Genomic DNA, 115,343 nt, shown 5'->3' on the forward strand with positions numbered 1-115,343 from the left:
GGGTCAAAAATTATGCCTTACGCCAAATCCAATCGAACGTCCATTGTCACCGCTGTTGGCGTCGATTGGAATCAGGTTGATGGAACTGGAACCACCCGCCGGATTATTTACATACAGCGCACGGGTATAAAGAACTGTGCGCTTGGATAAAGCGTAATCCCACCCCAGTGCCAGTGCATACGGATCCAGGGGACTATTGTCGACTGCACGTTTTACCACTTGCGCTCGAAGCGTATTGGTTGCATTGGCGTTCCAGACGACGGAGGCAAGATAGTGGCGTGCGTCACTAGTTCCAGGTGCGTTGCTTGAATCAGTCTCGATTGTCAAACCTAGTTGCACAGGACCGATTTTGTAGGTGCCACCGGCAAGATGAAAGGTGGTACGAGTCGGGGCGGCGACCGGTGCTGCTGCCGTACCCGCGTTTTGCACCTGGTAAGCATAATAAAGATACAACGGGCCGTTGGCATACATTAGGTTGGCGCCTAGATTTCTTCCGCTAGAAGAACCAGGAGCTTCACCGAGCCCGTAGGCAACCGTGCCGGAAAACCCGCCGATCGAGGGCGAACGATAAGCAACCATGTTATCAAATCGGCTGAGATATATTGCCTTAGCAGTACCTTGCCCTTCCCGAAGACCCATAAGATTCATCGGGGACACGTTCGAGTTGAGATTGAACGCGTCAGCCTTGACGAGGCCGTCAAAGCTAGGTGTATATTGCCGACCTAGCCGAATCGTGCCCCATCCTCCGCCAAGTTCTACCCATGCCGCTCGCCCAAACAAGCGATTGTTGCCGAAAAACTCGGTTCCGGTGTCCGCCGAGAAGCCGTTTTCGAGAAGGAATCCGGCATGATTGCCACTGCCCAGGTCTTCGGCGCCTTTAAATATCAGGCGCGAAGCCGCCATGTCGCCGTCACGTAAGCGTGTCTGGCTCTGTGAACCTTTTGCATAGTCGATTCCCAGATCGATGATCCCTGTTATCTGTACTGAACTTTGTGCATTCGCGATACCGGCGATCATGCTGCAGGCTAAGGTAAGGGCAAGTTTCTTCACTACTGTCTCCTTAAAACGCTTATGTAATTTTTGCTTGTTAATGGCTCTTTTGCCTTTAGTTGACTTGACCGGAATCATTTATCTCAGCAGCCAAGTACCGCATTCAGCATTCCATTCGAAGAAGAGTGTATTTTGATCTATGATTGGTGCATATTCATCTTTGCGAATCACCTGATAATGTCAGCTTATATAGAAACCAGTGACCTTTCTCGGTTTGACCATCTCAAGATCAGGCATTTGAAATTACTTGAACTGCTGCAAGAAACGGGTTCGTTCCGCCGTGCAGCCACATTGCTGTGTGTAACCCAGCCTGCGGTCACAACAATGGTGAGGGATCTTGAAAGGATGTTTGGCGCCCCGTTGGTTACACGCAGCCGTAGCGGAGCCATACTCACGGCTGCCGGGATTGAAGTACGTGAACGGCTGCGCGTTGCCATGAACGAAATCGACGCTGCACGACGCGCCGCCATAAATTCGGACAAGCCTCAAATTTTGCGCATCGGGGCACTGCCCGCTGCTCTGGTCGAACTTATTCCCGCTGCAATCCGTCGTCTCGATTTGGCGGGTAATTTACCCAGAATTTCCATTCACGAAGCCACCGTGGAAACGCTTTTGAATATGTTGGCGCGAGGAGAGCTTGATTGTGTTGTAGCGCGAATAGGAAGTGGCAATCTGTACGACAGGCATCTTTATCGATTTCATCATGATCTTATGGGAGAGGAATCCCTACATGTCATTTGCTGCATTAACCATCCCATCGCAAAAAAGAAGAAAGTGTCATTAAAGGACATTTCCCTGCTGCCTTGGGTGCTTCCACCAGTTGGATCGCTTACACGCGATACATTCGATGACATATTCATTCGTGCAGGATTACGTCCGCCATCTCCAATTATCGAATCGCATTTTTTCTACACTAATATCAATATTATTATGCGCACCAATATGCTTGCGGTGGCGCCTACGTCAGCAATTGAAAAATTTGGTCATATGATCCATGTATTGCCGGTGCGTTTTACCTATACGCCAGCGCCGATCGCATTAATCTATCGTCAAGAGAATGAACATCTGCCTACGGTACACGCCTTTCGAGACGCCATGAGGAAAAGCTAAACATGGCGACAAAAGGAACTTGACCTATACTGAACGAAAGGCTTGTTCTGCCCCACCGTGCAGTTTGGCAGCGGAAGTAAGGATATGGAGTGGTGATATTAGGTTGTGCCCAATTAATCGAAATAGGCTCAGGTCTGAGGTAGAGTGACGCTTTTGGATGTGGATCGAACCGCCATGTTGAACACCTAGGGAATGCGATTTCCGATCGATGTTATTCTGGTGTGCATTCGCTGGTATGCAGCTTACCCATCGATTTGCCAGCATCTGGAAGAGATGATGCAGGTGCGCGGCGTGCTGGTTAACCACTCATCGATCAACCGCTGGGCGTTTCGGTTCCTGCCATTCCTGGATGAGGTCTTCCGACAGCACGCGCAACCGGTTAGTCGAAGCTGGCGAATGGATGAGACGGCAATGTCACGTTAACGATGGATGCGGGTAAAGTCGGGCAATGAAGATATCCCAAGCCCTTTACCATCGCCATCGCTTCCCCGGTGCGGTCATCAGTTGCGCGGTGCGCTGGTATTTCCGTTTCCAGCTCAGCCTGCGGGATATCGAAGAGCTGCTGCTGGAGCGTGGCGTGATAGTCAGCTATGAGACGATCCGCCGGTGGTGCGACAAATTCGGCCAGCAGTTTGTCCATCGCGTCAAGCAGGTGCGCCCAGCACCTGGCTCGACCTGGCATTTGGATGAAGTCTTCGTCAAGATCGACGGGGAACCGTATTTGCTATGGCGTGCTGTCGATCAGCATGGGGCCGAGCTCGACATCCTGCTTCAGAAACGCCGCGACACCGCGGCCGCCAAACGCTTCTTCCAGCGGTTGCTGGCCCATTATCCGAATGGTCCACGCAAGATCATCACTGACCAGTTGCGCAGTTATCCCGCTGCGAAAGCAGACCTGCCCGCGCTTGCCGGCGTCAAGCATGTCTTTGTCAAAGCAGCAGCGCGGGTCAACAACCGTGCCGAGAACAGTCATCAGCCGACACGGGAACGCGAGCGGCGCATGAAGGGGTTCCGTTCACCGCAGCGCACCCAACGCTTTTTGTCGAGCTTTGGACCGATCCGACAATATTTCGCTCTCCATCGTCAACAACTCGGTGTCGCTCGTCATCGAAGTGAGCTCACCAGACGCTTCGCTGTCTGGCATGACCTCACCGGCGTCACCCGAAATCCGTCTACTCCGTTCTGAGTAGGGGTCGACCAGCTCTCTCCTCGCTTCCGCTACGTTAAGTTGACAGTGCCGTTTGAACATTACAATGATCGGCATCCTCACAGTGCACTGAAGTATCGTTCACCACGAGAACTTCACCGCAATACTCACTCATCGACCATAGTGTGAAGCGGTGTCCGGTAGTGCGGGGTCAAATCCACCGCTTCGACCTTGAACCCTTCCGTGTACTGCCGTCTCGGTACCGACTTCTCGTCCGTCAATTCCTTCATGCGAACAGACAATAACCAAACTTCCTGCCGTACGTGAGATCGGGGCAAAGCCAGTTCGGCATTGTTGATTATTTACCGTCGCCAAGCCCGGCATCGGGACCAGCATGTGCAATGGAAGCAGGCCAATTGCACATGCAAGTTTTCCGTCCTTAAGGTTTTCAGCAAGTTGCCGGAAAAGGCAGCACAACCCGGCACATTGGAATTGAATTCGGATGGCATTCAACGTGGTTTATCCCGCACTTATCTAAAAATCAAATAGTGGATTTGCCATTGGCGAGGAATGACGGTGATAAGCTCATCGTCATGACCAGCCCTCCTAGCTTAAAACAGTGGATGTTTTCCCTGACAGCCATTTCCGCCATATTCGCGGCCGGTTATGGCTTGGGCAGAAACACTCCGAACCTCGCAGCCGATGCGGCTCCTGCGGCCTGTCCGTCGACGGCACAGGCGGGAACGATGTATTCCAATCCATGGTCCGGAGGATTGCCAGATCCGGTTGCTTCAGCACCAGCGCCCGTGGCGAGCCCGCCCGTGCCTGCGGCGGCCGCCGACCCGCTTGCCGCGCTCATTGCCCTGCCCGCCGATACGGATGCATCCGAACGGGAGCGTCTGCTCTCACGCCTGGGCAGCGCCATGGCGAGCGATGCCGGGCTGCGGCGACGTGCTGTCGCCGCTTATCTGAAGGGAGTTGCAGGCCCGGCTGCCGAGATGCTGGAAATGGCGCTGAGTGCGGCTGGCACCCCTGAACTCGAGAAAGAGCTTGTTGACTCCACGCGTGCGAATCATCCCGTGCCCGAGCGCCTGGCCAGCTTGCGGCTGCTGGGAGCCGTTGGCCTGAAGTCGCAGGAAGATCGTTCCATGCTGCTGGAGTCGCTGCGGAACGGCTCGGCAAGCGAGCCGCAGCTGGTTGCCGCCACCTTGTCCGCCTTGTCGCCGCACGGCCCTATCTCCACATCGGAGCAGGCCACCGTGACAGCGACGCTGTCCACCTATCTGCAATCGCCGGACGCCATCGTGCGCCAGCAGGCGATCGATGCGTACGTAGCCTGGGCGCCAAGGGAAGCGGGTACCGTGCAGCTGTTGAAAAACGCCGCACTGGATCCCGATCCCGAAGTCCGCTCGGCCGCCGTCTCCGCCATGGCGGTGGCCGCCGGCAACAGCGCCGATGTGCAGCCGGTCTTGATGGCGCGCATGCTCGACGAGCGGGAAGCGATTGCGGTGCGCAAGGCAGCGGCCTCCACGCTCGGCACCTTCCCCATGGATTCGGCGGCGATGTCGGCCTATGCCGCCTTCAGCGCGGCTCACATGCGAGAACCTTAACGAACATTAACGAACCTTAAGAGAAAGCCCAACGACGTACCGGCGTTGGGTAGAGTAGGCAGGGGCTGATTACGTAGCGCCCTGCCTTTTACAATCTTGACTATCTGTTATAAATCGTGGGGCTTTTAAGAATGAAGCGTTCACCCGAGTATAGGGCGGCATAGTAGTATCTATAACGTCTCGCAGGTTTGGTGACGGAAATCATTTCACCGGAGTGCAGCACCTTGTCCCTGGCACTTCTTCCGATCTCCTTATAGCAACGAACGTATGAGGTACATTCATAAATGCGAAGCGTCGCATTCGGTAGACCATTGCCAAGATTGTTTTTATCGCGTGACGCAACAGCTGCAGCCGAAGTAATCGGGATGCCAAGGCATACTTTGTACGGACTCACCTTATCACTGCACCTTGTGGGCGCGACCGCAAATGCCGCCGATGCGGCCGAAATTAATCCCAGTGTCAACACTACATTGAAACACCTCATTATATGACTCCTTCACAGTAACTTAATGAATGCTTCCGTCTTTCATCTTTCGAATGTCAGTCAATATTTGATCTTCGTGCTCCGTCACCTCCTTTACAGGTCTTGCTCGTCATGAGCTTTTTAAACGAACGGGCAGCGCGCGAACGGGCAGCGCCGGTCGCCGTACGAGCACAGCTTGCGAACAGGTGGCAAGAACGCAAAGACACGCACTACCAATGACAAAGGGCTCGCCGCAACTTGCCGCCATGTACGGCCCGTCCACTCACCCCGTCCACTCACACCGCCGTCCAGCCGCCATCTACCTTCAACGTCGTCCCGGTAATCAATGATGCCGCTCCGGAAGCAAGGAACAACACCGGCCAGGATATTTCGGTGGTGTTGCCCACCCTGCCCAGCGGAATGCGCTTGATGACACTGTCCAGGAACTCCGGATCATCCAGCCATTTGCGCGTGCCATCGGTGCTGACGAACGTCGGCGCGACCGCATTGACGCGGATGTTGGCGGGAGCCCATTCCACCGCGAGACAGCGCGTCATGTGCACCATGGCGGCCTTCGTCATACAATAAACGGATTCATCACGCAGCGCGACTAGTCCGGCCTGAGACGCGATGTTGACGATCGCACCCGGCCGCATCTCCGCGATCAACCGGCGGGCGACTGCCTGCGCAGTAAAGAAGGCGGCTTTCACGTTCAATTCGAACATGCTGTCAAACGCCTCGGGCGAGACCTCCAGCGCGGCGGCGGGCAAGCTGTGGCCGGCATTGTTGACCAGCACCGTCACCAGACCCAGTTCGGCTTCCACCTCCGCAACGGCATTTTCAATGGAAGCTGTATCCTGCATGTCCATCGCGACCGCCATTGCTTTCATTCCCTGCTCGCGCAAGCCTGTTGCAACTTCCTTTCCCGCCTCCAGGTTGCGGCAGCCGATCGCCACGGAAGCGCCGGCGGCGGCCAGCGCCTGGACGCATTCGTGTCCAATCCCGCGCGTGGCCGCGGTCACCAGCGCTACCTCGCCATGCAGCGAAATTCTCGTCCCTTCGGGTTTCAACATCGCTCCCTCCTAACGGTATCCATCAACAGGCTGATATGCCCGCACATAGTCCACCACGAAGTTCTTCGGGTAAGGCGAGGCTTCTCCTGCGGCCTGGCGCAGGGTTTCCTTCGGCCTTTCATAGATTCCCAGCATGAACTGCATCGGATAGTCCGGCGATTGATGCACCGTGCGAATCAACTGGTTGTCGACGAAAAAATCAATGTGCGTCGGCGTCCATTCGGCGGCGTAGACATGGAATTCGGAGATATCGATGGGCAGCTCGACTTCGCGGAAGTCGTCCTTGATCCGCAGATCGCCGAAGGGATGCACGCCGACGCCGATCTTCGATGATTCCGCTGTCACATGCTTGCCGAAGATTTCGCAGATGCAGATCTCCGAGGAATTTTCAGGCGCATCCTCGTAACCGATCATCCAGAGCGCCACATGGTTGCCAGGCGTCTTGACGCCCTTGAGCCTGGTTTCAAAATAGCCGTAGGTCGGCGTGTAGATGGCGCGATTTTCCTGCACCTCGCGCACGATGCTCTCCCGGTTGAACCGGTGCTGTCCCCGGGTGCTGCCCAGCGGCCCCGAGAACACACCTGTCTGCAGGGAAGATACGCGCACATCGCCGTCATATTCCGGGCACCAGGCTTGCTGATCCGCTTCGATGCTCAGTACCAGATGCCCGCTCTCGAAACGGGCGTTCGCGGCAGCCTGGCGCGCGGAGGACCATTGCGGCAGATGGCTGCAAATCCATTTGCTCTCGTCTACCGACTCGCCGTCGAATTCATCATGGAACTCCAGCCGGTAACCTGGTTTTTCGAGGGGGTTTGCGGGAAACGCTTTATGCATGAAGGTGTTCTCTCCTTTCGTGTTTCATTGATGAGCTTATCCGCGGCCTTTCGGCGCGCGATACGGATGTCAGCGTTCTGTCTGCAGCGGCACCGGCGGCTTGTAGGATGCATGTCCGAAAAGGATGGCCGGCCAGTAGCGCAGCTTGTTTGAACCAAGTTCTTTCAACATCAGAATCCATGGGCGGAAAAGAAACCGCAACGGCGTGCGGCAGTAGTCCGCCGTGTCGCTGAAGAGGCCGGTCCGCGGCAACACTTGCGGCGGTTCGACATAGGTGCCGAACAGGCGGTCCCAGAGCGTGGTCCTCGCGCCAAAGTTGCATCCGTCCGAAATGTTGTGGCGCTCTTCCCGGGAATGATGCGTGTAATGCACCGCAGGTGTCACAAGCACCTTGCGGAAGTGCCTGAGAAATGGAAGCTTCGTCTCCAGGTAGTAGAGCGCTACCGAGTGGGAAGGATCGGTCCAGGTATCAAAGACGATGATGGCAATCAGCGCCCAGCCGCTGTCGCGAATATCCAGCGAAAACAGCTTGGTCACGAGCGGCAGGAAAAGCAGAACGAAGACCTTGCCGCCGGCAGTATCGAGAATGAGGGACTGGGGATCGACCGCCTGCGTGAGTTGGCAAAGTTCGCGATTGCGATGATGGTTGATGTGCCCCAGATACCAGAAGAACCGGATCTTGTGGCTGAAACGGTGAGACCAGTAGAAGCAGAAATCGCCCAGAAGACAGGCAAGTATCAGCGCCACCGCACCGTCGAAATGAACCAGGGTAGGAACATGATCGAGCAGCGCCATGTACCCTTCCAGCCATGAAGCGACAAGAGGATTCGTGAATGTGAAGACGACCGTCAGCAGGAATACGCCGTTGACGGCCGCCGTATTGATCATTCCCTCCCAGTCAAACGGGCGGCCCGTGATCTTGCGGTACATCGCGAGATCGAGAAGTGCAATCACCAGGCCGAAGAGGGTGCGGCAGATTGCCGCCGTGATCAGGATCGATGCGATGGACGGTCCCAGGTCCGCCAGCACGACCGCCTTGACGTTGTAGAACACGACCAGTGACTTTTGCGCGAGGGCATCGCGCAAACCGAGGCCGCCGTGGTGATAAGCCAGTTCCAGAAGTAACGCCGCTGTTGAAATGAGACACAAGGCAAGGATTTGCAACCTGCCGCCATGTAGCGATATTTCTTTATCCCAGAACCATCGCTTGAGCCAGAACAGGGAGCGTAGCGGATTATAAAGCAGTGCCTCACTACCGGCAGTCTTGTCGGTCATGATGAATTCCCCTTATAAAGTGCGAAAGGCTCCTCCGACTGCCTTGATGACGGTTCTAATGACCGCCGCTTCGGATCACGGCAATGTTGAGAGGATCTTAAACCACAGCGAAGATTTTTAATATAGTTACTGTAGTTTTATTACTTTTATTTTTCGATCGGTTGGGGTGTTGGGTAAATCATTTTGTCGAAACCTTCTTGGGATTCCAAACGACAAGCTGATTTCAAAGCGGGCACGCCGCTCGGACTTTGCTGTCTACCTTCGTGTTGTTCAACGGAAGATTCGCCATGGCACGTATCGGATATCACTGCTCGCACGAGCAATACCCTCCCTCGCAACTGCTGCGCAATGCAAAGCTCGCCGCGCAGGCGGGCTTTCGAACGGCAATGTGCTCCGATCATTTCCATCCCTGGAGCGAACAGCAGGGACAGAGCGGATTCACCTGGTCGTGGCTTGGCGCGGCGCTGGAAGGCACGCCGATGTCGTTCGGCACCGTATGTGCGCCGGGCCAGCGCTATCATCCCGCAATCATTGCGCAGGCCGCCGCTACCCTGGCCGAGATGCATGCGGACCGCTTCTGGGTGGCGGTCGGCAGCGGCGAGGCGCTCAATGAAAGCATCACCGGAGAGCCCTGGATATCCAAGCCGCAGCGGCGCGAGCGCATGAGGGAATGCATCGACATCATGCGCTCGCTATGGGCCGGCGAAACGGTGACCCACAGCGGACAGGTGTCGGTGCGCAATGCCCGGCTCTATTCACGTCCTGCGCATCCGCCGCTGATTCATGCGGCCTGCCTGACGCCAGAAACGGCGGAATGGGCAGGCAGCTGGGCTGATGGCATGATCACCGTCTCGCAGGAGCATGCGCAGATGCAGGAAGTGGTGAGCGCGTTCCGGAGCGGCGGCGGGGCCGGCAAGCCGGTGTATCTGCAGGTGGTGCTGAGCCATGCTGCCAGCGATGAGGAAGCGCTGCACGCTGCGACGACGCAATGGCGGCAGGCGGCGCTCGACAAGACGCTGCTGGCCGATCTCGACACGCCGGCCGCGTTCGATCGTGCGACCGCGCAACTGACGCCGCAGGATATCGCAGGCAGCGTGCGTATTTCCGCGAGCGCGGAACAGCATCTGGACTGGCTGATGAAGGATGCGGAGCTTGGCTTCGACACCCTGTTCGTTCACAACGTGCATCGGGATCAGGAAGCCTTCGTTGCGGCTTTCGCGGAAAAGGTGCTTCCGCATTTTGAACGGTAGAGCGGGGCGGGCTTGGAGGCACCACGGTAGGCCTGAGGTTCAACCATCGTTATACGGGAAACGGTTTTCCCCTAGCTTGTCTTGCGGAGGGAAGGCTGAAGCTCGCAAGTCCGGTCATGCAGGAGGAGTAAGCGCGAGGCGCAAGCGGGATTGTCAAGGCCGCAGGAGCTCTTGCGGCCGCCCTCATCCCCGGCCCTTCTCCCGCTTGCGGGAGAAGGGGGTTTATGGCGAGTGCAAGGGAAATCGGGAAGACGATCTGGAGTGAAAGGCTCCCCTCTCCTGCAAGCGGGAGAGGGGTTGGGGTGAGGGATGCAGTCGGGACAGCGGTGTATATGGCAGGTCTCTCATCCATCCCCGTTCAGTTCACCATAAGCCGGCAAGCGCGAACGTAGTGGTGTGAGTTAAAAATTTGTTGGTCAAATGATGGACGAGAATCACGCCGATACTGCGTCAACAATGCGCGCAACGATTGGCAAAGGCGCGGCCTTGCTGTGCTTGTTTCCTTGTCTCGCCATGATTTCGCCACATTTGCCTTCACCGAATTTCCAACTCACACTACCAGAGCGGATTGCAGGTGAGTGTGCAGTCGCCTGCACTCCGCTCTAAGGTTCACGATTACCGCCCGCGGATCATGCGCCGGCAAAGAGTCCTCATACCAATTCCGCATCTCTCCATGCCATGAGACCGAGCCTTTTCAGCATGGCTGCGCGACGCTCGTCATCCATTGTTCATAGCGCCGCCCTGGATTGCTCGCATCCGTTGCCTGCCGAAGAAAATCTATCGATCTCGCTCGGCATGCGATGACGCAGGATTGGTATGTGGGAAAAGGAAATTCAGCAGGCGCCGGGAGAAAATCGGCGCCGCGGTAGGGAAAGAGGTTGCAGTGCACGGCACCGGACGATGCCGTGCATCAGCGCGGCAAGCCTGGACGATCCAGGGCTTGCCTGTCCACAGCTCAGGGCGCGTACGACATCGCGACGTTCTCTGCCGTGGCCAGCACGCCGACCGGCGCATTGATGTCCTCGATGTCTTCGTCGCTGTCCTTCGTGCGGCGAGCAAGCCTGCGGTCGCGCGCATTGTTGAGGCCGGCGTCTTCATTGTCGGACAGACGCATCATGTTGCCCTTGCGGTCGACGCTGTAGTCGCCGCAGACAATCACTTCTTCCAGTTCGGTGCCCGGCAGTACGCGGGTGTATTCGAACAGGATGCTGCGCACCACTTCGGCGCCTGCGCAGACATGGCTGCCGTGGCCGATCCATGTCGGTCCGATGATGGTGCTGCCCGCCTCGATATGGCAGCCGGCGCCGATATAGACCGGACCTTCGATGGTGGTGCCTTCCCATTCGATACGGGTATTGAGGCCGACCCAGATGCCGTCACGAATTTGGGCTCCGGGCACTTCCAGTTGCGGGACATCGCCGGTGAGGAGGCTTTGCAGCACACCCCAGTAGTCGGTGACGCTGCCGATGTCGAGCCATTCGAATTCCTGCTTCTGGGCAAAGAAAGGCAAGCCCTTCTCCGCCATCAGCGGGAACAGTTGCGAACCGATGTCGAAATTCTCGCCGGAAGGAATCAGGTCGATGGCTTCCGGCTCGAAAATATAGATGCCGGTGCTGGCCAGGTTGGAGAGCGCATCCTCGCGCTTCGGCTTTTCCTGGAACTTGATGATGCGGCCGTCGTCGTCGCTGACGACAACGCCATAGTCGGAAACCTTGTCCCAGGGCACTTCGCGCGTGATGACGCTGGCCATCGCGCCCTTGCGCTTGTGTTCCGCGACCGCCGCCTGGATATCGAGGTCGATCAAGGCATCGCCGCACAGCACGATGGTGGTGTCGTCAAAGAATCTGCCGAACTCCTGTATTTTTTTCATGCCGCCGGCGGAGCCGAGCGCCTCGGGAACGACTTCGCCGTTCCCGTCGACATAGCCTTCGAACGAATAGCCAATACGTACGCCGAAGCGGCTGCCTTCACCGAAATAACTCTCGATTTTTTCATGCAGGTAACTGACGTTGACCATGATGTCCTTGACGCCGCACTTTGCAAGGTGCTCCACGATGTAGGCCATGACCGGCTTGCCCAGGATAGGGATCATCGGCTTGGGCAGGTCGTATGTGAGAGGACGTACGCGAGTGCCTTTGCCGGCAGCGAGAATCATTGCTTTCATATGTATTTAGCCTTGAATAATTGTCCGGATACGCAATGAATGCGCAGGACTTAAGGAGAACACGTGTCGCCTTCGAAGAGCTTGAACAATCTCAAGCTATGATGCGTTAAGGCAACCTTAAATCACTGCAGTTTCATTCCATTCAGGCGCATAGAGAATGAAGCGTCTCTTAGCGTTTCGTATAGACGCAAGATTAATGCCCAGACCACAATCAGGGACGGTAGTTCCCTTGCGACATCAGATCGCATTGTCCATCCTTCCCGCGCAGGGACTGCTTGAACTGGGTTCGGAGCAGCAGCTTGCAACAATATCGATTATTTAGAACATGCGTATGCGATTGCATCATGTTTTGCGTTGACAGCCATCAAACCAATCAGCAGGCGAGTTAATCCTCAAGCTGCAGGACGACGGTCGCCAGCGGCGGCAAGGTCAGCACGAGAGAGGAAGGAAAGCCGTGGCTGAGATGGTCCCCTGCAACGGCACTGCCGAAATTGCCGGTGTTGCTGCCGCCATAGCAGTGCGCGTCCGTATTGAGAACCTCGCGCCAGCGTAGACCTGCCCGGTCACCGGGAACGCCAATCCTATAGGCATGCCGCGGCAGCGGTGTGAAATTGCACACGACCAGCAAAGGCGGGACATCGCTCCCCACGCTGTGCCGCAGGTAGGCAAATACGCTGTTGTCGGCATCGTCGCCGACGACCCATTGAAAGCCTTGCGCATGAGCATCGCTATCGTGCAGCGGCGGTGCGCTGCGGTAGAGACGGTTGAGATCGCCGACCAGGTCGCGAATGCCGCTGTGCGCAGGGTCATTGAGCAATGCCCATTGCAGCTCGGCGTCGTGATTCCATTCGTGCCGCTGACCGAACTCGCTGCCCATGAACAGCAGCTTCTTGCCGGGATGGGTCCACATGAATCCAAGGAAGGCACGCAGGTTAGCGCGCTGCTGCCATGCGTCGCCCGGCATCTTGCCGAGCAGCGAGCCCTTGCCGTGCACGACTTCATCATGCGAGATCGCCAGCACGAAGCGTTCGCTGAATGCATAGCAGAGCCCGAAGCTCAGATCACCATGATGGTAGCGCCGGTGAACTGGTTCGCGCTGCATGTATTGCAGGCAGTCATGCATCCAGCCCATGTTCCACTTGAAGGAGAATCCGAGACCGCCCTCCTCCTCCGGCGCGCTGACACCCGGCCATGCGGTGGACTCTTCGGCAATAACCATCGCTCCAGGGCAACGCTCGGCCACCACCCGGTTCAGCAGGCGCAGGAAGGCGATAGCCTCCAGATTTTCCCGTCCGCCATGGCGATTGGGAATCCATTCGCCTTGCTTGCGGCTGTAATCACGGTAGAGCATCGATGACACCGCATCAACCCGCAAGCCGTCGATGTGATATCGCTCCAGCCATTCCAGCGCGCTGGCGATGAGGAAACCGGACACTTCATTGCGGCCGAGGTTGTAGATCAGCGTGTTCCAGTCCTGATGAAAGCCTTCACGCGGATCGGCATGCTCGTACAGGGTGCCGCCGTCAAAGCAGGCGAGCCCGTGCGCATCCGCCGGGAAATGCGCCGGCACCCAGTCGAGAATCACCCCAAGTCCCGCCTGATGGCAGCGGTCCACGAAGGCCGCGAAGGCCTGCGGCGAACCGAAGCGTGCGCTGGGCGCGAATTGCGACAGCGGCTGGTATCCCCATGATCCGCCGAACGGATGCTCCATGATGGGCAGCAGCTCGATATGCGTGAAGCCGCATTCCAGCACATACGGAATCAGGCGCTCGCCCAGTTCCTGCCAATCGACGGTGCCATGCGGGTTCCCGGCGGAGCTGTTCACGGACTCCGCCTGCGGCGGACCGTTCCAGCCATCCGGCCGCCGCCACGAAGCGGCATGCACTTCATAGATCGAGATCGGCGCGTTCGCGGATTGGCGGGCGGCACGCTCGCGCATCCAGGCGGCATCATTCCAGCAGTGATCGAGAGGCGCGCAGATCATCGATGCGGAGTCCGGCGGCAGGCTGGTCGCACGGGCTGCCGGATCGGCCTTTTGCGGCAGCAGCCTGCCGTCGGCCGCCAGAATTTCATAACGGTAGCGTTCCCCTGCGCCAAGCCGGGGAATGAAGATTTCCCATATGCCGGCTTCATGTCTGAAGCGCATGGGATGACGGCGCCCGTCCCAGTGATTGAAGTCGCCCGCGACCGACACCCGGGATGCATTCGGGGCCCACACCGCAAAGCGCGTTCCCTCGATGCCGTCCACCGTCGTCGGCAAGGCGCCGAGGCAATCGGGGGCCTGCCAATGCAGGCCCTGCGCGACGAGCTGCAGTTCGGCGTTGCTCAACAGCAGGCCGAAGGCATAGGGGTCTTCCGTGATCTGGATGATCGTGCCGCCCGAACCGTCAGGCCAGATGATCCGCAGACGGTATTTCGGCGGCCCGCCGCGATTGCGCTCATCTCCGCTGCGCAGGTCGAGGATGCCCGAGAACAGTCCGCCACCGCTCAGCGGCGCCAGCGTGGCCAGCACCTGCGCGGCACCGTCGCCTGCCGCGGCTTCGAGCACATCCACCCTGAGCGCGCCGGGCTGAAACGTCCTGACGACGAACACGCCCTCCTGCGGGAGCGCATGAAGACCGTAAAGAGAAAACGCATCGTCCAGACTGCCGCGGTGAGCGGCATCGATCGCCTGCGGATCGAAGACCAATGGATCGATCCATCCGGCAGGCGGCCGGATGGCGAGGTTTTCCGTGGAGCCTGAAAGGCTGGCGGAGGCGGTGCCTGTTGCTGCGTGGTCGTCGTCCGGCGAATGAGATTGTCGTCTTGCTGCCTGTCCCATGCGTTATGCCGTCATGTATTCCGGCATGGCTGCGACTTCGGCGGCTTCTTCGTTTTCAGGCAGCGTGACGGCGGTATTGCGCTTGTCGAACAGCGTCCGCGCCTCGGCCGGGGCGATGTCGCGATAAACGCCGATGTACTGCTCCGCCGGTCCCGACCAGGAAAAATCGGCCGACATCGCATTGCGCTGCATGAGATGCCATTCGTTCGGACGCGCGTACAGCTCGAAGGCGCGGCTGATCGCGGCCACCATGTCCTGCGCCTCTTCGCCGTCGAACAGGATGCCGCTGGCATCTTCCGGCACGGCACCTTCGAGGCCGGCGTCGACGATCGAATCGATCATGCCGCCGACGCGGGAGGCGATCGGCAATGTGCCGTAGCGCATCGAATACAGCGGCGTCAGGCCGAAGGGCTCGAAACGGGTGCCGTGCAGCAGCATGTCGGCGCCCGCGTGCAGAGCATGGGCGCGGCGTTCGTCATAGCCGATATGAACGGCGACGCGTCCCGGGAAACGCTCTGTCATTTCCAAGAAGGCCTGTTCATAGGCATGATCGCCGCGGCCAAGCACGATCAGCTGCGCGCGCGGGAAATCTTCCAGCACCTGGGGCAACGCCTCGACGGCGACATCCGCCATCTTCTGATGAGTAATGCGGCTGCCGACCGCCAGCACGGGCGCAAACGGATCGATCGGCAGGCCGAACAGCTGCTGCAGATCGCGCTTGCAGCCGCTCTTGCCGCGCATGTCGTTCAGCGAGAAATGACGCACCGTCAGCGGGTCACGCGCAGGGTCCCAGGCGCCGGTATCGACGCCGTTGGGTATCGCCACCAGTATGTCCCTGCGCGCATTGAGCAGGCCGTCGAATCCATGGCCGAAGCGCGGCGTCAGGATTTCGTTCGCATAGGAGCGGCTTACCGTGGAAATGCGGTCGGCATGCAGGATGCCGGCCTTGAGAAAACTTATCTTGCCCCAGAACTCGAACTGTTCCGGTGTCAGCATGGCATCGGGGATACGCAATTCGGTAGCGGCGCTCATTGCAAAGTTGCCCTGGAAGGCAAGATTGTGAATGGTCAGCAGCGTTCCCACGTCGGAGATGCCTCTCATGCGCAGCAATGCGGGTATCAACCCGGCATGCCAGTCATTGGCATGCACCACATGCGGCAACGGCACGTCGGTTTCGCCTGCGCAGATGCTGACCGCCGCATGCGCCAGCGATCCGAAGCACAGCGCATTGTCATCGAATTCCGCGCCGTTTTCATCAACATAGGGATTGGCGGTGCGCCGGTCGAAACGTTCACTTTTCAGCAGTACGACAGGAACATCGCTTCCGGGCATGGTGCCCTGGAGAATGATACCTGGGCCTCCCGGCAATTGCGGTAACGTTCCCGCCTGTTTCAGATTGCAGGCATGTTCGATCGCGGCCGGATACCCGGGCATCATGACCGCAGCATCGACCCCCTGCTGGCGCAACGCTTGCGCCAATGCCGTAATGACGTCGGCGAGTCCGCCGGTTTTGACGAGAGGTACGGCTTCCGATGTCACAAGTAGGACGCGTGCGGTCAAAGTGAATGCTCCTGGGATTGTTTTGATGTTGATGCCGGTAAATGCATCAAGCCTCGGTATTCGACTATGAAGCGTTACATCTTGTTGCATGACGCAACGCAAAAATATTCGCGTTCGCACCCGAATTTTTGTTCTTGATTAAGAACAGTGCGACAGCGGTGAAACAATAAATCCACCACACGCTTTTACTATTGCGTAAAGTCAACTTTGTTGCGTTGCTACATGAGCTCGATGCATCAAAGGTGAATTGTTAAAGATGTTTAATAATTCTAAGAGATACCGAATTGCATCACTTCGACTGCACTTATCAAGTCGGCAACGCGACAGTGTAAGACGGAGAGAAGAGGCGCGGAAGGTAGGAGAAGGCGGGCAGACCGGGCAAATGTGAAAGCCGATGCGGAGTGTAACAGGGAGACAGGAAATCGATAAGGAGTGCAGCGTTTTCGAACAAGTCTACAAGGCTACTACAAGGCCACAAACTGGCTGTCGTGAGGGGAGCACGCTGCGCACTCCCTGTCACGGCACGAGGATCAAACCACAAGCGTGGCGCGGTCAGGCAGTACATGCAGCAGCTTGTCGACGCTCGCCTGCATTTCCATTTTGTATTCCACGCGTGCCATGCGGACGAGATTGAGCAGCGACTGGCGCAGCATATATTTCTCGCGTTCCGACGCGTCTGCGCCGAGGGTGACATCTACCAGGTTTTCAATAGTTGCTGCAGTATTAAGGACGGTTTGCATGTGAGCCCGAACAAATGAAGTGAACTAAGGAGACCTCAGTATGGCGGCTTCCAGACCGGCATACTTGATCATGCGCAAGATTTAATCGGAATCGTCCTACATGCAACAAGGACAATGCTTACGCCCGGATTTCTTGCATATCCCATAAATGTTCGATACCAGAACAATAATGCGGCGCACCATTTTCCTCATCGGGATTGTCATTAAGACAATTTACGAGATCAGATGTCTGCGAGGGGTCTTTTCATACCCATGCCTGTAGGACAAACTCCTTCCCATGAATATGGCTTCTCCCGTACCGGAAAAATGGATTTAATGCATAAAAGAAATCATGCAGAGAGGAATCGGCGCAGCCCATGAAAGACAAGCATATCGTCGCCGTCGCAGAAGCGATCCGCTACCATCTTTATCGCTGGCCCGATGCAAGCGGCACTTCTGCGGAAATCGGCCGGACATGGCTGCCTGCGGCCGGCGTGGTGGAACATGAAATCCTACTTGCCGCGCTCGCCCAGCTTGAGGCGCAAGGCTTCATCGAGCGCCATCTTTCCAACAATGAATTCGTCTGGCAACTGCGCCGCGGCGGCGGCGACGGAAGCCCGGCCTGATGCAACTCAGCGGCGGAAGCGCCCGCCGCCATGCCCATGCCTCCACCCATGATGGTGGTGACGGCCGCCGCGGCCACCCCAATAATTGAATCCGAAACTGAATCGTACGGGCGGACCGATATACACCGGCGGAGCTGCATAGACAGGCGCGACAGGCACCGCGTAGCCGGTTGCCGGAGCCGAGTATAGTGGCGTGCCGCCGTAGCCATCATAATAGCTTCCTTGCACGCCGTCGTAGGCCGGCACGGCCACGCATCCCGACAGCGTGGCGGCCAGCAGAAGCAAAGAGTATCGAATCATGTTTTCCTCCGGAAGCGGCGGACTTCCATCAAAGCACATCGCTTCATTGCGGCAGCGCTGCCATCGCGCTGCTGATCGACCATGCCGTCAGGCGCACGCGCCACATACGCATGCGGCACGCGCTGCTCTTGATTCAGACCATTTCCCTGCGGCGAATGTTCCGTGTCCCTCGGCGGCCGGCACTTGTGCCGTGCCCTGCGATCCAACACGGATCATGCCCATCGCTTGTGCAGGGTCAAACACCACGGCATGAGGCGTCTTAATGTATGGATGAATACGAATTGCAGGTCGCACCTCCGCCGAGCCCATTCGAATGCATCTCGCGCGCATGGGGGGTGCATTGCACCTCCATGTCATTGCAGCGGTCACTGTTTATGCCAACTATCAATCAGCCGAAGGATGCCAAGGAAAAGGTCAGGGAATACCTTGAGCGGCGCCATGCCGAGCGACGTATCAATGAACGCACGCCGCTGCATGGGCCAGAAGAAATTCGGAAGGAAATCGGCTGGGATCAGGTTGAGCGCCGCAAGAACGACAGACGGGAACGTTGATTGCCGCAATGGACATGCGGGCAGCATTCCGCAGGGGAATCTCACTACAGCTTCATTCGCCGGTCGCCAGTCGCGATCGAGCTTCGATCCTTCTGGCAACCAGGCTTGCTACCTTGGGCTTTCAGCCGTGCGTCCCGCCTTCCATTCCGGTTTGAGCCGGTACCGGTTCCTGAGGCTGCGCCTCGGTGCCGGAACTGCTCATGCCGCTGACGTCCGATGGCAGCTGCTTGTCCTGTCCCATTTCGGGGAAGAAAAGAATTACGGAACTGAAGAGGACGACGACTGCGAAAGCAGTCAGGTACTCAAAGATTTGCTGGGTGGCTTTCATATGTAGCTTAATTGATAACGATGATGCCACTGTAACGGGCATGCCGGGGCCGCGGATTGAGGCATGTTAAGCCGATGTTATCGATGAACTCAGTTCTGCCGGCACTCGCATCGCAGCGCATCCGGAAATGTAGAAACCGGCGCGCGATGCGTAATAAATTCATTGTCCGGAAGATGCCGCATCGCAACCGCATGCTGTCCAGGATGGAGGCTCAAGCGACACCGCAAACCATCACACGATGTCCGTCATTGGCATGCTTTTCGCGATAGCCAGTCTTTTCCGGGAGAGCGCAATGGGCATTCAATTGAAGAAATTGTCGGATCAGGTCATCGTTATTACGGGCGCAAGCAGCGGCATCGGCCTGGCAACCGCTCGCAAGGCGGCCCGCCTGCGTGCCAGGCTGGTTCTGGTGGCGCGCAATGAAAGCGCGCTGCGCATCATCAGCGATGACCTGAACATGCTGGGAGCGGAAACCATGCATGTCGCGGCCGATGTGGCCAACGAAGCCGACGTGCAGCGCGTAGCCGATGCCGCCATCGAGCGTTTCGGCGGATTCGACACCTGGCTCAATATCGCCGGCGTCGGCATCTTCGGAAAGAACGAGGAGGTTTCCACCGAAGACATGCGCAGGCTGTTCGACGTCAATTTCTGGGGTGTGGTGCACGGCTCCATGGTTGCGGCAAGGCACCTGAAGACGCGTGGCGGAGCACTCATCAACATGGGCAGCGAAACCTCCGACCGCGCCGTGCCGCTGCAGGGCATCTATTCCGCATCCAAGCATGCGGTGAAGGGATTCACCGATTCGCTGCGCACCGAGCTTGAAGAAGCCGGCGCCCCGGTATCGGTCACTCTGGTCAAGCCGGCATCGGTGGATACCATGTTCGTTTCCCATGCAAAGAATTACATGGAAGCGGAACCCCGGCTTCCGCTGCCGGTGTATGCGCCGGAGGTGGCGGCGGATGCCCTGCTGTATGCCGCCCAGCATCCGGTTCGGGACCTGTACGTCGGCAGCCGGGCGCGATTGACCGGCGCCGGCGCCCATCACATGCCGCGCATGCTGGACAAGGGCATGACACGCTTCATGATTCCCATGATGAAGACCGACCAACCGCCCCGCGACCGGAACGACAACAATCTCCATACCCACGGCACCGACTTGATGGAGCGCGGCGGCGTGGGCCACGCAGCGCGGGAAACCAGCCTGTACACCAGTGCAGTCACGCATCCGCGCACCGCAGGCGCCGTCATGATCGGCACCGGCCTTGCGCTGGCAGCGCTGCTGCAGATGCGCCGACGTCAGCGGGCGCAATACTGAAATTGCGGCCGGTCATCATCCGCCGACCGGCCGCAGGGGGCCACAATGCCTCTTCCACCATGTTCAGCGGACGTTCGGATATCGCCTTTTCCTGTGCGGATCAAACGAGCGCAGCGGCCCATCCAGTATCAACACCTTCCATACCGCGCACAGCTTCCGGGGGTTTGCGCTGTCGATACCGCTGCCGGGCAGCGAAGCTGCGGAACGGGTGTTTCCCTCGCTGGCGCGGGACGGACAGGTGCAGATGCGTTTGGCGGAGACCTCTTTTCCGCAACGCGTTGGCATGGTGACGGACAAGTTCGGCATGGCATGACCGGCATTCTCCGCAGCCCGCCAGGCCAAGCGGCTATCCATAGTCCAGATGATCGTCGGCGCATTAGCCCGCAAGTCCCGCAGCTGAAGCAACGAGGCTGAATCCGCCCCTTCTTTTCGGCGGTGCCGATACGGATGTTACTCGGTTGTCACGGCGCCGGCCGGAAGCAGGGCCAGCATGCGCCCGTAATCGAACCCGGCTGCAAGCATGGCCAGCGCATCCGCGGCACCCGGATCCACCATGCGCACCTCTCCGATCGCAAGGTCGATCGCTTCCACATCCAGGCCCGCGAGGGCCGTGCTCAACTTTTCCTGCAGCGCCGCCGGCAATGCGGCTATACGCTCGGCACCGATCGGTTCAGCGGTCTTGTCCGCCGGTGGCCGTTCATACAGGAATTGCACTCCCAGGTGCTGCTGCAGCTGAGTGAACAATGCCTGTTCCTGAAAGGGCTTGCGCAGGAAATCGTCGCACCCGGCATGCAGGATTTCGTCGCGCTCATCCTCGAAGGTACTGGCCGTCAATGCGATGATGATCGTGGACTTGCCTTTCTCCGTTGCCTTGATCCTGCGCGTTGCTTCCCGCCCGTTGAGTACCGGCATGCGCATGTCCATCCAGATCAGATGCGGACTCCACTCCTCCCATGCGGCAATGGCTTCGGCGCCATTGGCGGCTTCGCGCATGTCGAATCCGAGCGGTCCGAGCAGCCCGCACAGCAGCCGGCGCTGGTCGGGCAAATCATCAACCGCCAGAATCCGGTAACGCGGCTGGCCGGGGACGAGGCCGATGACTCTTCCGCCGCCCGCCTGCAACTGAGCGAAACGGCCAGGATGTTCGATCTCCGTTATGCGGACCTCGAAGAAAAATTCCGAGCCCTTGCCTATTTCGCTCGATATGCGCAGCTCGCCTCCCATCAGCTTCACGAAGCGGTTGCATATGACCAGGCCCAGACCGGTTCCTTCCTTGGAGCGCCGGCCCTCGCTTGCCTGCACAAAGGCATTGCCCAGGGTTTCAAGTTCGTCGGCCGCGATGCCGGGGCCGGTATCGCTGACCGTGATGGATAGGCGATGCGGGCCGCTTCGCAGGACACGCAGCGTCACGCTGCCTTCGGCCGTGAACTTGAGCGCATTGCTCATCAGATTGATCACGATCTGACGCAGCTTGACCGCATCGGCATGCACATGAAGAGGCAGATCGGGCGCGCGCTCGATGACCAGCTTCAGCTGCTTCTGACGCGCGCCCAGCAAAAACATCTGTTCCAGTTCATCGAGCAGCAGAGGCAGGTTGAACACCGTGTCGTTCAGCGTCATGCGTCCTGCCTCGATCTTCGACAGATCGAGAATCTGGTTGATCAGATGATACAAATGTTCGCCGCTGCGCAGCACCGTCTGCAGATTGCCGCGCGCCTCGTCGGACAGTCCCTCTTCCCTCGTGACCAGCCGCGAGAAGCCAAGGATCGCATTGAGCGGGGAACGCAGTTCATGGCTCATGTTGGCAAGGAATTCGCTCTTGGCGTGATTCGCCTCGGCTTCGGCGGCAACCAGACGTTTCTGATGCTCCATTTCAGTACGCGCATCCGCTGCGCGCTTGCGCATGTAAAGCATGAGTCCGCCCAGCAGCGCCGCGCTCAGCACCACGGTCAGCGTCAGCCCCAGCGTGAGCACCAGTCGCCTGCTTTCCGCTTCATGGCGCTCCGCGACCAGCCTTGCGTTTTCCGATTCGGTCAGTGCGACGTCGAAACGGACCTTGAGTTCGTCGGCCAGATGAAGATTGCGCAAGGCATTGAGCTTCGCCTCGACCTTGCGCAGAGCCTGGAGCTGTTCATAGGCGTCCTGAAAGGCGTTGAGGTCGGCATAGATTTCGGCGGCACGCGAGTAGTACAGCACGGTACTCGACGGATCATTGATGCGCGACACCGCTGCCTGCGCAACGCCCAGCGCAGCCAGGCTTTCAGAGCCCCGGCCAAGCCTTGCCAACACATCGGCGCGCAGCAGCAGCGCCTTGATGTAGTGGCGCTTGTCCGGGTGATTTTCCACCATCTGCAGCGCCACATCGCCGTGCTGGTACGCTTCGGAAAGCCGCTTTTCCACCTTGGCCACCTCGGCCAGTTCGCGTTCGGCCAGACCGGTCAGCAAATGATACTGGACGCCGCGCGCGGTGGCGGCCGCCGTCTCGAACCTGGCGCGCGCCTCCGGCAGTTTCTGCAGGAAGTATTCATTGTGTCCGCGCAGCAGATGATTTTCTGCGGCGAGGATACGGTAGGTATTGAGATCGACCAGGGACGCCGCGCGCTCCAGGTATTCCCGGATCTTTTCGGCATCCTTCTCGGAATTCCGGATCAGGGTATAGGCCGCGATATCGGTCAACGCCGCCGCCATGCCGAAGCGGTCGCCTTTGCTCTCGAACAGCGTATAGGCTCTTGATGCGGCCGCCAGCGAATCGGATGTCAGCCTGACGGCATTGGATATCTTTCCCCGTGCCAGTTGCACCCAGCCGAGGCATGTCTGCATGGAGTGCTTTTCGCCGAGGGAAGCGGCTTCATCAAACAGCTTGCCGGCCTCCTTGAGCGCGGCGTCCGCATCGAGGTTACCTTTGCTATACAGACTGAGACCGCCATACGCAAGAAACCAGCACAGCGCCTGTCTGTCGCCGTTCTCGCGTGCCAGTTCCGCCCCCTGCGACGCGTCTGCGGCAAGCGCATCGAATTCCGACAGGAACTGGTGTGCGGCGGCAAGCCCTCGCAGTGCACTTATCTGGCCGGCCGGATCCATGCGGGCCTGCGAATACCGCAGATTCTGCTCCGATTCGCGGATAAGCTTGCGGGGATTCTGTTGCGCGGCTTCGAACAGCGCCTGCGTATCCGACTTCATGAACGCCGCCGAAGACAGGGGTGTGCAAAGCAAGGATGCCACGGCCACCACAAGGCGAGCGAAAGCGGCCAGACCATACCGGAATCGGCACGTGACGTGATTCTGCCGGGCGGCATGCAGCGCGTGCGCGGCGCGGCACGCGAGCGCCTCTGCAGGTGGCGCCAGGCCCGAACCTTCCCAGCGGAGGCTTCGCACTGCCGCTAGCCCAGACATTTTCGTCCGGAGAGACAAGGCCGCTTACATGACGTCTCGCACGCTGTCGTCCTCATACCTCCCCTTTGTGTTTTTTCATTCGCCACATCGATAAAGTTCCTGTCGGGCACTTCAAATCCGCGGTTATTAAAGCTATGCTATCAAGACGAATTGCTTTAGGGAATAGCCAAGAGCGCAAACACAATTAAATAAATCGTGGAGCGTTTCACTAAATGCGGAGGCAAGGCAACGCGGCGAACGGCATCTTGACGCGCATTCAAAATACCTGTCGATCATAGACCGACACCGTTATTCATTTAATAATTTATTTATTAATAATTTATTGTTAATAAATAAATTATTAAATGATTGCAGACCGTCGCATCATCCGCGACACGAATTTTTCCCGGAGCCTGTTAGCCAGCCGGAGCCTGTTAGCCAGCCGGAGCCTGCCGCCTGGGCTGGATACGCGCCGTGCGGCGGTTGTCAGACGGACTTTTATTGAAGTCAACCCACTGCAGGGAGGCGGAGCGATGACACGAAAAATCTGCATGGCTGCCACCATGGTGCTGGCCATGACCGAGTGCCATGCGCAGACGGAAGTCAATGCATATGGGCTGGCTTCCGCGGTGCTCGAGTCGGTACGTTCGTCTACCGTTTCCCGTACGGCGCGCTTCGTATCGAACAGTTCCTTGCTTGGCTTCCAGGGCACGGAGGATCTGGGCAGCGGCAACAAGGCGTTTTTCCAGATCGAAGGCGGATTCGATGTCGATAACGGCTCGGGGCGCATCAACAACCGGGATTCCTATGTGGGCCTGCAAGGCGATTTCGGGAGAGTGAAACTGGGCTTCATGACATCGCCGATGCGAGGCATGGGCAGCCGCATGAATTTCGTGCCGGGCAGCACATCGATTGCGAACAATATCGGCATCATGGCCACCATGAACGGACAGGCCACCGGTCTGAACAGCCGCATGCAGAACAGCATTCGCTATGACACACCGAGCATGAACGGCCTGGCCGGCGCACTGATCTGGGCTCCCGGCGAAAACAGGCCGGAGGGGCAGAACAATTACGCCTACGGTGCCGGACTCAGCTATGTCAACGGCCCGCTCTATGCGGGCTATGCTTATGAGTCGCGCAATGCGCAGCGCGTGCTGGCTCGCGGCGAATCCGAGGATTTCGGACATCGCGTCGCCGCGCGCTATACGCTGGGCACGACGACATTCGGTGTCGCATGGGACAGGATGGAATCGCGCGGCGAATTCGGCACGGGCGCAGCGGCGGGTGCGGGAAGCATCGCCCGCAAGTCATGGTCGGTGTCGGCCAAGCACACCGCGGGCGTCCACGATTTCATCATCCACTATGCCACCGCCGGCGATATGCGCTGCAACGGAGCGGCCACCGCAGAACAGTGCGCTGCCGCCAACAGTCCGTTCACGGGCGCTCGCCAGCTGTCGCTGCTGTATCAGTACATCCTGAGCAAGCGCACAATGCTGCAGGCCTACTACAGCCGCATCAACAACGAGGCGGCGGCACGCTACGACTTCGACGGCGATCCCGTTGTCTCCTCCCGTGCGGCGCGCGTTCCCGGATCGGATACCCGCGGCGGGGGCTTTGGCATCCGTCATGAGTTCTAAGCGCGTCTGTCAAAACGACAAGGGCAAGGCGCGCCGACGAAACCAGTACAGAGGGACGGCAACGAGGTGCAACGTGGCAAGCGGCATTTTGATAAACGCTCCAAGTCGAGGTCAATGATGGAAAACCGCCAGAGGCATGGTCCTTCGCTTCCCTTGCGGCGCGCGCTGCTATGCGCGCTGGGCAGCTTGCCGCTGGGCTGCGGCATGCTGCCCGGCGCGCACACCTCCGCAAACAGCTATGCGCTGACGTCGTCCGAGCGTGCCGGGCAGCTTGCGCGGCTGGTTCCGGCCGACGTGGCTGCGCCGGCTGTCGAGGCGGCACGCCTGACGCTGGACCGTGAAGCGCGGCCGATACCGCTGGTGCGTACGGCAGGTCTGCTTCCCGGCGAGGGCTTGCGCACGGTCAGCATCTGGGCGCAGAACGACTGGCGCGAAATACGCATGCAGGCACTTGCCTATCGCCTGACGGGAGAGGCGGCGCATGCGGAGCGCGCAATCGCCAATCTGAACGCGTGGATGGCTTCCTATTCTCCCTCGTTCAATCCGATCGATGAAACCCAGTTGCCGAGCCTGCTGTTCGGCTTCGACCTGTTGCAGGAGCTGCTGCCGGCTGCCATGGTCGAGCGCGTGCGCGAGTTTTCGGCGAGGCTGGCCATCGGCTATCTGGCCGACAAGGTGCTCGTCGGCGACCACAACACGGAAAGCAACAACTGGCACAGCCATCGCATCAAGATCGCCGCCGCGGGCGCATTCGCCAGCGGCGATTCCGCGCTTGTCGCGAAGACCAGGAGCGCCTTCATGCGGCATGTGCTGCGCAATATCCGTCCGGATGGCGGCACACTTGATTTCGAAGAACGCGATGCGCTGCATTACGTGGTCTATACACTGGAGCCGATGCTCATGGCAGCGTCGATGGCCGCGGCCCATGGCGAGGACTGGTACGGCGCTCCGGAAACGCAGGGCAGGATCGCGCTTGCGCTCGAATGGCTCAAGCCGTATGCGCTCGGCGAGCGCACCCATGAAGAATTCGTACGCAGCACCGTAGCTTTCGACCGCAAGCGGGCGCAGGCGGGCGTCAAGGATTTCAGCGGTCCGTTCGACCGATACAAGGCCGTCAACGTGTACTGGATTGCGGCGCGCCTCGATTCCCGCTTCGAGCCGGTCTGCGATGCGCTTGCGCCGCCGCGGCTCTGGCGGGAGAGGCACGACGAATGGAAACAGACCCGTCTCGGCACGACCCCCGGCCATCCGTGGTCATGGGTACGCGCATTGTTTTCGCAGACCTATCATGCCCGGGGCGCAGCCGCATAATCCGGCCGCACGCAGCGGCGTTCATCCGACCTGACAGGCGGCATCCTGCAGCCGCAGCATCGCAGCAAAGTCTTCCGCCGGCACCGGCTTGCTGTAGTAGAAGCCCTGCGCCGCATCACAGCCCTGCTCCTTCAGGAAGGCGGCCTGGTGCGCATGCTCGACGTCCTCGGCCACCACCTTCAGGCGCAGGCTGCGCGCCATCGCGATAATGGCGGAGACGATTTCCGCATCATTATGGTTTTCACCGACGCCATTGACGAATGAGCGGTCGATCTTCAAGACGCTGACCGGGAAGCGCCGCAGGTATGCCAGACTGGAATAGCCGACGCCGAAATCGTCCACCGACAGCTGTACGCCCATTGCCTTGAGCTGGGCCAGCGTTTGCAGATTCTCTTCCCCGGGCTGCATCAGCATGCTCTCGGTAATCTCCAGTTCAAGCACTGCCGGCGGCAAGCCTGTTTCCTTCAGAATACCGGCGACAACATCCTGGAATCCGGCTTGATAGAACTGGCGCGCCGACAGATTGACCGACACCTGAAGTTCAGGAAATTCAGTGTCATGCCAGCGTTTCAATTGCTGACAGGCGGTCCGCAGCGCCCATTCGCCGATGGGAAGGATCAATCCGCTTTCCTCGGCAATATCGACGAATTCTCCGCAGGAGACGATCGCGCCATCCGATTTGCTCCACCGCAGCAAGGCCTCGGCGGCAAAAATGCGGCCGGTGTTCAGGTCGACCTTGGGCTGGTAGTACAGAAGAAATTCCTTGCGCGCCAATGCCTGGCGCAGCCCGCTTTCGAGCGCCAGCCTTTTCTCGGCCGCGATCCTGAGCGATGCCGTATAAAACCGGTAGGTATTCCTTCCCTTTTCCTTGGCGCTGTACATCGCGGTATCGGCCGCGCGCAGCAATGCGTCGACATCATTCCCGTCGTCCGGGTACACGCTGATGCCGATACTGCCGCCGGAATGCAGTTCATGGCCATCGATCAGATAGGGCACTCGCAGCTGGTCCAGTACCAGTCTTGCGGCAGCCGCGGCCTTCTGAACATCATGCAACCCGGGCAGGAGCAGGACGAATTCGTCTCCGCCGAGGCGTGCAAGCCTGCCTGTCGTTCCGAAGCCTGCTTCCAGCCGCATACCGGCTTCCCTGAGCAGGGCATCGCCGGTCTGATGGCCGAGAGAGTCGTTGATATTCTTGAAGTAGTCGAGGTCGATGACGAGCAGCGCCACCTTGCCGCCGTCGCGGCGCGCCCGTTCGATCGCCTGCTCGGCCTGTTCGCGCAGCAGCGCCCGATTGGGCAGCCCCGTCAGCGCATCATAATGCGCGATGAAGTGAAGCTGCTCTTCGGCCGTCTTCTTCTGCGTGATATCAACCATCACGCCGCGCATCTTTACCGGCAAGCCGTTTTCCACGATGACCTTGACGATATTCCTGAGCCACACCGTGCGCCCGCCGGCATCCACCATCTTGTATTCGAGATCGTGGTTGAGTCCCTGCCCGGCTTCGCTCCTGTAGTAGCCGAGCACCCTTTCCCTGTCGTCGGGATGCAGGCGCTCGATCCAGAAACTGTCCGACTGCAGCCAGACGCTCTGCGGAAACCCGAGCATGGATTCAACCTGCTGGCTGACGTAGGTCAGCCGGAATGACGGCAGCTCAAGTTCCCAGAAGATGCCGTCGATGGAATCCACCAGCGACTTGTAATCCTGCCTGGTATTGGAGAGGGCCTTTTCGGTGCGTATGCGTTCCGCGATCTCGCGGGACAGGGCGGCATTGATGGCGGACAGCTCGGCAGTCCGTTCGGTGACCCGCTGCTCAAGCCGCTTTTGCAGGTCGCGCAGCGACAGATGGGTCTTGATGCGCGCCAGCACTTCCTCCTGCTGGAAAGGCTTGACCACGTAGTCGACCGCGCCGCAGGAAAACGCCTTGACCTTGTCGAGCACATGGTCCGCCGCACTGACGAAGATGACCGGTATGTCATGCGTGCGCGGGTCGGTGCGCAAGCGACGGCAGACTTCATAACCGTCCATGTCCGGCATCATCGCATCCATCAGGATCACGTCGGGCAATGTGGTCTGGAGAAAGCGCAGCGCCATGCTGCCGCTGTTGGCCGGATAAGAGGTGTATCCGCCTTCCTTCAGCATGTGCTGGAGCAAGCGAAGATTATCCGCAACATCGTCAACAATCAGTATCTTGCCGCCTGATACACCCATCCCCCGCCTCCCGGTAGATTCATGCAAACATTCGCTTGCAGGACGATGACTTGCGCTATGCCGAAGCCGGCACAGGAATTGAATATTTCTGTTTGCTTGTACCTTAAATCAATTTAATTACTTTGTCAGCTTGAGTTTGCCGCAGGCCGCGCAGCCCCGGCCTCGCAGATTGCAAAATTCGCAATCCACCGGGAGGGAATTACAGGAAGGGGCGCACTGGATTGTGCTTGAGAGAGGATTGCAGGTAAGTGCAGGGAAGAATCGGCGTGCCCTGTGATGCAGGGCACGGCGGGAGGAGCGCCGTGCGGCAGGCCACACCGGCGAAGAGCGATGGCGCGAAAGCCGGTCGCTCCGGGCTGCAAAAGAACTTGCGTGATTCGGCGAAGCGTAGCTTCGCTATAGGCGGCCTCACCGTTTCACGCAGGTCCGAAGTTTCATACACACGCTCATCTATGGCTTGAGCATGCAACCATGTCTATCGACTCTTCACACTTCATCCTGAATCAACCCATGAGGCAGTTCCTCGAGAATCGGCGGGCACTCGGGCCAGAGTTCAAGTATTTCCCAATCATTTCCATCATTAAACATAAAACCTCCAAAAAAGATTACCAGGACTCTTTAGCAGATTTCATGCCGCATCGCACAATGAAATAATGTTTGTTGAAACAACGTCCTTGGTGAATATATGGCGGGAATATGCTGCAATCGCAAATAACATTTTCAGGTGCCAAAACAGCGGCAATCGGGAATGTAAATGCTACCGGTAATAAATCCCCGTTGGCCATATGCCGCATGTGCGACAGATGCATGCGCCGCGGCAATGCGGAAAGATTGCCATTGCATAAGCAGGCCATGCGTCATGTTTTAAATCGCTGCCGGAGTTTCGATACCGGTTGCGATAAGAAGTCCAGCAAGCCAGGAATTTAGGAGTCTCGATGTTCGCTGTTCCAGAGGCAGTTGCGGGGCCGGTTGGAAATTCGCTGAAGGCGGATAAAGCGAGATCATGCCGCATGCAAGCGGGGAAAATGAACGAGGACTGCAATGAACGTTGGACTTGCCGGAGAGCGCTCGTTCAGGATCATCCTTTGGTTACCGTGATTTTCCCGATCATGCCTGCTTCGAAGTGGCCCGGAACCAGGCATGCATAGTAAAACTCGCCCGCCCTGGTGAACTGCCACACCATGCTCTCCTTCTTTCCGGGGCCGACATGCGACATGTAAGGTGCATCATGCTGCATGCCGGAATGCTTCTTCATCATGTCGCCATGCGCCTTCAGTTCGGCGAGGGTGCCAATGACCATTTCATGCATCAGCTTGCCCTTGTTCGTCACGGCGAATCTGACGGTTTCGTTTTCCCGGACCACGACTTCTGCCGGACCGAAGCGCATGTTGTCATTCATGTCGATGGCAATGGTTCTCACCGCCTTTTTCGGATCGCCCTGTCTTCCGAACGCATGTTCCGCCGTCGAGCCCGTCGATGCACTCGCGGCAGGGCCGTGCTCCTTGTGAGATTCGCCGGTGTGGGCATAGGCTACAGGCACGCCAGATGCGGCAAGTGCGACAGCCAGCGACACCGCGATTGCGGACCATGTTTTCCTCGTTGCTTGCCTGTTCATTCATTTCTCCTGGTAGGTTCGCCTGGATATTTTTCTGCATGGCTCGGTTTCCATGGCGCCTGACATGGCCGAATGCAAGTACTCGACGAGTCAGGACCTGCTCACAGTCGTTCGCGAGATACGTTCGCACCATATGAAGTGTGAACTGGCCATAGGCAAAGGGCGAGCATGGAAATGAGCGTCGAGAACCAGGCTTCGACAAAGTATGGACCTTCCCATCGCGGGAAGGTCAAGCGACAAATCGCGACGGAAGGGGGTGGCGGAGATTTCATGGGCCAACGCGTTCTTGCATCGCACGCACTTATCCGGGAACATCGTCTACCGTGAAAAGCGTGCAAGGATGCAAAACATGACCCATCAATCCATTCTCGAGTTTTCGGTTTCCGGACGCGGCACCCGCGATATCACCAGTGCCGTCGCCAAGGTGGTCAACGACGCGGGCGTCCAGTGCGGACTCGCCCATGTCTTCGTGCAGCACACCAGCTGCTCGCTGACGATTACCGAAAATGCCGACCCGGATGTGCGGCGCGACCTCGAGACCGTTATCGCGCGCATTGCGCCCGACGGCGATCCGTCTTACCGGCACGATCTCGAAGGGCCGGACGACATGGCGGCGCATGCGCGCAGTGTGCTGACCGATACCAGCCTTACCATTCCGGTGGGGTCCGGCAGCCTGCTGCTCGGGACCTGGCAAGGTATCTATCTATGGGAGCATCGTACCGGGCCTCAGCGGCGCCGTGTCGTGGTGACGGTGCTTGGCGCCTGAGTGCCGCCGCAGGGCCTGACCTATGCCGGGGTCGCGCAAATCACCCAGCGCGACACCTCCGACTGCCCGTCGTGTGCGGAGGCGATGATGTGGTAGCGGTATTTGCTCAGGCCGCCCAGCAAGGCACCCCGGTTCATCAGGTTTGACGCCGTGAAAAATAATTTTCCCTGCGCGGCAAGATGATGATGGGCTTCGTCGAGAAACCGCGAAAGCAGACGCCCGTCGGGATCGCAGAGCGCGACTTCCGCCGTGTGCTCCACCCGCTTGTCCAGCAGCGGCGGATTGAAGATGATGGCATCGAAGCGTCGTCCGCGCAGTTCCCGGAAGAGATCGCTTTGCATCACTTCCGCCGCCAGCCCCAGGCGTCTCAGGTTTTCCGAAGTGCTGGCCACCGCCGCCGGAGAGATGTCGGCAAGCACCAGCTTCATGCCGGGCTGATGAAGCGACAAGCCGACAAATCCGCTGCCGCAGCCCAGGTCCAGCACTGCTCCCTCAATGCCGGGTTTGAGAGCGCAAAGCGCGTCGACAAGGAAGCGTGAAGACAGGCCAATGCCCGGATGGTACACATTGGCCGGCACGCATAACTCCGTGCCGTTGAGCGATACGCCGGGCTGGGGCTGCGCCAGATGGGCAACATGCCTAGCGTGGCTTGCCCATGTCTTGTGGCCTGGCATGACCCAGGTTTCGGGAAATTCCGCACCGGCGGTGCGGATTATGGCTGCGGGTTGACTGGACATGCGTCTGCGATGATTGAAAGGTTCTCGATGAGTGGGTGGCCAGCCTCCTCCGGTTCCTTGACGTTTTGGCATCACCAACGCCCTGCGGCCTCTTCCCGCCTTCCAGTCTTCCCGTTGGCACATGTCGCCATATCTGGCCTGCGGTACGGGCAGCAGCGGCGAAGAACGCAGTAAAAACGACGAGCCCCCATGAATATGGGATTCGGCGACCCTGCTTGTCGCTTAATATCTTTCCATTAAGAAATCCTCCCAGTCTTCAGATGCTTGATACAAAAGCAGCCTTTCTGATCGCCGCGCTGCTCTGCTTCGTGATGTTCCTGGTCGTCTATTCGGTCAATGAAAGCCGGGTCGGCGGCGTGCGCGAACTGCTGCTCGGCAACGTCTTTGGCATGGCGGCCTATATCCTGTATGCGTTCGGCAAGGAACTGCCGCCGCTGTTCGCTTATGAAGTGGCCAATGCCGCCTATGTTTCAGCCAGCGCGGCCACCCTGGCCGGCTACCGGCGCCTGACCCGGCGCACCATTCGCCCGCCCCTGATATTCGGCCTGGTGCTTGCGGTGACGCTCGCCATCGCGCTGTTCCATTACGTCGTCGATTCCTTTGCCTTGCGCACTCTCGTCGTCTCGGTCTCGCAGGCCGGCATAGCCATGGCGATCGGCTTGACCGTCGCCTCGACATGGCGCACCTGGCCATCCTCGCGCTACCCGCTGCTGTTCGTCATCTGCATGTGCCTGATCATCGCGGCGGGTCATCTTTTCCGCATGGCCGCGCAACTCCTCGACGGCAATGCCCCGGCTTCGCTGCTGGAACCGGCCGGCTGGAATGTGGTGATATTGTCGGCGGGCGCCTTCATGCTGCCGGTACTGACGCTCGGCGGCTTGCTGCTGGCCCACTGCACCATCGTTGCCGTGGCTGAAGACGCGGCAAACCATGATTTCCTGACCGACGCCTGGTCGCGCCGCGCCTTCTTCGACATCGGGCGCCGCGAGCTCGACAGGTCGAAGCGCTCCGGTCAATCGCTGGCCCTGCTGCTGATCGACCTCGACAATTTCAAGGCGCTCAACGACGCCTGCGGACATGCCGCGGGAGACGCCACCCTGCTGCGCTTCGTCAGCGCTTCCACCGGCACGCTCCGCTCCATCGATTACCTTGCGCGCCTGGGCGGCGACGAATTCGCCGTGCTGCTTCCGGAAACGACGCTCGAGGGCGCATTCTCGGCGGCGAACCGGCTGCTGACGCAGAATCTGTCATCCGAGCAGCTGAACGCGCCGACGCCGGTCACGCTTAGCATCGGACTGGCGATCTCGCGCGGGGACGATAGCCTGCAGACCCTGCTGCAACGGGCGGACAAGGCCTTGTATGAGGCGAAGGCGAAAGGCAGAAATTGCCTGGTGGCCGAGGCGATGGCTTAGAGCGGATTGCAGGTCAGTGCAGGGTCGCGTTCGAACCGGAAAGGATGCAGTGCAAGGCGCGCTGCGCGCTTCTGGTCGAACCCTTCGGGCAAACCCGGGCACCCTACGCTGACCTGCAACCCGCTCCCAACCTCAAATCTCTACCTGGGTTCCCAGCTCGATCACGCGATTGGGCGGGATCTTGAAGAAGTCGGCGGCGTCGCGGGCATTGCGCGCCATGGCCACATACAGCGATTCGCGCCATAGCGCCATGCCGCCGTTGACGGTGGCGAGAATCGTATGCCGCGCGATGAAGAAGGAAGTCTCCATCGGTTCGATCTCCAGGCCGGCCTCGGCGCACAGATGCAGGGCGTGGGGAATGTCGCGCTCATCCTTGAATCCGTAATACACATTGGCCTGGTAGCACTCATGGCCGAGCGGCACGATGCGAATGCGTTCCTGCTCGGGCACCCGCGGTATGTCGGTGGCATGCACGGTCAGGAAAATCACCCGTTCATGCAGCACCTTGTTGTGCAGCAGGTTGTGCAGCAGGGCATGCGGCACGCCGTCCCCCTCCATGCGGAAATAGATGGCGGTGCCGTCGACGCGGTGCGGCGGCGCGATGAACAGCGAGGTCAGGAAATCGTCGAGCGGTATCAGGTGCCGCCGGATATTGTCGAACACCAGTTCGCGGCCTTTCTTCCAGGTCAGCATCAGCGTCACCATGAATGCGCTGATGGCGAGCGGGAACCAGCCGCCGCTGACGATCTTCAGGCTGGTCGAGGAGAACAGGCTGATGTCGATGGCAAGGAAGAAGGCGGTGGAAGCGAGAATCACGGGCAGCGGGAATTTCCAGCCATGCCGCACCACGAAAAAGGTCAGCAGCGTGGTGATCAGCATGGTGGCGGTGGCCGCGATGCCGTAGGCGGATGCCAGGTTGGACGAGGAACCGAAGCCGACCACCGCCAGCACCACCGCGGTCAGCTGCAGCCAGTTGACCACCGGGATATAGATCTGGCCGATCTCGCTTTCCGAGGTATAGACGATGCGCATGCGCGGCAGGAAGCCGAGCGCAATCGCCTGCTGGGTGACGGAGAAGGCGCCCGAGATGGTGGCCTGCGAAGCAATGACGGTGGCCATGGTCGACAGCACCACCAGCGGATAGATGCTCCACGGCCCGAGCTGCTGGAAAAACGGATTCGACGCCGCGCCGGGATTGGACAGCAGCAGCGCGCCCTGCCCCAGGTAGTTCAGCGCCAGCGCAGGAAAGACCACGGAAAACCAGGCCAGCCGGACCGGCTTGCGGCCGAAGTGGCCCATGTCCGCATACAGGGCTTCGGCGCCGGTCAGCGCGAGCACGATCGCACCCAGCGCGACAAAGGCGAACCAGCCGTTGGCGGCCATGAAACGAAACGCATGCAGCGGATTGAAGGCTGCGAGGATGGCCGGATTGCGGACAATGTTGATCACGCCCATGGTGGCGAGCGTAAGAAACCAGATCAGCACGATCGGGCCGAACCAGCGGCCGATGCCGGCGGTTCCCCTGCTCTGCAGCGCGTACAGGCCGACCAGCACGGCAAGCGTCAGCGGAATCACATAGGGCTTGAGCGCAGGCGTCGCGACCTCCAACCCTTCAATGGCCGACAGCACGGAGATCGCCGGCGTGATGACGCCGTCGCCGAAGAACAGGCCGGCGCCGATCATGCCGAGCAGCATCACCGGATAATGCACGCGCGAACGCTGCGTCACGGACGACAGCGCCAGCGCGGTCAGCGCCATGATTCCGCCTTCGCCGCGGTTGTCGGCGCGCAGCACCAGGGTGACGTATTTGAGGGAAATGACGATGATCAGGCCCCACAGGATGAGCGACACCACGCCGAGGATATTCGCCTGATTCAATGCGATGCCGTGATGCTCGTCGAACACCTCTTTCATGGTGTAGAGGGGACTGGTGCCGATATCGCCATAGACGATGCCGATGGCGGCAAGGGTTAATGCGGCAAGGCTGGTCTTGGGGGAGGCTGTCGTCAAGAAATCCTCATTCTTGTTTGGGTTCGTAAGCCGGCACACCGCCAGCGAAAGCATGCCGATACTAACGGACTCCGCTGGAACCCGGAAGGCATTAAAAGCTGCCCTATCTTAAAGGCTTGCGCCACAGTCCTGTTTGCGGCGATCAAATGTTGAGCCATTCTTCTGGTCCGGGCCGGGCCGGCGGCAGTTGTATCACAATGCGGCAACGATCCAGGGCAGCGCCCGGACTTGCCTTTGCACAACGTCGGCTGATCGGATGGATGACATGTTGCCTGTTGCCGGGTCATCGCACATGGAGCTTCAGGAAAACATGCGCGCCGGCAATGGAGACGCGCGCCGCCGCTTCGGCGCGGGGCGCGGGATGGTGGCAGCGGTGAGATGGTGCAGGTAGTGCAGGCCTCCGTGCCTGCACCGGCGCCGGTCGTGCGAACATCGTGCGGCCATGCATGCCTGCGCCATCGGACAGCAACGGTCTCAGGACCGCCTGGCCAGGTCATCGATGATCGGGCAATCCGGCCGGTTGTCGCCATGGCAGCAATCGGCCAGATGGTGCAACTGGTCGCGGATCGTCTGCAGCTTTTCGATATCGCGGTCCAGTTCCTCGATGTACTGCCGCGCCAGCTTCTTGACATCGGCGCTCCTGCGGGTGCGGTCGCCCCACAGTTCCAGCAGCGTCCTGATCCTCTCGATGGAAAAGCCGAGCTCGCGCGAGCGCTTGATGAAGCGCAGCGTCTGGACTTCATTCGAACCGTACTGGCGGTAGCCGGAATCGGTGCGCGCCGCCTGGCCGATCAGTCCCACGCTCTCGTAGTAGCGAATCATCTTTGCCGTCACGCCCGAGGCGTTCGCCGCTTCTCCGATATTCATGCCGCACTCCTTTCCATCGTGTTCGAAACGCCGGTATTCAAGACGGCAGGCTTCCAGCGCTTGAGCAGCAAGGCATTGCTGACCACGCTGACCGAACTCAGCGCCATCGCGGCGCCGGCGATTACCGGATCGAGCAGACCGAATGCCGCCAGCGGTATGCCCACCAGGTTGTAGATGAAGGCCCAGAACAGGTTCTGCCGGATCTTGCGGTAAGTGCGCCGGGAAATCGCGATGGCGTCGGCCACCAGCGCCGGGTCTCCCCGCATCAGCGTGATGCCCGCCGTGTGCATGGCTACATCGGTGCCGGTCGACATGGCGATGCCGACATCGGCCGCGGCCAGCGCCGGCGCATCGTTGATGCCGTCGCCCACCATGGCCACCTTGTGGCCGCCCTGCTTCAGGCCGGCCACCACGCCGGCCTTGTCCGCCGGCAGCACTTCGGCCCGGAAGTCCTTGATGCCGACGGCCTCGGCCGCCGCCGCGGCGCTGCCGGCATTGTCCCCGGTCAGCATCACCGCGCGTATTCCCTGCCGCTCCAGGCTTGCCACCGCTTCCCGCGCCGTCGCCTTGAGCGCATCGCCGAAGGCCAGCAGGCCGGCCAGATGCAGTTCGCCGCCCTTGCCGAACGCAAGCCAGGACACCGTGCGCCCGGCCTGCTCATGGCGCCGCGCCGCGCCTTCCAGCGCTGCAAGCTGCGGTTGCGGCAGTTGCAGTTCCTGCATCAGGCGGCGGTTGCCCAGGTAGACGGTGACGCCTCCGGTAGTGGCATCCACAGCGGCATCGACATCGGCCTGCACGCCGCGTCCCGCCAATGCCCTGGCGTTGGTCGCCGCCGGCGCGGCGATCCCGCGCGCGCGGGCCGCGGCTTCCACCGCCCGGGCCAGCGGATGATCGCTGTACTGCTGCACCGCGAAGGCCAGTGCGAGCAGATGATCGCGTTCCGCCGCGTCGCCGGCCGGCGTTTCGATGCCGACCACCGCGGGCCTGCCCTCGGTCAGCGTGCCGGTCTTGTCGAAGGCGACCGTCGTGACGGCATGCGCGGTTTCCAGCGCCTCCGCGTCCTTGATCAGGATGCCGTATCTCGCCGCCACGCCGGTGCCGGCCATGATGGAGGTCGGCGTCGCCAGCCCGAGCGCGCAAGGGCAGGCAATGACCTGCACCGCCACGGCATTGAGCAGCGCCTGTTCCCAGTCGCCGGTCAGCAAGCCCCAGGCAAGCAGGGTGACCGCGGAAATCAGCAGCACCACCGGCACGAACACCGCGCTGACCTTGTCGACCAGGCGCTGTATCGGCGCCTTGACCGCCTGCGCATCCTCGACCAGCTTGATGATCTGCGACAGCATGGTGGCGCCGCCGACGGCGGTGGCTTCGATGATCAGCAAGCCATCGGTATTGACCGCGCCGCCGGTGACCTTGTCGCCGACGGTCTTGCCCACGGGCAGGCTTTCACCGGTCAGCAGGGATTCGTCGAGATGGCTGCTGCCTTCCAGCACCCGGCCGTCGACCGGCACCCGGCTGCCGGGACGCACCACCAGCGTGTCGCCGACGCGCACGGACGAGATCGGCACCGGCTTTTCCACGGCGCCGCTGCGCAGGATGGCTTCGGTGGGACGCAGGCTTTCCAGCGCATGCAGCGCGGCCACCGTCTGGCGCTTGGCGCGCATTTCCAGCCATTTGCCCAGCAGCACCAGCGTGATCACGACCGCCGAGGATTCGAAATACAGGTGCGGAGTTCCACCATGTCCGCCATGCCCGCCATCTCCGCCCTGCGCCAGCAGCAGATAGACCGACAGGCCATAGGCGGCGCTGGTGCCGATGGCCACCAGCAGGTCCATGTTGCCGGAGCGGGCCAGCAGGGCCTTCCATCCGGCGCGGTAAAAGCGCGCGCCCAGCCAGAACTGTACCGGCGTGGCCAGTGCCAGCTGCCACCAGCCGGGCAGCATCCAGTCGCGCCCCGCCAGCATGCCGAACATCGGCGCGATCAGCGGCAGGCTGAGCAGCGCCGAAACGGCGACCGGCCACCAGGCCGGCAGCGGCGCCGCGCCCTTCCCCGGATGCGATGCCTGCGATCCCGCTTCCGGATTGTCCGGCACGGCTTCATAACCGGCCTTGCCGATGGCCGCGATGAGTGCATCGGCGGAAACGCCGACGGCGCTGACCTGGGCCTTTTCCGTGGCGAGATTGACTGACGCCCCGGTGACGCCGGGCACCTTCTTCAAGGCTTTCTCGACCCGCATCACGCAGGAGGCGCAGGTCATCCCGGAAATGGACAGGCTCACGCTCTGCGCCGGCACTTCGTAGCCGGCCTTGTTCACCGCCTGCGCCAGGCTTTCCACGCCCACCTCGCGGCCGGCCTTGACCGTCGCCGTTTCGGTGGCCAGATTGACCGAAGCCTGGCGCACGCCGGGAACCGCCTTGAGCGCCTTTTCCACCCGGGCAACACAGGAAGCGCAAGTCATGCCGTCTACCCGGAAGGACAGGTCCGCGGTGTCGGCGGTAGCAGTTTGTTGAGTCAGGCTGGTATTCATGATCCTCTCCACGCTGGGAATGAGGTAAAGATAGACCTTCCAGTGATTGGAAGGTCAAGGAGACATTTTAATCGCCCGCCGGATCCGGCGTCTGGCAGCCCGGGGCATCGCCGGCCTCCGAGGTCGACCTGAAAGCGCTTGCGGCCAAAAGGCGAATTCCGGGGATGCCCCCATTACCCGCTCAACATGGCCGATCTGCCGCTGCCTGGCGCGGTCGCACCGGCTCGCCCAGCAAGGCCGGCGCAATGTCATCGACCCGCTCGAACAGGTAATCGGGCCCCGCCGCTGCCAGCACGTCGGAGCGCGTATAGCCCCATGCCACCGCGCCGAAGCGCAGGCCTTCATCGCGCGCCGCTTCCGCATCCCGCACTTCATCGCCGATGCACAGCGCATGGCGGCGCTCGACGTTCATCGCCTCAAGAAGACGGCGCAGCTTGCCGCGCTTGCCGAACAGCGAGGCGCCGCAGGCGTAGCGATCGATCAGCCTTGCATGTTCCGGTCCGAGCACGGCGCGCACATTGGCTTCGGAATTCGAACTCAGCACCGCAAGCCGGATATTCTCGCCGGCGAGCGCCTGCAGCATCGCGCCTATGCCGTCAAACAGGGCGATGTCTTCAATGACGTCGGCCATCATGCTCCTGAAATCCGAAGCCACCCGCGGCACCTTCCAGAGCGGAATACCGACATGCCGCATGATCTGCCGAGCGTCATAGCCGCGCAGCGCATTCAGGTCGTCGCCCGCGATCGGCCTGAAATCGTGGCGGCCGGCGAGGACGTCGAAGGTGCGCAGGAAGAACGGGAAGGAGTCGGCAAGGGTGCCGTCGAAGTCGAAGACGACGAGTCTGGGTCGGTCGGATTCTGCTGCCATGTGAGTCGGTGAGTGGTCGGGCGTGCGGGCGCCGCCGCATCGCGCTTGTCGGGATGGACCGGATTCTACCCCGCCGCCGCAAGACCGGTGCCATGCCGGAGGCTTCCTGCCCCGTATTTGTGCAAGGCCGGTGAAGCGGGGAGGAAAGTGGGAAACAAGTGGACAAAGCGTGACGATACTGCACCGTACCAGTGCCTTCGGCGCCGTTGTATCATCCCGCTTCAAGCTGGCGACTGGCTTGGAACTTGCTATCTGGAACGTGCCATGAAGCAGCGACGCAGCAATGATCGGCTCAATCTTTGGACAACATCAGGGAACCCCATGCTGGATAGTAAAAAACGTAAAACGCTCAAGTCCGCAATCGCCATCGCCGGATCGGCATTGATGCTGATCGCCTGCGGCAAGAAAGAGGAACCGAAGCCGGCGGCAACCGCCGCGCCGGCGCCTGCCGCCGCTCCCGCCACCGCATCCGACCCGTTGAAAGTGGCCTTCATCTACGTGGGTCCGGTGGGCGATGCCGGCTGGACCTTCGCGCATGACAATGCGCGCAAGGCAGTCGAGGCGGAATTCGCCGGCAAGATCACCACCAGCTTCGTCGAGAAAGTCCCGGAAGGAGCCGATGCCGAACGCGTGATCCGCGACCTCGCCTCCCAGGGCAACAAGCTCATCTTCGGCACCACGTTCGGCTACATGGAACCGATGCTGAAAGTCGCCAGGCAATACCCGGACATCAGGTTCGAGCATGCGACCGGGTACAAGACCGCGCCCAACATGGCCGTCTATGAAACCAAGACCTATGAAGGCGCCTATCTCGCGGGCGTCATCGCCGGCAAGATGACCAAGTCGAACAAGCTCGGCGTGGTGGCTTCCTTCCCGATTCCCGAAGTGATCCGCAACATCAACGCCTATACGCTCGGCGCCCAATCGGTCAATCCCAAGGTCACCACCCGCGCCATCTGGATTTCCAGCTGGTTCGATCCCTCGAAGGAACGCGACGCGGCGCTGACCATGATCAGCCAGGGCGTCGACGTGCTGATCCAGAATACCGACTCGCCCGCCACGGTGCAGGCCGCCGAGGAAAAAGGCGTGTATGCCTTCGGCTGGGATTCCGACATGTCGAAGTTCGGACCGAAGGCCCATCTCGCCTCCGCCGTCATCAACTGGACGCCGTACTACAGGCAGTCGATCCAGTCGATGCTGGACAGCAAATGGACGTCCGGCGAAACCTGGTGGGGCGTCAAGGAAAACTCCATCGACCTGGTCAGCCTCAATCCCGCGCTGCCGGATGAGGTGAAGAAAGTCGTGGCCGACAGGAAGGCAGAACTCGCGACCGGCAAGGCCATCGTGTTTACCGGCCCGATCCTCGACCAGTCCGGCAAGGAAGTGGTTGCGGCCGGCAAGGAAGCCGAGACTGGCATGCTCAAGGGCATGAACTTCTATGTGAAGGGCGTGGAAGGCTCGATTCCGAAATAAGTTTCACCGACAGTCCCGCGTTGGCGGCGACAGGGCCAGTTGACATGCCCTGCCGCCAAATGCGGACCTGGTTCGACCGCCGGAAATAACAACATTGTTTCAACCAGGAATGACTTTGTTGGCACATGCGTTCCCACAAAGTTCATCCTCCCAGCCTGCAAGCCCGTCCATGACCGATCAACTTCTTCTCAACGACTGGCATCCGGTTGCCGACGCCTCCACCCTGCAAGCCGGCATGCTGCAGCCGGCGCGGCTGCTGGAACAGGACCTGATCGTCTGGCGCGGCAGCGACGGCGCGGTACATGCCTGGGATGACCGCTGTCCGCATCGCGGCGCCAGCCTTGCACTTGGCCGCGTGGCGCAAGACAGGGTGGTGTGCGCCTATCACGGCTGGCAGTTCGATGCGAGCGGCCAGTGCCGGCTGCAGCCCGCGCATCCGCGCGACACGCCGCCGAAAGCCGCATGCACCCGCCGCTTCCATGCGCAGCAAGCCTACGGCCTGATCTGGGTCTGCCTCGGCCAGCCCGCGCGGGCGCTGCCGCCCTTCCCCGAATACGCGAATGCCGCGCTGCGCAAGGTGATCTGCGGCCCCTACCCGGTGCATGCCTGCGGTCCGCGCATCATCGAGAACTTCCTCGACATGGCGCATTTCTCCTTCATCCACACCGGCATACTCGGCGATCCGGAGCACACCGAGGTGCCCGACTACAAGGTGTCGCCCTTCGACGACGGCCTCGGCGGGCAAGGCATGCAGGGCGTGATCGCGACCGAATGCTTCGCCTACCAGCCGCTCTCCAACCTGCTGTCGGACAAGGGCTCCATGGTCGAATACACCTATCGGGTGGTGCGGCCGCTGTCGGCCATCCTGACCAAGCTGCCGCAGCGGCAGGACGGCTACACCGAGGCCATCAGCCTGCATGTGCAGCCGCTCGATGAAGAGCACTGCCGCGCCTGGATCATCCTGGCGATGACCAATTCCGCCTCCGGCGATGAAGAGCTGCGCGCCTTCCAGGACCGCATCTTCGGCCAGGACCTGGCCATTCTCGAATCGCAGCGCCCCAAGCGCCTGCCGCTCGATTACGGCATCGAAGTGCCGCAACGCGCCGACCGGCTGTCGGCCGCCTATCGCCGCATGCTGCGCGAACTGGGCATGACTTACGGCGTGATGCGGAGTTAGTGAGCCTCTCCTTGCCGTCGGCAAAGACGATGACGGCCGATCTACTGCGGTCCGGGATGCCTCTTTTGGAGCGGATTGCAGGTGGGTGTATGGACGAATCGGCTTGCCTTGGGATGCAGGGCAAGGCGGGAGAAGCGCCGTGTGGCGGGGCACACCGGCGGCGACCAACGCCGCCATGCGCCCACGGCAGGCCGAGGCGACCGACCATTCACCTGCCATCCGCTCTAGGCCTGCGTGAGGCCCAACGCGGCCCCGACGAGGCACTGCCGCGTCAGGCTTGCGCGCCGGGAGCAGCTTCGGCGAGCCGCAGGAATTCCTCCATGATATCCCTGCTGCTTGCATAAAGACCTGCTGCAAGCATGTTCGCCGTCAATCCGTTCCCGTTTTTGATGGAAAGATCCGTTACCCTGATCAGCGTCCTGACGAGTTCGAGGTTACTCGTGAGAACTGCCTGGTGGAGTGCCGTATTACCGGCGCCGTCCTGCCTGTCGGGCTCGGCCTTGTACTTCTCGAGAAGCAGTTTGGCAACATCGGCCTTTTCCCACGCCACCGCCAGGTGGAGCGCGGTGGCGCCGTCGCCGCCGGCTCCATTGACATTGAACAGCGGCGTCGCAGCATCCTTCTTCCTTGCGCCCAGCAAGATTTCGATCACTTCCGCATGGCCGAAGATTACCGCTTCATGCAAGGCATTGCGGCCCTGCTTGTTCAACAGTTCTCCCACGCTCTCCGACGTCCGGATATCCGTCAGCAACTGCTGCACGACCTCCAGATTGCCCCGTGCCGCGGCGACATGCAGCGGATGGTTGCCGTTCTCGTCAGGAACGAATTTCTTGAAGCGAAGCGCGTTCTGCTCGCCGAGCATGGTTTTGATCGTTTTGAGGTCGCCGTTTTCAATGGCTTCATTCAGTTGCGCCGTCAGCGGCTTCACCTTCACCCACGAGGTAAGCTTGTTTGATTGCGGCGGCGCTGCGGAAGCCGAAGGCGCCGCTTTCAGCTTGAGCAATGCCTCTGGATCGATATCGCTCAATATGGCTCTGACTCTGGCCTCAAAGTCGGGGGTTTCCGTCTGCCGCGTCGAAGCGGCGGGGCGCGTGGCCGGCGCCGCCGGAGCCCTGGACGGACCTGCCGGTCTGGCGCTTGAGTCCGTGGCGGCGGCGCCGGTGCCACTCTTCTTCGACTTGGTTGCAAAACCATTGAAGATTTCATCCACATGGGCTGCGAGTGCGCCGGTACTGACTTGCTCAATGTCGTTCCAGGACCTGGGCATGTCGTCGGCGGAACTTGCCGGCAAATCGGCATGCGATGTCGTTGCGGTCTCGCCGAGCAAGCTGGTCTGCGTTTCTTTCGTGAGATGCGCAAAGACGTTGGCAATCAAGGCCTTCAGTTCGCCGGGGCCGCCGGCCTCGCGGCTTTTCTCGATCATGTACTCCATGAGGCCGCCCGCTTCGCGTATCAGCTTATCGAGCACGGGAGGAGGAAAATCCATTTGCACAAGCAACTCCACCTGCCTTGTAAAGGCATCAAGCGCAACCTTGCGGAATATTTCCGCAGCGGGCGGACCCAGTTCCACCTTGGAAAACATGCCGGAGCGATTAGGCGGCGGAGCGAGCGTGGTCAATATTTTTGGCACGCTTCTCAGGCGCAGGCGAATGGACCTTCCGCCTGATGCCTGCGAAAGCTTGATCTCTGGATTGCGTCCCGTTGATTTGAGGGAGTCGAGAAATTCGTGCATGATGTCCTGAGGCGCTTCGGCGACATTCGGATAATTGACGATGATTACGCAATCGATATAGCGTTTTTTCGGATCAAATATCTTCTGCAAGTGGCCAAGCATGCTATCCGGATCGAAGTTGGCCGAGTTCTCGCTCTTCTCCTCGGACTGGGCGGAAGTCTCCTCTTCCCGGAACAAACTGAGGTATTCCTTTGCAGACAATTCGACTGCGCGCAGCCCCAGTTTCTCGACAATCTCCTTGGCGAGATGGGTTTTTCCCGAATCTTTGGGTCCTGCCAGCATCAGAGGCGGCACCACGTCCTTGCCTGCCCCATCACCGCCGATAGGCATTGTGGACCGGATAAGGCTTTGCAGGAAACCGGTGAACGCCAGCTTGTTGCCGGGCATATCCGGGATCATGTCGATCAGTTCCTTCTGTATCTGCGCCATTCTCTGCCGCTCGGCCTGGTCGCCGCCCCGCTCCCAGTGCGACATGTTCTTGAAGGTGTGCGGAATGCGCATGATGAGGTCCATGGTGTACAGGGACTGTACACCATGAGCGAAGGCGGACGAGGTTCTCTTGAGGTTTTCGTCCGTGCCCCACACAAGGCCCACGTTCTTGCTGACGTTGCTATCCATTGCTCTGAAGGACTCTTGAATATCTCTTGGCCTTGTCCCAAGCAGGGGCTCCCACTGTTTTCGCAGCGCCAGCTGAACAAACTTGAGCGTATCGATCGCTTCCAGATCATACTCTCGCGCCTGCCCGAACAGAGCATCCGCAGTGGGCAGCGCTAGAACGTCTTCACTGGCCCGCTGAATGCGCACGTTTTCGGATTTCTCGAAGGCGCGCATGACATGATTGACTTCGCGGCGCTTGTTCAGCGTGCCTTGTATGAAATCACGCAAATCCGGAGCAATGTCTGTTTCCGCCCTGTCTACCCATTGGTTGCCGCGTTCCGTCTCGATGCCGTTGATGGCCTCCGGCGGCAACAGCTCCCGCGGCGCCAGCCTGCCGCCCGCGGCTTCCGATGCCAGGTGCATCACGACATCGGCAATGGTCGACTGAAGATTGGCCGGTCCGGCGTCTTTCAGGCTTTCCTTGATGATGAACTCCATCACGCCCGCCATTTCGGACTGGAGAGCGTGGGTTTGTTCCGGCGTCAGCGCGAACAGGCTGGGAACAACCTTGTTGATCCAGGTATCGAACGTCGTCTTCGCGACACTGCGGCGCACCTGCCCGGGTACCTTGTTGAGATCGGCCACCCCGACACGGCGCGTGATCGCCTCGTTGTTTGGACGATCGTTCGTCGTCAGTATGAGCGAGGTCCTGCTGAGATCAAGTTTGAGATAGGCGCCAGGCACGCCTGTGGGCAGATCGATCTGCAGCGACCGCGACGGCTCGAACGCCAGCTTGACCCGATCGAGATAGTTCGGATCCGTGGTTGCCTGTTCCCTTCCCTTGCCGTCAGCCTTCTTGCCGGTCAGATTGGCCTCGTTGCAGATCACGATGCCGTTGAAGGGCTTGAGCAGGAGCGGCATCACTTCCTTGTAGGTTTCATATGGCGAGGAAACGGCGCCGCGTTCAGCGCCTGCGCGCTGCCGCATTCCTTCCGCCGGCGGCGCCAGCAGGTTGAGCAGGATGTCAAATGGAATTTCCACCGCGTCCACACCGGAAAGGGCAACGATCTGCTGCGCCAGATAGGTCTTTCCCGTTCCCGGCTTGCCTGACAGCACCAGGGTATTGAGGGCGGAGAAACTGGATTCGTCGTTCAGGACGCTGATGTTGTCGGCGGTATTCATGCGCATGCGACTGATGAAGCTCGCCAGAGCGTGGCGGCTGCCGTCGGTGGGAACCACCTGGCCCAGGATGGCTTCCTCCATCTCATGAATCCGCGCCAGCTTCGCCTGGTCCTGGGCCGAGAGGATGGCGCGATCCTGAAGCCATATGTTTTCCGGCTGTCGGCGGATATTCTTTGCCATGGTGATCGCAAGATCAAACATCTGGATGGTGGCGGCGAGCTGTTTGGGGTCGCTGTTCTGGCCCTCCGATTTGGCGATCTGCCTGAACGCCGAATCGATATCGTTTTTCAACCGGCGTATGACATCCTTGTGACCATCCGGCAGCGAATCGTACATACCTTGCGCGTCGCTCCAGACGTAGTGATAGACCTTGCGCAGATCTTCGGTGTGCGTGGGCGGCAGGTTTTTCAGCAGGTTGAAAAACTTCGCCACCGCGCTGGCCAGGGCCGTGCCGATCTGGCTCGCCAGTGCGAACGAGGCGCCGGTGCCGGCGCTTTCATTTTCCGCATGGTACTGCGCCATCATCAGCAGCATCAATGCCGTCGACTCGTCGACGCCGAATGCGCGCGAGACCGTCGACACGGGAGTCTTGTCCACCAGATGACGAACGGAATCGATCAACGCCTCCTGCAAGGCCGAATTGTCGGTGTTGATGAAGCGATTGAGCACGAGCCGGGTCACGAAGGCGGTCGCAACGCCGGTGCCGAGATTGACTCCGGCTTCACCGGCGATCATGCCGGTCCTGACCACCAGCTTTTCCAGAACACGCAGGCCCAGCTGATAGTTTGGACGGCCATTTTCCCCCAAGAGACCGCGCCTTGAATATTCGTCCAGGAGCCGGGAATACCCGGTGTTCCGGACGGCGGGATGCCCGGGCGTCACGATGACGGGCTTGCCGGGTTGAGGCGGCGCCGCGTTGCGCGACGAGGCCGCTGCCGTGTCGGCGGGACGGGGATGCGCGCCCGGCCCCGGGAGCAGCGGGGCCCGTTCCGGATCGGGGACCTGGGCGGTGTTCGTGAGGGAAGGAAGATAGGAAAGCGGATTCAGCGATGGAAAAGAAGGCATGTTTTCTCTTGATGGATGAATGATGTATGGTCAGCATCACCCCGGTCTCGGGACGCCGTGCAGCGTGTGCGCTGCCACCGACGCGGCTCCCGGAAAATGTTGACGCCCGCTTGAGTGTCGGATTGGCCTTGCCGGTTCCATCGGATTCTATTTTTTTAGAATGTGGCCGCATGCAGCGCTATAGCGATCGATATAGCGATCGATATAGCGATGCGGTTGCGAGTTTTGGACGAAGGCCTCGGGCGGCCTCGTCCGAACGCCTGTCGTGGTTTCACTGTGGATCAGCGCCTGCCAGTCAACATGGCACAGCGGCCATCCGATGCCCGGATGCCGCACACGCAAATAATGCCTTCGCCTGATGGAACCCTTCCACACCTTGCGTCACTTATTGCCGGAAATGATGGCGCGGCGGCAGCCCGGCCTGTTCCGGTTCATGACATGACACTGCGCGGGCCGAATAAGGATTGCCGCGTATGCGCCACGCTGATCAACGACGGTTGCCGGTCAACGGCATCGTCCTCAAAGAAAGGCTGAATGCACAAGATCAAGAGGATTTTCAACTGTGCTCCGGGCAGCAGGAGCCAATGACATTTTCCCGTCGCGGGCTTCCCCGATCCTCATGCCACTGCCGGCATCGGCATGGTAGGCAGGTCTGCGATAACAAGGCCCTGCCGGCATTCGATAATCGTCCCTCATTCACATCATGATATCCAGTCTGACATCCTGCATTACCTCCTGCTTCTGTGGCTCTCGTGGCTCCCAACGCAGCGACGACGGCTCACCGCTGAATCGGGCGGCGCCGACCCTGGCCTCTCCTGCTGCTGCTGCTGCTCCTGCTGCTTCCGCCCCTTCGCCCGCGCTGTCCGCCCCAAGCGTGAGAAACGAGCCGCCCCCCCGGCACAGAAACGCAACGCTCGACTGGCTGAGCCGCCAGCCAGGCGCATCCCGATCCGCACCTCCACATGCAGAAAGCGTGCCGGCTTCCCTGTCCGCTTCCGCCCGCCGGAACGTTTGCACTCCCATCGCGCAGCAGGTGCAGCGGGTGCAGCATCAACGGTCTCCGCAAGACACGCAGCCGGGGCGTGCGAGAACTCGCACACTCTTGCCAGCCGGCCCGGCCATCGGGACGCAGGGCGAGACCTTTGCGCTGCCTGAAGACATGTCATCCGCCCGCACCATCCCGGCCGATATCGAACGCACTTCCTCCCCATTACCCGTGCCGCGCGACATTGATCCCGAACTTGAATGGCATCGGAAAGGGCCGTTGCTGAATGCTTCCGATCCGGACTGGAGCAAGCTGGAGTTTGAAAAGCCGGTCGCCCAGGGTACCTGGGGCAGCGTTTATCAATACCGTATCGGCCCGGACACCAGGATCGCGGTCAAGATATTGAAGGACGTGCAGGAGGATGACGGCTCGCCCCGTGCCCCGGAATTCGAGCTGACGAGGGAATTTCTGATTAACGAATATATCCATAAAGAGTTTGGGCCTCATCCGAATATATGCGGTGTCTACGGGCTGGCCCGGATCGCGGTATCCGGTTCGACCGAGAAGCCATTGGCAATGTTGATGGAGGCGGTGGAGGGACCGGATTGCCTCAAACTGGCTGATGAGCTTCGCATGCAATGGAACCGTGGACTGCTATCGAGCACCGAGTATTTCGGCATATGGCAGTTTATCGGCCGGCGCGCGTTCGGCGTGCTGGAACATTTTCGGGAGAAGGGCATCGGGCACGACGACAAGGTCAACATCGCTACGGACACCGGGTCCGTTCCGATTTCGCGCCGCGTGTTAAAGGGTATGGCGCATAACGATCTCAAGCTGGAAAATATCGTTGTCGGAAAGGACGGGGAGCCCAAGGTGGTGGATTTCGGGCTTGCTGCCAATCGGGGCCAGAGGCAGGCCTGCACCGAGTACACCGATTCCGAAGACGATAAACGATCACTTGGAAATACGGAATTGAGCGACGTCTTCAGCGTCGCCGCGCTGATCGCGTCCGGCATCCAGGGCCAGGACCAGGTTTATGGCACAGATCCGAAGGGCCCGAGAGAATACACAAAAGCCGGCCTGGCACCCGCCGTCGTCAAGATGCTCGATGCGAAGGGCAAGCCGGAAGCGTATCCTGCCAATCTCATGGGCTCGGATTTCTCGCGTTCGATCAACAAACTCCTGCGGACCGATCCGCTGGAACGTCTTGATGCAAGCAAGGCGAAAAAGCTGGCCTTCTTCAAGGACAGCATGCTCAACGATGATGAAGCCAAGGCGGCGCTGCGATCGGTCATCGAGCGCATGCGCCCGGGACAACGAATGCAGCCACCCAGGCCGGCATCGAAAGCCCCGACACCGCCGACGGAGACCGAACAAGTCGACAACATCGACAAGACCGGTTTGCGCGGGCAGCACGAACAGCACAGGAAGACAAGCATCGCCAGCCGCTGCATTGCCTTGCTGAAGGAAAGCGAATGGATGGACGGCATCGATCTGCGGGTGGAAAACAGGCCGCGGATCAACGCTCTTTCAGAACTGAAAATCACCGTGGTCGCGGACCGGGACACAGGCATCCGTCGTGAAAGGCACAGGCGCGAGGCTTCGGAACACGAGAAAATCCATAGGGAAAACGAAGCGGTCGTACATGCTCTCTGCAGGTCTATTCCGGAAGGATGGACGCGGGAGAAGATGGATGAATACGCCGAAATGGCGAGCGCCTTGCTGGAAGAGGCGCTGCTTGCGTCGGATGATATTTCCGACGAGCTGCTCGATCAGCTGAGCATCGTTTCCGACCGTGCCATAAGGCTGGCGGAGCTGAATGGCGAGATACTGAGAAATACCATTTCACAGCCTGACCCGCTCGCGTTACGCACCGGCAAGCCGGAAGGCGCGATCCAGCCTTCCGACGTGCATGAGTCTTCGACAGCACATTTCGAGCAGGGGCAAAGCAGGCCTGCTGATTGAGTTCGCAACAAGCAGGGGAGCAAAAGCCAGGCCGGTGCAAGAAATCCTTCTCCCTTCTACCGCAAGATGGATGGATGCAAGCTTGCGGGAACCCGTGGATTGCGCTCACTCGGAGAGCGGAAGAAGCGAGAAACTTACCGGAGCGCTGGCTTTGCCGGACCAGGGCGCTTCAACGCGGTAGGGTCTGCCGAAACGGATATCCTTCACGTAGAACACAAGCGTGTCGCCGCTGATTCTGGGTGCGGCGATTTCGGTGAGGTCGAACGGAGCAAGATCAGCGGCCGCCGGCGGCGATCCGTCACCTGTTTCCCGGTGCGCCAGCAATGCGCGATAGGTTTCGCGAAAGGCGTCCGGATTCTCGATCCGCTGGTAACGTCCCTCGCCATGGAACTGCGTGCAGAGTTCGCAGTAAGTGTCCCGGAGCTGCTCATCGCGCAGCTCCGGGAATGCCGCGGCCAGCGCATCCAGGCTGGTATAGGTATCCGGCCCGACACGCATGACAGTCCGCCCTTTCCTGGCATCCGCCTCCACTGTCACCTGTACGCCGGCATTATCGTTGCGACTCCATATGAATATGCTCATGTCCATTATCTTCGCTGGTTAAAGACGTGTTTGTGGCGGCACTTCCATCGACGTGCCCAAACTCCGCTTCGGCAAGGAAGGCCTTGAGCCGGACGGGAAAAGCGCGCGCATGCCTGATAACCGTCCCGATTCATCACATCCCGGATGAAATCGCCGGATGTTTTCGACCGGCGATGCCGGGGCGGCATAACAGGAGTCCATAGCAGGGCGATGGATGACGAGGACAACGCCGGCAGGCGAAAAGAGGCGCAATGTCATGGCATGGCTTGGGATTGATAGGAGAAACCTGTGGCGCGCGGCACCGCGGTAACCGCCTCGAGCCGCGCAACAAGTTCTCGGACAGATTCCATCATGTTCGGCTTCTTTCCATATGTACCGGCAATGCATGGCGGGTTCCGGCAGCACGGATTGGCGGCACGGAAAATCAAGAAGGCCGGAATGGAGTCATCTCGATGCGCTTGTCACGCATTGCGCATCAGAACGCGTGGTGAAAAAGCGGTGGCCGCGGAACCTTATCCGGGATCAAGCCACTCATCTGCAGGTTCCGCTTCTTGCATGTATTTCAATGTCCATGCCTGTTCCATGTTCCAGCCGGTAGAGCTGAAAGAACCGGCAAGAAACTCAGGCGCTAGGCTGTGCGCGACAAGTGTCGCGGAGCGGGCACGCACGCGTACCGGCGATACGCCGAGCGAGCACCGCAGGCGCGGATCAGAGCCGCGCAGCAGCTTGGCCAACACGGGAGGTGCCAGGTCCCACACTTCAGGCGAGACATCATGTCAATCAAGCTTCCTTTCTTTTCGCAATCAACCCGAGCCATTGATCCCGGCGCCGCTCCCGCCGACCGTCCGCAGCCAGGACCGCTTGTCCGCGACCGGTGAAAGACTCGGCGTGGGCGGCACTGCCCAGGTTCAGGGCTTTGTCACCGCCAGCGGCCACAGGCTCGCGGGCAAGATCATCAAGCCGGATCTTCGGTCGATGCATTTGCTGGAAAGGGAATTGCACGCCTACAGGACAGTGTATGAGCAGATCGGCCCGCATCCCAACCTGTGCAATGTCTATGGCATCGCCGAGGTCGAAGTCGCCGGCAAGCCGGAACGCGTGCTGCTGATGGATGATGTACGCGGCATGGATGGCACGAATTTCATCGACGCCATGCGCAAGTGCATGGAGACCGGAAAAATCTCCCATGCGGATTTTGTGAATGCAACGAAGTTCTATCTGGCGTCGACCCTTGGCGGCATCCAGTATTTGCAGACGGGAGATTTCATTCACAACGATATCAAGCCCGGAAACGTACGCATTGCCGGGCAACAACCGCCAATGGCGGGAACGAGGCGGGCCAGCGGGACCGCGCGGAGCGCCGCAACGAAATGGCCCGGAACCGTATTGGCTCCTGAACCACTGAACATAACGGGCCGCTTCATGCAAGCAATGCAATGCCGGGATTGTTCCACCGCCGGAACAAGCTACCCCGTAGAGCGCCCTGCCCCGACAAGGGCAAGGAAGCAGCTCGACTTCACCACCTCTGCGAGACAGTCATGGGTATCCGATTCTCACTTCGCGCCTTGATCCCTCAACCCACTCATGAAGTAGACGCCGGCAGGGCTGCGCAGCCGTCGTCAGTGATCCGGCCGGCGGATTCTCCAGGCACTCCGGCGGGACCCTTGCAGAAGTCGCTCAAACCAGGATGGACGCAAAAGCTGATGACCGGTCTGGCCGCGCATAGAGCGGGAAAGAAAGAAAAAAATCAGCAGGCGGCTCCAGCCGCTCCTGCACCGCTAAAACCGCCCTCCACGCGAACCTCAACGGACGACATTGGCGTTTCCTCTGCGACGCCTTTGAAGATCGAATTCCTTATCCGGAATCTTTCCGCAAGACCGCACACGCAGATATGCGACAAGGACCGAATGGAGAACGTCCTTGAACACGCAGCCGTCGTGATCAGTGCTGGCGAGAAGGACATTACCCAATCCATCCACGCGCATATCGACCGGCGATTGCAGCAGCTACCGGATACGATAACCAGCGCGCTAGCCTCCAAAGTGAAGGGAGACCTGAAGAAGGAATGCGAGGACATCGTCAAGGCCGGCGAAGCGACGCTTCATAAAGCCCTGCGAGACGACGGCGTCGCAGACTATCTTCTGCGACCCGAATTTAAAGTCCCCAGAAGCCAACTGTACAAAACGATAAAAGATGTGAAGAAGAGGCTGACTGGCGGCCTCGACAATACGCTGGCGCAACGCGGCATGAGTAACAACTGGTATCCGACGCCGCCCGAGGCCGGGGGCGTCGAATGGACAAATGAAAGCGGACCTGTGCTCCAGAAGCGGGGGCTGGACTGGAAAGGCCTGCAGGCAACCGGCGAAGAACTCGGAACGGGCGGATTTGGCTCGGTAGTCGGCTTCACTACAGCCAACGGCAGCAAGCTTGCAGGGAAAGTCATTCATCCGATGCATCAAGCGATCGACTGGCTGCAGATGGAACTGGATGCCTACAACAAGGTGTACACATTGGCCGGACCGCATCCCAACGTGTGCAATGTCTATGGCATTGCACACGTCGAAATCAACGGCGAGCCGGAACGGGTGCTCCTGATGGATCATGTGCCGGGAATGGATGGCGAGGATTTCATTCATGCGCTGCGCGATTGCATGGAGACCGGCAGCATATCCTTCACGGAATTCATCAATGTGTCCAAGTTCTATCTCAAGAAGAGCCTGGAAGGCAGCCAGCATCTGTCGAAGGCCGGCGTCGTGCACAATGATTTCAAACCTCCCAATATCCGGGTTGCCGAGAATGGAACTCCTGTCTTGATGGACTTCAATGTTGCCGGCAGCTTCGGCTCAAGGATGATGGTTGGAACGGAAGACTACATGTCAAAGGACTACCGGAAAGGAGTGAACGAGACGACCGATGTGTTCTGCATCGGCGGCATGACCATCGAGATGTTCGAGGGTTGGGACCGGAGGATTCCAAGACAGCGTCTCAGGAAGTTCAGCGACATGCTCGGAGACAGGATCAATCTGCTCCGTGGCAGACCTCGCTCTCTCAAGGTAGACTGGATTGCCCCCAAGGCTGGCCCGGCCCGCGGCACGCTTTACCAGTTCGATACACGCGGCGGCTTCAAAGTTATCAGGGCCAATGAAATCCGATCCGAATACCTGGACTTCGTGCAATGGATGCTCGAGAAGAATCCGAAGCACCGGCCAACGGCCGCGCAGGCGCTCGATCATCCGTTCCTGAAAGACGAGGTCGATGAAGAAGCAGCGGTAAAGACGATCGCCCGCGTCATGGAATACGAAAGAGCGAAAAAAACGACGCCCCCGCAGGAACAGTCTGAGGGCAGGTCAATGTCCGAAGAGGCGGCGATGGAGTCGGAACGGCAGCCTGTGCGAAAGCAGCCCATGGATGTCATCAGTGATATGCCCATGCCGCTGCGCGAAAAGGTTCTGGATTTCCAGCGCAATCCGCAGCTCGCCCGGTATACCGAACTGAAAGAGGCAAGCATCGATGAACCCGCGCTGGCGGAATGCCTGCAGATACCCGAATTCTGGAAGCCGCTGGCCCGGCCGCTGCGCAACGAGGCCATCGAGAAGTCGGCAAAGCTGCTCGAACGGTATGGCGGTGTCTTCGATGCAGTTGCTGATGCACTGCAATCGCTCGGGGAATCGGACCAGGTGAATACCCGGGCGCTCATCGACAATGGCAAGGCAAGTGGCTGGCAGGAAAAATCGGAAGGTCTCGTTCAACAACTCAGTAATTCCGAAGAAGCACTGAAAGTCTATCTGCACGAATTCAACTCGGTTTATCACTGGCTGGCCATGGACGAGCCGATGGATAAAACGGCGAGCCGGCAGGAAATCAGGAATGCGTGCGCCGTCCAGCGCCGCGCGCAAGAACTGCTTGCGCGACATGAAGCACCCGGGTCGATAGCGCGCAACGCGCTGGAAATGCTTGAGCGGTGCCGGAACGGTGAAATAGACAGCCGGATAGCGGCTCGCAGTGCAGGGCTCAAGCCGCAACCCCGGACGAACGACCTTCCTCCTGCTGATCAACAGCCTCGGGTCGCCCCCGGTCGGCAGGCGTTGCGGTCGATGGAACAACGATCCGAAAAATTGAAACCCTTGTTGGAAAAGACCTTCAATGAAATAAAGAAGGGTTCGGGAAACAATCCGCCTGACACTGACAAGTAGGCCTGAATCCAAGATATATGCCGGCTGGCTCGCAACGCCGGGAACCTTAATTTTTCTCCGGCCACTGATATAGACAGGGCAGCAAAAGTTATCTGACGCATGGCGTATTTCCCACTTTCTCCCGCGGGCGGCAGGACGAAGGAAGTACACATGCACGGGGTTTAGCTAAAAGATTTCTGCGCGCTTGCTTTAAGATCCGGCCCGAAAATGGACCATTTTTCAGGCCGGATCGATAGAAAGGTTTGCAGGTCAGTGCAGGGATCAGGCAAACCTGGAAACCGGCCGAATGCCACGCGCGGCGACGCGTCGTAGCGGGTCTGTTGGCCGCCCCACAGCGACTCAACAGCATCATGTCGTCCAAGTTCGTCTGGTACTTAAAGATAGAAAAACATGAATGTTCGATTCAACCCGGGAGTCAATCACTTCGGAGCCTCGAAAGTGGCAGGCGAGGCGAAGACCCAAGGCGCTGCGCCAGGCCCGAGCCAGCCAGGCGCCTCGAAACTGAACAATACATTTTCCAGCTTCAAGCCGGAAAACCTCGCCTCGAAAGCCAGTGCTTTCCCGATGTCGGACATCCATGCGGCCACGAATTTCGCCGGCGCCCGCATGCGTTCGTTCGAATCCGACATGCGCCAGAAGATGGGCGCGCAAGCCGGAGCCCGGACAGCGGGAAGCGGAACCGCCAGCGGAGCGGGTAGCGCAAGAGCGCCAGGGCCTGCTGCGGCTGCCAACCGGTTTACTCCCTTGACAGGATGGTCGGCGCCCGACGCCCGAGGCGTACATTGGCGTACGGTGCGCGACAATGCGACCGGCCTCCACCAGGGAGAATTCTTCAATCCGCGCACTGGAATGTCGGGGAAAGCCACCCCGTGGTCTGCTCCGGACGGCAGCGGAATACGGACAAGGTCCTTGCAAGACAAGACAGGCAAGCAATGGGCCGAGCATTTCAATCCCCAAACCGGCCGCATCTCTTTTACCTTCCCATGGTCCCCTCCGAGCCCCACCGGTGACGTTTCGCGCGCCACGATCAGGGAAAACGGCGAAACCTGGCACGAGGTCATGAATTCCAGGACCGGCAAGCATCTCTGCTCCTCGCCGTTCGTTCTCAGGAACGGCGTGCAGCAGCGCCAGGTCTACGATTGCAAGGCAAGGCAGATGTGGCACGAGAGCATCGATGGCAGGACCGGTGCACATACCTCCGTCACAGCCTGGTCCCGCCCGGATCCGTTTGGCGCATGCACGCGCACGATGTACGACCACAAGACGGGCCAGTCCCACACCCAGGTGTTCCGTCCGCACGCACATGGCGGCAATACCGGTCACACTGGCAACACTGGCAACACTGGTAATACTGGTAATACTGGTAATACTGGTAATACTGGTAATACCGGTCACACAGGCAACACGGGCAATACCGGTGGAGCGTCCGGCGCCGGCGGCACCGGGCGGGAATCGGCCGAGGTCAGGAAGAAAAAGGAAATAGACGATGCAGTCAGTGCCATAGGACTGGATCCCGCGAAGAATCCGTCGCCGGCCGAAATCAGGACGGCATACCGGAAGGCGATGCTCAAATGGCATCCCGATAGAAACAAGAGCGACCCTCCGGACGTCGTCGCAGAGAACTCACGGAAGATCAACAACGCCAGGGACCAACTGGTGAAACTCGGCATTCTCGACAATTGATCGAAACGGCCGGCATCGACCGCCACACCGGCAATCGGGGAGCAAAACTTCAAGCGATGAAACGGCAGATACATCGTTCGCCGACGTCGGAAAACCAGTCCAAGGAATGACCAGACCATGAACCTCGACGCCCAGCCGCCCCGGATTCCCGACAGCGCGGATCAGCCAACGGTTGACCTTTCAGCCGGAAGCATGGAATCGTCGCCTTTGCATGCGCCGAATGCGGCTCCGCCAGAGATCCCCGAGTCGCTGCAGCCGCCCGACTTCATGCCGCCGGCCCTGGGCGGACCGGACGACGATCCCGGAAAGCCGCCGCTTCCGGCACAGACCATGGGCAATGCCGCCGTGGACGAAGCGCATCAGCCGCCGTCCGCGACGATCGTAGAGGAGCTTGCTCCATTCGACCCGGCCGTGATCGCCGCCCTTGCCGCCGATCCCGCCAGGCGGCGGGAACTGGAACATATGCAGTCTCTGGCCAGGAATATGTTTCATGCCACCGTGGACAAGGTGTACGCGATGCTGCCCTCGCGAACGGCAACGCGTTCGGCAACGCCTCTACCGAAAGAGCCGGCCAATATCCGGAGGCTCATGGTAGCCCAGCGGCAAGCGGAGATGCTGAGCGCGGAACGGCGTGCGGTTGCCGAAGGCATTGTCGTGGGCTGCCTGATCAATGTCGATAACCCGCAATGGGATCCGATGGTGCCGGAGACTGGCAAGGCGCAGTCCCAAAGCGCAATGGCGACATTGCTGCGCATGGAGTTGTAGCCGGACTGCCATGGCGCTTTCATATCAGGATGAGAAAACCGGAGTCCGAAACGAGCTCGAAAGCAATCGAAATGCACGCCTGAAACAATGCGGAAAGCATGCGGGATTTCAAGACGCTTCCCGATACCATCAGCGCCATCCGGCTTCGCATCGAACGTGCAGCCGGCAACCGTCCAGGCCCCCTGCGGCGCTTGGATGAAGCGCGGTCACCGTGACGGAGCGCAACTGCTTATTAAAGCAGGTCTATGCCATCTTCATCCTGTTCCTGCTGTTCCTGCTTTACCTGCACCGAACCACTCGGGCCGGCGGTGTCTTCAGTGTCAATGGTGTAGCCGCGGCCATAGTATCCCTTGAGCTGCTTGTCCTTCTCCACCGGGCGGATCTGCAGTCCGAAAACGGCTTTCATGGCGCGGGGAACGCCATCCTTATCGGTGATATCCACCTGCGCCGTTCCAAAGACGACATTGCATCTGCTCTCGTCGCTTCGGACTATCCCGCTTTGCTGTTTCCTTGTTCCCGTATTCATGCACCGCATCTGGTTGCCGAACCCCAGCGTCGCCAGCGTATTCCCGGCCCCGCCCGCGATTCCCAGCGCTATGCCGTTTGTCGCCAGGTAGCGCTCGCCGATCTCTTCCCCGAGCTTGTCCAGATAAATGCCCCTGGCTTCATCATCCAGCTCGATGCCCGAGAAGATGCCTACGATGCGGCCATAGGCCGCCAGCGGCTGCTTCTCCGTCTCATACTGCTCGAGCAGCACGCCGTATTCCGGATTGGTTCCGTCTCCCACCAGCGCGGCGACTTCGTCCGGCTCGCAGTTTTCCTCGCGCAGGCGTTCGACCTTCTGATTCTGGTAACACGCTGGCGTTTCGTGTTTCTTGACCGCGTTCAGATAATCGGTGATGCCATCCTTGACGATTTTCTCGAACTGATCCTTCCTCATTTTTTTCGGCAGGGGGGCGGTGGAATTCTTCTCCGCCAGGGAGATATTGATTAACGGCAGCCCGTCCATGTACAGCTTGTACAAATGATCGATGTCGTGAACCGCCACGTTGCCGATGACGACATTGCCGGCACACCGGGTTGGCTCTGCGGGTTCGCAGAATGCGGGATGAACCTGGCCGAAGTTGTGCACGTCTCCCCATGGCCATCTCTTGTTATGCTCCGGCTTGAACTGGTAAGCCTCTTCCTGGAAGATCGGCGGCAGAGGTTCCGACACGACTCCCACCGGTTCGACGTTTTCATCAAATACCGTTCTTGTCCTGTTCACGCTCCAGCTGCTATGCACCTCGCTGCTTTCGTTTTCCTGGATCACGACATTGACCTGATTGTCGGCAAGCCGGGGCTCGCTCGCTTCGCCTTTCATTTCCAGTCGTTTTTTGTAGTCCTGCATCGGCTGGCCTTCCAAGGTTCTTCTTAGAAAACTTCTTGTCATACTGATGTTCTTGTTGTTACCAATGCGGTGGTTAATGAATTTTTTTTCAAACGTTAAAACGTGTTGCACCTGCTCCTCAGAATTCAATTCAAGAAATTCTTTATCACTCATTTTTTGAGAATAAGGAACCAGGGGTAGAAACAGCTGATATCTCCTGAGCTGAGCATCACTTCTATTAACCCAAGTACTCGCTTTGGTGGCCTTGAGTCTCTGCATCTCTTCGGAAAACACATGATCCATCGGTAGCGGGAAGTGATGGGCTCGATATTCCAATAATGCGCTTTTCAGTCTGGTCGGTTGCCGCTCTGTTTCGGCATAGAGTTCGCTCATCTGCTTCAGCATTGCATCGAATCCCTTGCTGCCGTCAATGAAGATGTACGGGTCCATGTCTTTCATTGCCAGATGCATATCGGCAGCAATGAACGAACCCATCATGCCTGACGGCATCGCATCCATATCCATGTCAGACATCAGTGCATTCTGTATCGGTAATGGAGGAAATGTAACTTCTCGAAGAGGGGAAACAGACTCCGTGGCAGGCTTCATTTTGCCATTGGCAAATTCTGAAAAGTTTTTAAAGTTGCCAAGACAATGCAGGATCCTTTCGCTGGAGTCCAGATACTTATCTATGCGGCGCACCTCCTTGCACTTTACCGCTATAGCGGCAGACGGGGCGGCCTCTTTGGCTTTCAGTCCTGCATCCTTGCGCTGCTTAGCGTAAGCCTTCAATTGGGTTTCCTTATCTTCCTCTGCTTTCTCGGAAAATTTTTCAAGAAAGTCGTCTACAGACTTTACCTCTTCGTTCCGAACGGCTGCTTCCGCATGCCCCAGCAACGCGTACAGATAGGATGCCTTTTGATACCCAGCGGGCAGAACGTCCAAGGCCGTCCCGACATGGCTGTGACATTTAATATCGCTGTAGACCGTTACGCCGCCCCCTGAAGCTTGTGCATCGGCGGCCTTGTACTCCTTGCGTGGCCTGCTGCTGCCGGAAGCCCCCGGCGTTGACAGCCCGGCTTGTTCTGCGGTCCTCTTGGAGTGATTTTTGCCGAGCAAGAGCCGCATCGCATTTCCACGCCCCGTACCCGGTGGAACGCTCGGTCCCGGCTGCGGCGATGCATGACTTTGCGCCGGCGATGGCTGAGGTTCCGGTGTCAGCTCTCCCGGCGGGGAGGATAAGGGTGATGAAAGGGGAGTAAGCGTGCTGCTGCGACGTGTCATTGATGGCCTTCCAGGAAGATTGCCTGTTTGCGCCTGGTTCCCGGGAACGCACGCTAGCGGGCAGGCAATGGTTATTCACGCCGCATGAGTGGAAGATTTGGCGGCGCGGTTCCATTGCGCTTGATGAAGTCAAGCGCCTGCTTCGGTCGGTATTCAATGATTTTTCGACTTGCGCCGACAGGCATATTGCATTGCGGCGCCAGCGATAAAACTGAATGACGGCATGCATCACTGATGCGCGGCAGTCAATCTGGTGACTGACGTCATTTGCCCTCATACGTCATGTGTAAACGCGCACCAGGGAAATTCACGCGTCCGACCCGCCTGAACCGCGCCTGCCGTCCGGCGCCGCGGCCAGGACCATTACCCGCTAGCGTTACTGCACCCGCCGCAGGTGCGGCTTGCGCGCCTCGGTGCGCCGCCGTCCCGAGCGCAGCAGCCACCATCCACCCGCGAGCATCGCCGCGCCCCAAGCGAGAAAGGCGATATCCCAGGCCAGCCATTGATCCTGCGGCACGGTCTCGTTCACATGATGGATCTGCAGGATCTGGTGATTGACGATGCCTTCGACCAGATTGAAGATGCCGAACCCCATCAGCATGCTGCCGACCAGCATGCGGCCCGACCACCACAGATGCCGGCGATGCGCGGCGCGCCACAGCAGGACCAGTCCGATCACGACGAACACATATGTCGATGCGTGGAACAGGCCGTCCCACAGGGTGTTGAATTCCAGGTTGGCAACGCTGTCGGGAGGATAGCCGGCGCTGGTGAACATGTGGTGCCACTGCAGGATCTGGTGCAGTACGATGCCGTCGAAGAAACCGCCGAGGCCCAGGCCGAAGAAAATGCCTGCCGCCGTCGGGAAACGCGGACCTTCACCGCCTTGTTGGTTCATGGTGTATCCGTGATAATGAGACCGGGGTTGATACCTGATGCGATGAACGGTGGCGGGAAAAGTTCAGGCAGGATCAACTTTGTTCCAACAGGCATGGAAATTACCGTGATTCACCTCCTTTGGACCGGTTTTCCCCGCACCTGCCGGCATGCGGACGATGCCGCCTGCTGTAACCTGGTCCAAGCTGCGGTACCATGCATGGCATCCCGCCAAGCGAACACATCATGTCCCACCTGCTGCAACTGATCGAGCAATACGGCCTCGCCGCCGTGTTCTTCAATGTCCTGATCGAACAGGCCGGGGTGCCGGTGCCCGCCTATCCGACCCTGGTGCTGACGGGAGCGCTGGCCGACCAGGGTGCCTATTCACCGGCGCTGCTGCTGGCCGTCGCGGTACTCGGCGCCGTCATTGCGGATGCCGGCTGGTATCTCGCCGGACGTCGCCATGGCCGCCGCATCCTGTCGCTGCTGTGCCGCATGTCGCTGTCGGTGGATACCTGCGTGCGGCAGACGGAAAGCATTTTCGCCAGATGGGGAGCGCCTTCGCTGCTGGTGGCGAAGTTCATTCCCGGCTTCGGCTCGGTGGCGAGCGCCATGGCCGGCGCGACGGGCGCGAGGAGCGGCAGCTTCCTGTTTTTCGACATGCTGGGCGCTGCGCTGTGGGCCGGATCGGCCATTCTCATCGGCGGCCTGTTCAGCTCCACGGTGGAAGACCTGCTGAGCGTGCTCGAGCAGCTGGGCACGATAGGATTGCTGCTGATCGGATGCGCGCTGGCCGCTTTCGTGGCCACCAAGTGGTGGCAGCGCAGGCTGTTTCTCAAGACGCTGCGCATGGCGCGCATTTCCCCGGAAGAACTGTATCGCCTGCTGGAGGAAGGCGGCCGTCCGACCATCATCGACGTGCGGCCTGCCGGTGCGCAGAAGGACGGACGCATTCCGGGCGCGCTGGCGGTGGCGCATGACTTCTCGTCGGGCCTGCCGCAGGGCGCCGATCCCGAGCTGGATGAAGTCATTGTCTATTGCGCCTGCCCCAACGAGGCATCCGCGGCCATCGTGGCCAGGGAACTGATGAAACGGGGATACCGCCGGGTGCGGCTGCTGCACGGCGGTATCGACGCATGGACCGCCAGCGGCTATTCGATCGAGGGCACGCCGCAGCAGGCGGCCGTTTCCTGAACCGTTCCTGTTTTTCTCCCTGCTTCTTGAAGCGCTCGGGATCGAAGACGATGAAAATCGATCTTGCCGAAGTCTTTCGGCGGCCGGTAGGTTTGAATCGTCGGCTTGTCGGGCACGCTAGAGGGTTTTCGCCCTGACCGACTTAGTCGAAGTCAAAGTCAAAGTCAAAGTCAAGGCCGAGGCAGATTGCCGCTGGAATAAGGCATGACGACGCGACATGGCCAAGCCATGTCCTGCCCCGACGAATGAACGGGCGCGGCCCCATGGCAGCAGCATGGCTGCAGCCGCCGGCAATACCATGACACGCCTGCTTGCCGGTCTGCCCCGCTATGCATGCCATTCCTGCCAAATGCTGCGGGCAAGGCGGTACAGGCAATGCCGGCGCAAAGCATGTCCCTCAGGCACGCCGGGGTGATCGAAGTCGCGCGGGTCGCGGCGCATGCCCAGCTTGCGCATCACGGCCTGCGAAGGCAGATTGGGCAAGGCGGTGAAGGAGACGATTTCCGGCAGGGCCAGTTCTTCGAAGCCGAAGCGAAGCGCCCGCCCAGCCGCTTCGGTCGCATAGCCCTTTCCCCAGTGCGCATGCGCCAGCCGCCAGCCGATTTCAATACCGGAGCCGAAAGGCATGGCGCGCATCGCATCGCTCGTATCGCTTATATTGCGCAAGCCGACGAAACCGATGAACTCGGCATGGCTGCGCGTTTCGACCGCCCAGAAACCCCAGCCGTCGCGCGCGATGAGCTGGCACAGGCGTCCGGCCAAGGCATTGCTCTGCTGCGTATCGAGCGGCGCGGGGAAATGCTCCATCACCTGGGGATCGGCATTCATCGCCGCAAACGGTTCAAGGTCGCGCCTTTGCCATTGCCTCAGGATCAGGCGTTCGCTCACCAGCATGAACGGCTGGTCGCCATCGAATGCGTTTGTTGACAGTCTTTCCATTTTTTCCAGCCATATGGGGGCTTTCCGGCGGGAGATTTTACGCGCAAACCGATCGCCGGTCCGCGCTGGCTTGACCATGTCTCGGGTTTGCCGTCAGCGCGTTCGCGTCAGCGGAAGGAGGGAAAGGCAGGTGGAATGCTTCGTCGCCACGTCGACAGGCGCGAGCAGGACAATGCAGCGGATTGGAACCGCGGCTTTCAGCTGCATGGACCAGGAAAGAATGAAAAGGGATGGGGAAGCGCAGGAACGATCGGCCGGAAGGGGCCGAACAGGAGGCCTCAACCGGTCACGGCCGGGGCCTCCCTTTGCAGCATTGCAAGGACCATGGCATCAAGCAACCATAGTCCTCAAGCCAGAGAACAACAGAAACGATCAGAGGACGCCAGGGACGCTGAGCGTCTTGCACGCCCGGTTGCCGCTCAGTGCTGCGTGACCGAACCGCGCCAGGCGCCGGTTTCCCCGCCACGGTCTTCGAGCAACTGCTTGAAGCGCTTCAGGTTGCCCTGGGTCTGCATCTTCACCAGGCCGAGGGTATCGCCGACCTGCTCGTCGATGCTTTGCGGCTCGTAGTCCATCTGCAGCATGATGCGGGTGGTGCTTTCATTGATCTTGTGGAAGGTCACGACACCGGCATTGGGAACGCCGGTAATGCTGCGCCAGGCGATCCGCTTGTCGGGGATCTGCTCGGTGATCTCGGAATCCCACTCCTCTTCCTTGCCGGCCACCGAAGCACGCCAGTGAAGGTGGGTGTCATCAATCTGCCGGACTTCATGCACGCTATCCATGAACTTCGGGAAATCTTCAAACTGGGTGAACTGGTTATAAGCGGTGCTGACAGGCACATTGACTTCGATCGACGCTGTCGTCGAGGAACTCATGCCGGAACCGCGCGTTTTCTTGAATTGCTTGGAAAGAAGATAGCCGCCTACCGCCAATGCAGCTACTGTCGCTAATCTGTTGACCATGTTTTTCTCCGTAACATCGCTTTGATTACTCAGAACCTACTCTGAAGACCCAAGGTAGAACGATTGCCGGGGTCGTACCCCCTCTGCGCAGACTGGATGCACTGCTTACTTGTTGATGAGTCAGCACTTAAAAAGTTCGCCGTTGCGTTGATATTCGTTCAATAACGGCAGGCATGTTAACCAGGCGCAATGCGAGAAAGATTGCAGTCCCAAGGTATTGAGGACGTCGGCCTCAAGGCGCATGCCGAGAAAGGCATGCGGCATTTTCATGGTGGCAACGGTTCATTCATACCATGAACAAGCGCAAGACGAGGCTGTCGCGAGCACTCCGTTTCCGTATGCTGCAGTGTCGCTGGCGAACTATTCATTAAGGTCGGTCTGGCTAGGAAGAGAGTGTTCTAACAGCGCAATCCGAACCAGACAAAGCGTCTATCCGCTTCCGTCGAGCACCCGCAATGCGGGCAAAATACTTTTCCGAGATTTTCGGGGGTGGAAATGGTTGGAACAAGTTTGACCGCACGATAAGGCCGGCCGCAGGATGTATTGGCACACCATACGGTATTGTCGGAATCCGCCTCCTGGTCTTTCTTGTACATCGAACACCTCTTGATGAATCATGCTGCAGATATGGAAAGCGTAAGCGCCACTGCCCATGCTTGCCGCAAAGTAGCTGTATCAAGGGTAAAGAAGTGTAACTCAGGGGCGGGTATCTGAGTATCGCATGACGCCTCGCAATTCATCGAACTATTAAGTAAAGCAAGTCGCGTTGCGAGGGTGTGGAGAAGCAAGATTTACTCAATTGCTTGCAAAGCATGGCATGCCTGCATTCAACGCCACCTCAGGTCTGCCAGGCTGATTTGATCCACCGTATGCTGGAATAACATCGATGATATTGCCGCGCAGGAAGCGGCATGTTCCGCTCCGCTGCGCAATGCTAAGAGCAAAGGCCCAAAGTGTCTTCGGCAAATAATCATTATGCGGCGAGCGCTTGAGGATATTCGACAGACCGAGTGTCATGTCGATGCAGATGACCGGGCGTACCCCGGGAAGCCCGGAGCGGATTGCATGGGGTGTACGGCCGCCTCGTTCCGTCGCGGCTCATGGCTTCTTCGGCCAATCTTGTTGGAAGTGATCGCTATGCCAAACGGCTCCGTCAAAGCTGCAACATAACGCGGCGGACCGCTTTACGTTGATCCATTTCCCCGGTAACCAAGGCAAGGCGTCGCGTCGACATGCGTGAGATTAGAACCGATGTCCTTCCCGGGCAGATGGCGCTTTGCATCACTCACTGACTATCCTTCCACCGCCACCCTTGATGCGCTGAGCGTTCCACCGGCATTGTACGTTCGTGCTGCACAGTGTTTGCAACGACAGGCGATTTATCTTAATCCGGCCGGTTAATACAATAGCTTCATCGATGAGAAACAAGTCATCGCAACCCAGAGAAGCACCAATCAATCCCGCCATTACATACTTAGGAAAAAATAAAATGAAAGCTACCAATCTGTTTGCCGCCATCGCCACTTTCGCTGTTGCAGGTTCCGTTTTCGCTCAGGAATACGCTCAACCTGGCGCCGGCTTCGTATCCACGAAATCCCGTGCCGAAGTACAGGCTGAATTGCTCCAGGCTCGTGCGAGCGGCTCGCTGCACATCAGTGAGAGCGCCTATCCGGCGATCCCCTCCGCCACGTCAGCCAAGTCGCGCCGCGAGGTGCAAGCGGAACTGGCACAAGCCCGTGAGACCGGTGCTTTGCGCGTGCTCGACCATGAGTATCCGGTCGTTCGGATCAGCGGTACCTCGAAGTCACGCGAGCAGGTACGCGAGGAACTCGCCAGGGCTATGGCTAATGGTGAAGTCGTCGAGCTGAGCAACTGATATGCATAGCACAAGCCCCGGGGAGCATGATCATGCGTCATGATTTCTCTCCAGGGCTGCCGAACCAGGGAAGTCACCCGGTCTTTCATTTTGCGGGCGACTCATCAGTGCGGCAACAGTTAACCATAGCTGCCGGTCACATGTCCTACATCAGCAGACATGCAGGCATCATTGACCAGTTTGAAGAATAGAAACTACGATAATTCGTCAACATTAGCCAAAAAGACAAGTGCCACCTGTTCCAGTTCCGCCGCGGGCGTCGTTGTTTACTGCCGCCGTCGTCTTCGACGAGCGGAATTCAGACCTGCCTAACGACGTTGGTCGGCGCGCGTATAAAACGGGTGCCGCAACAACAATGTTTCAGATGACATTTTCAGGCGGTCAAGATTGGCTTCAGGCGCTTGCCCTGCCTGTTTGCTATCCTTAATATGACGGCATGAATCAAATGCCGACAAATGCGAAAGCTAATCCCCCCGGGAAGCAAGCGCAGGAAACCGATCCAAACACAAATGTGGGTGGCGCCGCTTCTGGCGAAGATGCGTTCCGTGCCGCCACCGACTGTTTCCCGGGCCTGCTTTGGACTGCTTTGCCCGGTGGCGAGGTCGATTTCCATAACTTGCGGTGGCTCGAGTACACAGGCATGAGTCTTGAGGATTCATGCGGTTTCGGGTGGCGCGACGCTTACCATCCCGCAGATATCGATAACCTGGCGTCGACCTGGCAGCGGGTTGTCGCAGCCGGCACTGCCGGTGAAGCGAAGGCGCGCCTCCGACGCTGGGACGGCGCGTACCGATGGTTTCTCGTTCGAGCGTATCCACATCGGGACGATCAGGGAAACCTGGTCAAGTGGTACGGTCAGAACATCGATATTGACGACTTCAAACGGGCCGAGGAAATGCTTGCAGGCGAAAAACTGCTCCTCGAACGTATTGCCCGTGGCGGTCCTCTGCGCGAAACGCTGGATCTTCTTTGTCGCATAGTGAACGATACGATAGCCGGTACCTCCTGCGCGGTGATGCTGCCGACATTGGATGGAAGCGCACTGGAATTCGGGGCAGCGCCTACGCTTCCGCCGGAATTTCTGCGCCAGGCCGACCGGCACGTTCCCAACACTGTCTTCGACCCGGCATCGCAGCATAACCCGGGGTTCAGCTCCTCGCATGGCGACGTAAGCGGCAGCGCGCAGTGGCAGTCCTACGTGCAGAATGCTTCGTTGCACGGCTTGCGCACGATTTGCATCGTGCCGATTGTTTCCTCGGCGGGCTTGGTCCTTGGCAGCTTCAATCTGCATGCAACGGTGCTTCATGACTTCAGTGGAGATCAGAGAATCTATCTGGACCAACTGATACAGCTTGCTGCGGTTGCCCTGGAACGCGACTACATTGATGCGGCGCTCAAGGAAAGCGAGGAGCGTTTCCGCCTGATGGCGGAAACTACGCCGGACGTGATCTGGGTTACCGAGTTCGGCCCGGAGCGCGTGCTCTACGTCAGCCCAAGCTTTGAAAGGTTGTGGGGTCACAAGGTCGAGGATCTTTACAAGGATTCCCGGCTGTGGATCGACAGGATTCACCCCGATGACGCGCAGCGCGTATCGAGTGTGTTCGAGCACGCCGTTTCGATGAATATAAACAGCCGCTACGATATCAACTATCGTCTGTTGCATCCTGACGGGACGTTTTCGTGGATCTTCGAGCGCGGCGTGTTCGTGCATAACCCCGTAACCCATACCTTGCGCGCCAGCGGCATTTCCACCGACGTCACGAAGCAGAAGCAAGCCGAGGAAGCGCTCAAGGCGTCCCAGGAACGCTTCGCCCTGGCTGTGGCAGCGTCGACTGACGGCATCTGGGACTGGGATATAAAGCGCGACACCATGTTCATGTCAAACAGGGCGCAATGTATCTTTGGCCTCGAAGCCACCGAGACGGAGCGGCGTCTGAGCCACTGGAGACAGACCGTACGCGTGCACCCGAACGACGCCGACGTCCTCGGACAGGAGCTTGAAGCCTATCTTGCGGGGAAGACCCTCGTGTACGACCATGAACTCCGTGTTCTGAACTTGACCGGAGAGGTCAAGTGGATACGCGTGCGTGGTCAATGTGTGCGAGACCTCAATGGAGAACCAACCAGGTTGGCGGGCTCGGTCAGCGATATCGACATGCAGAAGCGGACCGAAGCGTCTCTTGAACAATCCCGGCGATTGGAAGCGCTCGGGACTCTAGCCGGCGGCATTGCCCACGATTTCAATAATATCCTCGGCGCCGTACTGGGATACGGCGAGATGGCGCTGCGCGGAGCGACAAAGGATGCACGGCAGCTCAGGGATATCAACAGCATCATCAAGGCGGGAAAGCGTGGCAAGGAACTGGTGAGCCGCATTCTTGCGTTCAGCCGCAGTGGTGGCGCCGAACGCAGCAACGTCTCCGTGGACAAGGTGCTGCAAGAGACGCTCGGCATCTTGAATCCGACTTTGCCCCCGGGCATAAACATGGAAATCCGGATCGCCAGCGCCTTGCCGCCCGTTCACAGTGATCCTACGCAAATTCATCAAATCGTCATCAACCTGCTTACCAATGCGGTACATGCGATGCCCGAAGGAGGAACGCTTCAGATATCGCTCTCTACCGAGCTGGTGAGCGCAAAGCGACCTACCACGACCGGAACATTAAACAGCGGCAAGTATATTGTCCTGAGGGTGCAGGATACCGGCATTGGCATCAGCGCCGGCATCCTGACCCGGATTTTCGATCCCTTCTTTACGACGAAGGAAGTGGGGGTCGGTACCGGACTGGGGCTCACGCTGGTGCACGCGATGGTAGCGGACCTCGGCGGCACAATCGATGTGAACAGCACGCCTGGCGAGGGCACCCTCTTCATTGTGCGCCTGCCATGCGCCCGGGGCTCGGCGGAAACAGCCGCAACCGCGATAAGCGACGAGAACAGTCGATGCCCGGGCTTGCCAAGCCAGGTCATCGGCCAACGCGAGCACATATTGATCGTCGATGACGAAGAAGCGCTGGCGCAGTTATCCGCAGAAATTCTCGACGAGGTTGGCTTCGTGCCGCATGTTTGCACATCCGGGAAGGCGGCATTGAAAGCATTCCAGGATAATCCAGGCCGTTACAGCATGCTTCTGAGCGATGAACGGATGCCACACATGTCCGGCTCGACGCTGGCTGCGGAAATCCGAAAGATTAGACCGGCAATTCCTGTGCTCCTGGTCAGCGGCCACTTCGGCGATCCGGCAATGGCAGCCACAGAGGATAGTCGCTTGACCGAAATTCTCAGGAAACCCGTGCCGCGCGATGATCTCATCAATGCGGTTTCGCGCCTGCTTGCCGCGACCTGACCAGTGGTGAAGCCATACCGGTGAAGCACAAGGGCTGTACCTGCGTCGGTTGCGCGGACAAGCGGGAGGCTTGTCCGCCCAGAGATCAATGCAGCGCGAACTCGGGAGCCACTGCGGTTTCGGTCATTACAGCGTCCGGAGTCCGGTAGCGCTCCGCCATTTCCCTCTGCAGCTCTGTCTGCAACTGTGCCTGCATGTATGCACCCAGATGCCTGGCGTGGGCGACGATCTTCGTTCCGAATTCAACGCGTTCATCATTGAAGCGGCGCAGTCCTTCATCGATCCCCCATTGCGTGATCTGGTCCACAAGCGCCATGGCGTCGCCCGCCGCCTTCGTCACGCCCATGCCGCAATGGGGGCGCGCCACAAAGGCGGAATCGCCCAGCAGCGCAACCCGCCCGAATGCCATTGCCAGGCATTCCAGATCATAGATGGGCTGGAAAAAGGGTTGCGGTGTGCGGGCAATGACTTCTGCGAACTGCGGGGCCAGACGGGATTCCGCGACCTCGCGGATTTCCTGCATGACCTTTTTGCTGATGCAAGGAGGAGGAATGCCATTCTCGTGGACTTTGCCGACATCGTCCGTGAGCAGCCTTTGCAATTCGGCTTCGTCCGCAGGCCTGTACCATACAAAGTTATAGCGGCGTTTTCCGGGCTCCAGCGTATTCTGGGGGCCCGCCACGGGATAGCCGAGAATCTGCTCATGCGGAGGCAGGCAAAAGCTGAACCGGTTGAACAGTGTGGCATGCGTCTGCGGGGACAGATCAGCTTCTTCGACAAGGCCGCGCCAGGCAACATACCCGGCATATTCCGGCTTTACATCTTCCTGGTACTGCTTGCGCACCGTGGACCGTATGCCATCGGCACCAATCAGCAGATCACCGGTAGCATAGGTGCCGTCGGAAAATAATGCTGTGACCTGGCCGTCGGACTGAACCGTGTTGACCAGCTGCTTGCCGGCATGATACCGGTGACACGGGAATGCCTGCTTCAGCAGGCTATACAGGCGGCCCCAAGCCGTCAGTATCTGGGGATGATGGTATTCCCCGATGATGCGGCCAGTGCTGTCGAGGGTAATACGCCCGGGGACGGCGACACCGAGGGATTCGTCGACGGCTACGCCGATCCGGCGAAATGCGGAATCCATTTCAGCATGGGTCACCACACCGGCGCCGCGCTCGGCCAGCTCCTCCCCCACCCTTTCATACACATTGACATCCCATCCAGCCCGGTCCAGTAAATTTGCTGCCAGCAGGCCGCCCAGCGAGCCGCCGATCACAATTGCGCGTTTCATGTCTTCCTCCGATTCGTTAGCTCAATCCCAGTGCTTTTGCTTCTTCCGCCGGATAGTTGAGTTCAATGGTTACATTGCTTGGATCCTTGACGAACACCTGGTACAAGCCAAGGGATGGAACAATTCTCTCGGTAAATGGAAGATCCGCATCGCGTAGCCGCACACGCATGTCGGCAAGGCCGTCGGCGAGAAAGGCAACATGGTCTACTACGCCGGTGCCGACCAGGTCCGATTCCGACTTGTCTCCAAGGTAGTCCTTCAGGCCTTGGGGATTGCTCCGATCAATGCCGATGATGTGGACCACGCCAAAGTCGGCTTCATCCTCTCCCTTGTACAGCCAGATCCCGGGAAATTTGAAAGGTGGCCGGAAGCCCTCCTTGAACCCGAGAATGCTTGTGTAGAAGCGCCGGGAAGCTTCCAGGTCCGGAGTGCGAATGGAGTAATGCCCTAATTTACGAATGCCCATGTTGTCTCCTCAAAGTGGATATCCGAAATATAATTGATCAGTCGATCAATTGCAAGGCAAAAAATAACCGCGAATGCGCCGCGGTTATTCAATAAGATGCAAACCCAGGCCTAGCCCGCTGGATCGCATCGCATGGCACGCATGACGTTAGGCGCTCCTTCCAGGAACGCATGTACCTTTTGTTCGACCATATGGTCGACATCCCTTGGCACGGGAAGTCCATACACCCATTTCCGCATACCAACGTAAAAGATGCTGGCATGCATGCCCCAAACCAGTTCTATCTCGTCTTCATATTGAGCGGGAGTTGGCGGCGCAAGCTTGTACTCGTGATGCAGTTCCTGAAGGACCAGATCGAAGATACGTTCGCGCAGCCGCGTCAGGTAACGCTGGTTGATGCCTTCGCGTGTAAGGCCCGCGAAGATGAAGATGCGAATCCATTCACTTCGCAGAATAAATCTCGCATAATCCTTGTAATAACGCTTCATTCGATCTTTAAGCGGCTGCGAACGGTCCTTCAACCAGTCTTCCCAATCGGGGTTCCAGCGTGCCAGATACACCTCCTGGAAGACTCGGTCCACCAGTGCCTCCTTGTTGGGAAAATATCGGTAGAGCAATGGCTGGGTTATGCCTATTTCCTTGGCCAGTTCCCGCGTGCCGCCTGAAAAGCCGTGCGTGGCGAAGTACTTGATTGCCTTTTCGACAATCTGCTGTTCCCGCTCTTCCGGTGCCAGGCGCTTTCCTTTGGCTGCGGGTGCGGGGTCGCCGAGGTCGGACGTCTTCGGCATTGGTTTGCGCTGTGCTGTTGATTTCATCGTCTGTTGACCATCCTGTGTTTGACCCCTAGTATAGGCTCTTATTTATCGCTTGACAAACTAACTGGAGCGACCTATATTTATCACACGATAATTAAAAACATTCCACCACCCGATCAAGGGAAGCCAACTTCTTGGAGGCACTATGCAGAGCATTTCAACCTGGAAGCAAAAAAGCTTCTTTCTTTCCATGATGTTTTCCGTTTCCTTGACCGCGCATGCGCAGGGTGAACCTATCCGCATTGGCTTGCCGGTACCCTTGACCGGTGCCTATGGCGCGGAAGCAAAGGACCAGGTCAAGAATGCCGAGCTGGCCGTCAAGGAGTTCAATGACGCTGGCGGCCTTAACGGGCGGCGCGCCGAACTGGTCGTCCGGGATGACAGATTGAATCCCGGTGAAGCCGCAGCGAAGGCGCTCGAGCTGATTGAAAAAGACAAGGTCAACTTCATCGTCGGCGGGCTGTCGGCGGCGACGCAGCTGGCAATGAATAATGTCACCAAGCAGCGCAAGGTGCTCTACATATCGATCAGTCAGTCCGACGCCATCAATGAAGCGGCCGATTTCTCGCGCTACACCTTTCACGAGGCCCTCAACCCCACGATGACGACCGCGGCCGTCGGCAATCACGTCTTCAAGAAAGGAATGCGCATTGCATTCCTCACCGCCGACTATGCCTATGGCCATGAAATGACCCGCGGATTTACTCGTGTTGCCAAGGAAGTCGGCGCGGAGGTCGTTGGGGAAATCAAGCACCCCCTCGGCGCCGTCGACTATTCCACTTTCCTTCCGCGCCTGCAGGCCCTCAAGCCGGACATCCTGATCTTCAACAACTTCGGCCGCGATAACCAGGTTTCAATCAAACAGGCGTCGGAGTTCGGCATGAAGAAGTCGATGAAATTCGTCACGCCGATCCTGACCTATACCTCGCGCATGGCGACCGGTCCGGCTGCGTACGACGGCGTCATCGGCGGAACGTCCTACTTCTGGGGAATCGAAGACAAAATCCCCAGCGCAAAGACATTCAATGACCGCTACAAGGCACTCAATGGCGGCGTCTATCCCTCGGACTACGGTTCCATGGCTTACTCCGCGGTGCGTTCCCTGCTGACAGCGGTGAAGACGGCAGGCACGACCGATACGGAAAAGGTGGTCGATAGCCTTGCCGCGCTCAAGTACGACACCTATAAGGGGCCTCAGTACTACCGCAAGTGCGATCACCAGTCAGTCCAGTCCGTTCTGATCATCGAGTCCAAGAAGAGCGATGGCCGCAACCCGGCGGATGTGTTCAATGTACTGAAGACCGTCCCCGGCGACGAAAAGCTGCTGCGCAGCTGCGCGGAACTGGGCCACGTGTAAAAGGCCAGGGGCACCGGCCGCCATGGTCGCCATGGTCGCTCGGTGCACACATAGCAATCCAACAGAGGAGACAACTCATGGATGGCATCACATTTCAGCTGTTCGCCGTGCAGCTTTTCACCGGCCTCGCCCTCGGCGCGATTTACGTGCTGCTGGCGGTGGGACTGTCGCTAATCTTCGGAATGCTGACAGTCGTCAACTTCGCACATGGCGCATTTTTCATGGTTGGCGCCTACGCCGGCTACACCGTTTTTCAGTACATTCCCAACTTCTGGCTATGCCTGGTCGTCGTACCGGTTATCGTGTCACTGATCGGAATCGTGGCTGAACGTTTTCTGATCCGCCCCTTGTACGGTCGAGGCATCGACTACCCGCTGCTGCTGACCTTCGGCCTGGCTTACGTCATGGTCGAACTGGTCAGGATCACCTTCGGGAAACAGGGACTGCCGGTGGATACGCCTGAACTTCTGCAGAACTCGGTCGACATCGTCATCGGGCAATTCCCTGCGTATCGCCTGTTCGTCATTGGCGTGACGGCGCTGGTACTGGCCGGGCTCTGGCTTTTCATCGAGAAGACCTCGTTCGGTCTCATCATCCGGGCAGGCGCTCGCGATCCCCAGATTGTCCGCATCCTGGGGGTCGACGTAGGCAAGGTATGGCTGATTGTCTTTGGCCTGGGTACTGCCATCGCCGGGCTTGCCGGATTCCTTTCTGCGCCGATGCAGGGGATTACTCCCGAGATGGGCGGCAGTGTGCTCATCATCGCGTTTGTGGTGACGGTCGTCGGTGGCATGGGTTCCCTGGTGGGAGCAGTCATTGCCGGCCTGTTGATCGGGGTTGTTGAAAGCTTGTCCGTGCTGCTCTTCCCCGAGGCAGCAAAAGTGTCGATGTTCGTCATTATGGCGATCATCCTTTTAGTCCGCCCCCAAGGCCTGTTCGGCCGCGCCGGCTTGATGAGTTAACCGCCATGAATACTCCCTCTTCCGTCTCCGCTTTCGTGCCGCCGGTGCGCGGCCTCAAACCCCTCCGCATGATCGCGTCCCACAAGATCGCGGCCATTGTCCTGGTACTCATGGCGTTCCCGTGGTTGGCGCCCAACCAGTCGGTGGCCATCAGCGTCCTGATCTATGGCTTGTATGCGTTCGGCTTCAACCTGCTGTTCGGGTACATGGGCATGCTCTCGTTCGGACACGCGGCTTTTCTCGGCATCGGCGCGTACACCACCGGCATCCTCATTGCGCACTTCCAGTTTCCCTGGTGGATCGCCATTCCGGCATCGATCGTCGGGGCGGCCGTTGTCGCGCTTGCCATGGGCATGCTCGCGATACGTACCCGCGGCATTTACTTCGCCATGGTGACGCTCGCCCTCTCCCAATGCGTTTATTTCCTGGTGTATCAGTTCCCGCTTTCGGGTGGAGAAAATGGTCTGCGGGGCGTGAATCTGGCGAACGTTCACCTAGGACCATGGTCGTTCGATCTGCTGAATCCGGCAATCAAATACTACTTCCTGGCGGCCTTTGTTGTCCTTGCATTATGGATCGTCTCAAAAGTGCTCGCCTCTCCCCTTGGCGGCGTCATTGAAGCGGTCAGGGAAAATGAGGCAAGGACACGCGCCTGCGGGTTCAATGTCGAAGCGACGAAACTGGTCACGTTCGTACTGTCAGGCGCGATATCCGGCCTCGCCGGCGCATTGAACGCGATCCATCTGTCCAGCGTGCCGATCGAGACATTGCATTACGAAACTTCAGGACTGGTGGTCATGATCTGCCTGCTGGGCGGAATGGGAACGTTCTTCGGACCCTTTGTCGGCGCCGCGCTGTTTTTCCTGATCCAGGATGTCTTCTCGATCTGGACCGAGCACTGGCAACTGTATGTCGGCGCCATCTTCATCATTTTCGTCCTCTTCTTCCCCAAAGGAGTCTGGGGCACCATTCTGGAGAAATGCCATGTCCGCTGAGATCCTGATTCAAACTGAAGCAGTGACCCGCCGTTTCGGCGGATTTACGGCGCTCAAGAATGTTTCCGTCGGCTTCGAGCGCGGCAAGCTGACTTCCATCATTGGCCCCAACGGTGCGGGGAAAAGCACATACTTCAATGTTCTTTCGGGCGCCTTTCCGCCCTCGGAAGGAAGGGTCGTCTTCGATGGACAAGACCTGGCGGGAAAAAAACAGCATGACTTTGCCCATATCGGCATTGCGAAATCGTTCCAGATTACAAACATCTTTCCCAACTTTAGCGTTCTGGAGAATGTCCGGATTGCCCTGCAGGCGAGAGTGTCGCGTCTGAACTTCTGGAAGAATCGTGAAACCCTGAAGCTTGCCGACGAAGCTTATGCCTTGCTCAGCAAGGTTGGTCTTGGCGCATTGGCCAACCGCCCATCGCGCGAACTCGCGCATGGACAACAGCGCGCGCTGGAGATTGCCATCGCGCTTGCTGCCGACCCGAAGCTGCTGCTCATGGACGAGCCTACCGCAGGCATGAGTCCCGAGGAAACACGCTCCATGATGAATCTGATCGTTGAGCTTGCGAGCGAACGAACCGTCATCCTCGTGGAACACAAGATGAAAATGGTGATGGGAATCAGCGACCGGATCGTGGTTCTTCACCACGGCGAGCTGCTCGCCGTTGGCAAACCCGAGGACATCCGGGCCAACGACGAAGTAAAACGAGTGTATCTCGGGCAGCACTGACATTGACGGAGGACGACATGTTATCGATCCAGAACCTGAACGCGTGGTACGGCACGAGCCATATACTGCAAGGCATTGACCTCGAGGTTAAGCGCGGTGAGCTGGTGTCCCTGCTGGGCCGCAACGGCGCGGGGAAAACGACGACCATCAAGAGCATTATGGGCCTGCTGCCGAAGGCGAAAGGCAAGATCATCTTCAATGGCACCGAACTGCTGACCCAGCCGGCTCATCAACGCTTCCACCTGGGTTTGGCTTACGTGCCTGAGGAAAGACGCATCGTTCCGGGATTGACCGTACTGGAAAACATCCGGCTGGGCATCATTGCTTCGAAACGCCGCCAGCAGGAAAAGCAGGTCGTCGAGGAAATTGCGGCGACGTTTCCCAGGCTGAAGGAACGCCTCAACCAGATTGCCGTCACCATGTCGGGCGGCGAACAGCAAATGCTGGCGATTGCGAGAGCGGTGGCTTGCGATCCCGACATGATTCTCCTGGACGAACCATCCGAAGGCATCATGCCGGTGCTGGTAGACGAAATGTTCGAACTGTTCCTGAAGCTGAAACAGTCAGGCAAGACGATCCTTCTGGTTGAGCAGAATGTCGAAGCCGCGCTGCGTATTGCCGACCGGGCTTACATAATCGATCAGGGAGCGGTCGTCCATGCCGCCAGCGCCGCCAGCCTGCTCGCCGATCCCGAAATCCAGGAAAGGTATTGCGCCGTCTGATGCCTTCGGCGGCATGGCGGCGGGCATCAGGCCGCAACCGCATGAATGCGGAACATGCCTGATAGCTGTCGCGTGTGGTCAGGCTGCATCCCTTTGCCGGCATGCGACAACAAATAACTTAAGCGCTCAAGCAGCATAACGACCTGCCGCACGCATGTTCAAGAGCGCTCGGCGCACGTGAACGAAGGCGTGGCGGCGCGCCTCCGCACAACGCCGTGCCGCTGGCAACGCTTCCGGGATCGCCGGTCCGGGTCAGCCCCACTCCGCAACAAAGGCGTGGCGAAACGCACGCAGCCATTCCATTCGTTCCTCTCCCAAGCTGCGTCCGGCAGTGGTCTGCATCGAGGCTGGCAGCTTGGCCAGTTTCAGTTCGATATGGTCGAGCGCATATGCACGGTCATCCAGTTCCCGGTGATGCGCCAAGGGATCGTCAGGATGCGCAAATGCCGATCCCATTCGTCCGGCGGTGTAAAACAGCCTGGCAAGACCAACGGCTCCCAATGCATCCAGTCGATCAGCGTCTTGCACAATCCTGGCTTCAATCGTCACCGGGGAAATCGCCGCGGAAAAACTATGGGCCTCGATTGCATGCCGGACGCCGTCCAGCTTATCTTTCGGGAACCCTGCCCTGAGCAGCTTATCGCACGCGAGACTCGCCGCTTGGCTGGAAGCCCGGGCACGGTCGGGATGATTTTTCGGCAGATTGACTATGTCATGCAGATAACAGGCAGCCTGAACGACCATCGGATCCGCCTGCGCATAGTCGGCCATCAATTGTTGTGCATTCTGCCATACGCGATGCAGATGATTGATATCATGCGCGCCATCGTCTTGCATGCCTTCGGTTGCGATAGCAATCAGACGTAGTTTCCAGTCAGCCAGGATGTCCTGCATGGTGAAGTTCAGTAGTGTGAGAGAAACACCATCTTAGATCATGCCGACTGGCCGAGTGCGGGTTCTGCGGTAGCCTGCGAGCCTGGGGCGGTTTCGCCAGTGAAATCAAACCTCGTGCATGAACGCGCCACCGGCAATGCGTCGAGGGGCATGTACCGACAACGATATCGGAAGACCTTTTCCCTTTTATCCGCTTCCCATGGGGCTATAAGCGGGTTAATGCCTGAAAAAAGGCAAGGGGGCCGACGATACGGCCCCCTTCCAGTGCACGCAGGAATCAGATCGTCGAGTGGCGCGCCGAGCCCTGCCGTGGAACTTCAGTGATCCAGTACACCAGGGCCAATCCGGGAAACCCCATGCCCAGCATCAGGGCGGCATTCCAGCCATAGTTCGCCAACACCCAGGTACCGAGTACGGAACCCAGCGCACCCCCGACAAAGAACAAGGCGAAATAAATGCCATTCAGGCGGTTACGGGCTTCCGCGCCAAGACTGAAGATGGCGCGCTGACCCAGCACCAGGTTCGCGGCCACGCCCATATCGAGCAGGATCGAGGCGATCGTCAGAAGCACAAGCGCCATGACGCGAGACTCGGGGGCAATCATCGGCAACGCAAAACCGATCATCCCCAAAATCAGTGCCGACGCGGTCGCATACAGCGTATGCCCCTTGTCCGCAAGCCGGCCGGCGATCGGCGATGCCACCGCGCCAGCCATGCCAACCAGCGCGAAAATGGCGATTTCGGTCTGCGACAGATGAAACCGGGGACCGGCCAGCATCAGCGGTGTGATGGTCCAGAACAAGGTAAATGCACCGAACAGGCCAACGTGGTATGCGGCGCGGCGGCGCAGGACCGGTGTCGCCCGGAAGAGTGTCCACAGCGAGCCAATGAGCTTCGGGTACGAAAGGGAGCGCGCAGGCATGCGGCTAGGAAGCTTCCTGTGCAAGACAATCGCCAGCACACCCATCATCAGCGACGCTGCGCCCAGAACGACATGCCAACTGGTATGGTCAGCGATCAGGCTGGCTGCGGGGCGGGCAAGCATGATGCCCATCAGCAAACCGCTGACGACCTTGCCTACGGTTTGACCTCGGGTTTCCTCCCTGGACAAGTGCGCGGCAAACGGCACAAGGATCTGGGCCGCGACCGAACCGACGCCGATGGCGAGCGATGCGACAAGAAAAAGGGAAGGACTGGTGCTCAGCGCCGCAATCAGCAAGGCGGCCGACGTGAACAGCAATGCGCCAGTGACGAGACGGCGGTTTTCAAGCACATCGCCCAGCGGAACCACGAACAGCAAGCCGAATGCGTAACCCAGTTGGGTCAGCGTGACGATCAGTCCGGCGGCTTCCGTGGATAACCCTGTTGCCTGGCTGATCGGGCCGACCAAGGTCTGCGCATAGTAAAGATTGGCGACAATCATTCCACAGGCAATGGCGAGAAGCAGCACCATGCCCCTTGAAATATCTTCTTGCTTGGTATTAAGTTTTTCCATTTCATTTTCCTCACTTGTTGAAGTGGTACATCAATGTGAGGCCATTGTAGGGACTGCGCTTGTAAAGATAATTAGGTTAATATCCCCCTACTCTTTTCACATAAAATGAACAATCAAAGGGGAATCGATGGACAAGGTCAAGGCCATGCAGACCTTCGTGCGCATTGTCGAAGCAAACAGTTTTACCAAGGCCGCTGAAACGCTGAACCTGCCGCGCGCCTCGCTGACCGCAACCATGCAGAACCTCGAGGGCTTTCTCGGCGTTCAGCTCCTGCAGCGAACGACACGCCGGCTCTCCGTGACGCCGGAGGGAATGGAGTACTACAAGCAGTGCGTCGAGATACTCGGGGCCATAGATACCGCCGAAATGTCTTTCCGCGGCCCTGCCGCGCAACATCCCAGGGGTACGCTGCGCGTTGACATGCCCGGCGCTGTCGGACGCCAGGTGATCGTGCCCCGTATCGGCGAATTTCATGCGCTCTATTCCGATGTTCACCTGAGCTTGAGCCTGACGGACCGGGTGGTAGATCTCACGCAGGAAGGGGTCGATTGCGCATTGCGTGTTGGCCGGCTGCAGGATTCCTCCATGGTTGGACGCCAGATCGGATCCATGCGATTCGTCACCTGTGCGGCACCTTCCTATCTCGAACGCTACGGCGTTCCGCGGACGCTGGACGACCTGGCCCGTCACCGCAGCGTGGTGCATTTTTCCGGGCGCACCGGCCGTGCCTTCGACTGGGAGTTCATGGTCGACGGCAAACCGGTCATCATGGAAATCGGCGGCGCCATTGCCATCAATGATGCTGACGCTTACATCAGCTGCGCCTTGCAAGGTCTGGGCATGGTGCAATCCGCAACGTACCAGGTCCGACAGCATCTTAAAAGCGGCGCATTGGTCGAGGTACTGGCCGACACACCGGCCATGCCGCTGCCGGTCTCCCTGCTTTATCCGCAAGGCAGGATGGCGGCACCCAAGCTCAAGGTGTTCGCTGACTGGATTTCCGCTCTGTTCAAGGCCCATTCGGATCTCAAGCCTTAGGGAACCCGCCATTGTCGTCTTCGGCTCGCTTACGGCGGTTCGTGCGCGGTGGTTGCGTCAAGTATGTCTGCGAGCGCGGATGCCTGATTCTGCAATGCCCCGGTGCTGCTCCCTTTCTTCAGTTGGGAGAGTCTCATACGATGTATCCGCCCCATGACGGCGCGAGCACTGTTTTCAATTTATCAGGCCATGCTTGCCTGATTACCTTTGCCGCCATGGCATGGCATGGCGGCAAAGACTAAAACATCGATCCAGTCTAGGCGACTCTTTCAGCAGCCGTCAGATCGATGCGGAGGAGACCGGCCGCATTCAGTCCCTCGATCTTCCCTAGATCCTCCTCCGAAAGGTTCTCGACCGCGGCGATCAGCTGGCGCGGATTCTCCTCGCCCATGTCATATGGATAGTCAGTGCCAAGAAGGACGCGATCCGCACCGAACAGATCGACCAGATGCCGCACCATCGCTGGCTCGAATACCACCGTATCAACATAGAACCTCCGCAGGTAGCTGGATGGCGTCTTGCTGATGACTGTCCGGCAGTCGGCGCGGGCGCGCCATGCGTGGTCCATGCGTGCCCAGTAATGGGAGATATAGCCGCCGCCATGTGCGGCAACGAAGCGGATTTTCGGATAGCGCTCCAAAATGCCGTCGAAGATGAGGTGGCTGATCGCCACCGTGGTGTCGAGCGGATTGCCGATCACATTGTTGAAATAGTGGTTGGTCAGCCGTTCTCCCTGCGAGAAGCCAAGGGGATGGAGAAAGATGATGGTTCCGAGTTCGTTTGCCCTGGCGAAGAACGGCTCAAGCCCGAGCTTCGGGTCGGTGAGATTCAGTCCATTGACATTGGTATTGATTTCGACACCGCGCAGCCCAAGGGTGTTGACTGCGTAGTCCAGCTCCTGAATCGCCAGCTCTGCATTCTGCAGCGGCACGGAGCCCAGGCCGACAAAACGGCTTGGTGTGTCCGCAACCAGTCGCGCAATGCCCTCGTTGACTTCCCGCGCAAGCCTGGCGCCTCGTTCGGGCTCGACGAAGTAAAAATACTGGAACGGGGCCGGGCTGATGGCTTGAATGTCGATGCCCATCCGGTTCATGTCTTCAAGACGTTCATCGACGCCGGTGAGCCTGGAAGCTCTTTCCTTCATCTGGACAACGTTGACCTGGCGCGTCAGTTCGTTAGCGTAAATGATGCTCGGATCATTCTTGCTCATATCCAGGTCGGTGGTCTTCGCCGCGACGCCAGGATTGAAGTAATGGCAATGGACGTCGACGACCGGATACGCCCCGCGCGCCTGCCTTGCTCCCGACAATGAAGCCTTTGCCGCTGCATGCGACATGCCGCCGCCGTTCGATGCATCGGGATCATGGCGATGATGAGGGTTTTTGCAGCCGGGTGAACAGGTGTAAAGCATAATGCTCCCAATGGAAAAATTTGTCCGACGAGACGCCATGCCGACCCAATGACCCAATGACCGAATGACCGAAGCGCCTCGCCAGCACAATCATGTGATGCAAACCCGTCAGGCTCTCGGCAAGCCCGATAGGTTAGAACGTATGGCGAACCCCAATGTTGAACGCCTTGTTGCCGCTGCCTGACTCCGTGCCATTGCCGACCACGTATCCGGCGCCGTTCCTGTTCCGGATATAGGCATAAGCGGTATAGAGATCCGTGCGCTTCGATAGTGCATGGAGGTAGCCGACAGCGACCTGGTCGGCATCTTGATTCAACGCGGTCTTGTCATTCTTGCGGATATAGGAGGCCAATACGGTATTGGCGCCCATGGGCAACGCAACGCCGATCAGCAGGTTGTCGCTATCGGTGGACGCCGTCGGCAGGATGCTGCTTCCAAGCGGATTTGCCGACGCCAACGGTGCGCTGTTCAAGCCCTTGTTCACGCCGTATCCGAGGTAGGCTTTTGCAACGCCGAAGTCGTAGTTGGCGGCGAGCATGGTGTTCTTCGCGGACGACGTTCCAGTAAGGACGGCCGTGTCGTTGTTTTTATTCTGGTGCCCTATGCGTACATGCAAGGGGCCGGCCTTGTAGGCAAGAGCCGCGCCGATAGCGCGTTGCGCCGAATTATCCCCGGCGATTTCACCGAAGGTATAAGCGAGTTCGCCGGAAAATCCGCCAAACACCGGGCTGGTGTATTTCACGGTATTGCTGTTGCGAAGCCCCAGCCCGGGAATCAGGTTCGTGGCCGCACCCGCAAAGCCTGTGGCAAAGGGATCCGCCACGAACGAGAGTGTGACGAAATAGGGCGTGAAAAACCGACCCATGGCGATAGCCCCGAATCCGCCTTCCAGCCCCACGAGCGCAGTACGGCCAAACAACAGGCCACCCTGGGTCGACGCACCGTTGTCGATTGTCGTACCTCCTTCGAGATTGAAGATGGCTGATAAGCCGCCGCCCAGGTCTTCCCGCCCCCGAAAACCGAAGCGACTCTGTGACCCGATGCCACTCGTCAGCTTCGTCACCGAGCCCGTTCTCCCTCCGCTTTCATGCACAATGCCGGCGTCAACGATCCCGTACATCGTCACGCTGCTCTGTGCGACAGCGTTGCCGGCAAAGGCCGCAAATAGTGAAATGGCTAATACTTTATTTTTCATTGTTGTCTCCCATGCATATTGAAATGTCGTTCGATATCTCGAACGGTCCCCGGGCATCTTGTGCGGACGAGCATTGAATCGCCCGGGCACGTGCCGTGTACTAGTGGACCAGCTCGTCAGCCGAAGATGTCGTTCACCGCCTGCCAGGAAGGAATTGGCGCGGCGCCGGACGGGAACCGCATCGACTTGAAGCGGCCGAATTCCGTCAGCGTATGGATGCAATGTTCCCTGCCGTATCCGCTTCCCTTCGCGCCGCCAAACGGAGTGCCGAGGAAGGCGCGATTGAAATTGTTGATGAACACCACACCGACATCGATGCGCCTTGCGGCACGGAAGGCCTTTTCGGAATCCCGGCTATACACGCCGGCGACAAGTCCGTACTCGGAATCGTTGGCGATGTCGATCGCCTCGTCATCATCGTGAAAAGCGGTGACGGTCACGATAGGACCGAATATCTCTTCCTTGAAGATGCGCATGTCCCGCGTTACATTGCGGTATAGCGTCGGCTTGACGAAATATCCGTTCTTCAGCGCTGCATCGGATGGCAGTTCCGCTTCCGCGGCGATCACCGCGCCTTCATCAGCGGCGATCTGGAGATAGCGCAGCACCTGCTCCTGGTGAGCGCGGGTCACCATCGGGCCGATATGCGTGCCCTTGTGAGCGCCGTTGCCTACCTTTAACTTGCGTACGCCAATCGAAAGCCGTTCGACAAATTCGTCATGGATGGAATGGTGGACGAGAATCCTCGAGGCAGCGGTGCATGCCTCGCCCTGGTTGTAATATCCCCCTTCCAGCGCATCCCGCACCGCGCGGTCGATATCGGCATCTTCAAAGACGACGAAGGCATTCTTTCCGCCCAGTTCCAGCGTTGCAGGAGTAATGTTGTCGGCAATCGACTTCAGGACCGCGGCACCGGATTTGGTCGAACCCGTGAAGGAAACCTTGCGTACCAGGGGATGGGTCACCAGCGCCTTGCCGACCGTGATGCCAAGACCGGGAACGGCATGCACCACATCCTTGGGCAGAACGGTGTTGATCAGCTCCACGATCCGCATGATGGTCAGCGGCGCCTGTTCGCCCGGTTTCAGAACGATGGTGTTCCCCACAGCCAGCGCCGGCGCCACCTTTCCGCCGGTGTGAATCGGCGGCCAGTTGAATGGAATGATGCCTGCGACGACGCCCAGCGGTTCAATGACCACGGACGAGTAAATGGCGCCGCTGTCATAGAACTCGGCCGGCAACTTGTCGATCAGCGATCCGAAATAGCGGAACGAACCGACAAGAAAGGCGAGGTCGAATGCTTTCGCAAGTTCCACCGGCTTTCCGTTTTCCGACGACACGAGTTCCGCAAGTTCGTCGGCATGCGCCTCAAGCACGTTTGCACACTCGAGCAGCAATGCGCCCCGCTCGCGCGGCGTGCGCCAGCGCCAATCCGTCTGGTACGCATGGTTGGCCGCCCGTACCGCTGCATCGACCTCGACTTCGCTGCCACCCTGAACCATCGCGATGACATCGCCGGTAGCAGGATTTTCAACGGGAAAACGATCACTTGCGTTGCTGGATGACCAGCGATAGGTTTTTAACAGGCTTGAATGGTCAATTGCATTCACGGCAGTCTCCGTTAGATAGATAAGATGACGGTGTCAGAAATTCGGGTACGGGTACGAGGTCTACTGCTTGCGCATGCCGGCCGCGCGTGCATAAGGCGGCGGGTAATACGCACTTGCACCCAGTGATTCGGCAGCGCGCCACACCCAGCGCGGGTCGGCTAGAAAGGCACGTGCAAGGGCTACCTGGTCCGCCTTGCCCGAGGCGATGATCTCTTCCGCCTGGGCCGGTTCGGTAATTCCGCCGACGGTTCGGGTCGAAATGCCGGTGCGGCGGCGAATCTCTTCCGCAAACCGCACCTGGAAGCCCGGACCAAAAGGTATGGGAGCACCGGGAACGACGAATCCGGACGTCACGCAGACATAGCCGACGCCACGCTCCTTCAATGCCATCACGAGCCGCGAGGCGTCATCAATGCTGATGCCGGCGTCAACCCAATCCGTCCCGGTGATCCGTGCTCCTAGCACTCTGTCGGCGGGCATCGCCTCTTTCAGGCGCGTCGCAATTTCGGTGATGATCCGGTTTCTGCCCCTGGCATCGCCGCCCCATGCATCGTTGCGCCGGTTGGACAATGGCGACTGGAACTGATGCAGCAGGTAACCATGCCCGCAGTGAAGCTCGATCACATCGAACCCGAGCCGGATTGCCCTGCGTGCGGCATCGACGTGCGCCCGGATGACCTGTTCTATTCCGCTCTCGTCGAGTTGCTGCGGCTGCGGCCAGTTATCGGTGAACGGTAATGCGGACGGCGCCACGCAGGTCCAGGGCGCGGCATCGCCCTCCTTGTCCCGCAGCGGTTGTCCACCCTCCCACGGCGCGTGAACGGAGGCCTTTCGTCCCGCATGTCCCAACTGGATGCCGAACCTGGTCCCAGGCGCCGCTACCGCCCTTGCGGCCGCCAGTATCCTGGCCATCGCGGCTTCCGCATCGTCACTGTAAAGGCCGAGGCAGCCATGCGTGATACGTCCACGCGCTTCGACGGCGGTTGCCTCGACCATGACGAGGCCGGCGCCTGATATCGCAAGCTGCATCAGATGCTGCAGGTGCCAGTCATTGGCAATGCCGTCGCGGGCGGAGTATTGGCACATCGGCGAGACAACGATACGGTTGACGAAGCTTTGTTCGCCAATACGATGGGGGCTGAACAAGATAGACATCATGAAATCCTTCTATCGAAAATTGGAGATTGAGGCGGGCCGGGCGACCAGTCTGATTAAGCCGACGTGCATAACTCTCAGGCAGCACGCTGCCAACAGCCCTTGCCGGCTGCTCAGGAAAGCACCGCATGATCGCTCCGGAGAGTTCGGAGCGTTCGCAGAGTTTGGAAAGACGGGCCGCTAGAACACGCCCAGATGCCGCGTCGCCAGTTCCGGCTGCTTGCGTACCGTTTCCGCAGATCCCGCGTACGCCACGCGCCCTGTATTGAGTACGACGATTTCGTCGGCCAGATCGAGCGCCAGGTGGAAGTTTTGTTCCACCAGGATGATGGACAGCCGTTCCGCCTTCAGCTTCTTCAAGGCTTCCGCGACTTCGGCAACAATCATCGGCGCCAGCCCCTCCGAAGGTTCATCCAGCAGCAGAACACGGGGGTTGCCCATGAGCGCCCTTCCGATTGCCAGCATCTGCTGTTCGCCGCCGGACAGCGTTCCGGCCTTTTGCCTGCTGCGTTCCTTCAGGCGTCCGAAGGTGGAATAGACACGCTCCAGATTCCATGTACTCGGACGGTCCTTTACCTGTTGCTCGGCAACCTGGAGGTTTTCCAGGACGGTGAGACTTGGAAAAATGCGCCTCCCTTGCGGCACGAGCCGCATGCCGCGCCTGGCCACCGATTCCGGGGAAGATCTCTCGATCGGCTTGCCGAAAAGGCTGATCGAACCATTGCGTGGCTGCAGCAAGCCGGAAAAGGTATTGAGTGATGTGCTTTTTCCCGCGCCATTGCGCCCGAGTAAAGCCAGTACGGTACCCTCTTGCAAAGCCAGGGATAAGCCGTGTACGACGCAGCACTCTCCATAGCTGACGTCCAGATTGTTAACACGCAATGCTTCAGTGCCCAAGATAAATCTCCCGTGTCTTCGGATCATCGACTACCGTCTGGCGGTCACCCTGAACGATGACCTGACCGTAATGCAAGACGGTAATCTGCTCTGCAAACTCCAACGCAACATCCATATCGTGCTCGATCATCAGAATGGCGGTATCTCGTGGCACGTCGTCGATGAGTTTTTTCACCACCTGCCGCTCGTCCAGCGAGAGTCCCGCCAGCGGCTCGTCGAGCAGCAGGAGTTTGGGACCTTGCGCGAGTGCGAGCGCCAGTTCCACGCGGCGCTGTTCGCCGTAGGAGACATCCGACACGCGCTGCAAGGCCCTGTCCTCGAGTCCGACGGACGCGAGCAGCTGCACTGCCCTGTCATGGAGATCGGTTCTCTTCTTCAGGTTGACGAAGGCATTGCTGCGCAGGTCCATCAAAGCCAGTAGTCCGAGGACGACGTTATGAGCCAGCGTGTCCTTGGAAAACAGCGTAATGATCTGGTAGGTGCGCGCCATGCCGAGCTTTGGACGGGCACGAACCGGCAAGTTCGTGATGTCTTGGCCGAACAGCCTGATGGAGCCAGAATCTGGCCGCAGTTCTCCGCCGATCAGACCAAAGAGCGTGGTCTTGCCTGCGCCATTGGGGCCGATAATGAGCCGCCGCTCGCCCGGCGCCATTGTCATCGTCACATCGCGCGTCACATGGATGCCTCCAAATGACTTGTTCAGATTTCTGACTTCGAGCGCCGCTACTGCGTCCGGCCGTGCATGCTTGGCGTTAACGCCAGCCGGTTTCGACAGGTTCCTGACTTCAGATGCCGCATTCATGTCTTCTCCTTGGCGAATCTGTTCCACATGCCCTGCAATCCTGGACCGATACCATGCGGCATGACCAGTACGATGAATACGAAGACGATGCCGAGAAGCATGCTCCAGCGCTCGATATAGCCCGATGCATAATTTTTCAGCATGACGACCAGGAATGACCCGATCGCAGGACCAAGCAAGGTGCCGGCTCCGCCGGCGATTACACTCAGCAGGACCTCTGCCGATGCCGTGATCGACAGTACGCTTGGATGGACGTACTGGTGAAAATAGACATACAACAGGCCGGCAACCGCCGCAAAGAAGCTTGCGACGACGAAGGTGGTCCATTGAATCAGCCAGACGTTGTATCCGAGCGAGTTCATCCTTCGTGCCTGGTCCTTGGTGCCGCGGATCGAGGCGCCAAAGGGGGAATGCACGAGGCGTGCGATGATGTACGCAGCGGCGAGAGCAATCAACAGTACAAACCAGTAATAGGCATCGCTTTGTTCGAGACTGATTCCAAACGGAGCAGGCCTGGTGATTCCCGAGAGGCCGTTATCGCCTCCGGTGACCGAGGTCCAGCGATAGCCGAGTCCCCAGACCACTTGCGACAAAGCGAGAGTCAGCATCAGAAAGCTCAGTCCCGAGGCGCGCAGCGCGATCCATCCGAATGCCCCGCCGATCACTGTCGTGATGAGCAGGCTGAGTACGGCGGTCGATACATGACCGAGCCCCAGTTTGAGTGACAGCAGGCCAGCAAGATACGCGGAGAGACCGAGATACGCCGCATGGCCCAGTGAAGTCAGGCCAGCATAGCCAACCAGCAGATTGAGACTTGAAGCGAATACGACTGCAATAAGCACCTGGCTTCCAAGATTTACATAGTATTCGTTCGACACGAACGGCAGTGCCACGAGCATGGCGGCGAACGAAATCAATAGCAGCTTGCGGTTCATGCGCGTGCTCCTCCAAGAAGTCCACCGGGGCGGAAGGCCAGGACAAAGATCATGGGTAAGAAGAGAATGACGTAAGCGAGATCCGGCATGAGCGCGGTACCGAAGGTGTAGATGAAACCGATGATGAAACTCGCCGCGAAAGCGCCCATCAGGCTGCCCACGCCCCCGAGGATGACGACGATCAGGGCAAGCGGCAGCATTTCGTTGTCGAGGCCCGGATATGCTGACAACAGCGGGCCGCCCAATGCTCCCCCGAGTCCCGCAAGCATCGCCCCGAGGCAGAATACGCTGGTAAACAACGCGGAAGCGCGGATGCCCACTGCCCTGGCCATGTTCATGTCATCCACGCCGGCCCGGATGCACGCGCCAAGGCGTGTCTTTTCCAGCAACCAGTACAGCAAGGCCCCCACCACCAGGGCGAAGCTGATGACAACAAGACGGTAGCTGGGAAAGCTGAATCCCAGCAGCTGCAACGGGGCCTGCAGAGACGCTGGCGGCGCGATGGGAATCGGATCGCCGCCCCAGACGACAAGACAGAAATCAGCGGCAATAAAGGCCAGGCCAAGCGTCGCCAGCACCTGCGCCTGCGCATTTCCGGCAAGACGGCGAAGAATAAAGCGTTCGCAGAGACCTCCGACCACTGCGGTGACCAGCGCCGCCAGCACAGCCGCGGTGCCGAGCCCCAGGCCAGCACGGCTGGCATGCGCGGCGACATAGGCGCCGATCATGAATAGCGCGCCATGCGAAAGATTGGCAACGCGCATCAATCCGAAGATCAGCGCAAAGCCCGACGACAGTAGCAACAATAAGCCGCCCAACGTGAGACTGTTGAGTATTTGAGTAATCCAGAATTGCATTTGACCGCTCCAGGCGGCGCACGCCTGTTTGCAGCGTGCGCCGTATTGATATCGTTATGCTGCGCGAGTAGATGGCGAGCTCAGGCCACCAGGTTCTTTGCAGGAGGCCATTCACGCGAGTACACCGGATTGGCCAGGAATTGCGCAGGCTCGTAGCGCCAGAATTGGCTAACGTCTGGATAGGTTTCGATCACGTTGTTGATGAGGCGTCCATCCTTGCGCTCCACCCGTCTGATATAGACGTTTCCAACCACATTGCCGTAGGTATCGAATTTGACTGGACCACGTGCGGTCGGTACGTTCGCCTTGCGCAAGGCGTCGCGCAGGAGTTCACGATCGAAGGGCTTGCCCGCGAGGCTCGCAAGCGCGCTATCGAGCACGGCGGCGCTCACATGCGTACTGGCGGCATAGAAGCCCGGATCATAATTGTGAGCCTTGCGGAATTCCGATACAAAGCTTTTGTTGACGGGGTTGTCGAGCTCGGCCGAGTACCAGTTCACTGAAAGAATACCCAGGGCTTCGTCACCCATATTGCGCAGCACCGCTTCGTCAAGCGCTGTCATCCCGCCCACGAGATTGATCTTTCCCCGCAAACCATATTCGTTGAACTGGCGAACGAAGCGAAATCCGTTCGACCCGGCGAAGCCGAGGAAAATCGCATCGGCTTCCCTGTGAAGCTGCGCGAGAAAGGTGCCGTAATCCGGTACCGTGAGCGGGGAAAACAGCTTCTGCACCACTTTTCCGCCAGCCTCCTCAAAAACGCGCTGGAAGCCTGCCGTCATTTCGTGACCATAGGCGATGTCGTCGGCGATGAGAATCATGCGCTTGTACTTGAGCGTCTTTGCACAGTAATCGGCGGCAGCATGCGCGCATTGCGCCGAGGTGGAATTCGTGCGGAAGAGCCAAGGGTTCGCTTTACGCTGCGTCATATCCTCCGCCGCCGCAACCGGAAAGACAGGGATTTTTCGCGCGCGCATGTAGTCGTCGGTTGCAAGCGCCTCGAACGCGGCAAGCGGTCCCATCAACACCTGAACTCTCTCCCGTTCGACGAGTTCCTGGGTCTTTGTCCGTGCCGCGGAAGGAATACCACCCGTATCGGCCACAAAGAGCTCCACCTTGCGGCCACCCAATTTCTGCCCTTTTTCGCCCAGATAGATACGCAAGCCCCGTTCCATATCAAGACCACCCGATGCCAATGGCCCGGTCTTCGCGGTGAGCAAGCCCAAGCGCAGCGGATCGTCAGCCTTTTGGGCGAAGGACAGGGAAGGTGCCGCCAGGGTGGCGCCGGCAGTGCCAATAGCAGTAATAAAACGTCTTCTGTTCATCGTCATCGTCTATCTCCTTTTTATTCAAGAAATGGTTCCGGCACGAAGCACGGTGTCGCCTATCTATTTATCGTTCGCTCAATAATAGTTCGTCAGCAAACCGGGTGTCAAGGCTAAGTTGCAAGGCAAAATCGCGTTTTACCCTTAACAACAGCAGGATTAATGGCTTAAATCTATTTTTTATTGATCAGTCGACAAACTCAATGGCGACGTTCGGGAGCGTTCGCGCCTGGCTGTTTGCCATCAAGAACGTAGGCAAGAGGGAATTCCTGCTGCGAATTGCCGCGCTGGTGATATGGGAATCACTGGGCGAAACAGGGGCGAGGTTTTATTGGATGTCTGGACCGCAGATGGGAATGACGCATCGATTCGCGTTGTGACGTCGTGATGGGCGTTCATCAACTCATACCGCATCGCTGATGTGCTGCCGACATCGCGGATAAGTGCGGCAGTTATTTTGCGCATTACCGAGGTATCGATTGTCCATCGAATCGGAACAGTGATTTCGGCGCAGGCCAATTTATCTTTGTGGCCCCCGTTCATACAATGTCTTCATTGATGCAGCAAACACATCGCTGCAGCAAAAAACACTGTACTTAACGACTTTACTTAACTTGATTGGAGAATAAAAATGAACGTCACCAAACTTATCGCCGCTATCGCCACCTTCGTCACCGCTGGCTCCGTCTTCGCTCAGGAATACGCACAGCCCGACGCCGGCTTCGTTTCCACCAAATCGCGTGCCGAAGTTTATTCCGAACTGGCACAGGCTCGCGCAGGCGGCACGCTGCGGGTTGCAGAACACGCTTATCCGATCATTGCCGTGGAACTGACCAAGTCACGTGGCGACGTGGCTGCAGAACTCGCCCAGGCACGTCATGATGGTTCCCTGCGCCAGGCCGACCATGAGTATCCGGTAATTCAGGCCAGCGGCACGCCGAGAACCCGTGAAGAGGTGCGCGCGGAACTGGCGTCGGCCATCAGCAGCGGCGCGGCATACCAGCCTACCAACCACTGAACCGTGACACTTCTCTGCGAAAACAAGCCAGGTTCGGTGCTTGTTTTCGCACATGCAGCATACGCCATACCTGCAACAACCAGCCTTGCTGCCAGCGCTCCGCTGAACATACACAAGCGGCGCACCCCGTTTATCGGGATGTTCAATTCGCCTTGATATTCGATGCCTTTACCAGCGCGGCGAAAGAGCCAACCTCGGTCTTGATGAATGCATTGAACTGGGCCGATTCCATCGGCTGCGGTTCGGCGCCGAGCGATGCAAACCTGCTCTTCACGGCGGGATCCTTCAGGATTTTTTGCACTTCCGAATTCATCCTTTGCACAATGTCGGCTGGGGTACTTGCCGGTGCCAGCAGGCCGATCCAGAAATTGAAATCGGAGTTCGGAACGCCGGCCTCGACTGTGGTTGGAACGTCGGGCATTTGCTCCGACCGCTTGGCCGAACCGACAGCCAGGGCCGTCAGGCGCTTGTCCTTGATCATCGAATGCGCAGACACGAGCGGCGCGAAAAAGAAATCGATCCTCCCCGACGCGGTATCGGTGAGCGCCTCCGGCGTGCCTTTGTACGGAACGTGCATCGCATCGAATTTGGCGCTGGCACGGAATTTCTCGGCATTGAGGTGAGTCGCACTGCCATTGCCGGCAGATCCGTAACTCAGCTTGCCCGGCTGTGCTTTCGCATCCTTAACCAGATCCTCGACGCTTCGGTAAGGACTGTTCGGCGGCACGACCAGCACATTCGGCAACGTCGCCAGCATGCTGATACCGACGAAATCGTTGATGGTGTCGTAATTGACCTTGGTATAGATGGCGGGATTGGCTGCATGGCCGGCCGAGTGCACGAGGAATACATAACCGTCGCCAGGAGACTTTGCCACCTGCAAGGCGCCTATCGTGCCACCGGCGCCGGGCTTGTTTTCTATGATGACCGGCTGACCTAGTGCCTTTGACAAGCGCTCGCCGATGGTGCGGCCGATGGTATCCGTACCGCTGCCGGCAGTAAAGGGCACGATGAACTTGATAGGCTTGGATGGCCAGGCCTGGGCCCAGGTCGCGGTTGGACTGATTGCTGCGGATGCTGCCAGTACGGTAAGCATGGTAATGCGGGGAAAGATACGGTAGCTCATTTTTGTCTCCAGTAAAGATAGCTGTTTCTCTTGCCTTGCTGCTTGGCTGCCACCAGCCGATTTGCATTACGCCATCCGTATCGCAAGTTCCATGCAAACGTTTGCATTTGTAAAGATACAAAGCCGCATTTGCGATGTCAAGGTGCTTGCCGCTGGCTTATGCAGTATGTAGAAACGGTTTGGGTGATTCTTGGTGCCTTGGTGCCTTGGTGCCTTGGTGCCTTGGTGCCTTGGTGCCTTGGTGCTTTAGTGCCTTAGCCACGCCATTTGCCTTGGACGCGCCACTGTCATGTGGCCCGGCGACGGCTACAGATGGTTGACAGGTTTAATACGGTCTTCCGAGACAAACGATCGGCGGTCCATGACCTAGCCATCGGCAAACTACCAATCTGTCCGCCGATGGCACATCCGGAATACCGCTGCGTTCGTCCATTAATGTTTGCATGACCGTGCCTTGGCCTCTTTCACTCTGGAAGCTGCCTTTAAACCGTTCTCTATCGTGGCGACGCCGTCACGGTCGGCATTGCCAACAGGATAGTGGCCGGCCGGTTTGAACGATTTTGCAGCGCACGCTTTTCATTTGGCGCCAGACGGCAGGAGTCATGTCTAAACAAGGTGGTTTCCTCGTCTGCGGTAACGATCGTGACTTCGCCTTCCAGCACCACATACATTTTCTCCACCGGTGAGGCATCCAGCGTAGTGTGTCCGCCAGGCAGAAGATGGGATACTCCCAGCCAAAGCGATTCGCTAGGACCCGCTTCATGACCCTGGAGGCGCAGGCAGCGCATCTCATGGTGATTGGGCGGGTAATAGGCGGGCGCGCTGTCGAAGCGGGTTACGTTCATGGCTTGAGCACGACCCTTTCCCGCGCGCCGCTCAGCACTGCCTTGTAGGCGTCGGCCGCATTCTGCAACGTGTAAAGGTAATCCTGAAGCACCGGGAATGGACGTAACGTGCCGTCTTCGAATCCATCGGCCAGTTCGTCCAGAATGCGCGCTCCCGCTATGCTATCCAGTGCAAGCGTATCAATGCCGACATAGGTATGCTGGCCACGATAGAAGGAAAAGATGTCGAACGGCACGGCTTTGTCGATGGTGGAAATGAAAATCTGGCGTGCGCCTATCGCCATGGCGCGATTGGCTGGCTCGAAATAGGGACTGCCAACCGTGTTGTAGACGATGTCGGCTCCATGGCCTCCTGTCATGTCGCGCACCTGCTCCGCAACCTTTCCCGCACTCGCATCGATCATATGCACCGATCCGTTGGCATGCCCGCGGTAATCCTCGGCGGTTCGTTCAACTGCGAACACCTTGGCGCCGGCCCGCGTGGCAAGCTGGATCGTCGCCTGGCCTACCTTGCCATTGCCGCCGAAGACAAGCACCACGTCGCCTTCCTTGGGCCAGCCGGCACGGCGCAGTCCTTCGTATGCAGTGATGAACGGGACACCGATCGCTCCCGCTTCAAGCAGCGGCACGGCGGCCGGTTTTTCGCGCACCGCGTCCAGGGGCAGTTGCAAATAGCGAGCGTGGGTGCCGTCACGCCGGATGCCCAGTTCGCCGCCGCTTCCCCATACCTCTTTTCCAACCAGCGATGCAGGTCCGTCAATGACGATGCCGCCATAGTCGCGACCCGGGGTACGCGGCCATACTGCGTGCGGCATCATGCCCAGTACGGCCTTGACGTCGCTCGGATTGACGCCAGCGCTGCGGACCTCGACGACGCAGGTGTCCGAAGTCGCTACCGGCGTTTCCAGCGTGGCCAGGTTGAGCTTTACCGCATCAAGGTTTTCGCTTTTTTCAGTTACTCGAATTGCATTCATGACTTGCCTCCTTTAAAAATGGGAACACCACCACGGTGATACTGCTTGCCAAGCGCGACATAGCGCTGCGTATTGAGGTGCATGTTTTCAATGTCTTGTTCGGTCAGTTTCCGCACGAAGCGCGCCGGGTTGCCGGCCCATATTTCGTTTGCTTCCATGACCTTTCCCGGCGTAAGTACTGCGCCAGCCGCAAGCATTGCGTTTCTGCGCACGACTGCGCGGTCCAGAACGATCGCGCCGATGCCGATGAACGCCTTGTCCTCGACCGTGCAACCGTGAAGCACGGCGCGATGGCCGATGGTGACGTCGGCGCCGATGACTGTGGGCGGCCCGCCCGTACTGGCGTGAATGACCGTGCCGTCCTGCACATTGGTACGCGCACCGATAGTGATTGCCTGCACATCACCGCGTAATACACAGCCGAACCATATCGAGGCCTGTTCGCCAATATGGACATCGCCGCAGACATAGGCGCTCTCGGCGACGAAGGCGCTGTCATCAATCTTCGGTATGACGACCGCATGGGAAATCACCGCTCTCTCGCTGCCCATCACGCCAACCTCAGGATGTCTCTTGCATGCTGAGCGGATGCGATTTCGCCGCCGAGCGCCTCCACGATTTGCCGGGCCTTTGCAACGAGAGCGGCATTGCTTGAGGCAAGCACGCCTTTGGAAAGGTAGAGATTGTCTTCAAAGCCAACCCGGACGTGTCCGCCGCTGAGATAGGCCTGAGCCACCATCGGGAACTCGTGCTTGCCGATGCCGAACGCCGACCATGTTGCTCCTCTCGGCAAGAGATCGCGCGCATAGGCGACCGTCTCCGGTGTCGCCGAAAACCCGTATTTGACGCCAAGCACGAGACTGAACAGGCCCGGCCCGTCCAGTTCGCCGGCATCAATCAGGTCTCGCGCGAGGTGGATATCGCCCGAGTCAAACAGCTCGATTTCGGGTTTGACGCCAGCCGAGCGAATGATGCGCGCCATGCGGGTCACGTTCCTGGGCGTGTTGATGACCACCTGCTCACCGGAATTCATCGTGTTCAAGTCCAGCGTGCAGATGTCGGGACGGAGTTCGGCAATGTGCTCCACGCGTTTCTCCGGCGCCATCAGGGTAGTGCCGGGACCTGCAAGCTTGGGATCCTCTTCCCCGGGCACGAATCGTCCGCCGGGCCCGGTCGTGAGATTGATCACCAGATGCCGATTGACTTCACGGATGCGCTCGATCACTTCACGGTAGAGCGCGAGTTCCATCGAGGGTTTGCCGGTTTGCGGATCACGGACATGGATGTGGGCGACCGAAGCGCCTGCCTCCGCCGCTTCCAGCGCGGACTCGGCGATCTGCTGCGGCGTTATCGGCAGGCCCGGATGCTGATCGGGGCGCGTGATGTTGCCGGTAATGGCGCAGGTAATAATGACCTTTTTTTGCATGATGGATGAGGGCAATTGGGTTAAACAGCGCCAAGGTGGCGGCCACCGTCGATCTGGATCACGGTTCCTGTCGCAAAATGCAGCGTGGTGGCACATGCTTCGACCGCTGCCGCGATATCCTGCGTGGTGCCGATCCGTTTAAGCGGAGTCGTCGCCGCCTGCTTTTCGTTCCAGGCCTGGTCCCGCCCGGGAACAAACGTCGTGTCCACAACTCCCGGGGACACATTGATGATCCGGATTTCCGGTGCCAGGGCACGGCCTAATGCCACCGCCATGATGTCCAGTCCTGCCTTGGCGGCGCAATATGCGACATTGCTGCCGATGCCGGTGGTTGCCGCAATCGAAGAAATATTGACTACCAAGCCTTGTTTATTGGCGCGCAGCAGCGGAGCAAAAGCACGAATTGCGGCAAACTGCCCGCGCCAGTTGACTGCGAAGATCTGATCGATCAATGCGTCATCAAGCGCATCGAGGTCCTTGTGCGGGACCGGTTTTGTCATGCCGGCGCTGTTGACGAGGATATCGCTGCGTCCCCAGCGCCGCTCGACTTCGCGTGCGGCCTCGCTCAGCGAAGCGCTATCATCAATGGCTGCCTGAATGGCGCCATGGCCTTGTCCGGCGAGTTGTGCGGCCATGTCTTTCGCGCGGGACAGGTTGCTACGCTCAAGCAAGACAATCGACGCACCCAAGCCGGAAAGGCGCTGCGCGCATGCGTAACCGATTCCGCCGGTACCGCCGGGAATGACGACGACTTGTCCGGCGAGTGCTTGGGATTGAGGCATGGTATTGGACATCGGGATTCCTTTCGTAGGCTTATTTAATGGGTGGCTCGGGAAATGTCGGCACGCCAGGCTGCAATACGAAGTCATATTCGAGCGTACACACGGCTTCCTGACCGGCATGAGCCTCCGCCGCTCCAGCCGCCCAAACCTGCGGGGCCCGGCCGCGCTCCAGGCATCCGACCAGTGGCTGGGTGACGCCAAACACCACGTCCGTCGCAAGCGCTTCCGGCACATCGGCGAACACTTGCGTGATCAGGGTGCGGTGCTCGGGCGCCGACACCATGAAATGAATATGGGCAGGGCGGTAGGGATGCCGGCCTTGCGCCTTCAGCAGCTCACCGGTTGGTCCGTCCGTCGGAACCGGATAGCCAGCAGGACGCACGGTTCGAAAGTAAAAGCGGCCCTCGGCATCGGTACTGAATTTGCCGCGCAGGTTCATCACATCCTGACCGGGGTCCTGGTTTTCATATAAGCCGACGGGAGACGCCTGCCACACATCGACTACCGCGCCAACGAGCGGCCGGCCGGTGACATTGCGCACCTGCCCGGATACCAGCAGAGGTTCGCCAGGCGTATTTGAACGCGCGATCGAATCGCCGTTGGAACAGCCGGGCGCATGCTGCCTCCAGAACGGGCCAAGCAGTGCCGACGCGGTCTGTCCATGGCTGCAGGGATTATTGCGAAGTGCGACCAGCGTCGAGATTCCCAGTACGTCTGCGGCAAGCGTGACTTCGTTATGCAAATCGGTGTTGGCCTGCCCTACCCTTGCCAGGAATTGCAGTCCGAACTCGAATTCCTCATCCGTCAGATTCACTTCCCGCACGAAATCATGGCTATGGCGCACGAACGCATCCATGATCTGACGCAGGCGCGGATTGGGCGTGCATGCCATAGCGGCCAGAGCGACTTCGGTGACATCCGCCTCGGAGGCTATAAGTTTGGGTTGTGCCATGGGTTCTCCTTACCGGGTATGAAAAGCATGGTGACTGGGGTGCGTTGCGAAGCAGCTACTCATGCATTCTTCGTGCAAACGTTTGCATGACTAAGCTTAGGAGCTTATGTTTTGCATGTCAAGACTTTTATGATTTCGTGTAAAGGCGCCTTTTACACTGCAAGAAATGCCTTACGCAGAGATGCCGTCGGTGCAAGTAGCTTTGCAAACGTTTTCGCAACTTAATTTCCTGGGGGGGAATGCTTGCCGGTGTACGTCTAGCCTTGCGCTTACAGGGGAGCCCGATGGAAGCGGGCGGGAAGCGGTCAGGCGTTCCATCGCCCAAGAAGGTCGAATGGGAACCATGGAAACGCATGGGCGGCTAAATGAAGCATTGGCGCCTCCCCTTGTTTCATACCTTAGGGAAGGCCAGTTCGGGTCAGAATGCGTGGCGCAACCCGATTGCAATGCCATCGACGGTCGCCCCCCGGCCCGCGCCGAGTTCATTGATGGCGAAATCGTAATTGCCGTTTCGCTCGTTGTCGATGCGGCTCGCATAGGTATAAAAGGTCGTGCGTTTGGAAAACGCATAGTCGTACCCGATTGTGAGATGGGTAGCTCCGGTATCACTGCCGCTGCGCAGCGGTCCCACTTGCTCTATCGAGGACCCCTTGCCGTCATTCGCCCTCGCCACTCCCAGCCGGACGCCGTGGGCGCCGGCCTGATAGCTTGCGGACAGATAGTACGCCGTGCGCTCCAGCGGACCGCTGGACGTCTGATACCTCAGGCGTTCTACCGCGCCCCCTACGCGGACCGGACCAAATCGATATGCCGCGCCAATCTTGTGACCCGTGTCGGTCAGTCCGGCGCCTTGATAGTCTTCGTGCCGTTCATGTGCATAAGTGAGATACAGGGGCCCCTTCTCATAAATAGCCGCTAACGAGGTAAGCGACGGCTTCCGCACTGCGGTTTTCTCTTCAGCAAGGCCATGTGCAACCCGCACGGAGACCCCGTTCCATTCCGGCGTCCAGTAGTGGATGCTGTTGCGTTGCCGGCGATCGAAGGAACTTGTATCAAGCACGTTGTCGCTGCTGGGTGCGGAGCCGTTGCCCATGATGCTCATGTAGCCGGCCGTGGTTGGATAGAACGGGTCGAGGCCTTGCGTTGCCGAAGTGTACGGCGTGGTCCAGTTGCCGGCGAATAGCGTACCCCAGGGCGCCGCAAGCCCAAGGCGGGTGTCTCTGCCAGCGAAGCTGCCCGTCCCGGTATCGACTGAAACAGCACTCTCGATCTGCCACAGGGCTTGATAACCGCCGCCGATTACCTCGGCGCCCCTGAATCCGAGCACGGAGCGGTTGTTGGCAAGGCGGTTCAGGCGGCCTACCGATTCGCCGGCGCTATCGCGCGAGGCACGGACGCTTTCCGCGGTAATGTTCAAGCGTCCATAGATCTGAACGCTGTCAGTTGTCTGTGCCGCTGCAGGCAACACAACTGCGGCGAGTCCCAACGCGACGGCTCGATGCATCATCATTAATCCTTCTCCTGTAAAAGTTCATGCGAATGCGTTTCGCAATCGCCGTAGCCACCGGCATGCATGCCTGTACGCGACCGCTCTTTTGACGCCGTGCATATCTTATGCAATCGTTTGCATGCTGTCAAACGGCGAAACTCGCAGGCTCCGGAAACGACGCTGATCGCGCTCGATCATTCAGCGGAGTGAAAATAAACGGCTAAACCTTCCGGAGCGTGTCAGCCGTATTTCAAATGTCATCCGGGATTGTCCGAGGATGAAACGCTGCATCCAGCAGATTGCTGTGCAAAGCCAACTTTGCATGCAATAATATGCAAACGTTGCATAAACATTCCCCTATCTGATGCCTAATACTGTCAAGCCGTCCCGCATTACCATTCGCGACGTTGCAAAGCATGCCGATGTGAATGCTTCCACTGTGTCCCGGGCGTTGAATCCTGCAACACGCCATCTGATCGGCGATCAGGTCGTCGTCCGCGTCCTGGCTGCGGCAAAAGAACTGGGTTACCGGCCAAATGCGCTCGCTTCGGCGCTGAGCGGCGGACAATCCAAGGTGATCGGGATTGTTGTCCCTGATATCGAAAATCCGGTCTTCCCCCCCATTATCAAAGGCATCGAGGAGTCGCTTGCCGCCGAGGGGTTCGGTGTTCTTATATCGAATACGATCGGGTCGCCCGATGAACAGGAGCGGATTCTCGAACAGATGCTGGCGCGCCGGGTCGATGGAATGATCCTGGCTACGGCCGCACGGCAGGATCCTCTCGTGCGTCGCTGCATTCTGGAAGAAGTCCCTATCGTGCTGGTCAACCGCGGAGAGGAGCGCGCGCAGGTCCCCGAAGTCGTCAATGACGATCTGCTCTCCATGCGTCTTGCGGTTGAACATCTCGTCGAGCTCGGGCATAAACGCATCGCCCATATATCCGGCCCCCTCAAGCTTGCCACCGGCTTTTCACGCCGGCAAGGCTTCATACTCGCCGCGCAACTGCATGGTCTCAGTAATTTGCCGGTCGTGGAGGCCACCGAATTCGTACGAGACGCCGGAAGGATTGCCTGCGCGAGCCTGCTGGAGTCGCATCCCGATGTGACGGCGATCGTTGCAGCCAACGATCTGATTGCGCTCGGATGCTACGACGCGCTCAAGGAAGCAGGCCTTGCATGTCCGAGGGACGTCTCCATCATTGGCCATAACGACATGGCACTGGTCGACATGGTGAGTCCTCCGCTGACGACCATCCGCATACAGCACCGTGAGATGGGCAAGCAGGCTGCGCGCCTGATGCTGGAACGCCTGAGCGACAGGCAACGTGTTCCGGTCCGGATCACGCTGCCGCCCGAGCTCCGTGTACGCGGTTCGACAGCGGTACCGCGCAAAAGATAATCCTTTTCCGGGAATCCGAATGGGAGGGCCGTCTGGCGGATTTCAAGCCGATATCGTCATCAAGCAAAGCCAGGAAAGCCAGGGCAGGACATCAAGCGACACGTTGATACTCGGCATCCAGTCGAGGGTAGTCGGTATATCCTCTCGCCCCGCCGCCATAGAACGTGAAGGCATCCGGGATATTGTACGGGCCGTTTGATGCGATCCTTTCCACCAGATCGGGGTTTGCAATGTACTGCCGTCCAAACGCGACCATATCGGCCTGTCCGCCGTCGACCAAGGCGTGCGCCTGCTCGGGCGACAAACCACCGTTGGCAATGAAGATGCCGTGGTAGTTCGTACGAATGAGTTGAATGATCCGGTCCATGTCCGGGGCGCCACCCCAGGCATTCGTGTCCGCACCATGGACATACCCGATGCCGTACTCATTGAGAAGCCGGGTTACATGGCAATAGGTGGTGACCGGGTCCGGATCAAGTGCATTGTTATACAGGGCGAATGGAGAAATACGCACGCCGATCCGGCACGCGGGAAACGTCTCCATGACAGCTTCAAGCACAAGCCGTAGAAAACGGGCGCGATTCTCAATCGAGCCGCCGAACTGGTCCGTACGGCGGTTGACATGGGGCGACAGAAATTGCTGCGGAAGATAACCGTTCGCGGCATGGATCTCGACGCCGTCCAAACCGGCGCGGAGCGCATTGCGTGCGCCGACACGAAACTCATGGATGACGCCATAGATTTCCTCAACGCTCATGGCACGCGACGGACTGGCTGCCATACGCGTGTAATACCCGTTCCGCATGGCGCCGTACACCTGAAGTGCGTGGATGTCCTCATTCATGCCAGAAGGAGATATCGGCTCCTTCCCCTCCAGCAAGGCATAGGAGCTGACGCGTCCACTGTGCCAGAGCTGCGCAAAGATCCGCCCGCCGACTGAATGTACTGCCTCACTCACCAGCTTCCAGCCGTTCACCTGGCTATCATTGTAAAGACCGGGAGCAAGTTCGAAAGCTGCCGACATTGGAGAAATATTGGTCGCTTCGGAAATGATCAAGCCGGCCGAGGCGCGCTGCTTATAGTACTCGGCGTTGGTCGCCGTGGGCACCCCATCATCCCCGGAGCGGGAGCGAGTCACCGGCGCCATCGCCACGCGGTTGTTTAACGAAAGATCACCAATATCCAGCTGTTGCAAAATGGTCTTCATGACTTTTCCCTTTATAGAACAATATTAGAAACGGCTAGTCCGGATCGTGCATGGTAACCAGGAGCCCTGGACGCCCGCGGTGCCCGGCGTGCGATGCGGCATCGACTTCCACAGCTACGCATATTCTCGTCGCATGGCGGTCGGGACCCGGCTTCTTTGCGTGCTTGGATACCGAGTCATGTTGTGAGGGATGTTCAAGCGGTCCGCCAGTCGCACCAGATCGATCAGGCTCTTCGTTCCCATCTTTTCCATCACCTTGTATTTATGCACTTTGGCGGTGATTTCCTGTATGCCGAGCTGCATGGCTATCTGCTTGTTCATCAAGCCGCCGATCGCAAGGCAGAGGACCTGTCTTTCGCGCGGAGTAAGCGTCTGGTATCGTCGAACGCCTTCCAATACATCGCCTTGCGCCGCAATGACTTCAACCGCATGGCCGATGGCATCATTGACCGTGCGAAGCATGTCCTGGTCGCTTACCGGCTTTGCAAGGACCGCGTATGCGCCGGCTCTCATTGCGCACACCGCCAACGGGATGGAACCATGCGACGTGGTAAAAACCACGGGTAATAACACTCCCTTTTGCTCAATCAAACCAAGGGCATCCGCACAGCCCGCCTTGCATGACTGCGTGTCGATGATTGCGCACGCCGGACCTGTCGGCAACGGTTCGCTTTCAAAGGAATCCAGAGAGGAGAAAACCTTAACTTGGTAACCGCTGCAACGAAGTAAATGACTTAAGGTGCGCTGTACGTCTTCATCGCCATCTACTATAAAAACGAGTTTTGCCATGGTCTCTTTTCTCCAAAAGAAGATAAAACCTCCCGTTGCTGCGAACAAGCCGGCAGACCGATAAACCAGACGGAGAATCCGTCTTGCAAGGAAGAGGGGAGTCACTTTCCTCGGCCCGCCTCCTATCCGGGAACACGATGATGTGACTTTAACGGAGGCACTCTTAACTGATAAGATACGAAAAATCGAAAATATCATTGCGCAGAACGCAAAAGCGAAAGATGGATCGATTTGCCGAACTGAATGCATTTGCCTTGGTGGCCCGCACCGGCGGCTTTTCCTCCGCTGCACGCCAACTCGGTGTGGCAACGTCCTCGGTGACACGCCTGGTTGACGCACTTGAACAGCGAATCGGCACTCCTCTGCTGAACAGGTCCACGCGCAACGTTACGCTGACCGACAGCGGACTTGCTTACTTCGAACGCGCACTTGTCATCCTCGAGCAGCTTGAAGCCGCCGATGAAGAAGCGTCTGTCAATAACCATGAGCCGCGAGGCGTTCTTCGCGTAACGGCTCCCGTAACCTTCTCTACCCTTTACGTCGCTCCACTGCTCAAGGAATTCACGCAGCGCTATCCCCGGGTCAAGCTCGATCTCCAGTTATCCGACGCCCTGACCAACCTGGTCGATGAATCCATCGATGTTGCAATCCGTATCGGTAACTGCGACAACCAGCCAAACCTGATTGCTCGGTGCCTCACTGGCCATGAGCGAATCATCTGCGCCAGCCCGGAATATCTTTCCCGCTCTGGCACGCCCAAGGCGCCAGCGGAGCTCCTGCAACATAACTGCTTGCAGTTCGCATATGGAAAAAGCGGCCGCACCGGATGGCAGCTAAAAGGACCGGACACGGTCGAGGAAATATCGGTAAGCGGCAATCTTGTTGCCAACAATTCCGAGATGCTCCGCCGTGCCACATTGGATGGGTTGGGCATAGCAATGCTGCCCGACTGGCTGGTGCGCAAGGACCTGCATGCAGGAACCCTCCATAGAATTCTGGCTGACCATGTAGCCAATCCGGGCCCGATGGATGTTGGACTATACGCCTTGTATCCGATCAATAGACGGGGATCTGTCAAAGTAAAGGCCTTCATCGAATTGCTTGCAGAGCACTTGGCAGCAGGACTCCATCAGTAACGAATCCTGAGCACGAAACCTCGACATCCAGCATTTATGATTGATGCTTCATTCTGATGACTGTCCATGAATACCGGACAGTCATTGCAGAACCGGTGCTTTGTCCCGAACCTCCTTACAATGAAGTCATATGTTCCTCGATGACCCGCGCGGCATCGTTGCGTCTTGATTGGCTTGGTCTCGAGCGGATTGCAGGTGGGTGTATGGAAGAATCGGTTTGCCCTGGGATGCAGGGCAAGGCGGAAGGAGCGCCGTGTGGCGGGCCACACAAGCGACGAACAAGGCGGCCATGCGCCCAGGGCAAGCCGAGGCGACCGTACAATCACCTGCAATCCGCTCTAAAATGCAGGCACTCCAACTGCGTGCCTTGTAAAACATGAAAATCCGCATATCGCATCTCGAGTATGCATCGCGTGCATTGCAACGCTTCAGTTTCAACACATGGCTCATACCCTTCCTTTTCGCATTAAGCGGATGCAGCACCGAACACTATACGATCAACCATGCACATGACCCGATACCTTCCGAGGCACGTTACGCGATAAATAAGCTGGATACGGGAGACAACAGCGACAGCCTTCTCGTGATGCTCTCGTTTTCGGGCGGCGGGTATCGGGCGGCCGCCTTGTCCTATGGCGTCCTGTCGGCTCTTTCGGAGACCCGCGTGCACTGGGATGGGAAAGAAAAGCGCCTGCTGGACGAAGTTGACCTGATTGCCAGTGCTTCGGGTGGAAGCTTGACGGCCGCCTATTACGGCCTGTACCGTGACCGGATCTTCGATCGCTTTGAATCAGACGTCCTTGCGGCAGACCTGCAGTCCAAGGTGATAGCGAGGAGCCTTTCCCCGTATGGCCTCTGGCGCCAGAGCTCCCTGCGATTCGGTCGCGGCGACCTGCTTCAAGAGGTGCTGGATGAGCATGTTTTCAAAGGCAGGACATTCGCCGACCTTCCAAGGGTGCGACCGATGTTGTTCATCAATGCAACGGAGATGAAGACCGGTGAGCGTTTCGAATTCACCCAGGATCAGTTTGATCTTCTCTGCTCGGATCTCGGAAGCTTTCCGCTTTCCCGGGCCGTCGCTTCCTCCATGGCGGCGCCGCTCGTCTTCTCGCCCATCACCTTGTGGAACCATAGCGGCACCTGCCCGCTCAAGCAAAAACCCCTGCCTCTGCACAGCGGCGTACATACCCAGAAATTCGTGCATCTTCTTGACGGAGGCCTTCACGACAATACCGGAATCAAGACGGCGCTGGAGATCGCGGAAGCGCGCGGAAGCATCGTCGGCATGGCCAAGGCGGCGAACATGCGCGGCATCAAGAAAAGAGTTTTCATTATCGTCAACGCGCAGGCGGTTCCCGAACTGCCGGAAGACAGTTCGCCGAACACGCCCGGGCTGTATCGGCAATTGAAGGCATTCATTGATATTCCGATCGACCTGCATTCGAACGGCAGTGTGCAGGCACTGTATTCGACGATTTCACGGTGGAAGAGTGAAATCCGGGGCTACAGCGCGGAACAGATCGATGGGACTTATGACAGGGATGTCGACTTCTACGTTATCGAGATCAACCTGCGCGCAGCGGATAAGTCCTCCGGCTTTAACCGGCTCCAGGACATCGGAGTGACGTTGCAGCTGGAGCCGACGGATATCCATCTGCTGAAGTCGTTTGGCCGGATGCAATTGGAAAAGTCGGCTGAATGGCAACGGCTCATGCGCGACATCGGCACCGCCCCGGAGCTACGCTAAGCGAAATCAATCCGCCCGCGAAGCCATGAGACAGGCAGCTCCGGGCGACACATGCAAATGGCGCATGCCGCTAAAGACACTCCGACACCCCGCCCCGGTTCGTCTTGATAAGGAAACCGTGGCTTGGTCGCCCTTGGTGCGAGCGCGCACCGAAGTAAAGTAAAGTGAAGGCGGCATCCGCGCCGCCTCCACTCAGTAAGGCAAGTCAAACAGCAGCACCTCTGCCGCTTCCGCACTGGTCAACATGACAAGCTTTTCGGCAGTGACCTTCAGGGCGTCGCCACCTTGAAGCGCAACCCCATTGATCTCCAGGCGTCCGCGTATCACATGGACATATGCAGTCCGTCCTTCATCAAGCTGGTGTTCAATGCGGTCCTGTCCATTGAGGATCGATGCATATACCGATGCATCCTGCTGCACCGACACCGAGCCCTCGCGACCGTCAGGCGAGACGATCAGACGCAGGCGTCCCTGCTTGGATTCGGCATCAAAATGCTTCTCTTCGTACGACGGAGCACTGTCCTTCACATTTGGCTCGATCCAGATCTGCAGGAAGTGCACACCTTCGCTTTCAGAATGGTTGTATTCACTGTGCCGCACTCCGGTACCGGCACTCATCCGTTGCACGTCGCCATAGCGCAGCACCGAGCCGTTGCCCATGCTGTCCTTGTGCTCAAGCGCGCCATCCAGCACATAGGAAATAATTTCCATGTTGCGGTGACCATGCGTTCCGAAACCGCGGGAAGGCTGAACCCGATCCTCATTGATCACCAGCAGCGGGCCAAAGCCGACATGCCTGGGATCGAAGTAATCGCCGAACGAGAAGCTATGGCGAGAGTTGAGCCAGCCGAAACTTGCGGCGCCGCGGTCAGTGCTTTTACGAATTTCCAGCATTTTTTGCTCCTGTTCTCATCAATTGATAATCCGATGTTCGACACGGTCGAACATCCTGCAGCAACGATTCCTTCCTCTGTTACTGCTGCGATGTATGCATTATGCGCGGTGCGGAAGCGAAGGCAAAACGGAACGTTTTATGCCCTATGTTCGAATTTTTCGAAAGCCAGAAGGTGTGCGCAACGGTTGTTGTCATGAACCGGGGCATATCCCTGGATGAGCTTTATATGGAGCCGCGACAAAGGTCTGGTCGCTTAGGCGGTGGTCAGCAAGCGTCGCGAGCGGTACGGAGTCACATTGCGTTGCGTTGGGTTGCGTTGGGTTGCGTTGGGTTGGGTTGCATTGGGTTGCATTGGGTTGCATTGGGTTGCGTTGAGGAGCGGGAACGCGCGCGTACAGATGTATGCCATATGAATTGTGCACAGAACCCGCACAGTGATTCCCGCGTGCACCGGTTTATCCGATGGGATCCCGCAACTATAGTTACGCCAACGACGCGACACCAGTCGCCCCAAAGCACTTAACAAGTCTGCGACTTGTTCGACTTTTGAACATATAACCTATCGTCTGGAGTACACCATGAGAAACAAGATGCTGATTGCCGCCACGCTGTTTGCTGTTACTGGCAGCGGAGCTTTTGCACAGGACCTCTTATTGGCGAATGCCGGTTATGCGGGGCTTGAGGAGACCTTGGAAGCGGGAGCCGGCAACAGCGCGGCAATGGCGATGGCGCCCTCGGCAACCATCCCTGAAACGAGTCAGGGAAAGACTCGGCAAGAGGTACGTGAAGAACTTGCGGAGTACAACCGGCAAAATCCGCGTGGATATCTGTACACCTACTACCTTGGCCACGTGATCGGCCAAGTATCGATTCGTCAATGAATTGGTCAATAGCGTTTCGTTACCCGATTGCCTGAGCTGAGCTGAGCTGACCTAACCTGCCCTGCTGCGGTACGCCGGCGTATAAAGGCGGAACCACCGTATTTGCAGGATCTGGCGAACCCTGTTTTCTGACCGGGCCCATGTAGCGGCCCGGATTTGAAACCTCATGCAAAGAGCTCAATCGCCCAGTCCGTGAAAGCCCGGACCCGGGCAGAAGGATTGCGATTTTGCGGATACAGGATGGAGACATCCACGTGATCGCAGACTTCCTCTTCCAACAAGGCAATCAACCGGCCTTTGGCCAGCTCATCCCGCACCAGAAATTCCGGAAGCTGGATGATGCCCATCCCGGCAACCGCTGCTTCCACACAGCCATCGGAGTCGTTGAACGCTATGCGTCTGCGACCGCAGATATCCAACCGGTCCTTGCCCTTGCCATAGGCGATAGCGTGCGCCTTACCGGTTCTTGGAGAGATGTAATGAACAATCCAGTGACATTCCAGATCTTCCGGACGACGTGGTGTACCGTGCTCCTTCAAGTAGGAAGGACTCGCGCAGGTGACGGCCGGAAAGGAATGCAGGTGCCTCGCAATCAGCGTGTCATCGACGCTTACGCCGCCACGTATGACACAGTCGATACCTTCCTGCAGAAGGTCTACTTGCCTGTCCGTACTATGGATGTCGAGCTCGATTTCCGGATAGCGTGCAATGAAATCAGGAAGCCGGGGAATGATCATTCGACGACCCAGGGCTGCCGGGATACCGACCCTGAGTCTGCCCTTGGGCGTTGCAGTCAGCCGAGCAATCGCTCCTTCGGCTTCGTCGAAATCGCTGAGCAGCCGCACGGCACGTTCATAGTACGCCGCGCCGTCGGGCGTCACGCTGATATGTCGAGTAGTGCGGTGCAGAAGTTTGACACGCAGCCTTTGCTCCAGGGCCCCTACCTGTGCTGATACCGTTGTCTTGGGCAGATTCAGCGATATCGAAGCCTTCGTAAAACTATTGAGTTCCACGACGCGAGTGAAGGCTAGCATGGTGTCTAAACGATCCATAGTGTTGGTCCGAACAATTTTTACAGCAGTGGCGGAAAATGCTCTTGATAGGAAGCGCGGTCCAAATATCACCGGTGCCATCGGTCCCCGGCGAAAAGGACGTAAGAGCCCGTTTGATAACTACTCGTTTTCAAATAATCGCTTGAGAAGCAAGCTACCCATAGCGACATAGATCATTTCGGAAGAGACGTCGATGCGGCCCTCGTAGTCACGTACCAAGCGCCGCCATTGCACCATCCAGCCAAAGGAACGCTCTACAACCCAGCGACGAGGGAGCGGAATAAACGTGTGCTGCCTCTCCAGCTTGCGAACGACCTCAACAACGAATCCAAGCATCGTTGCCTCGTCGAGCAATCGTCGTCGGTCATACGCGGCATCAGCAAACAGATGCTTCACCCATGGCCATCGCTTCTTCAATGCCACCAGCACCCATTCTGCTCCAGTGGAATCGGCTATATCTGCCGGCGTCAGGTTCACCATCAACAGCCGTCCATCACTATCAACTGCGACATGTCGCTTGCGGCCCTTGATCTTCTTGTTCGCATCATAGCCCCTTGCCATACCGCCCGGCGCCTTAACCGTTTGACTGTCGATGACCGCTGCACTGGGATGCTCCTGCCTATTCTGATTCTGCCGGTCCAGCATCAACGCCACATCGTGGATAACCTTGAAGAGTAGCCGCCTCACAAAGCGCCGAAACCACCAGTACACCGTTTGCCAGGGCGGGAAATGCACCGGCAACATGCGCCATTCGCATCCGGAGCGCACAAGGTAACGAATGGCATTGAGCACTTCGCGCAGGTCCGTGATGCGGCGACGGCCAGTTCTCGCTGGTGACGGTAACAATGGCTCAATGGCTTGCCATTCCTGATCGCTCAGATCACTTGGATAGCGCTTGGCTTTGCGTTCGCGCTCGACCTGTCTGGCCCGCTGCGGTTCTGTCCACATGGTAATCCTCCGTGCACTTCCCCCACTTCAAATTACCAACTTACTCCTCCTTCAATCTGTTTTCAAACAGGCAGTAAGAAGCCTGAACACGTTGGCATAGGTAGCGCAAGGCCGCCTACAGCGAATAGCGCTCCAACAATGTTCGGATTGACCAGACGGCGCCATCGCTTATCCGTTTGCCGTCTTCAGCTTCGAAGACCCTTCTGTTCCCGCTTCTTGCGTAGGACAAGGCTTCAAACGCAATACCCTTGCGAAGGTCACGCGCTATCGATACACGCTTTTGTTCTCCGCCGATCTTGTAGCGTGCACGACACTCGAAACCGTCTTCGAAGTGAAATCCGATATGACATACTGCCCTCTCCGGCGCCCGCAGGGTTTTTGACCACTGCTCCAAAACAAAATTTGCCTGTTGAACCGTGGCTACCCTCGCAGTGGCTGTGATGCCACCAGTACGTTCCAGCGTAATGTAGGCAACCTCAAGTCTATCTGCAGGATATTGGGACGGTGACATGTCGAGGTAAATTTCTGAGGCAGGTAAATTGGCGATGTTTCTCTCTGCACGGCACGCCGCGCCTATTGCCGCTTGCTTCACCGGCTTGTGCACGGAACATCGCCGACTTGGCGTGCCTATCAACATGACGATGGCAAGGCTCGCCGACAAAGACCTTGCAGATGTACGGTAACAAGCTGCAACGCGGCAAGCGGCGCTTTGGCAGGCACTCTTAGAAAGCAGGCCGCTATTTCGATTTCTGCATCTTACGCTTCAGGCTTTTCAGAATGATGTCAATCCAATGCCGATTTATTGCAATTGACAAAATCGCTAAGGGGCATGCCATGGCGGAACGCCAGTAAGATCTCGTACGCCCATCGCGGCCCTCGCCAGGGCTTACCGCTCCTTGTCGGGCTGCTCCAGAATTCACGTATGTGTCGGTATCGTAGATCCCGCATTACAAATGACACATCCGGACCGGTGCATTTGCGTCCGGGATGTTTCACAATAGACGCAGGCCGGCCAACCGCCGTGCCGAAACGGATTCAACATCGCTATAGACATCCTACTGGAGCACTCATTGATGGACGAAAAGGCCAAGTTAATCGCTCTTACGAGTGCATTGCGTCGCTTGCACCAGAAACTGGTTGACGTCGCGAGGCGAGACTACGAACAGGAATGGGGTTCGGTCGACGTTGGACAGCTGCTTCAACTCCTGACCAAGCATCCGGGTTTTGGATGGTTACGCGAGCTCAGCGCTTTGATGACCTCTATAGACGAACTGACCGACCACGAAACAGTAAGTCCGGAGGCGTATCAATCGGCATGCGAACAGACGAAGGCATTGGTACTTCTGGCGGGAAGTCAATCAACACCCTATACAGAAAAGTATCGCCACCTTCTTCAGACTGAGCCGCTCGTGGCGATGGAACATGCCGGCATTCGTCGCTTGCTGAATGCGCGGTAGTTCAGTCTGCTTGCGCCTTGTCGGTTTGACTGTACGGATGATCCGCGTCACCACGCCTTCGTCCACGGCCCGACTTGCATGCTGGTCCCGCAACGCCAACCCTTGCCTGGCGAAACCCTGATTCCACCCGCAGGGCAATCTTTCCGGTCTCGCCTGGTCCCGTCCGGACCAAACAGCTCGAGCCATGGCTTGTTGAAATAGCTTCCTGACTCTGCTCGGAAAGCCCGTTCGAAAACTTTGAACATTGCTCTGCAAATTTTCCGTTTTGGCATCGCGGCGGCGCCAGCCATAATATCCACAGGTTACGGGGCAAGCATGACACACGGTCGGCGCCTGTATTTCAATTGAAATACAGGCTGACACAAACTCGTGATCTGCGTTGTTTATCCTCTACGGAGGCGAATGGGAATCCATTCCTGTTCAACTTTGCACATGTGTTACGGAGGCCGCCACTTCAAGCTGTGCAATACCGTTATTCAGGAACACCTGGAGCATGCCTGAAGCAGATTATTGGTTTGCCGTCTCTGGGACCTTGAGCGAAAGGCAACCGTGCTGGACATCTTGAATGACATTATTTAGATAAACAATTCCGGCGCACTGCAGACATCTCGTCCTCGATATATCAGCGGTTAGAGAAACTTTGTGCCGTGGCAATGGATAAACGAGGTCATTATGTTTGAAAACGAACCAGCTGATAACACGCAGCCCGATCAATCGCGCCGAAGCGCCATCAAGGCAATCGCCGGCGTTGCCGCCGGTGCCTGGCTAGGTCCGGGCTCCATGCTCAGCGCAACCGCAGCGACCGGCAATAAGCCCGAGATCATTCTGCACAACGCGCAAATCACCACGCTCGACAAACGGATGCCGACCGCGAGCGCAGTTGCCATTTCCGGCGGGCGTTTCCTTGCAGTTGGATCGGATGCAGACATCATGCGCATGGCAGGACCCGCCACCCGCGTTATCGATGGCCGCCGCCGCCGCGTCATTCCCGGACTGATCGATTCCCACATCCACATCATCCGCGGTGGCCTCAACTACAACATGGAATTGCGCTGGGATGGCATTCCTTCGCTGGCCGAAGCCATGCGCAGGCTGAAGGACCAGGTCGACCGTACGCCCGCTCCTCAATGGGTCCGCGTCGTCGGCGGTTTTACGGAGCAGCAGTTCGCAGAGAAAAGACTGCCTACCCTGGAGGAGATCAATGCCGTCGCGCCTGACACTCCGGTATTCATCCTGCACCTGTATGACCGCGCCCTGCTCAACCGCGCAGCCTTGAAAGCGGCTGGCTATACCAAGGACACGCCGAATCCGCCAGGCGGCCTGATTGTCCGTGGCAAAAATGGAGAACCGACCGGCCTGATGCTCGCGGAACCGAATGCATTGCTGTTGTACTCGGCATTGGCGCGCGGACCGAAACTGCCGTATGACTACCAGGTCAATTCCACGCGCCATTTCATGCGCGAACTGAATCGGCTCGGCGTCACGAGCGCTATCGATGCCGGCGGCGGGTTCCAGAACTATCCCGACGACTACAAGGTCATCGAAGACTTGCACAAGGAGAACCAGCTCACTGTCCGGATCGCCTATAACCTCTTCACCCAGAAGGCCAAGGAAGAGCTCTCCGATTTCAAGCGCTGGACCGGCATGGTCAAGCCCGGACAAGGCGACGACTTCTATCGACATAACGGCGCCGGCGAGATGCTGGTGTTTTCCGCAGCCGACTTCGAAGACTTCCGCCAGCCCCGTCCCGAGATGCCCGCCAACATGGAGCAGGACCTGGAGGAGGTGGTGCGTCTGCTGGCACAGAACCGCTGGCCTTTCCGTCTTCACGCCACCTATGACGAGACCATTTCGCGCGCGCTCGACACGTTCGAAAAGGTCAATCGCGATATTCCATTCAACGGCCTGCACTGGTTCTTCGACCACGCCGAAACCATCAGTGACCGGAACATCGAACGCATTGCCAAGTTGGGCGGCGGCGTCGCCATCCAGCATCGCATGGCTTACCAGGGCGAGTACTTCGTTGAACGCTATGGACAGAAGGCGGCCGAACGCACGCCGCCGTTCAAGAGGATGCTCGAAATGGGCGTCCAGGTTGGCGTCGGTACCGACGCGACCCGCGTAGCAAGCCACGACCCTTGGAATGCCTTGTACTGGCTCACGACGGGCAAGACGGTGGGCGGACAACGCCTGTACCCCACCAGCAATGTCGTCGACCGCGAGACGGCCTTACGTCTCTATACGCAAGCCAACACCTGGTTCTCGAATGAAGAAGGCACAAAGGGCCAGATCAAGGCAGGCCAGCTGGCCGACCTGGCGGTCCTGTCGCAGGACTATTTCGCGGTGCCCGAGGAGGACATCCGACAGATCGTGTCGTCGCTCACCGTGGTGGGCGGACGCGTCGTCTATGCCGCCGATGACTTTTCCTCCCTGGATTCACCCATTCCTCCCGCGATGCCGGACTGGTCTCCAGTGCGCAAATATGACGGTTACTATAAAGCCAGAAAGTCGGAAACGTCGCATCTGCAAGACCTCCATCGTCAGGCGCTTGCGGCGTGTGGATGCAGTACGGCGTGCGGGGTGCATGGACATGCCCACGGCCGTGCCGCATCGGCTCCCACTGCGGACAATGGCGGGTTCTGGGGCGCACTCGGCTGCTCCTGCTGGGCCGCCTAGCGCAACTGTCTTGATGGTCGGCGAGGTGCAAGAGAACGACTGTTGCACTTCCCGGCCTGCCACTTACAGCTTGGCAAGATTCGGACATTGTGAATATTGCTCCGTGCGGCAGTGAATTGGCTGCCGCCGGAGCGTTGCCTGCCATTGTCGTTCAACCACCACCTCTCCACTATCAAGGGAAAACATGAAAATCAAAACACGTCTTATCGCTTCGCTTCTGCTTGCAGCATCGGTGATGGCACCCGCGTTCGCTGCCCCCGATACGTTTGTTGTCGACACTACACACAGCTTCCCTCGTTTTTCTTATAGCCACTTCGGCTATTCCACCCAGCTTTCCCGCTTCAACAAGACGTCAGGCAAGGTGGTGTTGGACAAGGCAGCGAAGACGGGCTCCGTTGACATTGTGATTGACACGAAATCGGTCGACACCGGCTTCTCCACATTTGATGAGCATATCCAGGGCGAAGACTTCCTCGACACCGCGAAATTTCCCACTGCATCGTTCAAGTCCACGAAGGTCAATTTCAATGGCGATACGCCGGCTACCGTCGAAGGCAACCTCACTATCAAAGGCGTCACGAAACCTGTGACGCTGACGGTATCCTCTTTCCAGGCGATGCCGCATCCGATGCTGAAAAAAGACGCCATTGGCGCAAATGCCTATACAGTCATCAAGCGGTCGGAATTCAACGCCGGCAAGTACGCGCCACATGTGGGCGACGAGGTCCGGATCGACATTGCCGTTGAAGCGATCAAGGAATAACAAGCGAGCATCTGCCCCCTGCCTCTATCGCAACAGCCGCCGGGGGCAGCGCTACATTGCCACTGCAGCCGTGCGCGCGACGTTGGCTGCGGTGTCGGACCAGGCGAATAGCTTATCCAGGGCGGAACGACCGGCCGGCTTTGCCCTCAATTCAAGAATAACAAGTGATTTCATGGACATGCAACTATCGGACCTTTCAACGCTTCTCGGCGAAGGCTCCTTGCGATCAATCGGCGATGCGATTGCTACCGGCCAGACCAGCTCCGTCGAGGTGACAACATGGTATCTGCAAAGAATTGAAGCCTATAGCGGTGGAGAGAACGGCCTCAACTGCGTTCGCACCGTTTCTCCGCTTGCGATGGAACAGGCGGCGCGTGCCGATGCGGAGTTGGCCCGAGGCTTGCGTCGAGGTCCGTTACATGGCGTGCCCTATCTTCTCAAGGACAATATCTTCACTGCCGACGGCAGCTTCGCATCCGCCGGCTCCAGGGCATTGGCGCAGTTCGTCCCGCCTTATGAAGCGACTCTGGTAACGCGCCTGCACCAAGCCGGAGCGGTACTCCTTGGAAAAACCAATCTGACTGAATTCGCCGACTTCGTCTCGGATATCATGCCCGCCGAGTTCAGCGGTGCCGGCGGCGTCGTCCGTAACCCGCTAGGAATGCGATATGGACGTGGACAAGGCTCAAGTGTCGGCTCCGCGGCTGCTGTAGCCGCACGTCTATGCGCCTTTTCCATTGGCACGGAGACCCAGAATTCCATACAGGCGCCGGCTGTGCATAGCTCGATTGTCGGCTTCAAACCAACCGTTGGACGCATCAGTCGGCACGGAGTCGTGCCTTTGGTTCCAAGCCAGGATTCGCCGGGCCCGCTCACGTTGACGGCAGAAGACGCAGCGACGGTGTTTCGCGTTCTGGCGGGCGCGGATCCCAAGGATGCGGCTACGCTGCACGCTTTCCAGGGCTCCGAAATGGAGAGCATGGAACTGCGCGGGCTCAGGATCGGCGTGCCTCGTCGTTTCATCGCGGATAACGTCATGACGGAGAGTCGAAGGGCCGTGTTTGACCGAGCGCTGGAAGCGTTGGCGCGAGCTGGTGCCGTGATCATCGATCCATGCGACCTGCCGAGCGCAGAGGAGCTGAGCGAGGTGAAATCTTGCGTCTTTCGTACGGAATTCAAGGAAAGCCTGAACACCATGCTGGCCGAGCTGAAGCCGTGTGGCATGACGTCGATGGAAGACATCATCCAATGGAACGAGAGGCATCCCGCGGCAATTCCTTATGGCCAATCACTTTTGGTCGCGGCTAACGCTTCAACCGGGACGAGCTCTGCCCAATATATCGAGGACCGCCGTCGGGATATTGCACTAAGCGTCGACGACGGCATAAAAGCCGCGCTGGCATCCGGGTCTGCCGATGTCCTGTTGTCGCCGATGACTGCCGCCGCCAAATGCACCGGCAAGGCCGGCGCCCCGGTCATTGCGATTCCCGTGGGCTCGGATGAGAATGGAGACCCGTTCGGCGTCACGGTATTCTCCGCCCCTGGCGAGGACTGGGCTGTGTTGAGGGCGGCAACCGCGATCGAACATGCGATTGCGCAACGCATGGAATGTAAGCTTGCATCTGTCGTGTCCTGATGCGGGTGCGCCGGTACCGAAGCCATTCCGTGAACCCGGCACACCTACCTGAATGCCGTTTATTCCATGATTGCCCCGTAGGCAATGTTCCTGCGTTATTTCATGGCGTCGAAGGTCGCGCGACCTCGTGCTCCGTCCGCGATATCGGCAGTGTCAACTGGAAGATACTGCCGTAGGGAATTGCCGGGAGAGCTTGAAGCCGACCTTGATGTGCCTCCACAATTGAACGCGAGATTGCAAGTCCCATCCCCATACCCGCTTGCTTGGTGGTATAGAACGCTTCGAATACCTTTGACATTGCCTCCGCACTTAAGCCAACACCGGTGTCTGCAACAGCGACCATGATGTGGTCATTGTCCGGGTTGTCGGAATAAATCGACAGCACCCGCGGCCGGCCTTGCAGCT

The 115,343-nt window shown here is 58.7% G+C and carries 91 protein-coding genes and 1 pseudogene (1 of these 92 only partly in view); 37 read left to right on the forward strand and 55 right to left on the reverse strand.

What is annotated here, in order from left to right; genetic code table 11:
* Positions 1-3: 3 nt before the first annotated feature.
* A complete protein-coding gene (locus FH061_RS11035) occupies positions 4-1,128 on the reverse strand; it encodes a porin (RefSeq protein WP_151635883.1) in 1,125 nt (374 codons plus the stop codon).
* Positions 1,129-1,227: 99 nt separating this feature from the next.
* Between FH061_RS11035 and FH061_RS11040 the strand changes: the two genes are divergently transcribed.
* From FH061_RS11040 to FH061_RS11055, 4 genes and pseudogenes are all read left to right on the forward strand, one after another.
* The gene (locus FH061_RS11040; RefSeq protein WP_151635884.1) at positions 1,228-2,160 is read left to right on the forward strand and encodes a LysR family transcriptional regulator; all 933 of its coding nucleotides are present in this window, start codon (positions 1,228-1,230) and stop codon (positions 2,158-2,160) included.
* A gap of 192 nt (positions 2,161-2,352) precedes the next feature.
* Positions 2,353-2,568: pseudogene (locus tag FH061_RS11045) on the forward strand (IS6 family transposase); the annotation flags it as partial.
* 40 nt (positions 2,569-2,608) lie between these two features.
* Positions 2,609-3,346, forward strand: a complete 738-nt coding sequence (locus FH061_RS11050; protein WP_151635885.1) for an IS6 family transposase — start codon at positions 2,609-2,611, stop codon at positions 3,344-3,346.
* A gap of 767 nt (positions 3,347-4,113) precedes the next feature.
* Positions 4,114-4,917, forward strand: coding sequence for a HEAT repeat domain-containing protein (locus FH061_RS11055; RefSeq protein ID WP_192805008.1), 804 nt, complete (start codon positions 4,114-4,116; stop codon positions 4,915-4,917).
* Between the two features lie 759 nt (positions 4,918-5,676).
* Here FH061_RS11055 and FH061_RS11060 read toward each other — a convergent pair.
* The 3 genes from FH061_RS11060 to FH061_RS11070 all read right to left on the reverse strand — a co-directional run bounded on the left by FH061_RS11060 (position 5,677) and on the right by FH061_RS11070 (position 8,562).
* Positions 5,677-6,453, reverse strand: coding sequence for an SDR family NAD(P)-dependent oxidoreductase (locus FH061_RS11060; RefSeq protein WP_151635887.1), 777 nt, complete (start codon positions 6,451-6,453; stop codon positions 5,677-5,679).
* A 9-nt stretch (positions 6,454-6,462) separates the two neighbouring features.
* On the reverse strand, positions 6,463-7,287 hold the full coding sequence (locus FH061_RS11065) for a glycoside hydrolase family 16 protein (RefSeq protein WP_151635888.1): 825 nt from the start codon (positions 7,285-7,287) through the stop codon (positions 6,463-6,465).
* Between the two features lie 69 nt (positions 7,288-7,356).
* Positions 7,357-8,562 carry a sterol desaturase family protein gene (locus FH061_RS11070; RefSeq protein ID WP_151635889.1) on the reverse strand — a complete coding sequence of 402 codons (1,206 nt, stop codon included), beginning with the start codon at positions 8,560-8,562 and terminating at the stop codon, positions 7,357-7,359.
* A 287-nt stretch (positions 8,563-8,849) separates the two neighbouring features.
* Between FH061_RS11070 and FH061_RS11075 the strand changes: the two genes are divergently transcribed.
* Positions 8,850-9,812, forward strand: a complete 963-nt coding sequence (locus FH061_RS11075) for a TIGR03885 family FMN-dependent LLM class oxidoreductase (protein ID WP_151635890.1) — start codon at positions 8,850-8,852, stop codon at positions 9,810-9,812.
* Between the two features lie 955 nt (positions 9,813-10,767).
* Here FH061_RS11075 and FH061_RS11080 read toward each other — a convergent pair.
* From FH061_RS11080 to FH061_RS11095, 4 genes are all read right to left on the reverse strand, one after another.
* The gene (locus FH061_RS11080) at positions 10,768-11,976 is read right to left on the reverse strand and encodes a sugar phosphate nucleotidyltransferase (RefSeq protein WP_192805009.1); all 1,209 of its coding nucleotides are present in this window, start codon (positions 11,974-11,976) and stop codon (positions 10,768-10,770) included.
* A gap of 385 nt (positions 11,977-12,361) precedes the next feature.
* Positions 12,362-14,797, reverse strand: coding sequence for a 1,4-alpha-glucan branching protein GlgB (glgB, locus tag FH061_RS11085; RefSeq protein ID WP_151635891.1), 2,436 nt, complete (start codon positions 14,795-14,797; stop codon positions 12,362-12,364).
* Between the two features lie 3 nt (positions 14,798-14,800).
* Entirely contained in the window at positions 14,801-16,357 is a 1,557-nt protein-coding gene (gene glgA, locus FH061_RS11090) for a glycogen synthase GlgA (RefSeq protein WP_151635892.1), read from the reverse strand.
* 530 nt (positions 16,358-16,887) lie between these two features.
* Positions 16,888-17,097, reverse strand: coding sequence for a hypothetical protein (locus FH061_RS11095; RefSeq protein ID WP_151635893.1), 210 nt, complete (start codon positions 17,095-17,097; stop codon positions 16,888-16,890).
* A gap of 356 nt (positions 17,098-17,453) precedes the next feature.
* Here FH061_RS11095 and FH061_RS11100 point away from each other — a divergent pair, with 356 nt between their 5' ends.
* A complete protein-coding gene (locus tag FH061_RS11100) occupies positions 17,454-17,702 on the forward strand; it encodes a hypothetical protein (protein WP_151635894.1) in 249 nt (82 codons plus the stop codon).
* Positions 17,703-17,708: 6 nt separating this feature from the next.
* Here the strand turns inward: FH061_RS11100 and FH061_RS11105 are convergent, their stop codons facing one another.
* A complete protein-coding gene (locus tag FH061_RS11105; protein ID WP_151635895.1) occupies positions 17,709-18,002 on the reverse strand; it encodes a hypothetical protein in 294 nt (97 codons plus the stop codon).
* A gap of 266 nt (positions 18,003-18,268) precedes the next feature.
* Between FH061_RS11105 and FH061_RS11110 the strand changes: the two genes are divergently transcribed.
* A complete protein-coding gene (locus FH061_RS11110) occupies positions 18,269-18,553 on the forward strand; it encodes a hypothetical protein (protein WP_151635896.1) in 285 nt (94 codons plus the stop codon).
* 121 nt (positions 18,554-18,674) lie between these two features.
* Here FH061_RS11110 and FH061_RS11115 read toward each other — a convergent pair whose 3' ends face one another.
* Complete coding sequence (locus FH061_RS11115; RefSeq protein WP_151635897.1) at positions 18,675-18,881, reverse strand: hypothetical protein; 207 nt, start codon at positions 18,879-18,881, stop codon at positions 18,675-18,677.
* 292 nt (positions 18,882-19,173) lie between these two features.
* Here FH061_RS11115 and FH061_RS11120 point away from each other — a divergent pair, with 292 nt between their 5' ends.
* The gene (locus FH061_RS11120) at positions 19,174-20,196 is read left to right on the forward strand and encodes an SDR family oxidoreductase (RefSeq protein WP_151635898.1); all 1,023 of its coding nucleotides are present in this window, start codon (positions 19,174-19,176) and stop codon (positions 20,194-20,196) included.
* A 450-nt stretch (positions 20,197-20,646) separates the two neighbouring features.
* Here FH061_RS11120 and FH061_RS11125 read toward each other — a convergent pair whose 3' ends face one another.
* A complete protein-coding gene (locus tag FH061_RS11125) occupies positions 20,647-23,376 on the reverse strand; it encodes an ATP-binding protein (RefSeq protein ID WP_192805010.1) in 2,730 nt (909 codons plus the stop codon).
* Between the two features lie 725 nt (positions 23,377-24,101).
* Here FH061_RS11125 and FH061_RS11130 point away from each other — a divergent pair.
* Together FH061_RS11130 and FH061_RS11135 are read left to right on the forward strand one after the other, a co-directional pair.
* The gene (locus FH061_RS11130) at positions 24,102-25,208 is read left to right on the forward strand and encodes a porin (protein ID WP_192805011.1); all 1,107 of its coding nucleotides are present in this window, start codon (positions 24,102-24,104) and stop codon (positions 25,206-25,208) included.
* Positions 25,209-25,322: 114 nt separating this feature from the next.
* Entirely contained in the window at positions 25,323-26,519 is a 1,197-nt protein-coding gene (locus tag FH061_RS11135) for an alginate lyase family protein (RefSeq protein WP_151635901.1), read from the forward strand.
* Positions 26,520-26,540: 21 nt separating this feature from the next.
* On the opposite strand, the gene FH061_RS11140 is transcribed toward FH061_RS11135, so the two are convergent.
* Positions 26,541-28,727 carry a two-component system response regulator gene (locus FH061_RS11140; RefSeq protein ID WP_151635902.1) on the reverse strand — a complete coding sequence of 729 codons (2,187 nt, stop codon included), beginning with the start codon at positions 28,725-28,727 and terminating at the stop codon, positions 26,541-26,543.
* Between the two features lie 1,078 nt (positions 28,728-29,805).
* Entirely contained in the window at positions 29,806-30,342 is a 537-nt protein-coding gene (locus FH061_RS11145; RefSeq protein WP_151635903.1) for a cupredoxin domain-containing protein, read from the reverse strand.
* Between the two features lie 349 nt (positions 30,343-30,691).
* Between FH061_RS11145 and FH061_RS11150 the strand changes: the two genes are divergently transcribed.
* Positions 30,692-31,108, forward strand: coding sequence for a secondary thiamine-phosphate synthase enzyme YjbQ (locus FH061_RS11150; RefSeq protein ID WP_151635904.1), 417 nt, complete (start codon positions 30,692-30,694; stop codon positions 31,106-31,108).
* A 20-nt stretch (positions 31,109-31,128) separates the two neighbouring features.
* Here the strand turns inward: FH061_RS11150 and FH061_RS11155 are convergent, their stop codons facing one another.
* Positions 31,129-31,845: a methyltransferase gene (locus tag FH061_RS11155; RefSeq protein WP_151635905.1), complete on the reverse strand. Its 717-nt coding sequence runs from the start codon at positions 31,843-31,845 to the stop codon at positions 31,129-31,131.
* A 260-nt stretch (positions 31,846-32,105) separates the two neighbouring features.
* On the opposite strand from FH061_RS11155, the gene FH061_RS11160 reads away from it, so the two are divergent.
* Positions 32,106-33,257 (forward strand): GGDEF domain-containing protein, encoded by a 1,152-nt coding sequence (locus tag FH061_RS11160; protein ID WP_151635906.1) that lies wholly within the window; start codon positions 32,106-32,108, stop codon positions 33,255-33,257.
* Between the two features lie 132 nt (positions 33,258-33,389).
* On the opposite strand, the gene FH061_RS11165 is transcribed toward FH061_RS11160, so the two are convergent.
* The 4 genes from FH061_RS11165 to FH061_RS11180 form a co-directional block, all read right to left on the reverse strand.
* The gene (locus tag FH061_RS11165) at positions 33,390-35,267 is read right to left on the reverse strand and encodes a potassium transporter Kup (RefSeq protein ID WP_225984604.1); all 1,878 of its coding nucleotides are present in this window, start codon (positions 35,265-35,267) and stop codon (positions 33,390-33,392) included.
* A 474-nt stretch (positions 35,268-35,741) separates the two neighbouring features.
* On the reverse strand, positions 35,742-36,134 hold the full coding sequence (cueR, locus tag FH061_RS11170; RefSeq protein WP_151635908.1) for a Cu(I)-responsive transcriptional regulator: 393 nt from the start codon (positions 36,132-36,134) through the stop codon (positions 35,742-35,744).
* Complete coding sequence (locus FH061_RS11175) at positions 36,131-38,662, reverse strand: heavy metal translocating P-type ATPase (protein WP_151635909.1); 2,532 nt, start codon at positions 38,660-38,662, stop codon at positions 36,131-36,133. Before FH061_RS11175 ends, cueR begins: the two co-directional genes overlap by 4 nt.
* 181 nt (positions 38,663-38,843) lie before the next feature.
* Positions 38,844-39,530, reverse strand: a complete 687-nt coding sequence (locus FH061_RS11180; RefSeq protein WP_151635910.1) for an HAD hydrolase-like protein — start codon at positions 39,528-39,530, stop codon at positions 38,844-38,846.
* 321 nt (positions 39,531-39,851) lie between these two features.
* Here FH061_RS11180 and FH061_RS11185 point away from each other — a divergent pair, with 321 nt between their 5' ends.
* Both FH061_RS11185 and FH061_RS11190 read left to right on the forward strand, forming a co-directional pair.
* Positions 39,852-41,003, forward strand: a complete 1,152-nt coding sequence (locus FH061_RS11185; protein ID WP_151635911.1) for a BMP family ABC transporter substrate-binding protein — start codon at positions 39,852-39,854, stop codon at positions 41,001-41,003.
* 169 nt (positions 41,004-41,172) lie between these two features.
* Positions 41,173-42,180 (forward strand): aromatic ring-hydroxylating oxygenase subunit alpha, encoded by a 1,008-nt coding sequence (locus FH061_RS11190; protein ID WP_151635912.1) that lies wholly within the window; start codon positions 41,173-41,175, stop codon positions 42,178-42,180.
* Positions 42,181-42,451: 271 nt separating this feature from the next.
* Here FH061_RS11190 and FH061_RS11195 read toward each other — a convergent pair whose 3' ends face one another.
* Positions 42,452-46,756 carry an ankyrin repeat domain-containing protein gene (locus FH061_RS11195; protein WP_151635913.1) on the reverse strand — a complete coding sequence of 1,435 codons (4,305 nt, stop codon included), beginning with the start codon at positions 46,754-46,756 and terminating at the stop codon, positions 42,452-42,454.
* A 1,102-nt stretch (positions 46,757-47,858) separates the two neighbouring features.
* On the opposite strand from FH061_RS11195, the gene FH061_RS11200 reads away from it, so the two are divergent.
* The gene (locus tag FH061_RS11200) at positions 47,859-49,706 is read left to right on the forward strand and encodes a protein kinase domain-containing protein (protein ID WP_192805012.1); all 1,848 of its coding nucleotides are present in this window, start codon (positions 47,859-47,861) and stop codon (positions 49,704-49,706) included.
* A 105-nt stretch (positions 49,707-49,811) separates the two neighbouring features.
* On the opposite strand, the gene FH061_RS11205 is transcribed toward FH061_RS11200, so the two are convergent.
* On the reverse strand, positions 49,812-50,288 hold the full coding sequence (locus FH061_RS11205) for a hypothetical protein (protein WP_151635915.1): 477 nt from the start codon (positions 50,286-50,288) through the stop codon (positions 49,812-49,814).
* Between the two features lie 512 nt (positions 50,289-50,800).
* The gene (locus tag FH061_RS30400; protein ID WP_192805013.1) at positions 50,801-51,025 is read right to left on the reverse strand and encodes a hypothetical protein; all 225 of its coding nucleotides are present in this window, start codon (positions 51,023-51,025) and stop codon (positions 50,801-50,803) included.
* Between the two features lie 124 nt (positions 51,026-51,149).
* Between FH061_RS30400 and FH061_RS30405 the strand changes: the two genes are divergently transcribed.
* The 4 genes from FH061_RS30405 (at position 51,150) to FH061_RS11225 (ending at position 56,929) form a co-directional block, all read left to right on the forward strand.
* Positions 51,150-51,857, forward strand: a complete 708-nt coding sequence (locus FH061_RS30405; RefSeq protein WP_192805014.1) for a protein kinase family protein — start codon at positions 51,150-51,152, stop codon at positions 51,855-51,857.
* Between the two features lie 95 nt (positions 51,858-51,952).
* Positions 51,953-54,481 (forward strand): protein kinase domain-containing protein, encoded by a 2,529-nt coding sequence (locus FH061_RS11215; protein WP_192805015.1) that lies wholly within the window; start codon positions 51,953-51,955, stop codon positions 54,479-54,481.
* A 390-nt stretch (positions 54,482-54,871) separates the two neighbouring features.
* Positions 54,872-56,164 (forward strand): J domain-containing protein, encoded by a 1,293-nt coding sequence (locus FH061_RS11220; protein ID WP_151635918.1) that lies wholly within the window; start codon positions 54,872-54,874, stop codon positions 56,162-56,164.
* A 117-nt stretch (positions 56,165-56,281) separates the two neighbouring features.
* Positions 56,282-56,929 carry a hypothetical protein gene (locus FH061_RS11225; protein WP_151635919.1) on the forward strand — a complete coding sequence of 216 codons (648 nt, stop codon included), beginning with the start codon at positions 56,282-56,284 and terminating at the stop codon, positions 56,927-56,929.
* Positions 56,930-57,161: 232 nt separating this feature from the next.
* On the opposite strand, the gene FH061_RS11230 is transcribed toward FH061_RS11225, so the two are convergent.
* Positions 57,162-59,426 (reverse strand): hypothetical protein, encoded by a 2,265-nt coding sequence (locus tag FH061_RS11230; protein WP_151635920.1) that lies wholly within the window; start codon positions 59,424-59,426, stop codon positions 57,162-57,164.
* Positions 59,427-59,958: 532 nt separating this feature from the next.
* Complete coding sequence (locus FH061_RS11235; RefSeq protein WP_151635921.1) at positions 59,959-60,480, reverse strand: DUF2243 domain-containing protein; 522 nt, start codon at positions 60,478-60,480, stop codon at positions 59,959-59,961.
* A 224-nt stretch (positions 60,481-60,704) separates the two neighbouring features.
* Between FH061_RS11235 and FH061_RS11240 the strand changes: the two genes are divergently transcribed.
* Entirely contained in the window at positions 60,705-61,655 is a 951-nt protein-coding gene (locus tag FH061_RS11240; protein ID WP_151635922.1) for a rhodanese-like domain-containing protein, read from the forward strand.
* A gap of 327 nt (positions 61,656-61,982) precedes the next feature.
* Here FH061_RS11240 and FH061_RS11245 read toward each other — a convergent pair whose 3' ends face one another.
* The 3 genes from FH061_RS11245 to FH061_RS11255 all read right to left on the reverse strand — a co-directional run bounded on the left by FH061_RS11245 (position 61,983) and on the right by FH061_RS11255 (position 64,576).
* Positions 61,983-62,594: a GNAT family N-acetyltransferase gene (locus FH061_RS11245; protein ID WP_225984605.1), complete on the reverse strand. Its 612-nt coding sequence runs from the start codon at positions 62,592-62,594 to the stop codon at positions 61,983-61,985.
* 419 nt (positions 62,595-63,013) lie between these two features.
* Entirely contained in the window at positions 63,014-63,559 is a 546-nt protein-coding gene (locus FH061_RS11250; RefSeq protein WP_151635923.1) for an SRPBCC family protein, read from the reverse strand.
* A 795-nt stretch (positions 63,560-64,354) separates the two neighbouring features.
* Positions 64,355-64,576 (reverse strand): hypothetical protein, encoded by a 222-nt coding sequence (locus tag FH061_RS11255; protein WP_151635924.1) that lies wholly within the window; start codon positions 64,574-64,576, stop codon positions 64,355-64,357.
* A gap of 472 nt (positions 64,577-65,048) precedes the next feature.
* Here FH061_RS11255 and FH061_RS11260 point away from each other — a divergent pair, with 472 nt between their 5' ends.
* Together FH061_RS11260 and FH061_RS11265 are read left to right on the forward strand one after the other, a co-directional pair.
* Entirely contained in the window at positions 65,049-65,435 is a 387-nt protein-coding gene (locus FH061_RS11260) for a DUF4148 domain-containing protein (protein ID WP_192805016.1), read from the forward strand.
* Between the two features lie 436 nt (positions 65,436-65,871).
* Complete coding sequence (locus FH061_RS11265) at positions 65,872-68,781, forward strand: hybrid sensor histidine kinase/response regulator (RefSeq protein WP_151635926.1); 2,910 nt, start codon at positions 65,872-65,874, stop codon at positions 68,779-68,781.
* An 85-nt stretch (positions 68,782-68,866) separates the two neighbouring features.
* Here FH061_RS11265 and FH061_RS11270 read toward each other — a convergent pair whose 3' ends face one another.
* The 3 genes from FH061_RS11270 to FH061_RS11280 all read right to left on the reverse strand — a co-directional run bounded on the left by FH061_RS11270 (position 68,867) and on the right by FH061_RS11280 (position 71,356).
* On the reverse strand, positions 68,867-70,075 hold the full coding sequence (locus FH061_RS11270) for an FAD binding domain-containing protein (protein ID WP_151635927.1): 1,209 nt from the start codon (positions 70,073-70,075) through the stop codon (positions 68,867-68,869).
* A gap of 16 nt (positions 70,076-70,091) precedes the next feature.
* On the reverse strand, positions 70,092-70,541 hold the full coding sequence (locus FH061_RS11275) for a VOC family protein (RefSeq protein ID WP_151635928.1): 450 nt from the start codon (positions 70,539-70,541) through the stop codon (positions 70,092-70,094).
* Between the two features lie 110 nt (positions 70,542-70,651).
* Entirely contained in the window at positions 70,652-71,356 is a 705-nt protein-coding gene (locus FH061_RS11280) for a TetR/AcrR family transcriptional regulator (RefSeq protein WP_151635929.1), read from the reverse strand.
* 145 nt (positions 71,357-71,501) lie between these two features.
* On the opposite strand from FH061_RS11280, the gene FH061_RS11285 reads away from it, so the two are divergent.
* From FH061_RS11285 to FH061_RS11305, 5 genes are all read left to right on the forward strand, one after another.
* A complete protein-coding gene (locus FH061_RS11285; protein WP_151635930.1) occupies positions 71,502-72,713 on the forward strand; it encodes an ABC transporter substrate-binding protein in 1,212 nt (403 codons plus the stop codon).
* A 77-nt stretch (positions 72,714-72,790) separates the two neighbouring features.
* Positions 72,791-73,675: a branched-chain amino acid ABC transporter permease gene (locus FH061_RS11290; RefSeq protein WP_151635931.1), complete on the forward strand. Its 885-nt coding sequence runs from the start codon at positions 72,791-72,793 to the stop codon at positions 73,673-73,675.
* Between the two features lie 5 nt (positions 73,676-73,680).
* On the forward strand, positions 73,681-74,670 hold the full coding sequence (locus FH061_RS11295; RefSeq protein ID WP_151635932.1) for a branched-chain amino acid ABC transporter permease: 990 nt from the start codon (positions 73,681-73,683) through the stop codon (positions 74,668-74,670).
* On the forward strand, positions 74,585-75,403 hold the full coding sequence (locus tag FH061_RS11300; protein ID WP_225984606.1) for an ABC transporter ATP-binding protein: 819 nt from the start codon (positions 74,585-74,587) through the stop codon (positions 75,401-75,403). The genes FH061_RS11295 and FH061_RS11300 overlap by 86 nt, the downstream gene beginning before the upstream one ends.
* Positions 75,404-75,420: 17 nt before the next feature.
* Positions 75,421-76,125, forward strand: a complete 705-nt coding sequence (locus FH061_RS11305) for an ABC transporter ATP-binding protein (RefSeq protein WP_151635933.1) — start codon at positions 75,421-75,423, stop codon at positions 76,123-76,125.
* Positions 76,126-76,377: 252 nt separating this feature from the next.
* Here the strand turns inward: FH061_RS11305 and FH061_RS11310 are convergent, their stop codons facing one another.
* Together FH061_RS11310 and FH061_RS11315 are read right to left on the reverse strand one after the other, a co-directional pair.
* Positions 76,378-77,019, reverse strand: coding sequence for an HD domain-containing protein (locus tag FH061_RS11310; RefSeq protein ID WP_151635934.1), 642 nt, complete (start codon positions 77,017-77,019; stop codon positions 76,378-76,380).
* 277 nt (positions 77,020-77,296) lie between these two features.
* Positions 77,297-78,514 carry an MFS transporter gene (locus tag FH061_RS11315; RefSeq protein ID WP_225984607.1) on the reverse strand — a complete coding sequence of 406 codons (1,218 nt, stop codon included), beginning with the start codon at positions 78,512-78,514 and terminating at the stop codon, positions 77,297-77,299.
* Positions 78,515-78,641: 127 nt separating this feature from the next.
* Between FH061_RS11315 and FH061_RS11320 the strand changes: the two genes are divergently transcribed.
* Positions 78,642-79,553, forward strand: a complete 912-nt coding sequence (locus tag FH061_RS11320) for a LysR family transcriptional regulator (protein ID WP_151635935.1) — start codon at positions 78,642-78,644, stop codon at positions 79,551-79,553.
* A gap of 256 nt (positions 79,554-79,809) precedes the next feature.
* Here FH061_RS11320 and FH061_RS11325 read toward each other — a convergent pair whose 3' ends face one another.
* From FH061_RS11325 to FH061_RS11365, 9 genes are all read right to left on the reverse strand, one after another.
* Positions 79,810-80,889: an amidohydrolase family protein gene (locus FH061_RS11325; RefSeq protein ID WP_151635936.1), complete on the reverse strand. Its 1,080-nt coding sequence runs from the start codon at positions 80,887-80,889 to the stop codon at positions 79,810-79,812.
* 208 nt (positions 80,890-81,097) lie between these two features.
* Positions 81,098-82,159, reverse strand: a complete 1,062-nt coding sequence (locus FH061_RS11330) for a porin (RefSeq protein WP_151635937.1) — start codon at positions 82,157-82,159, stop codon at positions 81,098-81,100.
* Between the two features lie 116 nt (positions 82,160-82,275).
* Entirely contained in the window at positions 82,276-83,769 is a 1,494-nt protein-coding gene (locus FH061_RS11335; RefSeq protein WP_225984608.1) for an aldehyde dehydrogenase family protein, read from the reverse strand.
* A 60-nt stretch (positions 83,770-83,829) separates the two neighbouring features.
* A complete protein-coding gene (locus FH061_RS11340) occupies positions 83,830-84,924 on the reverse strand; it encodes an NADH:flavin oxidoreductase/NADH oxidase (RefSeq protein ID WP_404822446.1) in 1,095 nt (364 codons plus the stop codon).
* Between the two features lie 180 nt (positions 84,925-85,104).
* Positions 85,105-85,821: an ABC transporter ATP-binding protein gene (locus FH061_RS11345; RefSeq protein WP_225984609.1), complete on the reverse strand. Its 717-nt coding sequence runs from the start codon at positions 85,819-85,821 to the stop codon at positions 85,105-85,107.
* Positions 85,811-86,623 (reverse strand): ABC transporter ATP-binding protein, encoded by an 813-nt coding sequence (locus FH061_RS11350; protein WP_151635940.1) that lies wholly within the window; start codon positions 86,621-86,623, stop codon positions 85,811-85,813. The genes FH061_RS11345 and FH061_RS11350 overlap by 11 nt, the downstream gene beginning before the upstream one ends.
* Positions 86,620-87,558 carry a branched-chain amino acid ABC transporter permease gene (locus FH061_RS11355; protein ID WP_151635941.1) on the reverse strand — a complete coding sequence of 313 codons (939 nt, stop codon included), beginning with the start codon at positions 87,556-87,558 and terminating at the stop codon, positions 86,620-86,622. Before FH061_RS11355 ends, FH061_RS11350 begins: the two co-directional genes overlap by 4 nt.
* Positions 87,555-88,415: a branched-chain amino acid ABC transporter permease gene (locus FH061_RS11360; protein ID WP_151635942.1), complete on the reverse strand. Its 861-nt coding sequence runs from the start codon at positions 88,413-88,415 to the stop codon at positions 87,555-87,557. Before FH061_RS11360 ends, FH061_RS11355 begins: the two co-directional genes overlap by 4 nt.
* An 80-nt stretch (positions 88,416-88,495) precedes the next feature.
* The gene (locus tag FH061_RS11365; protein ID WP_225984610.1) at positions 88,496-89,746 is read right to left on the reverse strand and encodes an ABC transporter substrate-binding protein; all 1,251 of its coding nucleotides are present in this window, start codon (positions 89,744-89,746) and stop codon (positions 88,496-88,498) included.
* A 625-nt stretch (positions 89,747-90,371) separates the two neighbouring features.
* On the opposite strand from FH061_RS11365, the gene FH061_RS11370 reads away from it, so the two are divergent.
* Positions 90,372-90,758 (forward strand): DUF4148 domain-containing protein, encoded by a 387-nt coding sequence (locus FH061_RS11370; RefSeq protein ID WP_151635943.1) that lies wholly within the window; start codon positions 90,372-90,374, stop codon positions 90,756-90,758.
* 142 nt (positions 90,759-90,900) lie between these two features.
* Here the strand turns inward: FH061_RS11370 and FH061_RS11375 are convergent, their stop codons facing one another.
* From FH061_RS11375 to FH061_RS11410, 8 genes are all read right to left on the reverse strand, one after another.
* Positions 90,901-91,884, reverse strand: coding sequence for a Bug family tripartite tricarboxylate transporter substrate binding protein (locus FH061_RS11375; RefSeq protein ID WP_151635944.1), 984 nt, complete (start codon positions 91,882-91,884; stop codon positions 90,901-90,903).
* A 494-nt stretch (positions 91,885-92,378) separates the two neighbouring features.
* Entirely contained in the window at positions 92,379-92,729 is a 351-nt protein-coding gene (locus FH061_RS11380) for a cupin domain-containing protein (RefSeq protein WP_151635945.1), read from the reverse strand.
* Positions 92,726-93,703 carry a quinone oxidoreductase family protein gene (locus FH061_RS11385; protein ID WP_151635946.1) on the reverse strand — a complete coding sequence of 326 codons (978 nt, stop codon included), beginning with the start codon at positions 93,701-93,703 and terminating at the stop codon, positions 92,726-92,728. The genes FH061_RS11380 and FH061_RS11385 overlap by 4 nt, the downstream gene beginning before the upstream one ends.
* On the reverse strand, positions 93,700-94,254 hold the full coding sequence (locus FH061_RS11390) for a gamma carbonic anhydrase family protein (RefSeq protein ID WP_151635947.1): 555 nt from the start codon (positions 94,252-94,254) through the stop codon (positions 93,700-93,702). The genes FH061_RS11385 and FH061_RS11390 overlap by 4 nt, the downstream gene beginning before the upstream one ends.
* Positions 94,254-95,132, reverse strand: a complete 879-nt coding sequence (locus tag FH061_RS11395) for a BKACE family enzyme (protein ID WP_225984623.1) — start codon at positions 95,130-95,132, stop codon at positions 94,254-94,256. Before FH061_RS11395 ends, FH061_RS11390 begins: the two co-directional genes overlap by 1 nt.
* A 17-nt stretch (positions 95,133-95,149) precedes the next feature.
* Positions 95,150-95,923: an SDR family NAD(P)-dependent oxidoreductase gene (locus FH061_RS11400; protein ID WP_225984611.1), complete on the reverse strand. Its 774-nt coding sequence runs from the start codon at positions 95,921-95,923 to the stop codon at positions 95,150-95,152.
* 19 nt (positions 95,924-95,942) lie between these two features.
* Positions 95,943-96,863 (reverse strand): dioxygenase family protein, encoded by a 921-nt coding sequence (locus tag FH061_RS11405; RefSeq protein WP_151635949.1) that lies wholly within the window; start codon positions 96,861-96,863, stop codon positions 95,943-95,945.
* 418 nt (positions 96,864-97,281) lie between these two features.
* Positions 97,282-98,373 (reverse strand): porin, encoded by a 1,092-nt coding sequence (locus FH061_RS11410; RefSeq protein ID WP_318840992.1) that lies wholly within the window; start codon positions 98,371-98,373, stop codon positions 97,282-97,284.
* 343 nt (positions 98,374-98,716) lie between these two features.
* On the opposite strand from FH061_RS11410, the gene FH061_RS11415 reads away from it, so the two are divergent.
* Positions 98,717-99,751: a LacI family DNA-binding transcriptional regulator gene (locus tag FH061_RS11415; protein ID WP_151635950.1), complete on the forward strand. Its 1,035-nt coding sequence runs from the start codon at positions 98,717-98,719 to the stop codon at positions 99,749-99,751.
* A 91-nt stretch (positions 99,752-99,842) separates the two neighbouring features.
* On the opposite strand, the gene FH061_RS11420 is transcribed toward FH061_RS11415, so the two are convergent.
* Positions 99,843-100,958: an alkene reductase gene (locus tag FH061_RS11420; protein ID WP_151635951.1), complete on the reverse strand. Its 1,116-nt coding sequence runs from the start codon at positions 100,956-100,958 to the stop codon at positions 99,843-99,845.
* Positions 100,959-101,072: 114 nt separating this feature from the next.
* On the reverse strand, positions 101,073-101,747 hold the full coding sequence (locus tag FH061_RS11425; RefSeq protein WP_192805017.1) for a response regulator transcription factor: 675 nt from the start codon (positions 101,745-101,747) through the stop codon (positions 101,073-101,075).
* Between the two features lie 221 nt (positions 101,748-101,968).
* On the opposite strand from FH061_RS11425, the gene FH061_RS11430 reads away from it, so the two are divergent.
* On the forward strand, positions 101,969-102,883 hold the full coding sequence (locus FH061_RS11430; RefSeq protein ID WP_151635953.1) for a LysR family transcriptional regulator: 915 nt from the start codon (positions 101,969-101,971) through the stop codon (positions 102,881-102,883).
* Positions 102,884-103,259: 376 nt separating this feature from the next.
* A complete protein-coding gene (locus FH061_RS11435) occupies positions 103,260-104,630 on the forward strand; it encodes a patatin-like phospholipase family protein (protein WP_151635954.1) in 1,371 nt (456 codons plus the stop codon).
* A gap of 192 nt (positions 104,631-104,822) precedes the next feature.
* Here the strand turns inward: FH061_RS11435 and FH061_RS11440 are convergent, their stop codons facing one another.
* Entirely contained in the window at positions 104,823-105,524 is a 702-nt protein-coding gene (locus FH061_RS11440; RefSeq protein ID WP_151635955.1) for a pirin family protein, read from the reverse strand.
* Positions 105,525-106,103: 579 nt separating this feature from the next.
* Between FH061_RS11440 and FH061_RS11445 the strand changes: the two genes are divergently transcribed.
* The gene (locus FH061_RS11445) at positions 106,104-106,406 is read left to right on the forward strand and encodes a DUF4148 domain-containing protein (protein ID WP_151635956.1); all 303 of its coding nucleotides are present in this window, start codon (positions 106,104-106,106) and stop codon (positions 106,404-106,406) included.
* Positions 106,407-106,570: 164 nt separating this feature from the next.
* Here FH061_RS11445 and FH061_RS11450 read toward each other — a convergent pair whose 3' ends face one another.
* The 3 genes from FH061_RS11450 to FH061_RS11460 form a co-directional block, all read right to left on the reverse strand.
* A complete protein-coding gene (locus FH061_RS11450; RefSeq protein WP_151635957.1) occupies positions 106,571-107,458 on the reverse strand; it encodes a LysR family transcriptional regulator in 888 nt (295 codons plus the stop codon).
* A 120-nt stretch (positions 107,459-107,578) separates the two neighbouring features.
* The gene (locus tag FH061_RS11455; protein WP_151635958.1) at positions 107,579-108,406 is read right to left on the reverse strand and encodes an IS5 family transposase; all 828 of its coding nucleotides are present in this window, start codon (positions 108,404-108,406) and stop codon (positions 107,579-107,581) included.
* 115 nt (positions 108,407-108,521) lie between these two features.
* Positions 108,522-109,010, reverse strand: a complete 489-nt coding sequence (locus tag FH061_RS11460) for a hypothetical protein (protein ID WP_151635959.1) — start codon at positions 109,008-109,010, stop codon at positions 108,522-108,524.
* Positions 109,011-109,476: 466 nt separating this feature from the next.
* On the opposite strand from FH061_RS11460, the gene FH061_RS11465 reads away from it, so the two are divergent.
* From FH061_RS11465 to FH061_RS11480, 4 genes are all read left to right on the forward strand, one after another.
* Positions 109,477-109,863: a hypothetical protein gene (locus FH061_RS11465; RefSeq protein WP_151635960.1), complete on the forward strand. Its 387-nt coding sequence runs from the start codon at positions 109,477-109,479 to the stop codon at positions 109,861-109,863.
* 780 nt (positions 109,864-110,643) lie between these two features.
* Entirely contained in the window at positions 110,644-112,539 is a 1,896-nt protein-coding gene (locus FH061_RS11470; RefSeq protein ID WP_151636066.1) for an amidohydrolase, read from the forward strand.
* A 184-nt stretch (positions 112,540-112,723) separates the two neighbouring features.
* Entirely contained in the window at positions 112,724-113,302 is a 579-nt protein-coding gene (locus tag FH061_RS11475; RefSeq protein WP_151635961.1) for a YceI family protein, read from the forward strand.
* A gap of 172 nt (positions 113,303-113,474) precedes the next feature.
* Positions 113,475-114,938, forward strand: coding sequence for an amidase family protein (locus FH061_RS11480; RefSeq protein WP_192805018.1), 1,464 nt, complete (start codon positions 113,475-113,477; stop codon positions 114,936-114,938).
* A gap of 100 nt (positions 114,939-115,038) precedes the next feature.
* Here the strand turns inward: FH061_RS11480 and FH061_RS11485 are convergent, their stop codons facing one another.
* Positions 115,039-115,343, reverse strand: the 3' end of a protein-coding gene (locus FH061_RS11485) for an AAA family ATPase (RefSeq protein ID WP_151635963.1). 5,311 nt of this gene lie beyond the right edge of the window; only the last 305 of its 5,616 coding nucleotides appear in the window; its start codon lies beyond the right edge, outside the window — the gene reads right to left on this strand; it ends in the stop codon at positions 115,039-115,041.

The sequence above is a fragment of the Noviherbaspirillum aerium genome, from assembly GCF_008929045.1.
In the GTDB taxonomy this organism is placed as follows: Bacteria; Pseudomonadota; Gammaproteobacteria; order Burkholderiales; family Burkholderiaceae_D; genus Noviherbaspirillum; species Noviherbaspirillum aerium.

What these genes read in the sequence shown, in the direction of transcription:
- FH061_RS11095 (WP_151635893.1), bottom strand. Translation starts at nt 17,097, where the DNA reads ATGCAAACCGTCCTTAATACTGCAGCAACTATTGAAAACCTGGTAGAT.
- FH061_RS11050 (WP_151635885.1), top strand. Translation starts at nt 2,609, where the DNA reads ATGAAGATATCCCAAGCCCTTTACCATCGCCATCGCTTCCCCGGTGCG.
- FH061_RS11305 (WP_151635933.1), top strand. Translation starts at nt 75,421, where the DNA reads ATGTTATCGATCCAGAACCTGAACGCGTGGTACGGCACGAGCCATATA.
- FH061_RS11240 (WP_151635922.1), top strand. Translation starts at nt 60,705, where the DNA reads ATGTCCCACCTGCTGCAACTGATCGAGCAATACGGCCTCGCCGCCGTG.
- FH061_RS11070 (WP_151635889.1), bottom strand. Translation starts at nt 8,562, where the DNA reads ATGACCGACAAGACTGCCGGTAGTGAGGCACTGCTTTATAATCCGCTA.
- FH061_RS11100 (WP_151635894.1), top strand. Translation starts at nt 17,454, where the DNA reads ATGAAAGACAAGCATATCGTCGCCGTCGCAGAAGCGATCCGCTACCAT.
- FH061_RS11110 (WP_151635896.1), top strand. Translation starts at nt 18,269, where the DNA reads ATGGATGAATACGAATTGCAGGTCGCACCTCCGCCGAGCCCATTCGAA.
- FH061_RS11075 (WP_151635890.1), top strand. Translation starts at nt 8,850, where the DNA reads ATGGCACGTATCGGATATCACTGCTCGCACGAGCAATACCCTCCCTCG.
- FH061_RS11220 (WP_151635918.1), top strand. Translation starts at nt 54,872, where the DNA reads ATGAATGTTCGATTCAACCCGGGAGTCAATCACTTCGGAGCCTCGAAA.
- FH061_RS11195 (WP_151635913.1), bottom strand. Translation starts at nt 46,756, where the DNA reads ATGCCTTCTTTTCCATCGCTGAATCCGCTTTCCTATCTTCCTTCCCTC.
- FH061_RS11180 (WP_151635910.1), bottom strand. Translation starts at nt 39,530, where the DNA reads ATGGCAGCAGAATCCGACCGACCCAGACTCGTCGTCTTCGACTTCGAC.
- FH061_RS11385 (WP_151635946.1), bottom strand. Translation starts at nt 93,703, where the DNA reads ATGAATGCAATTCGAGTAACTGAAAAAAGCGAAAACCTTGATGCGGTA.
- FH061_RS11265 (WP_151635926.1), top strand. Translation starts at nt 65,872, where the DNA reads ATGAATCAAATGCCGACAAATGCGAAAGCTAATCCCCCCGGGAAGCAA.
- FH061_RS11440 (WP_151635955.1), bottom strand. Translation starts at nt 105,524, where the DNA reads ATGCTGGAAATTCGTAAAAGCACTGACCGCGGCGCCGCAAGTTTCGGC.
- FH061_RS11040 (WP_151635884.1), top strand. Translation starts at nt 1,228, where the DNA reads ATGTCAGCTTATATAGAAACCAGTGACCTTTCTCGGTTTGACCATCTC.
- FH061_RS11365 (WP_225984610.1), bottom strand. Translation starts at nt 89,746, where the DNA reads ATGACGATGAACAGAAGACGTTTTATTACTGCTATTGGCACTGCCGGC.
- FH061_RS11360 (WP_151635942.1), bottom strand. Translation starts at nt 88,415, where the DNA reads ATGCAATTCTGGATTACTCAAATACTCAACAGTCTCACGTTGGGCGGC.
- FH061_RS11295 (WP_151635932.1), top strand. Translation starts at nt 73,681, where the DNA reads ATGAATACTCCCTCTTCCGTCTCCGCTTTCGTGCCGCCGGTGCGCGGC.
- FH061_RS11105 (WP_151635895.1), bottom strand. Translation starts at nt 18,002, where the DNA reads ATGATTCGATACTCTTTGCTTCTGCTGGCCGCCACGCTGTCGGGATGC.
- FH061_RS11480 (WP_192805018.1), top strand. Translation starts at nt 113,475, where the DNA reads ATGGACATGCAACTATCGGACCTTTCAACGCTTCTCGGCGAAGGCTCC.
- FH061_RS11410 (WP_318840992.1), bottom strand. Translation starts at nt 98,373, where the DNA reads ATGATGATGCATCGAGCCGTCGCGTTGGGACTCGCCGCAGTTGTGTTG.
- FH061_RS11115 (WP_151635897.1), bottom strand. Translation starts at nt 18,881, where the DNA reads ATGAAAGCCACCCAGCAAATCTTTGAGTACCTGACTGCTTTCGCAGTC.
- FH061_RS11120 (WP_151635898.1), top strand. Translation starts at nt 19,174, where the DNA reads ATGGGCATTCAATTGAAGAAATTGTCGGATCAGGTCATCGTTATTACG.
- FH061_RS11255 (WP_151635924.1), bottom strand. Translation starts at nt 64,576, where the DNA reads ATGACACTCGGTCTGTCGAATATCCTCAAGCGCTCGCCGCATAATGAT.
- FH061_RS11355 (WP_151635941.1), bottom strand. Translation starts at nt 87,558, where the DNA reads ATGAACCGCAAGCTGCTATTGATTTCGTTCGCCGCCATGCTCGTGGCA.
- FH061_RS11445 (WP_151635956.1), top strand. Translation starts at nt 106,104, where the DNA reads ATGAGAAACAAGATGCTGATTGCCGCCACGCTGTTTGCTGTTACTGGC.
- FH061_RS11310 (WP_151635934.1), bottom strand. Translation starts at nt 77,019, where the DNA reads ATGCAGGACATCCTGGCTGACTGGAAACTACGTCTGATTGCTATCGCA.
- FH061_RS11415 (WP_151635950.1), top strand. Translation starts at nt 98,717, where the DNA reads ATGCCTAATACTGTCAAGCCGTCCCGCATTACCATTCGCGACGTTGCA.
- FH061_RS11175 (WP_151635909.1), bottom strand. Translation starts at nt 38,662, where the DNA reads ATGAATACCAGCCTGACTCAACAAACTGCTACCGCCGACACCGCGGAC.
- FH061_RS11125 (WP_192805010.1), bottom strand. Translation starts at nt 23,376, where the DNA reads ATGAAGTCGGATACGCAGGCGCTGTTCGAAGCCGCGCAACAGAATCCC.
- FH061_RS11155 (WP_151635905.1), bottom strand. Translation starts at nt 31,845, where the DNA reads ATGTCCAGTCAACCCGCAGCCATAATCCGCACCGCCGGTGCGGAATTT.
- FH061_RS11190 (WP_151635912.1), top strand. Translation starts at nt 41,173, where the DNA reads ATGACCGATCAACTTCTTCTCAACGACTGGCATCCGGTTGCCGACGCC.
- cueR (WP_151635908.1), bottom strand. Translation starts at nt 36,134, where the DNA reads ATGAATATCGGAGAAGCGGCGAACGCCTCGGGCGTGACGGCAAAGATG.
- FH061_RS11135 (WP_151635901.1), top strand. Translation starts at nt 25,323, where the DNA reads ATGATGGAAAACCGCCAGAGGCATGGTCCTTCGCTTCCCTTGCGGCGC.
- FH061_RS11400 (WP_225984611.1), bottom strand. Translation starts at nt 95,923, where the DNA reads ATGTCCAATACCATGCCTCAATCCCAAGCACTCGCCGGACAAGTCGTC.
- FH061_RS11275 (WP_151635928.1), bottom strand. Translation starts at nt 70,541, where the DNA reads ATGGGCATTCGTAAATTAGGGCATTACTCCATTCGCACTCCGGACCTG.
- FH061_RS11375 (WP_151635944.1), bottom strand. Translation starts at nt 91,884, where the DNA reads ATGAGCTACCGTATCTTTCCCCGCATTACCATGCTTACCGTACTGGCA.
- FH061_RS11320 (WP_151635935.1), top strand. Translation starts at nt 78,642, where the DNA reads ATGGACAAGGTCAAGGCCATGCAGACCTTCGTGCGCATTGTCGAAGCA.
- FH061_RS11315 (WP_225984607.1), bottom strand. Translation starts at nt 78,514, where the DNA reads ATGGAAAAACTTAATACCAAGCAAGAAGATATTTCAAGGGGCATGGTG.
- glgB (WP_151635891.1), bottom strand. Translation starts at nt 14,797, where the DNA reads ATGGGACAGGCAGCAAGACGACAATCTCATTCGCCGGACGACGACCAC.
- FH061_RS11470 (WP_151636066.1), top strand. Translation starts at nt 110,644, where the DNA reads ATGCTCAGCGCAACCGCAGCGACCGGCAATAAGCCCGAGATCATTCTG.
- FH061_RS11330 (WP_151635937.1), bottom strand. Translation starts at nt 82,159, where the DNA reads ATGAAAAATAAAGTATTAGCCATTTCACTATTTGCGGCCTTTGCCGGC.
- FH061_RS11455 (WP_151635958.1), bottom strand. Translation starts at nt 108,406, where the DNA reads ATGTGGACAGAACCGCAGCGGGCCAGACAGGTCGAGCGCGAACGCAAA.
- FH061_RS11285 (WP_151635930.1), top strand. Translation starts at nt 71,502, where the DNA reads ATGCAGAGCATTTCAACCTGGAAGCAAAAAAGCTTCTTTCTTTCCATG.
- FH061_RS11160 (WP_151635906.1), top strand. Translation starts at nt 32,106, where the DNA reads ATGCTTGATACAAAAGCAGCCTTTCTGATCGCCGCGCTGCTCTGCTTC.
- FH061_RS11340 (WP_404822446.1), bottom strand. Translation starts at nt 84,924, where the DNA reads ATGTCTATCTTGTTCAGCCCCCATCGTATTGGCGAACAAAGCTTCGTC.
- FH061_RS11280 (WP_151635929.1), bottom strand. Translation starts at nt 71,356, where the DNA reads ATGAAATCAACAGCACAGCGCAAACCAATGCCGAAGACGTCCGACCTC.
- FH061_RS11300 (WP_225984606.1), top strand. Translation starts at nt 74,585, where the DNA reads ATGTCGGCGCCATCTTCATCATTTTCGTCCTCTTCTTCCCCAAAGGAG.
- FH061_RS11390 (WP_151635947.1), bottom strand. Translation starts at nt 94,254, where the DNA reads ATGGGCAGCGAGAGAGCGGTGATTTCCCATGCGGTCGTCATACCGAAG.
- FH061_RS11325 (WP_151635936.1), bottom strand. Translation starts at nt 80,889, where the DNA reads ATGTCGCATGCAGCGGCAAAGGCTTCATTGTCGGGAGCAAGGCAGGCG.
- FH061_RS11250 (WP_151635923.1), bottom strand. Translation starts at nt 63,559, where the DNA reads ATGGTCAACAGATTAGCGACAGTAGCTGCATTGGCGGTAGGCGGCTAT.
- FH061_RS11475 (WP_151635961.1), top strand. Translation starts at nt 112,724, where the DNA reads ATGAAAATCAAAACACGTCTTATCGCTTCGCTTCTGCTTGCAGCATCG.
- FH061_RS11225 (WP_151635919.1), top strand. Translation starts at nt 56,282, where the DNA reads ATGAACCTCGACGCCCAGCCGCCCCGGATTCCCGACAGCGCGGATCAG.
- FH061_RS11420 (WP_151635951.1), bottom strand. Translation starts at nt 100,958, where the DNA reads ATGAAGACCATTTTGCAACAGCTGGATATTGGTGATCTTTCGTTAAAC.
- FH061_RS11235 (WP_151635921.1), bottom strand. Translation starts at nt 60,480, where the DNA reads ATGAACCAACAAGGCGGTGAAGGTCCGCGTTTCCCGACGGCGGCAGGC.
- FH061_RS11060 (WP_151635887.1), bottom strand. Translation starts at nt 6,453, where the DNA reads ATGTTGAAACCCGAAGGGACGAGAATTTCGCTGCATGGCGAGGTAGCG.
- FH061_RS11185 (WP_151635911.1), top strand. Translation starts at nt 39,852, where the DNA reads ATGCTGGATAGTAAAAAACGTAAAACGCTCAAGTCCGCAATCGCCATC.
- FH061_RS11405 (WP_151635949.1), bottom strand. Translation starts at nt 96,863, where the DNA reads ATGGCACAACCCAAACTTATAGCCTCCGAGGCGGATGTCACCGAAGTC.
- FH061_RS11270 (WP_151635927.1), bottom strand. Translation starts at nt 70,075, where the DNA reads ATGAAACGCGCAATTGTGATCGGCGGCTCGCTGGGCGGCCTGCTGGCA.
- FH061_RS11350 (WP_151635940.1), bottom strand. Translation starts at nt 86,623, where the DNA reads ATGAATGCGGCATCTGAAGTCAGGAACCTGTCGAAACCGGCTGGCGTT.
- FH061_RS11150 (WP_151635904.1), top strand. Translation starts at nt 30,692, where the DNA reads ATGACCCATCAATCCATTCTCGAGTTTTCGGTTTCCGGACGCGGCACC.
- FH061_RS11130 (WP_192805011.1), top strand. Translation starts at nt 24,102, where the DNA reads ATGACACGAAAAATCTGCATGGCTGCCACCATGGTGCTGGCCATGACC.
- FH061_RS11450 (WP_151635957.1), bottom strand. Translation starts at nt 107,458, where the DNA reads ATGGATCGTTTAGACACCATGCTAGCCTTCACTCGCGTCGTGGAACTC.
- FH061_RS11260 (WP_192805016.1), top strand. Translation starts at nt 65,049, where the DNA reads ATGAAAGCTACCAATCTGTTTGCCGCCATCGCCACTTTCGCTGTTGCA.
- FH061_RS11425 (WP_192805017.1), bottom strand. Translation starts at nt 101,747, where the DNA reads ATGGCAAAACTCGTTTTTATAGTAGATGGCGATGAAGACGTACAGCGC.
- FH061_RS11435 (WP_151635954.1), top strand. Translation starts at nt 103,260, where the DNA reads ATGAAAATCCGCATATCGCATCTCGAGTATGCATCGCGTGCATTGCAA.
- FH061_RS11140 (WP_151635902.1), bottom strand. Translation starts at nt 28,727, where the DNA reads ATGGGTGTATCAGGCGGCAAGATACTGATTGTTGACGATGTTGCGGAT.
- FH061_RS11430 (WP_151635953.1), top strand. Translation starts at nt 101,969, where the DNA reads ATGGATCGATTTGCCGAACTGAATGCATTTGCCTTGGTGGCCCGCACC.
- FH061_RS11380 (WP_151635945.1), bottom strand. Translation starts at nt 92,729, where the DNA reads ATGAACGTAACCCGCTTCGACAGCGCGCCCGCCTATTACCCGCCCAAT.
- FH061_RS11065 (WP_151635888.1), bottom strand. Translation starts at nt 7,287, where the DNA reads ATGCATAAAGCGTTTCCCGCAAACCCCCTCGAAAAACCAGGTTACCGG.
- FH061_RS11245 (WP_225984605.1), bottom strand. Translation starts at nt 62,594, where the DNA reads ATGGAAAGACTGTCAACAAACGCATTCGATGGCGACCAGCCGTTCATG.
- FH061_RS11370 (WP_151635943.1), top strand. Translation starts at nt 90,372, where the DNA reads ATGAACGTCACCAAACTTATCGCCGCTATCGCCACCTTCGTCACCGCT.
- FH061_RS11035 (WP_151635883.1), bottom strand. Translation starts at nt 1,128, where the DNA reads ATGATTCCGGTCAAGTCAACTAAAGGCAAAAGAGCCATTAACAAGCAA.
- FH061_RS11230 (WP_151635920.1), bottom strand. Translation starts at nt 59,426, where the DNA reads ATGCGGCTCTTGCTCGGCAAAAATCACTCCAAGAGGACCGCAGAACAA.
- FH061_RS11145 (WP_151635903.1), bottom strand. Translation starts at nt 30,342, where the DNA reads ATGAACAGGCAAGCAACGAGGAAAACATGGTCCGCAATCGCGGTGTCG.
- FH061_RS11290 (WP_151635931.1), top strand. Translation starts at nt 72,791, where the DNA reads ATGGATGGCATCACATTTCAGCTGTTCGCCGTGCAGCTTTTCACCGGC.
- FH061_RS11080 (WP_192805009.1), bottom strand. Translation starts at nt 11,976, where the DNA reads ATGAAAGCAATGATTCTCGCTGCCGGCAAAGGCACTCGCGTACGTCCT.
- FH061_RS11205 (WP_151635915.1), bottom strand. Translation starts at nt 50,288, where the DNA reads ATGAGCATATTCATATGGAGTCGCAACGATAATGCCGGCGTACAGGTG.